The sequence below is a fragment of the Kitasatospora sp. NPDC002543 genome, assembly GCF_053594915.1.
This window is the reverse complement of sequence record NZ_JBSFWR010000030.1, coordinates 1-81,646: the sequence shown is the minus strand read 5'-3', so window position 1 is coordinate 81,646 and position 81,646 is coordinate 1. Positions and strand designations below refer to the sequence as shown.

At 73.2% G+C, this 81,646-nt stretch carries 70 protein-coding genes, 2 tRNA genes and 1 pseudogene; 32 read left to right on the top strand and 41 right to left on the bottom strand.

Going from position 1 to position 81,646, the window contains the following annotated elements; genetic code table 11:
- Nucleotides 1-111: 111 nt before the first annotated feature.
- The 15 genes from ACWD4P_RS15645 to ACWD4P_RS15575 all read right to left on the bottom strand — a co-directional run bounded on the left by ACWD4P_RS15645 (nucleotide 112) and on the right by ACWD4P_RS15575 (nucleotide 15,619).
- Nucleotides 112-630, bottom strand: coding sequence for a flavin reductase family protein (locus ACWD4P_RS15645; RefSeq protein ID WP_359828137.1), 519 nt, complete (start codon nucleotides 628-630; stop codon nucleotides 112-114).
- Between the two features lie 25 nt (nucleotides 631-655).
- Nucleotides 656-2,185 carry an amino acid adenylation domain-containing protein gene (locus ACWD4P_RS15640; RefSeq protein ID WP_449779955.1) on the bottom strand — a complete coding sequence of 510 codons (1,530 nt, stop codon included), beginning with the start codon at nucleotides 2,183-2,185 and terminating at the stop codon, nucleotides 656-658.
- Nucleotides 2,186-2,187: 2 nt separating this feature from the next.
- Nucleotides 2,188-3,144 (bottom strand): hypothetical protein, encoded by a 957-nt coding sequence (locus ACWD4P_RS15635; protein ID WP_449779954.1) that lies wholly within the window; start codon nucleotides 3,142-3,144, stop codon nucleotides 2,188-2,190.
- On the bottom strand, nucleotides 3,141-3,914 hold the full coding sequence (locus ACWD4P_RS15630; protein ID WP_449779953.1) for a 4'-phosphopantetheinyl transferase family protein: 774 nt from the start codon (nucleotides 3,912-3,914) through the stop codon (nucleotides 3,141-3,143). Before ACWD4P_RS15630 ends, ACWD4P_RS15635 begins: the two co-directional genes overlap by 4 nt.
- On the bottom strand, nucleotides 3,911-5,035 hold the full coding sequence (locus ACWD4P_RS15625) for an acyl-CoA dehydrogenase family protein (protein WP_449779952.1): 1,125 nt from the start codon (nucleotides 5,033-5,035) through the stop codon (nucleotides 3,911-3,913). The genes ACWD4P_RS15630 and ACWD4P_RS15625 overlap by 4 nt, the downstream gene beginning before the upstream one ends.
- On the bottom strand, nucleotides 5,028-6,230 hold the full coding sequence (locus ACWD4P_RS15620; protein ID WP_449779951.1) for an acyl-CoA dehydrogenase family protein: 1,203 nt from the start codon (nucleotides 6,228-6,230) through the stop codon (nucleotides 5,028-5,030). The genes ACWD4P_RS15625 and ACWD4P_RS15620 overlap by 8 nt, the downstream gene beginning before the upstream one ends.
- Nucleotides 6,227-6,493 carry a phosphopantetheine-binding protein gene (locus ACWD4P_RS15615; protein WP_449779950.1) on the bottom strand — a complete coding sequence of 89 codons (267 nt, stop codon included), beginning with the start codon at nucleotides 6,491-6,493 and terminating at the stop codon, nucleotides 6,227-6,229. The genes ACWD4P_RS15620 and ACWD4P_RS15615 overlap by 4 nt, the downstream gene beginning before the upstream one ends.
- Nucleotides 6,493-7,791: a type III PLP-dependent enzyme domain-containing protein gene (locus ACWD4P_RS15610; protein WP_359830793.1), complete on the bottom strand. Its 1,299-nt coding sequence runs from the start codon at nucleotides 7,789-7,791 to the stop codon at nucleotides 6,493-6,495. The genes ACWD4P_RS15615 and ACWD4P_RS15610 overlap by 1 nt, the downstream gene beginning before the upstream one ends.
- Nucleotides 7,775-9,289: a class I adenylate-forming enzyme family protein gene (locus ACWD4P_RS15605; protein WP_449779949.1), complete on the bottom strand. Its 1,515-nt coding sequence runs from the start codon at nucleotides 9,287-9,289 to the stop codon at nucleotides 7,775-7,777. Before ACWD4P_RS15605 ends, ACWD4P_RS15610 begins: the two co-directional genes overlap by 17 nt.
- Entirely contained in the window at nucleotides 9,286-10,455 is a 1,170-nt protein-coding gene (locus ACWD4P_RS15600; protein WP_449779948.1) for an acyl carrier protein, read from the bottom strand. The genes ACWD4P_RS15605 and ACWD4P_RS15600 overlap by 4 nt, the downstream gene beginning before the upstream one ends.
- Nucleotides 10,452-11,804 (bottom strand): TrpB-like pyridoxal phosphate-dependent enzyme, encoded by a 1,353-nt coding sequence (locus ACWD4P_RS15595; protein WP_449779947.1) that lies wholly within the window; start codon nucleotides 11,802-11,804, stop codon nucleotides 10,452-10,454. The genes ACWD4P_RS15600 and ACWD4P_RS15595 overlap by 4 nt, the downstream gene beginning before the upstream one ends.
- Nucleotides 11,801-12,079 carry an acyl carrier protein gene (locus ACWD4P_RS15590; RefSeq protein WP_359829474.1) on the bottom strand — a complete coding sequence of 93 codons (279 nt, stop codon included), beginning with the start codon at nucleotides 12,077-12,079 and terminating at the stop codon, nucleotides 11,801-11,803. Before ACWD4P_RS15590 ends, ACWD4P_RS15595 begins: the two co-directional genes overlap by 4 nt.
- Nucleotides 12,076-12,846, bottom strand: coding sequence for a thioesterase domain-containing protein (locus ACWD4P_RS15585; RefSeq protein ID WP_449779946.1), 771 nt, complete (start codon nucleotides 12,844-12,846; stop codon nucleotides 12,076-12,078). The genes ACWD4P_RS15590 and ACWD4P_RS15585 overlap by 4 nt, the downstream gene beginning before the upstream one ends.
- A gap of 210 nt (nucleotides 12,847-13,056) precedes the next feature.
- Entirely contained in the window at nucleotides 13,057-14,343 is a 1,287-nt protein-coding gene (locus ACWD4P_RS15580) for an MFS transporter (protein ID WP_449779945.1), read from the bottom strand.
- The gene (locus tag ACWD4P_RS15575; protein WP_449779944.1) at nucleotides 14,336-15,619 is read right to left on the bottom strand and encodes a glutamate-5-semialdehyde dehydrogenase; all 1,284 of its coding nucleotides are present in this window, start codon (nucleotides 15,617-15,619) and stop codon (nucleotides 14,336-14,338) included. Before ACWD4P_RS15575 ends, ACWD4P_RS15580 begins: the two co-directional genes overlap by 8 nt.
- Before the next feature lie 177 nt (nucleotides 15,620-15,796).
- Between ACWD4P_RS15575 and ACWD4P_RS15570 the strand changes: the two genes are divergently transcribed.
- The 6 genes from ACWD4P_RS15570 (at nucleotide 15,797) to ACWD4P_RS15545 (ending at nucleotide 24,591) form a co-directional block, all read left to right on the top strand.
- Nucleotides 15,797-16,792, top strand: a complete 996-nt coding sequence (locus ACWD4P_RS15570) for an aldo/keto reductase family protein (RefSeq protein ID WP_359829476.1) — start codon at nucleotides 15,797-15,799, stop codon at nucleotides 16,790-16,792.
- 55 nt (nucleotides 16,793-16,847) lie between these two features.
- Complete coding sequence (locus tag ACWD4P_RS15565) at nucleotides 16,848-18,311, top strand: FAD/NAD(P)-binding protein (RefSeq protein WP_449779943.1); 1,464 nt, start codon at nucleotides 16,848-16,850, stop codon at nucleotides 18,309-18,311.
- A gap of 47 nt (nucleotides 18,312-18,358) precedes the next feature.
- Nucleotides 18,359-19,588, top strand: coding sequence for an ATP-grasp domain-containing protein (locus tag ACWD4P_RS15560; RefSeq protein ID WP_359829469.1), 1,230 nt, complete (start codon nucleotides 18,359-18,361; stop codon nucleotides 19,586-19,588).
- Nucleotides 19,585-20,841, top strand: coding sequence for an MFS transporter (locus ACWD4P_RS15555; RefSeq protein WP_449779942.1), 1,257 nt, complete (start codon nucleotides 19,585-19,587; stop codon nucleotides 20,839-20,841). The genes ACWD4P_RS15560 and ACWD4P_RS15555 overlap by 4 nt, the downstream gene beginning before the upstream one ends.
- Nucleotides 20,842-20,929: 88 nt before the next feature.
- A complete protein-coding gene (locus ACWD4P_RS15550) occupies nucleotides 20,930-23,596 on the top strand; it encodes an ATP-grasp domain-containing protein (protein WP_449779941.1) in 2,667 nt (888 codons plus the stop codon).
- Nucleotides 23,597-23,649: 53 nt separating this feature from the next.
- A complete protein-coding gene (locus tag ACWD4P_RS15545; protein ID WP_449779940.1) occupies nucleotides 23,650-24,591 on the top strand; it encodes a hydroxyacid dehydrogenase in 942 nt (313 codons plus the stop codon).
- 125 nt (nucleotides 24,592-24,716) lie between these two features.
- Here the strand turns inward: ACWD4P_RS15545 and ACWD4P_RS15540 are convergent, their stop codons facing one another.
- Complete coding sequence (locus tag ACWD4P_RS15540) at nucleotides 24,717-25,265, bottom strand: CGNR zinc finger domain-containing protein (RefSeq protein WP_449779939.1); 549 nt, start codon at nucleotides 25,263-25,265, stop codon at nucleotides 24,717-24,719.
- A gap of 140 nt (nucleotides 25,266-25,405) precedes the next feature.
- On the opposite strand from ACWD4P_RS15540, the gene ACWD4P_RS15535 reads away from it, so the two are divergent.
- On the top strand, nucleotides 25,406-26,443 hold the full coding sequence (locus ACWD4P_RS15535) for a hypothetical protein (RefSeq protein WP_449779938.1): 1,038 nt from the start codon (nucleotides 25,406-25,408) through the stop codon (nucleotides 26,441-26,443).
- A gap of 108 nt (nucleotides 26,444-26,551) precedes the next feature.
- Here the strand turns inward: ACWD4P_RS15535 and ACWD4P_RS15530 are convergent, their stop codons facing one another.
- From ACWD4P_RS15530 to ACWD4P_RS15520, 3 genes are all read right to left on the bottom strand, one after another.
- Nucleotides 26,552-28,081 (bottom strand): S28 family serine protease, encoded by a 1,530-nt coding sequence (locus ACWD4P_RS15530; RefSeq protein WP_359820783.1) that lies wholly within the window; start codon nucleotides 28,079-28,081, stop codon nucleotides 26,552-26,554.
- Between the two features lie 233 nt (nucleotides 28,082-28,314).
- A complete protein-coding gene (locus ACWD4P_RS15525; RefSeq protein ID WP_359820781.1) occupies nucleotides 28,315-29,166 on the bottom strand; it encodes a S1 family peptidase in 852 nt (283 codons plus the stop codon).
- 322 nt (nucleotides 29,167-29,488) lie between these two features.
- Nucleotides 29,489-30,118: a TetR family transcriptional regulator gene (locus ACWD4P_RS15520; protein WP_359820778.1), complete on the bottom strand. Its 630-nt coding sequence runs from the start codon at nucleotides 30,116-30,118 to the stop codon at nucleotides 29,489-29,491.
- A 119-nt stretch (nucleotides 30,119-30,237) separates the two neighbouring features.
- On the opposite strand from ACWD4P_RS15520, the gene ACWD4P_RS15515 reads away from it, so the two are divergent.
- The 3 genes from ACWD4P_RS15515 (at nucleotide 30,238) to ACWD4P_RS15505 (ending at nucleotide 31,949) form a co-directional block, all read left to right on the top strand.
- Nucleotides 30,238-30,393 (top strand): hypothetical protein, encoded by a 156-nt coding sequence (locus ACWD4P_RS15515; RefSeq protein ID WP_359820776.1) that lies wholly within the window; start codon nucleotides 30,238-30,240, stop codon nucleotides 30,391-30,393.
- 41 nt (nucleotides 30,394-30,434) lie between these two features.
- On the top strand, nucleotides 30,435-30,830 hold the full coding sequence (locus ACWD4P_RS15510) for a DUF4190 domain-containing protein (RefSeq protein WP_449779937.1): 396 nt from the start codon (nucleotides 30,435-30,437) through the stop codon (nucleotides 30,828-30,830).
- 234 nt (nucleotides 30,831-31,064) lie between these two features.
- A complete protein-coding gene (locus ACWD4P_RS15505; RefSeq protein WP_359820772.1) occupies nucleotides 31,065-31,949 on the top strand; it encodes a metallophosphoesterase family protein in 885 nt (294 codons plus the stop codon).
- Between the two features lie 144 nt (nucleotides 31,950-32,093).
- On the opposite strand, the gene ACWD4P_RS15500 is transcribed toward ACWD4P_RS15505, so the two are convergent.
- The 6 genes from ACWD4P_RS15500 to ACWD4P_RS15475 all read right to left on the bottom strand — a co-directional run bounded on the left by ACWD4P_RS15500 (nucleotide 32,094) and on the right by ACWD4P_RS15475 (nucleotide 39,153).
- Nucleotides 32,094-32,408 carry an SHOCT domain-containing protein gene (locus ACWD4P_RS15500; RefSeq protein ID WP_449779936.1) on the bottom strand — a complete coding sequence of 105 codons (315 nt, stop codon included), beginning with the start codon at nucleotides 32,406-32,408 and terminating at the stop codon, nucleotides 32,094-32,096.
- Between the two features lie 312 nt (nucleotides 32,409-32,720).
- Complete coding sequence (locus tag ACWD4P_RS15495; RefSeq protein ID WP_449779935.1) at nucleotides 32,721-33,398, bottom strand: response regulator; 678 nt, start codon at nucleotides 33,396-33,398, stop codon at nucleotides 32,721-32,723.
- Nucleotides 33,395-34,651 carry a sensor histidine kinase gene (locus ACWD4P_RS15490; protein ID WP_449779934.1) on the bottom strand — a complete coding sequence of 419 codons (1,257 nt, stop codon included), beginning with the start codon at nucleotides 34,649-34,651 and terminating at the stop codon, nucleotides 33,395-33,397. The genes ACWD4P_RS15495 and ACWD4P_RS15490 overlap by 4 nt, the downstream gene beginning before the upstream one ends.
- A 203-nt stretch (nucleotides 34,652-34,854) precedes the next feature.
- The gene (locus ACWD4P_RS15485; protein WP_449779957.1) at nucleotides 34,855-37,395 is read right to left on the bottom strand and encodes an ATP-dependent Clp protease ATP-binding subunit; all 2,541 of its coding nucleotides are present in this window, start codon (nucleotides 37,393-37,395) and stop codon (nucleotides 34,855-34,857) included.
- A 179-nt stretch (nucleotides 37,396-37,574) separates the two neighbouring features.
- Entirely contained in the window at nucleotides 37,575-38,279 is a 705-nt protein-coding gene (locus ACWD4P_RS15480) for a VIT1/CCC1 transporter family protein (RefSeq protein ID WP_359820760.1), read from the bottom strand.
- A 259-nt stretch (nucleotides 38,280-38,538) separates the two neighbouring features.
- A complete protein-coding gene (locus ACWD4P_RS15475; protein ID WP_449779933.1) occupies nucleotides 38,539-39,153 on the bottom strand; it encodes an HAD family hydrolase in 615 nt (204 codons plus the stop codon).
- 503 nt (nucleotides 39,154-39,656) lie between these two features.
- Here ACWD4P_RS15475 and ACWD4P_RS15470 point away from each other — a divergent pair.
- From ACWD4P_RS15470 to ACWD4P_RS15445, 6 genes are all read left to right on the top strand, one after another.
- Entirely contained in the window at nucleotides 39,657-41,123 is a 1,467-nt protein-coding gene (locus ACWD4P_RS15470) for a pyridoxal phosphate-dependent decarboxylase family protein (RefSeq protein ID WP_449779932.1), read from the top strand.
- 156 nt (nucleotides 41,124-41,279) lie between these two features.
- Nucleotides 41,280-42,839: a hypothetical protein gene (locus tag ACWD4P_RS15465; RefSeq protein WP_359820753.1), complete on the top strand. Its 1,560-nt coding sequence runs from the start codon at nucleotides 41,280-41,282 to the stop codon at nucleotides 42,837-42,839.
- A gap of 62 nt (nucleotides 42,840-42,901) precedes the next feature.
- The gene (locus ACWD4P_RS15460; protein WP_449779931.1) at nucleotides 42,902-43,453 is read left to right on the top strand and encodes a hypothetical protein; all 552 of its coding nucleotides are present in this window, start codon (nucleotides 42,902-42,904) and stop codon (nucleotides 43,451-43,453) included.
- A gap of 28 nt (nucleotides 43,454-43,481) precedes the next feature.
- Entirely contained in the window at nucleotides 43,482-44,279 is a 798-nt protein-coding gene (locus ACWD4P_RS15455; RefSeq protein ID WP_359820748.1) for a hypothetical protein, read from the top strand.
- Between the two features lie 41 nt (nucleotides 44,280-44,320).
- Nucleotides 44,321-44,758 carry a hypothetical protein gene (locus ACWD4P_RS15450; protein ID WP_359820746.1) on the top strand — a complete coding sequence of 146 codons (438 nt, stop codon included), beginning with the start codon at nucleotides 44,321-44,323 and terminating at the stop codon, nucleotides 44,756-44,758.
- Between the two features lie 67 nt (nucleotides 44,759-44,825).
- Complete coding sequence (locus tag ACWD4P_RS15445; protein WP_359820744.1) at nucleotides 44,826-45,380, top strand: hypothetical protein; 555 nt, start codon at nucleotides 44,826-44,828, stop codon at nucleotides 45,378-45,380.
- A gap of 178 nt (nucleotides 45,381-45,558) precedes the next feature.
- Here ACWD4P_RS15445 and ACWD4P_RS15440 read toward each other — a convergent pair.
- Nucleotides 45,559-45,670, bottom strand: a tRNA-Leu gene (locus ACWD4P_RS15440).
- Nucleotides 45,671-45,800: 130 nt separating this feature from the next.
- On the opposite strand from ACWD4P_RS15440, the pseudogene ACWD4P_RS15435 reads away from it, so the two are divergent.
- Both ACWD4P_RS15435 and ACWD4P_RS15430 read left to right on the top strand, forming a co-directional pair.
- A pseudogene (locus ACWD4P_RS15435) lies at nucleotides 45,801-46,942 on the top strand (tyrosine-type recombinase/integrase).
- A 220-nt stretch (nucleotides 46,943-47,162) separates the two neighbouring features.
- Nucleotides 47,163-48,590, top strand: a complete 1,428-nt coding sequence (locus ACWD4P_RS15430) for a hypothetical protein (protein ID WP_359820742.1) — start codon at nucleotides 47,163-47,165, stop codon at nucleotides 48,588-48,590.
- Nucleotides 48,591-48,781: 191 nt separating this feature from the next.
- Here ACWD4P_RS15430 and ACWD4P_RS15425 read toward each other — a convergent pair.
- Nucleotides 48,782-48,856 (bottom strand) — tRNA-Val (locus tag ACWD4P_RS15425).
- A gap of 182 nt (nucleotides 48,857-49,038) precedes the next feature.
- Between ACWD4P_RS15425 and ACWD4P_RS15420 the strand changes: the two genes are divergently transcribed.
- Together ACWD4P_RS15420 and ACWD4P_RS15415 are read left to right on the top strand one after the other, a co-directional pair.
- Nucleotides 49,039-50,409, top strand: coding sequence for a hypothetical protein (locus ACWD4P_RS15420; RefSeq protein ID WP_449779930.1), 1,371 nt, complete (start codon nucleotides 49,039-49,041; stop codon nucleotides 50,407-50,409).
- Between the two features lie 92 nt (nucleotides 50,410-50,501).
- The gene (locus ACWD4P_RS15415; RefSeq protein WP_359820736.1) at nucleotides 50,502-50,723 is read left to right on the top strand and encodes an FmdB family zinc ribbon protein; all 222 of its coding nucleotides are present in this window, start codon (nucleotides 50,502-50,504) and stop codon (nucleotides 50,721-50,723) included.
- Nucleotides 50,724-50,783: 60 nt separating this feature from the next.
- Here ACWD4P_RS15415 and ACWD4P_RS15410 read toward each other — a convergent pair whose 3' ends face one another.
- The 3 genes from ACWD4P_RS15410 to ACWD4P_RS15400 form a co-directional block, all read right to left on the bottom strand.
- Nucleotides 50,784-51,617, bottom strand: coding sequence for an HAD family hydrolase (locus ACWD4P_RS15410; protein ID WP_449779929.1), 834 nt, complete (start codon nucleotides 51,615-51,617; stop codon nucleotides 50,784-50,786).
- On the bottom strand, nucleotides 51,617-54,241 hold the full coding sequence (locus ACWD4P_RS15405; RefSeq protein WP_449779928.1) for a phosphoribosyltransferase: 2,625 nt from the start codon (nucleotides 54,239-54,241) through the stop codon (nucleotides 51,617-51,619). The genes ACWD4P_RS15410 and ACWD4P_RS15405 overlap by 1 nt, the downstream gene beginning before the upstream one ends.
- Nucleotides 54,242-54,382: 141 nt before the next feature.
- On the bottom strand, nucleotides 54,383-55,609 hold the full coding sequence (locus ACWD4P_RS15400; RefSeq protein WP_449779927.1) for an HpcH/HpaI aldolase/citrate lyase family protein: 1,227 nt from the start codon (nucleotides 55,607-55,609) through the stop codon (nucleotides 54,383-54,385).
- A 357-nt stretch (nucleotides 55,610-55,966) separates the two neighbouring features.
- Between ACWD4P_RS15400 and ACWD4P_RS15395 the strand changes: the two genes are divergently transcribed.
- Nucleotides 55,967-57,172 (top strand): TerD family protein, encoded by a 1,206-nt coding sequence (locus ACWD4P_RS15395; protein WP_449779926.1) that lies wholly within the window; start codon nucleotides 55,967-55,969, stop codon nucleotides 57,170-57,172.
- A 122-nt stretch (nucleotides 57,173-57,294) separates the two neighbouring features.
- Here the strand turns inward: ACWD4P_RS15395 and ACWD4P_RS15390 are convergent, their stop codons facing one another.
- Nucleotides 57,295-58,035, bottom strand: coding sequence for a Tellurium resistance (locus ACWD4P_RS15390; protein WP_359830998.1), 741 nt, complete (start codon nucleotides 58,033-58,035; stop codon nucleotides 57,295-57,297).
- Nucleotides 58,036-58,375: 340 nt separating this feature from the next.
- Between ACWD4P_RS15390 and ACWD4P_RS15385 the strand changes: the two genes are divergently transcribed.
- Nucleotides 58,376-59,524 carry a DUF2637 domain-containing protein gene (locus ACWD4P_RS15385; RefSeq protein WP_359830996.1) on the top strand — a complete coding sequence of 383 codons (1,149 nt, stop codon included), beginning with the start codon at nucleotides 58,376-58,378 and terminating at the stop codon, nucleotides 59,522-59,524.
- A 95-nt stretch (nucleotides 59,525-59,619) separates the two neighbouring features.
- Here ACWD4P_RS15385 and ACWD4P_RS15380 read toward each other — a convergent pair whose 3' ends face one another.
- The 5 genes from ACWD4P_RS15380 to ACWD4P_RS15360 form a co-directional block, all read right to left on the bottom strand.
- Nucleotides 59,620-60,714 (bottom strand): DUF475 domain-containing protein, encoded by a 1,095-nt coding sequence (locus ACWD4P_RS15380; protein ID WP_359830994.1) that lies wholly within the window; start codon nucleotides 60,712-60,714, stop codon nucleotides 59,620-59,622.
- A 148-nt stretch (nucleotides 60,715-60,862) separates the two neighbouring features.
- Entirely contained in the window at nucleotides 60,863-61,441 is a 579-nt protein-coding gene (locus tag ACWD4P_RS15375) for a TerD family protein (RefSeq protein WP_359830992.1), read from the bottom strand.
- A 227-nt stretch (nucleotides 61,442-61,668) separates the two neighbouring features.
- Nucleotides 61,669-62,244, bottom strand: a complete 576-nt coding sequence (locus ACWD4P_RS15370) for a TerD family protein (RefSeq protein WP_359826576.1) — start codon at nucleotides 62,242-62,244, stop codon at nucleotides 61,669-61,671.
- Nucleotides 62,245-62,476: 232 nt separating this feature from the next.
- The gene (locus ACWD4P_RS15365) at nucleotides 62,477-62,935 is read right to left on the bottom strand and encodes a peroxiredoxin (RefSeq protein WP_359826578.1); all 459 of its coding nucleotides are present in this window, start codon (nucleotides 62,933-62,935) and stop codon (nucleotides 62,477-62,479) included.
- Nucleotides 62,936-63,253: 318 nt separating this feature from the next.
- Nucleotides 63,254-63,691: a DUF3052 domain-containing protein gene (locus tag ACWD4P_RS15360; RefSeq protein WP_359826581.1), complete on the bottom strand. Its 438-nt coding sequence runs from the start codon at nucleotides 63,689-63,691 to the stop codon at nucleotides 63,254-63,256.
- A gap of 516 nt (nucleotides 63,692-64,207) precedes the next feature.
- On the opposite strand from ACWD4P_RS15360, the gene aceE reads away from it, so the two are divergent.
- On the top strand, nucleotides 64,208-66,958 hold the full coding sequence (gene aceE / locus ACWD4P_RS15355; RefSeq protein WP_359826583.1) for a pyruvate dehydrogenase (acetyl-transferring), homodimeric type: 2,751 nt from the start codon (nucleotides 64,208-64,210) through the stop codon (nucleotides 66,956-66,958).
- A gap of 162 nt (nucleotides 66,959-67,120) precedes the next feature.
- On the opposite strand, the gene ACWD4P_RS15350 is transcribed toward aceE, so the two are convergent.
- Nucleotides 67,121-68,710 (bottom strand): MFS transporter, encoded by a 1,590-nt coding sequence (locus ACWD4P_RS15350; RefSeq protein ID WP_449779956.1) that lies wholly within the window; start codon nucleotides 68,708-68,710, stop codon nucleotides 67,121-67,123.
- 232 nt (nucleotides 68,711-68,942) lie between these two features.
- Here ACWD4P_RS15350 and ACWD4P_RS15345 point away from each other — a divergent pair, with 232 nt between their 5' ends.
- The 7 genes from ACWD4P_RS15345 to ACWD4P_RS15315 all read left to right on the top strand — a co-directional run bounded on the left by ACWD4P_RS15345 (nucleotide 68,943) and on the right by ACWD4P_RS15315 (nucleotide 76,300).
- Nucleotides 68,943-69,629, top strand: coding sequence for a TetR/AcrR family transcriptional regulator (locus ACWD4P_RS15345; RefSeq protein ID WP_359826588.1), 687 nt, complete (start codon nucleotides 68,943-68,945; stop codon nucleotides 69,627-69,629).
- Between the two features lie 187 nt (nucleotides 69,630-69,816).
- Complete coding sequence (locus ACWD4P_RS15340) at nucleotides 69,817-71,148, top strand: sensor histidine kinase (RefSeq protein ID WP_449779925.1); 1,332 nt, start codon at nucleotides 69,817-69,819, stop codon at nucleotides 71,146-71,148.
- Nucleotides 71,145-71,819, top strand: coding sequence for a response regulator (locus ACWD4P_RS15335; protein WP_188296493.1), 675 nt, complete (start codon nucleotides 71,145-71,147; stop codon nucleotides 71,817-71,819). The genes ACWD4P_RS15340 and ACWD4P_RS15335 overlap by 4 nt, the downstream gene beginning before the upstream one ends.
- 177 nt (nucleotides 71,820-71,996) lie before the next feature.
- Nucleotides 71,997-73,121: an alpha/beta hydrolase gene (locus tag ACWD4P_RS15330; RefSeq protein ID WP_449779924.1), complete on the top strand. Its 1,125-nt coding sequence runs from the start codon at nucleotides 71,997-71,999 to the stop codon at nucleotides 73,119-73,121.
- A 27-nt stretch (nucleotides 73,122-73,148) separates the two neighbouring features.
- Nucleotides 73,149-74,438 carry an acyltransferase family protein gene (locus tag ACWD4P_RS15325; protein WP_449779923.1) on the top strand — a complete coding sequence of 430 codons (1,290 nt, stop codon included), beginning with the start codon at nucleotides 73,149-73,151 and terminating at the stop codon, nucleotides 74,436-74,438.
- A gap of 89 nt (nucleotides 74,439-74,527) precedes the next feature.
- Entirely contained in the window at nucleotides 74,528-74,863 is a 336-nt protein-coding gene (locus tag ACWD4P_RS15320) for an MmcQ/YjbR family DNA-binding protein (protein ID WP_359826598.1), read from the top strand.
- A gap of 222 nt (nucleotides 74,864-75,085) precedes the next feature.
- Nucleotides 75,086-76,300, top strand: a complete 1,215-nt coding sequence (locus ACWD4P_RS15315) for an alpha/beta hydrolase (protein ID WP_359826600.1) — start codon at nucleotides 75,086-75,088, stop codon at nucleotides 76,298-76,300.
- Nucleotides 76,301-76,310: 10 nt separating this feature from the next.
- On the opposite strand, the gene ACWD4P_RS15310 is transcribed toward ACWD4P_RS15315, so the two are convergent.
- Nucleotides 76,311-77,303: a helix-turn-helix transcriptional regulator gene (locus tag ACWD4P_RS15310; RefSeq protein ID WP_359826602.1), complete on the bottom strand. Its 993-nt coding sequence runs from the start codon at nucleotides 77,301-77,303 to the stop codon at nucleotides 76,311-76,313.
- 102 nt (nucleotides 77,304-77,405) lie between these two features.
- On the opposite strand from ACWD4P_RS15310, the gene ACWD4P_RS15305 reads away from it, so the two are divergent.
- On the top strand, nucleotides 77,406-77,984 hold the full coding sequence (locus tag ACWD4P_RS15305) for a TIGR03086 family metal-binding protein (protein ID WP_359826605.1): 579 nt from the start codon (nucleotides 77,406-77,408) through the stop codon (nucleotides 77,982-77,984).
- A 91-nt stretch (nucleotides 77,985-78,075) separates the two neighbouring features.
- On the opposite strand, the gene ACWD4P_RS15300 is transcribed toward ACWD4P_RS15305, so the two are convergent.
- Both ACWD4P_RS15300 and ACWD4P_RS15295 read right to left on the bottom strand, forming a co-directional pair.
- Nucleotides 78,076-79,089 (bottom strand): aldo/keto reductase, encoded by a 1,014-nt coding sequence (locus tag ACWD4P_RS15300; RefSeq protein ID WP_449779922.1) that lies wholly within the window; start codon nucleotides 79,087-79,089, stop codon nucleotides 78,076-78,078.
- On the bottom strand, nucleotides 79,086-79,589 hold the full coding sequence (locus tag ACWD4P_RS15295; RefSeq protein ID WP_449779921.1) for a MerR family transcriptional regulator: 504 nt from the start codon (nucleotides 79,587-79,589) through the stop codon (nucleotides 79,086-79,088). The genes ACWD4P_RS15300 and ACWD4P_RS15295 overlap by 4 nt, the downstream gene beginning before the upstream one ends.
- 133 nt (nucleotides 79,590-79,722) lie before the next feature.
- On the opposite strand from ACWD4P_RS15295, the gene ACWD4P_RS15290 reads away from it, so the two are divergent.
- Nucleotides 79,723-80,559, top strand: a complete 837-nt coding sequence (locus tag ACWD4P_RS15290; protein WP_449779920.1) for a serine hydrolase domain-containing protein — start codon at nucleotides 79,723-79,725, stop codon at nucleotides 80,557-80,559.
- Nucleotides 80,560-80,578: 19 nt separating this feature from the next.
- On the opposite strand, the gene ACWD4P_RS15285 is transcribed toward ACWD4P_RS15290, so the two are convergent.
- Nucleotides 80,579-81,364: a pirin family protein gene (locus ACWD4P_RS15285; protein ID WP_449779919.1), complete on the bottom strand. Its 786-nt coding sequence runs from the start codon at nucleotides 81,362-81,364 to the stop codon at nucleotides 80,579-80,581.
- Nucleotides 81,365-81,646: the final 282 nt, after the last annotated feature.

Below are 81,646 nucleotides of genomic sequence, written 5' to 3'. Positions count from 1 at the left end.
GATCAGCCGCTCCAGGGTCCCCGCGCAGCTCACCTGGTGGGCGGCGTAGTCGATGTTCGCCGGGTACCCGACGGCGGTGACGAAGGTCTCCTCACCCCGACCGCGGCCGGCTCAGCCGCGCAGCGCGTACTGCCCGTGCCCGAAGAGCACCGTCGGCTCCGCGTCGACCCCGGTGGTGGTCCGCACCCGGCCGACCACCAGGGTGTGGTCCAGCGCCGGGATCGTCTCGCTGACGTCGCAGACCAGGCCCACGACCGCACCGCTCAGCACCGGGACGCCGAGCACCGGGGCCCACGGCACCCCGGCGAACCGCTGGGCGGCCGTCCCGGTGGCGAACTGCCGGGCCAGCCGCCGGTCCTCCCAGGACAGCACGTTGACGGCGAACCGGCCGGCCTCGGTCACCCGGGCCAGCGTCCGGCTGCCGGTTCCGAACGAGACCAGCAGGCTGGGCGGGTCCAACGAGAGCGACATCACCGCGTTCACGGTGCAGCCCACCGGGCCTTCGGCGCCCGACGCGGTGATCACCGCCACCCCGGTGGGCAGCCGGGCGATGGCCTCGCGGTAGGCGTCCGGGCCGCCGGACTCGGGCCGGCTCGTGACAGCCGGGCGGTACGCGTCCTCGGTCTTCATCGTGCTCCTCCGGTTCTCATCGGGTTCAACCCTGCCGACTGACGAGCGCTGCGGCGACGGCGCCGCGGTCGACCTTGCCGTTGGCGTTCAACGGCAGCTCCGCCAGCACGGTGGTGCTCTGCGGCAGCATGTAGCCGGGCAGCCGCCCGCGCAGCCCCGCCGCCAACTCCTCGGCGTCCAGGCCGGTTCCGGTGCAGGCCGCGACCAGGACGTTCTCGCCGCCCGGATCCGGCAGCGCGACCACGATCGCGTCCACCACGCCCGGCTGCTCCCGCAGCACGGCCTCCACCTCGCCCAGCTCGACCCGGTAGCCGTGCACCTTGACCTGGTGGTCCACCCGGCCCAGGTGCACCAGGTGGCCGTCCTGCAGCGCGACCCGGTCCCCGGTGCGGTACCAGTCGGCCTCGGCGGGCGGGCCGGCCGCCCCGGGGGCGGCCGCGGCCGACCCGTCCGGCGCGAACCGGCCGGCGTCGTCGGCCGGGTCCAGGTAGCCGGGGAAGCGCTGGGCGCCGCGGCAGTGCAGCTCGCCCTGATCGGCGGACCGGCCCTCGGCGTCCACGATCCGGTACTCGACGCCGGGGTAGGGCAGGCCGATCGGCACCGTGCCGTTGGCGGTCCGCGGCCACCGCGCCCGGTCCCGCGGCAGCCGGTACTCGGTGCAGCTGATGGTGAGTTCGGTCGGGCCGTAGACGTTCTCCAGCACGCTGTCCGGCGCCGCCCCCTGCCAGGCCTCGGCCTGCTGCAGCGTCAGCGGCTCGCCGCAGAACAGGCTCCACCGCAGCGAGGGCATCCGGCCCGGCCGCAGCGCCCGCATCCGCCGGGCGTAGGAGACCATCGAGGGCACCGAGAACCAGTGGGTCAGCTCCTTCTCCGCCACGAAGCGCACCGGGGCCATCAGGTCCCGGCGGCTCGGCACCACCAGGCAGGCGCCGCTGCCCCAGGCGTGGAACATGTCGAAGACCGACAGGTCGAAGGTGAGGTCGAAGGTCTGCGAGAGCCGGCTGCCCGGGCCCGCCCCGTAGCGCGGCAGCACGTGGTCGAGGAAGGCGGAGACGTTGCGGTGGGTGATCGGCACGCCCTTGGGGGTGCCGGTCGAGCCGGAGGTGAACAGCACGTAGGCGAAGCCGTCGGTGTCCGTGGGCACCTCGGGCAGTTCGCCCGCGGCGACGGCGCCGGCCGGCTCGGTGAGCGGCAGCACCGGCACCGACAGCTCGGCCGGCGGCCCGTCGCCCCGCTCGTGCAGCACCACGTCGAGCCGGCCGGCCCGCACGATCGCGGCGTTGCGGGCGGGCGGGAAGGCCGGGTTGAGCGGGACGACCGTACCGCCCAGCCGCTGGACGGCCAGGTAGCCGGCGTAGCCGAGCACGCTGCGCTCGGCGAGCAGCCCGACCCGGGCCGGAACCCCGCCGTGGGCGCGCACCAGCGCGGCCGCCAGCCCGTCCGCCAGCTCACCCAACTCCCGGTAGCTCAGCCGGCGTTCGCCGACCTCCAGGGCGCACTCGGCGCCGAACCGCGCCACCGAGGCCGCGAACCGCTGGTAGAGGGTCTGTGCCATGCTCATCCCTTCAGGACCGGGTCGGCACCCAACGCCTCGGTGACGTCGAGGAGTTGGGTGAAGGCGCGCTCGATGACGCCGTTGCGGGGCCGGCCGCGCCGGGCCGACTCGGCGGCGAACCGCAGCACCTTGGGCAGCTCGGCCCAGGCCACGGTGGCGGCCGCGGCCCGCGCCGGGTCCACCCGGCCCTCGGCCGCCAGCACCGAGTTGCGGTGCGCGTAGTGGCAGGAGGCCGCCCACAGGTCGTCGGCGTACCGGGCGGGCGCGGTGGTGTCCGCGGTGAGCACCCCCAGCAGGTGGGCGACGACCGGGCCGTCGCCCAGCAGCCACTCCCCCGGGCCCGGCCGGCCCGGCCCGGCCTGCGGGTCGCCCGGGTCGGCGGTGCGCCGCAGCCAGCGGTACTGGCCGGCCGGCGGCACCGGTACGGCCAGGCCCAGCGCCAGGCCGTCGCGGGCGGCGACCTCGGCCGGCGGCTCGGGGACCGGGGTGAGCGCCCGCGCCAGCTCCTCCTCCCCGACCCAGCCGAGGAACGGCTCCTGCTCGCCGTACGGGGTGAGGGCGGCGAACTGGTCGGCCAGCAGCCAGCGGTCACCCTTGCGGCCGCGCAGCAGCAGCCAGTGCGGGGCGTCCGCCTGCCCGGCGGCCGGCGACCACGGCAGGTACCGGGTGTTGCCGGCCACCAGCACCTGGCCCTCGGCTTCGAGCTCGGCCAGCAGCCCGGCGCGCGCCCGCTCCCAGTCGGGCGCGCCGCGGTAGCCGAGCCCGCGGCCGTCGGGGCCCGCGTCCACCCGCTCGTGGTGCGAGAAGGCGGCGTGGCCGGCCGGCAGGTCGGTGCGCACCGCCAGCCGCACGGCGTGGCCGAACCGGCGCCGGATCCCGGGGTCGGTCGCCTCCAGGTAGGCGACCAGGTTGGTGGTGTAGCAGCTCAGCTGCGGCTCGCAGGCCGCGAGCGCGGTCATGTGCACGGTGTCTCCAGGTCGAAGGTCCGCGGGTCGAAGGTCCGCGGGTCGCGGGCCCAGGGTTCACGGATCATCAGGTCACGGGCCGTCGGGTCGGCCACCGGATCCGAGAAGGCGCAGCTGAGCGGTACCGCCGAGCGGCCGCGCAGGCTGATCCAGCGCAGGCCGCGCCAGCGGCCCCGCTCGGCGCCGACCGGCACGTCGATCCGCCAGGGAAGGCCGGCCAGGCCGGTGCCCTCGGCCTTCACGCAGGCCTCCTGCACCGTCCACACCCAGGCCAGCTCGGCGGCGCGCAGCCCGGCGGGCCACGGGGCGAGCGCCGCCGCCCGCTCGCGCAGGCAGCGGCGCAGCAGCCGCGGCGAGACCTCGTCCGGCACCTGCTGCAGGTCCACCCCGACCCGGCGGCCGGGCGCGACGGCCGCGGCCACCCGGTCCCCGTCGTGCGACACGCTGATCCCGACGCCCGGGGCGGCGGCCAGCACCGGCCGGCCACGCGGCTCGCGGACCACCGGGGAGGCGGCCAGCTCGGGCAGCAGCGCGGTCAGCAGCCGGCGCAGCAGCGCCCGGCCGGCGAGGAACTCCTCGGCCCGCCGGGGCGCCAGGGCGCGGGCCGCGTCGAGGTCGGCCCGGTCGGGCGCGACCGCGGCCCAGTGGTCGAGCGGTCCGTCGGCCGTCCAGACCCCGTCCGCCGGCCGGCGGCAGGGCGTACCCGCCGCCGGGAGGCCGACGCCGGCCGGGTCCGGGGGCCGCGGCGACATGGTGGTGCTCACGAGCGCAGCTCCGCCAGCAGCGCCGGCGCGCCGTCCGCCACCGCGTCCAGCATCAGCTCGGTGACCCCGCCGCCGATCCCGAGCACGCCCGCCTCCGCCCTGGTCAGCTGGGCGCCGCCGGGCGCGAAGCCCTCGGCGCCCTGCAGGTGCGCGCAGCGGTCGAGCACCGGGTCGATGCCCTGCCCGACCGCCGCCTTCAGCAGCGCCGCCGCCGCCAGGTCCGGGCCGGCGGTGATCCGCTCGGCCAGGGTGTCGGCCAGCGCGCTCAGCTGGCGCAGCGCCACCAGGCAGCCGGCCAGCTGCTGGCGGACCGCCGGATGCTGCCACAGCGGCCGGTCCTCGACCGTGCGGCGCTCCAGCAGCTCCACCGTGGCGGCGACCGTACGGCTGCCCAGCGCGACCGCCCAGTACGCCCCGGCCAGCCGCTCGGTGCCCATGTGCCGGGCGAACAGCGCCATGCCCCGGCCGGGCCGTCCGACCAGGTGCGCGGCCGGCAGCCGCACCTGCCGCAGCTCGACGTGGCCGATCCCGGCGCCCGCCAGCAACCCGCCCCCGGCGGGCCGGACCGTCACGCCCGGCGCCGCGGTGGGCACCAGGACCCAGCCGAAGCTGGTGAAGTGCCGGCCCGGCCGGTGCCGGGCGAGCACCAGCAGGTGGTCCGCCGTCACCGCCCCGGTCACCCAGCGCTTGCCGCCGTCGATCACCAACTCCTCGCCCTCGTAGGAGAGTTCGGTGCCGAGGCCGGCCAGGTCCGAGCCGGGCACGGCGGTGTCGGTGGCGGCCAGCGCCAGCGTGGCGGCGCCGGCCAGCGCGGCCGCGGCGGCCTCGGCCACCGGCCCGGCGGTGCCGGAGGCGGCGATCGGCAGCGCGCTGGCGGCCTGCACCAGCACCGCCAGGGTGACGCCGTTGTCGCCGCGCGCGTCGACGGCGGTCAGCAGGGCCCGCAGCCGCCGCGGATCGGCGACCGGGCCGGTCGGCCCGCCGTCCCGGTACAGCTCGCGGAGCGCGCCCGCCTCGCCGAGCGCCCGCCAGACCCGCGCCGCCGCGGCCCCGGCCGGCAACGGCTCCAACGCCCGCTCCAGCAGCGCCCGGTAGTCGGCCGGGGCGGGCGACTCAGTCAAAGCGCACCTCCGGGTCGAGCAGGGCGAGCCTGCCGTCCGCCAGGTGCAGCCGGTCGTTGCTGTAGTTGAGCACCGCCGAGCGCAGGTCGCGCAGCGCCTGCTCCAGCCGGGTCGGCGAGCCCTTGAGGTAGCCGTGCCGCATGCCCACCGCGTCCACCAGCTCGTCGACCACGGCGTAGCACTCCTCGGCGGCGGTGATCTTCAGCGCGTTGAGCCGCAGCTGGATCCTCGGCGGCGTCAGGTCCGCCGCCTCGGCCACCGTCCGCTCGGTCTGCACCAGCAGCGCGTACACCGTGTCGAGGCGCTGCCGGGCCCGGGACAGCCGGGTCAGCAGCAGCTCCGACTCCAGGTTCGACTGCTTGCGCCCCTCGGGGGAGCGCAGCAGGCGCAGCACCCGGGAGAGCGCGCCGGCGGCCGTGCCCAGCCAGCAGGCGGACCAGCCCAGGTGCGCGAGCGGGCCGAAGACGCCGGTGACCACCGAGCGGAAGTCGCCGTGCGCGCCGACGACCTGGTGCTCGGGGACCCTGCCGCGCAGCCGCAGCGCCACGCTGTGGCTGGCCCGCATGCCGAGCGGCTGCCAGTCGCCGGAGCGCTCGATCTCCAGCTGGTCGCGCCGGGCGTAGACCAGCGAGACCTGGCCGGGGTTGGTGGCGTGCGGGCTCAGCATCGTCACCAGGAAGGCGTCGGCGTGCTCACCGCCGGTCACGATCGGGGCGAAGCGGTCCACCAGCAGCTCGCCGTCGGCCGCGGCGAGCGCGGCCTCGGCGCTGAGCAGGTGCCCGCCCTTGCCGGCCTCGGTGGTGACCGAGGCCAGGTAGACCCGGCCGGCCGCGACCTCGGGCAGCACCTCGGCGCGCAGCCGCTCGCCGCCGTGCCGCACCAGCGCCGCGACCTGCTGGCCGTGCATCGCGAAGACCATCGCGACCGACATGTCGACCCGGCCCAGCGCGATGCTCGCCTCCACCAGGTCGGCCACCGTGCCGCCGAGGCCGCCGTACTCGACCGGCACCAGCAGGCCGAGCAGGCCGGTGGCGCGCAGCTCGGCCAGCGCCGCGACCGGGAAGGCCGCCTCCCGGTCGGTGTGCTCCACGTGCTCGGCCGTCACCTTCGCCACCCGCTCGGTGAGCGCCGCCAGGTCGGCGGCACCGATCCGCTCGGGGCGTACGGGCGCCGCGGTCATCGCCGGTGCGCTCATGCGCCGACCACCTCGTCGGCGCGGCCGGCCGCGGTCAGCGCGCGGTGCACCGCGGTCCACAGGCTGCCCGCGGTCTCGAAGGTGGCGTCGTTCATGTCCTCGTCCGGCAGCGAGACGTCGAAGGTGTCCTCGATGGCGAACAGCAGCTCGATGGCCTGCATCGAGTCCAGGCCGAACTCGCGCAGCGGGGACTCGGCGGTGATCTCGCGGTCGCCCGCGAACTTGAGGAACGGGCGCAGCAGCTCGGGCAGTCGGGGGTCCATCAGTTCTCTCCTCGGTGGGCCGGGACGGGGATCCGGGTCAAGGTGACCCTGGTGAGCTCGGGTGCCGCCTCGGGGCGGTCGCTGTCGACCACCGCCTCCACCGGCAGCGGGTGGCCCAGGAAGGCGACCAGGCTGGCGTACAGGCCGTACGCGCCCACGTTGGGCACGGCGACCAGGTCACCGGGGCGCAGCGCGGGCAGCGCGGCCCCGCGGCTCCAGGTGTCCAGCGGGGTGCAGAGCGGGCCGGCCACCAGCGTGTCCCGCTCGGACCCGTCGTGCGGGTCGCGGGCGCGAACCAGGTGCGGGGCCAGTGGGGGCAGCCGGCGCAGCCCGGACATGCCGCCCAGGTGGTTGATGCCGGATTCGAGCACCACCACCTCCTTGCCGTGCGAGCGCTTGGCGTCCAGCACGGCGGTCAGCAGGGTGCCGGCGGTGCCGACCAGGTAGCGGCCGGACTCGAAGACCAGCTCCGGCGCGCCCGTGCGCCAGCCGGGGGCCTCGGCGTCGAACAGCTCCTCCAGCAGCGGCCGCAGGGCGGTCAGGTCCAGCGGAGCGCCGGCCTTGGCGAAGGGGGCGCCGAAGCCGCCGCCGAGGTCGAGCACCCGCAGTTCGGCGCCGTACGGTGCCAGCGCCTCGCCGATCCGCCGCGCGGTGCCCAGCGAGCGGGCGAACTGCGCGTGCAGGTCCCGCACCTGGGCGATGTTGGAGCCCATGTAGAGGTGCAGGCCGACGACCCGGGCGGCGGGCCGGCCGCCGAACCGGGACGGCTCGGCCAGCACCCAGTCGGCGTCGGCGCCGAACTGCGAGGCCACGCCGGTCATCGCCAGGCCCTGGCCGGGGGCCGGCTGGTCCTCGTTGATCCGCAGCAGGCACTCGGCCGCGGTGCCGCGGGCCGCCGCCAGCCGGTCCAGCTGCTCGATGCCGTGCGGCGAGTCCACCGAGAACCGGCGCACCCCGCGGTCCAGCGCGTCCGCGACCTCCTCGTCCCGCTTGCCCGGGCCGGTGTAGAGCACCTGGTCGGCCGGCCAGCCGGCGGCGAGCGCGGCGTCCAGCTCGCCGGTCGAGCAGACCTCGGGGCGGGCCCCGCAGCGGCGCAGCTCGGCGAGCAGCGCCGGGTGCGGGTTGGCCTTCAACGAGTAGTACAGGCCCGTCGGTTCGGGCAGCGCGGCACGCAGCCGGCCGTGGTTGCGGCGCACCTCGGCCAGGTCGTACAGGTACGCCGGGGTGGGCACCGCGGCGAGGACGGCCGGCGGGACCGGCAGCACCGCGGGCGCGGGCGCGCTAGTCGGCACGGACACGCTCCACCTCCTCCGCCAGGACGGCCAGCGCCTTGCGGTCGACCTTGCCGTTGCCGGTCAGCGGCAGCCGGTCGAGCACCAGGCAGCGGCCCGGCACCTTGAACCGCTCGATCTGCTCGCGCATCGCCGGCAGCACCTCGGCCGAGGTCAGCCCGCCGGTGACGAAGAGCAGGGCCGCCCGGCCCGCGGCCGGGGCCAGCACCGCGGCGGAGGCCACTCCGGGGATGCGGCGGGCGGCCGCCTCGACCTCGGTGGCGCTCACCCGGAAGCCGTTCTCCTTGTAGATGTCGTCCCGGCGGCCGTCGAAGAACAGGAAGCCCTCGTCGTCCAGCCAGCCGTAGTCGCCGGTGCGCAGCTCGGGGAAGAGCCCTTCGGCCCGGTGGAACCGCTCGGCGGTGAGCTCGGGCCGGCGCCAGTAGCCGGCCATCACGTTCGGCCCGCGCACCACGATCTCGCCGACCTCGCCGGCGGGCAGCCGGGCGCCGTCCGGGCCGACCACGAAGACCTCCGTGCCGGGCAGCGCGACCCCGCTGGAACCGGGCCGGTCGAGGTCGCCGTCGACCGGCATGATCGTGGCCCGCTTGCACTCGGTCAGGCCGAACATCAACTGCACCCGCAGGCCCGGGATCCGGGCGCGCAGCTGGGCCAGCGCCTCGGGCGGCATCGCCGCGCCGGTGTTGGTGAGCAGCCGCAGCTTCAGGGCCCGGTCGCCCGCCCGGCGCAGCAGGCGGCCCAGAGCGTCGGCCACCGCCGGGACGGCGGGCAGCACGGTGGCACCGCTGCGCTCCAGGTTGGTCAGCAGGGGCGGGCCGACCTCGGCGGGGCGGCCCAGCCGCAGGTGGGCGCCGCCGAGCGCGGCCAGGAAGAACTGGTAGAGCCCGTAGTCGAAGGAGAGCGGCAGCGGGCTGTAGACCACGTCGTCGGACCGGTAGCCGAGCACCTGCTGGATCGCCCCGGCGGCGAAGACCAGCTGCTGGTGGGTGCTGACCACGGCCTTGGGCAGCGAGGTGGTGCCGGAGGTGTAGATCAGGCAGACCGGGTCGACCGGCAGCGGGCCGGCCGGCAGCGCGGTCCGGTCGGGCACCGGGCCGGCGGCGAGGTCGGTCAACTCGGCGATGTCCAGGGCCTTGACGCCCCGGGCCTCGGCGGCCGCCCGGCCGTCCGGGTCGGCGCCGACCAGCAGGGTCGGCTCGCAGTCGGCCAGCACGTGCTCCAGCTGGGCGCCGCGCACCTGCTCGTGCAGCAGCGCGAACGGGGCGCCGATCCGCGAGGCCGCGGTGACCAGGACCGGCAGCTCCACCGAGTTGGGCGCGCTGATCACCAGCCGACGCCCGCGCCGCAGGCCGTGCCCGGCCAGCAGAAGGGCCACCCGGTGGCTGGTGTCAACGAGTTGACGGTAGGTCAGGCTGTGCTCGCCGGCCGAGACGGCCGGCCGGTCCGGCCACCGCTCGGCCGCTCGGTCGAGCAGCTCGTGCAGGACGGCAGGCTGGGCGCTCATCGGGCCTCCCCCGAGTGGACGAGCCGTGCGGCGGTGTCGGCGGGCGTGGCGCGCAGCACGGCACGGCAGATGGCGTCGACCAGGTGCAGGTGCTCGGGCACCAGGTCGTCGGGATCGAACTCGATCCCCAGGTCGCTCTCCAGCCGCTCGACGATCTCCACGATCCGGAACGAGCTGAAGGCGGGACTGTCGGTCAGCGGCGCGCCGTCCAGCAGCGGGCCGGGCTCGGTGCGCAGCACGGCGGCGGCCGCCTCGGCGACGGTCCGGCGCAGCTGCTCCGAGGGCGCGGACCCGGCCGTGGCCGGGTCCGCCGCGGTGGCGCGGCCGGCGCCGCCGAACACGGCCCGGTCGCCCTCCAGGAGCTCGACCAGCCGGTCGGACAGGCGCTGCGGCTCGGGCCGGCCGCGTTCGACCCGGCGGTAGGCCAGGTAGACCTGCTCGGTCAGCGCCTCCCAGGCACGCAGCCGGTCGGCGACCGCCCATTCGTCCACCGGTACGCCGGTCGCGGCGAGGTGGGCGGCGTGCAGCTTTCGGGACCTGAGCAGCAGCCAGGTCTCCAGGGTCAGGCGGTGCAGCGCGGCCACGCGGTCGGGATGTCCGGCGTAGGCGGCGGCGTAGCGCGCCACCTCGGCGGGCCCGGCCAGGTCGACCACCGGGTCGGCGGTCGCGGTGGGCGCCACCGGTGCCAGCCGGGCGACCAGGGCTCCCTGCGGCAGCGCCGCCAGGAAGTCGTCCCGGTCCAGCGTCCACCGGCCCGGCCGGGCGCTGCCCCACGGGGTCTCGTTGTGGTAGCCGTCCAGCACCTCGACCGCGTCGCCGTCCGCCGGCCGCACCAGCAGGCTGTGCTCCATGTGCCGCTGCCCGAAGTAGGGCACCCAGGGCAGGTGGTAGGCATCGGCCACCAGGTAGCAGCCGTCACCGGGCCGGATCAGCTCGGCCGGCTCGGTCCGCCGCGGCTCGGCGGTGTCCAGGCCGAGCAGGTCCCGGGCGTCGGCGAGCTGCTGCTCCACCCCGCGCTCCACGGTGGGCAGACCGTCCGGGCCGGGCTGCGGCCGGAAGCGCAGCACCGCGCCGAGCCGCAGCCCGGTGCCGGCGCCGTGCCAGCGGTCCGCGAGCGCCGCCAGGTTGACCTGCAGGCAGTCGAAGAGCTCCTCGCGCCCGCTCATCCGAGACTGCCCGCGGGCTCGTCGACCGGCACCCGGCCGAGGGAGGCCATGGCCGTTCCCAGGGCCGCCTCCAGCGGGCCCTCGTTGACCAACTCGCCGTCCATCAGCTGCTGGTAGGCCGCCAGGTCGAGGTAGCCGTGGCCGCTGACCACGGCCACCACGCCGTGCTCGGACCGCATGCCGTCGGCCCCGCCGGCCGCCAGTTTTGCGGCCGCGGCCAGCGAGTGGCCCGACTCGGGCGCGGGCAGCACCAGCTCGCTGCGGGTGAACAGGCGGCCGGCCTCCAGGGCCTCGACCTGGCCGACGGCGGTGGCCGCGATCTGGTCCCGGTGGCGCATCGCGGACAGCAGCTTCGCCGCGCCGTGGAAGCGCAGGCCCGCGGAGTGCGAGTCCGGGATCGGGTAGGAGCTGCCGATGGTGTACATCGCCTCCAGCGGCCCCGTCCCGGTGGCGTCGGTCTGGTCGTAGGCGTAGACGCCGCGGGTGAGCTTCGGGGTGGCGCTGGACTCCGCGGCCACCAGCAGCGGCTGGTCGGCGCCGCGGCTCGCCGCGTCGGCGAAGAACGGCAGCGCGATGCCTCCGAAGTTGGAGCCGGCGCCGACGCAGCCGACCACCGTGTCGATCCGGGCGTCGAGTTGCTGGAGCTGCTCGATGGCCTCCATCCCGATCACCGACTGGTGCAGGATGCTGTAGGTCTCGCCGCTGCCGATGCAGAACGCCGCGCCCTCGGTGCGCCCGGCGTACTCCACCGCCTCGCCGATCGCCAGCGACAGGCTGTTCACGTCACCGGCGGCCCGGTTGCGGGAGACCTCGGTCAGCGGGCTCGGGCTGGCGTGCAGCGTCGCGCCCAGGGTGCGCATCAGGGTGCCCCGGTAGGGCTTGCGCCGCAGGCTGCCGCCGACCATGAAGACGGTGCACTTGAGGCCGAACATCGCGCAGGCGGCGGCCAGCGCGGTGCCCCACTGGCCGGCACCGGTCCCGGTGACCAGCTCCTTGGCGCCCGCCCTGGCGTAGTAGTACGCCTGCGCCAGCGCGGTGTTGAGCTTGTGGCTGCCGGAGATGTTGCCGCCCTCGTACTTGACGTAGATCGGCACCCGGGCGCCGACCTCGCGCTCGAAGCCGCGCGCCCGCCACAGCGGCGTCGGGCGGAACGCCCGGTAGGCGTCCACCACTTCGGCCGGGATGTCCCAGTACTCCTTGGACTGGATGCTCTGCCGGGCCAGCACCAGCGGCAGGTTGACCTGAAGCCCGGTGCCGCCGGCGGACTCCGGGGTGCGGTCCGGCGGCAGCTCGTGGCCCAGGTGCGGCAGGACGCTGCGCCAGCGGGTCGGCAGGGCCACCGCGCTCATCGCGCCACCGCCGCTCCGGCGGCGACCGCGTCGACCAGGTCGGCCACGGTGTGGAAGCTGCGTCCGACGAACAGGTCGTCGGGCAGTTCCACGTCCAGTTCGTCCTCCAGCCGGACGAGCATGCCGACGAAACCGAGGGAGTTGATCCTCAGCAACTCGCCGTTCAGCGGCTCCTCGTCGCTGATGTCGGCCGGCCGCAGCGAGAGCCGGGACTCGGCAATCACCACGCGCTTGACGGACTCGGCGACCGCGCCGCGGTCAGGTCCGGTGGTCATCGGTTCCTCCGAAGGGAGTCAGGAAGGGCGGAGCAGTGGGGAGGGTGCGGGGTGTTCCGGGAGTCGGCGGCGAGCCGGGCCACGAAGGCGTCGATCTGCCGGAGGGTCTCCTGCTGGTGCGGCGGGCGGAACACCTCGAAGTGCCCGCAGGCCAGGTGGCCGACCGTCAGGTCCGGTGCGATCTCGCGCCACTCGGCGGTCTGCCGTTCACGGCGGCCGCCGGCACAGGCCAGCAGCAGGGCCGGTCCGCGGTGGGGCGCGGTGACCCGGTGCCCGGTGACCGCCGCGATGTGCGCGTCGGTGGTGCGCCGCAGGCAGTCCGGGTCGGTACGGCCCGGGGCGGTGCGGGCGGCCTCGGCGACCGCCTCGTGCACCTCGGCGGGCAGTCGGGCCCGCGCCGGCCGCTGCCGGTGGCTGTCCACCAGCACCACGGCCGGCGGCCGCTGCCCCGTGCCGGCCAGTCGCGCGGCCAGCTCCCAGGCGAGCACGCCGCCGAGCGACCAGCCGACCAGCAGGTCCGGGGCGGACGGCAGCCCGCGCAGCAGGGCCAGGTAGTCGTCCGCCATCCCGGCCACCGAGTCGCCCGGCCGCTCGCCGGGCAGCAGCCCGGCGGCCCGGACGCCGTGCACCGGACCGTACCGGGCCAGCCGTCCGGCCAGCGCCAGGTACGGGCTCAGCCCGCCGCCCGTGGGGTGGATCAGGACCGAGCGGAACGCACCCGACGACCGCCGCACGGGCACCAGCAGAGGGGAATCGAATTCAGTCACGACCGATCAGGACTCCCCCGTCATGAATTCCCCGATCACGGCGAATTCGACAAATGCAGTGGATGCAATGAATTCAATGAATGCGGTGGGTGCGGTGGAAGCAGCAGGGTCGGTGAATTCGGAGACCCGGCTTCGGCGAATGCCCCGGAAAATCCTCCGGGCGATCCACCGGCTTTCCTGACCGAGCATCCCCCACGGATCGAAAGTTGGTCAAAGACCTTTTGCCGCCGTCATAGAAGAAGGTGATGCGGCGCCGTCCGGCGCAGCCTCGCCGAGGGCGGCGGCGGCCGGCACCCCGGGAGCCAGCGCGCGCAGGAACGGACGGGCCACCAGCGCCGCGGCCAGCGCGAAGACGGCGAAGGCCGCGCGCATGCCGAAGCGGTCGGCGAGCAGCCCGACCAGGCCGGCGCCCAACGGCGCGGCGCCCCAGCTGAACAGCCGGTGCGCCGCGTTGTACCGGCCGAGCATCCCCTCGGGCACCAGCCGCTGGCCGATCGTACGGGCGTTGACCCGCCACAGCGTGCCGCCCGCACCGCCCGCGAAGGCGGCCGCCGCGACCGCCGGCACACTGGCCGTCAGCGCCGGGGTGCCGAGCATCGCGCAGGTGCCCAGCACATCCGCGAACATCGCCGCGCGCACCCCGAGCCGGCGGTTCAGCCGCACCGCGGCGGCCGCCCCGACCAGTCCGCCCAGGCCCAGCATGCCCAGCACCGCGCCGTACTGGCCCGGGCCGAGCCGCAGCTCCCGCTGCGCGTACAGCGGCAGCAGCGCCAGCCAGGCGCCCCAGCAGGCGCACAGCACCGTGAGCGTCAGCGCCAGCGCCCGCAGCAGCGGGGTGCGCCACAGGAAGCCCAGGCCCGAACCGATCTCCCGGAGCACCGGCGGCCGGGGACCGTCGCCGTCGGGGCCGGCGGCGCGGAACCGCCCGCGCAGCAGTACCAGCGCCACCCCGGCCAGCGCGTACCCGAGCCAGGCGGCGCCGAGCGCGAAACCGGCTCCGGCCGCGACCAGCATCCCGCCGACGAACGGCCCGCAGAGCTCGTTGCAGACGGTCTCCGCCCCGGCCACCCAGGCGTTGGCGCGCTCCCGCCCGGGCTCGGGCACCGCGGCCGGCACCAGCGCGGCGGCCGCGGTCAGCGCCACCACCTCGGCGGTGCCCAGCAGCAGGGCCGCGCCGTACAGCACCGGCAGGCCGAGCCGCCCGCCCGCCGCGCACCCGCCCAGGGCGCCGACCACCGCCAGCCGGACGGCGTTCGCGCCCCACAGCAGCCGGCGCCGGTCGGCCCGGTCCACCAGTACCCCGACCGGCAGCGAGGCCAGCAGCCAGGGCAGCGAGAAGGCCAGCCCCGCCAGGGTGACCGAGCCGGGCGAACCGCCCAGCCGGACGGCGGTGAGCGGCAGGGTCACCTTGGTGACGCCGTCGGCCAGGTTGGTGACCGCGGTGAAGCCGACCAGGGCCCGGGTGTTGCGCCGGCCGCGCCGGCCGGCGTCAGTCACCGCCGCCGGGCAGGCCGCCGCGCAGCCTGCCGTCGGCCTCCACCAGCCAGCTGTGGGTGAACAGGTCGCCGATGGTCACCGGCCCGCGGGCGTGCAGCCGGCTGGTGCTGATCGCGATCTCCGAGCCCAGGCCCAGGGTGGGCCCGTCGTTGAGCCGCAGCGAGCCGTTCACCACCACGGCCGAGGCGTCCACCCGCCGGGCGTACCACTCGGCCACCGCCGGGTCGCCCGAGACCACGCCCTCGGTGTGGCCGGAGCCGTGCCGCCGCACCAGGGCCAGCGCCTCCCGCGGACCGGCCACCGGCACCACCCCGATGGTGGCGTCGAGGAACTCCCGGCCCAGGTCGTGCTCGCCGAGCCGCTCGATCCGGCAGCCGGGCGGCAGGTCGGCGGGCTCCGGCAGCGCCGGGTCCAGCCGCAGCGTGAGGCCGACGCCGTCCCGCCGGGCCTGCTCGAGCACGGCCGCCAGGTAGCCCTCGGCCGCCTCGCCGTCGACCAGCGCGACCTCCAGCGAGGTGCAGCCGGCCGGGGCGGGGATCTTGCTGTCCAGGGTGATCGCGGCGGCCGTCGCCGGATCGGCGGTGCGGTGCACGTACAGGTGGTTGACCCCGCCGCCGGATGCCAGCAGCGGGACCGAGCCGGCCGAGCGGCAGAAGTCGATCAGCGAGGGGCCGCCGCGCGGCACCAGCACGTCGATCGCGTCCGACCGGGTGACAAGGGTCCGCAGCACCTTGCGGCTCGGGTCCTCCAGCACCGTCACCAGCGCGGCGGGCAGGCCGGCCGCGGTCAGCGCGCCGCGCACCACCGCGCCCAGCGCGGCGTTGGTCCGGGCGATCTCCTTGCCGCCGCGCAGCAGCACGGCGTTGCCGGCGGCGGCGAACAGCAGCGCTCCCTCGACCGTCACGGTCGGGCGCGCCTCGTAGATCATCAGGGCCACGCCGAGCGGCTTGCGCACCCGGCGCAGCACCCCCCAGTCCGCGATCGGGACGCCGGGGTCCGGGGCGGTCGCGGCGCGCAGCTCGGCCGGCACCGCCCGGGCCATCCGGACCAGCTCCGCCAGGTGCTCGCCGGTCAGCCGCAACCGCTCCACCAGGACCGGGGGCAGCCCGCGGGCCGCGGCCTCGTCGAGGTCCTCGGCGTTGGCGGCCAGCACGCCGGGCCAGTGCTCGCCGAGGTCGTCGGCGAGCCGGTGGCAGTACCGCGCGTAGGCCTCGTCACCGGCCGGTGGCGCCGTGTCGAAGGCCTCGCGGGCCGCGTGCAGGATGTCGTCGACCATTTCTCTCCAACCTGGTTTCCGCGGTTTCGGTGGAATGCACGGGTACTCGCGACGGTACTGCCGCGCGCGGCCCGCCCGAGGAGCGCCATAGCGTTCTTCGATAACGCCATAGCGGCGCCTGATGGACCGTCGGCGAACTCCTTGACCCGGCCTTTCCCGGCTGGCTGGATGTCCGTCATGGAATACCGCCGTCTTGGCCGCAGCGGCCTGTCAGTGAGCGCGATCGCGTACGGAAACTGGATCACCCACGGGTCCCAGGTCGCCGAGGAGCAGGCCCACACCCTGGTCCGGGCCGCGCTGGCGGCCGGGATCACCACCTTCGACACCGCCGACATGTACGCCGACACCCGGGCCGAGGAGGTGCTGGGGCGCGCGCTCCAGGGCGAGCGGCGGGAGAGCCTGGAGATCCTCACCAAGGTCTACTGGCCCACCGGCCCCGGCGGCCCGAACGACCGGGGCCTGGGCCGCAAGCACGTCATGGAGTCCGCCCACGCCTCGCTGCGCCGGCTGCGCACCGACTACGTCGACGTGTACCAGGCCCACCAGTTCGACCACTCGGTCCCGCTGGAGGAGACCATGCTGGCCTTCGCGGACCTGGTCCGCCAGGGCAAGGCGCTCTACATCGGTGTCTCCGACTGGAACGCCGAGCAGCTGACCCGCGGCATCGAGCTGGCCCGCGAGTTGCGCATCCCGCTGATCTCCAGCCAGACCCAGTACTCCATGCTCTACCGCGCGATCGAGTCCCAGGTGGTGCCGGCCTGCGAGCGCGCCGGGCTCGGCCAGCTGGTCTGGTCACCGGTCGCCCAGGGCGTACTCACCGGCAAGTACCTGCCGGGCGGGCAGCCGCCGGCCGGCTCGCGGGCCACCGACACCGAGGGCGGCGCCTTCATCGCCCGCTGGATGCGCGACGAGGTGCTGCGGCGGGTGCAGCTGCTGCGCCCGATCGCCGAGCAGTGCGGCCTGACCATGGCCCAGCTCGCCGTCGCCTGGGTGCTGCAGAACCCCAACGTGGGTTCGGCGATCATCGGCGCCTCCCGCCCCGAGCAGATCGCGGACAACATCAAGGCGGTCGGCGTGCGGCTGGAGCCCGAGGTGCTCGCCGCGATCGACGCCGCGCTGGACGGCACCGTCGAGGACGACCCGCGGCTGATCGGGCGCCTGCTCACCGACTGAGGCCGGGCGCCGCCCCACTCCCCCAACATCCTTCCGGAACCCAGGAGATGCCCCCGTGCGAGTAGGCGTGATCGGTGGCGGTGCCGCCGGAACCAGCGTCCTTGACGCGCTGGTCCGCCGGCACGACGGCCGCCGCCCGATCGAGGTGACGGTCTTCGAGGCGGACAAGCAGTACGGCCCCGGGCGCGCCTACCAGGCGGACTCCTCGGCCGCCCTGGTCAACCAGCCGGCCCGACACATGTCGCTGCGACACGACCAGCCGGACCACTTCCTGGCCTGGTACCGGGCGCGTGCCCCGCTGCCCGCGGACCCCGACTTCTACGTGCCGCGCACGCTGTTCGGCGAGTACCTGGAGAGCTCCTTCCACCAGGCCGTCGAGGACGGCGCCGCCGTTTCGGTGCGGGTGCGCACGGTCGGCGAGCGGGTGGTGGCGCTGTTCCGGTCCGGCGCGGGCTTCCTGGCCCGCACCCCGGCCGGGGAGGAGCACCCGCTGGACGCCGCCTTCCTGTGCACCGGCAGCTCGGAGCCGGTGGACAGCTACGGCCTGGCCGGGCTGCCCGGCTTCCTGCCCGACCCGTACCCGCTGCGCACGGTCGCCGACACGATCCGGCCCGACGCCGCGGTCAGCGTGCTCGGCACCGGGCTGAGCGCGGTCGACCTGGTACTCGAACTGGCCCGCCGCGACCACCGGGGGCCGCTGCGGATGGTCTCGCGCAACGGCCTGCTGCCGGGCGTGCGCAACCCGGCCGTCTCGGTGCCCACCCTGGTCGCCACGCCCTCCGAGATCCGGGCACTGGCCGCCCGCCCGGGCGGCCTGACCGTCGCCGCCCTGGGCGACCTGGTCGCCCGCGAGCTGGCGGCGCACGGACTGGACCCGGCCGCCGTGCTGCGCGCCTGCCGGGTCGAGGCGCAGCCGTACGACCGGCTGCGCCGCCACCTGGACGCGGCCGAACGCGGCGAGCGCTGGCAGGCCGTGCTCGCCCAGATCACCGGCGACTCGCAGATCGAGGACGCCTGGTCGCTGCTGGCCGAACCGGACCGCCGGCACTTCCAGCGGGACTGGCACGCCATGGCGGTCAGCCTCTGGTCGCCGATGCCGCTGGACTCCGCGCGGACCCTGGCCGAGCTGGTCGAGGCCGGCCGGCTGGAGATCCTGCGCGGCGTCCGTTCGGCGGCCCCGCACCCGGACCGCGCCGGATTCCTGCTCCAGGGTGAGGAGTTCACCCACGCGGCGGACCACGTGGTGAACACCGTGCGCCCGCTGAGCGCCGCGGTCCCGCTGCGCGCGGTGGAGCTGATGGACTCGCTGGTCGCCGGCGGCCTGGCGCGGCCGCACCGGTTCGGCGGCCTGCGGATCGACCTCGCGACCAACCGGGTGCTCGCCCCGGACGGCACCCCCACGCCCGGCCTGTACGCGCTCGGGCAGCCCGCGGTCGGCGAACTCCACGCCGCCACCAGCAACCTGTCGATGATCAGCCGACGCGCGGCGCAGTCCGTGGCCGGACTGCTCGGCCGGTAGCCGGCGCCCCGCCCCCACTCCCAAACGCTGAAGTGAGGCCCCAAACCATGTTCGTACTGGTCGATCCCGTCTCCACCGGCCGCGCGCTCGGCATCGCCTTCCGCGAGGAGGGCGCCGACACGCTCCACCTGTACCAGGAGAACCTGCGCGCGGCGTACGACGCCGACCAGGTGCCCACCCGCAAGCTGATGCACGAGGACCTGGACAAGACGGTCGAGCTGCTGGAGCAGCTCAAGCCCGAAGCCGTCATCGCGGCCAGCGAGTTCGGCGTGATCCTGGCCGACACGCTGGCCCGGCGGCTGGGGCTGGCGCACCACCGCCCGGAGCAGGCCGCGGCCCGCCGCGACAAGCACCTGATGGTCCGCGCGCTGGAGGAGGCCGGCGTGCCGGCCGCCCGCACCGTCTCGGTCCGCTCCGCCCAGGAGCTGGAGGCCGCGCTGGCCGACTGGACCGACTTCCCGGTCATGGTCAAGCCGCTCAACAGCGCGGGCAGCGACGGCTGCCAGGTCTGCGGCACCGCCGAGGAGGTGCGCGGCGCGTACCGCCGGATCGCCGACGACCTCAACCTGATGGGCCTGGTCAACGACGAGGTGCTGGTCCAGGAGTTCCTGAAGGGCACCCAGTACATCGTCAACACCGTCAGCATCGACGGCCGCCACCTGGTCTGCGACGTCTACGCCGAGCGGATCGACCTGGTCGACGGCGCCCCGGTGCTGCGCCACATCATCTCCCGCCCGGAGCTCACCGAGCCGGAGAGCGCCCTGGTGGCCTACGTGCTGGACTGCCTGGACGCGCTGGGCATCCGCGAGGGCGCGGGCCACACCGAGGTGATGCTGACCCCGCGCGGCGCCCGCCTGGTGGAGGTCAACTCCCGGGTGATGGGCCCCTCGCTGGCCCCCGACCCGTACCACGCGGCCTACGGCTACAGCCACCAGCACCTGGTCGTGGAGCGGTACCTGCGCCCGGCCGAGTTCGAGGCCCGGTTCGACCGGCCCTACGGCGGCCGGCAGACCGTCGCCAAGCTCTTCCTGCGCTCGCGCCGGCAGGGACCGCTGCGCGCCGTCGACGGGCTGCGCACGCTGCGCCGGCTGCCCGGCTTCCACAGCATCGACCGGCTGCCGGCGATCGGCGAGCCGATCGGCGACCGCGGCCTGACCACCGGCGAGGGCGGCATCGCCTACCTGGTGCACACCGACGCCGACGTGCTCACGCGCTCGCTGGACGCGGTGCACGCGCTGGAGGACGCCGAGACCTTCTTCCGGGTCGAGGAGGCATGACCACCGCGCCCCCGGCCGAAAAGGCCGCCCGGCGGCCCGCGGACGGCGCGCTGGCCGTGCTGCGCGCCGCCCCCAGGCCGGTCCGGTACGTGCTGGCCGGCGTCCTGGTCAACCAGCTCGGCGCGTTCGTCCAGTCCTTCCTGGTGCTCTACCTGCTGCACCAGGGCTTCACCGAGCAGCAGGGCGGCATCGCGCTGGGCTGCTACAGCGTCGGCGCGGTGGCCGGCTCGCTGGCCGGCGGGGAGCTGACCCGCCGGCTCGGGCCGCGGCGCACCATCGTGCTGTCGATGTTCGGCTCGGCACTGCTGGTCGTCTCGATCAGCCTGGTCGGCCGCCCGTCGGCGTTCCCGCTGCTGCTGGCGGTCACCGTGCTGGCCGGTCTCGCCGCGCAGACGTACCGGCCCGCCGCCGGCAGCCTGCTCTCCGACCTCACACCGGCCGACCGCCAGGTGATGGTGATGTCGCTGTTCCGGATCGCCATGAACACCGGCGGCACCCTGGGACCGCTGCTGGCCTCCTGGCTGCTGCTGATCGACTGGAACCTGCTGTTCTGGGCCAACGGCGTGGCGGCCGCCTGCTACGGCGTGATCGCGCTGCTCCTGCTGCCGCGGACCACCGCCGCCGGCCGGCCCGCCAACGTTCCACAGGCCGGGACGGAGCCGACCGCCGGCTACCGCGCGCTGCTCGGCGACGGGCGGTTCGTGCTGTACCTGACGGCGATGGGGTTCAGCGCCCTGATCTACGCCCAGTACTTCGCCGTCCTCCCGCTCAAGCTCACCGAGGACGGGCACTCCACCGTCCTGTACAGCGCGGTGCTCACCATCTCCGGCGCCATGGTGGTCGGCTGCGAGCTGTTCGTCACCAAGTACGTGCAGCGCTGGCGGGCCGGCACCGCGGGCGGCGTCGGGCTCGCCCTGCTCGGACTGGGCCTGGCCGGGTACGCGCTGCCGGACTGGGCGGTCCTGGTCCTGCTGATGACCCTGGTCGGGGTGCTCGGCCAGATCATCAACGGCCCCACCATGTTCGCCCACCCGACCCGGCTGCCGGCCTCGCTGAAGAGCCGCGGGCTGGCGATGTCCCAGGCCGCCTGGGGCTCCGGGATCGCGATCGGCCCGACCCTCGGCGTGCTGGCCTGGAGCCGGCTGGGCAACGGCGTCTGGCTGGTCTGCGGACTGCTCGGCGGGCTGGCGGCGCTGGCCGCGGTGCGCGGCCTGAGCCGGCCGGAGTCCGCCGGTCCGCGGCCGTCCGACTGAGCCCCGCCCGCCCCGGCTGGCCCGGCCCGGACCGGCCCGCCGGTCATTCCACCCCCCTGCCTCACCCCGAAACGTTGGGACACCTGCCATGGCATCTGCCAATCGAGCGATCGTCGTCGTCGGCTACTCCGCCGACTGGCAGAAGGCGCTCAGCCGACTGGAACCCGACGAGCTGGTCGTCTTCATCGACGAACCGGACGTCATCCGCAAGCGCGGCGCCCGCGAGCAGCTGGCGCGGCTCGACTGCCCCTGGCAGCTGATCGAGTGGGAGTACCAGCACGACGAGGCCGCGGACGCCTTCGTGGCCGCGCACGGCGACCTGCACGCCGTCGCGGTGGTGCCCGGGCTGGAGTACGCGGTGCCGTTCGCCGCCCGGCTGGCCGAGCGCTGGGGCCTGCCCGGGGCGGGCTTCGGCGCGGCCCGGGTGCTGCGCGACAAGCGGGCGCTGCGCCGGGTGACCGGCGCCGCGGGGATCGCCAACCCGCCCTCGCGGGAGGTGGCGAGCCTGGCCGAGGTGCGCGCGTTCCTGGCCGAGCACGGGCTGCCGGCCATCCTCAAGCCGGCCAACCGGCAGGCCTCGATCGGCACCTGCGCGATCACCGAGGGGACCGACCTGGAGGCGGTCTGGCAGCAGGTGCAGGACCAGGACGAGGGCCCGTACGTGCCGGACCGCCGCTTCCCGCTGCGGATGCTGGTCGAGGGCTTCGTCACCGGCACGGAGTTCAGCGTCGAGCTGCTGGTGGCGGACGGCGAGCCGGTCTTCGGCAACGTCACCGAGAAGCGGCTGTTCCCCGGTCCGCGCCCGGTGGAGCTCGGCCACACCGTGCCCGCCGACCGGCCCGGCGACCTGACGGCCCGGCTGCTGCTGGAGACCCGGCGGGTGCTGGCGGCGGTCGGCTTCGGCACCGGCGTCGCGCACTGCGAGTGGATCGTCTCCGAGGGCGTTCCCCACCTGGTCGAGTGCGCCGGCCGGATGCCCGGCGACCTGATCGTGCCGATGATCAACGAGGCCTACCGCACCGACCTGCCCGCGGCCCTGCTGGACCTGCTGCGCGGCCGGCCCGTCGGCGTGCCGCTACCGAGCCGGCCCACCCACCGCACCGCCGTACGGTTCCTCGGCGCCGCCGAACCCGGGGTGCTCACCGAGCTGGCCGGCGAGGAGGAGGCCCGGGCGCTGCCCGGGGTGCTCGGTGCGGACTTCATCGCCCGGCTCGGCGCCGAGGTCGGCGAGGTCCGCAGCTCGCACGACCGGGTCGCGGTCGCCACCGCCACCGGCGCGACCACCGCCGAGGCGCTGGAACGGGTGCAGGCGGCACTGGACCGGCTGACCGTACGGACCGCACCGGCGCCCGCCGGGGGAACCGGCCCCGCGCCGACCGTGCTCTTCGTCGGCGGGGCGGGACCGTTCGAGCTCAGCGAGGAGGTGGTCCGCCCGGCGCTGCGCGAGGGCCGGGCCGCCGGGCTGCGGATGCACATGACCAACCAGGCCGAGACCCTGCCCGCCAACTCCGCCGAGCTGCACGCGCTCGCCGACGCGGCCTCGGCGGTGGACTTCGCCGAGCCCGGGCTGAACTCCGCCTGGGCGCTGGAGCGGGTGGCCGCCGGCGACCGGTTCGACGTGGTCTTCGGGGTCCGGGAGAAGGCGCAGCAGGCGGTGGCCGAGGTGGCCGCCGCGCTCGGGGCCCCGGGCAACAGCCCGGAGGCGGTGCGCCGGGTGCAGCTCAAGGACGCCTGCCGGACGGCGCTGGCCGAGGCCGGCTTCGCCCAGCCGACCCTGCGGGTGTGCGAGACGGCCGAGCAGGCGGTGGCCTTCATGGCGGGCACCCCGGGCCCGTGGATCGTCAAGCCGCGCGACGCCATGAGCAGCATCGGCGTGACCCTGGTGCGCGACGAGGCCGGACTGCCGGACGCGCTGGCCGCCCTGCCGGACCCCGAAGCCGCCTTCCTGATCGAGGAGTTCGTGGAGGGCCCGGAGTACAGCGTGGAGGGCCTGTTCCTCGGCGGCGAGCCCCGGGTGCTGGCGGTGACCGCCAAGCGGACCATGGCTCCGCCCCTGTTCGTGGAGACCGGCCACGTGCTGCCGGCCGAACTCCCGTTCGGCGCACGGGAGGAGATCGACCGCCAGGTGACGGCCGCGCTGAAGGCCCTGGACCTGCGGTTCGGCCTCTTCCACGTCGAACTGTGGCGCACCGAGCGCGGCATCGTGCTGGGCGAGGTGCACGTCCGCCTCGGCGGGGACGGGATCTATCTGCTGCTCACCCACGCCATCCCGGGGCTGGAGCTGTTCCGGATGGTCTACCAGGACGCGCTGGGCCGGCCGGTCGACACCGCGTCGCTGACCCCGACCCGGGCCGCCGCCGTCCGCTTCCTGATGCCGCCGCCCGGGCGGCTGGTGGAGGTGTCCGGCTGGGACCGGGCGATCGGCCACCCGGCGGTGCTGTACTCCGAGTTGGGCGTCGAGCCGGGCGCGCTGATCCAGCCCGTGCGCAGTTCGGACGACCGGGTCGGACTGATCCTCGTCGGCGCCGACACCCCGGCCGAGGCGGAGGCGCTGGCGGCGGAGCTGGTGGAGTCGGTCCGGTTCACCGTGGAGGCGCCCGCCTCCGCGCCGACGCCGGCGTCGGGGTCGGGGTCGGCGTCGGGGTCGGGGTCGGCGTCGGGGTCGGGGTCGGCGTCGGGGTCGGGGTCGGCGCCCGTGCCCGTGCCCGCGGGCGCGGGCACGGGCACGGGCACCGAGCTCGCCGGACACCGCTGATCCAGCACCGCCCCCGCCTCTCCCCACCCCATCCCCACGAGAAGGGAACCGCCTTGTCCCGTCCTGTCGTCCTCGTCGCCGACCCACTGCCGCAGCAGACCCTCGCCGGGCTCGGGCCCGACGTCGAGGTCCGGCACTGCACCGGGGCCGACCGGCCCGCCCTGCTCGCCGCGGTGGCCGACGCCTCCGCGCTGCTGGTCCGCAGCTCCACCCGGGTGGACCAGGAGGTCCTGGCGGCCGCGCCGAAGCTCCGCGTGGTCGCCCGGGCCGGGGTGGGCCTGGACAACGTCGATGTCGCCGCCGCCACCCGGGCCGGGGTGACGGTGGCCAACGCGCCCGAGTCCAACGTGGTGAGCGTCGCCGAACTCACCGTGGGCCTGATCATCTCGCTCCACCGCGACCTCCCGGCCGCCACCGCCTCGGTCCGGGCCGGGCGGTGGCAGCGATCGGCCTTCCGGGGCACCGAGTTGGCCGGCCGCACCGTCGGCATCCTCGGGTTCGGGCGGATCGGCCGACTGGTCGCCCGCCGCCTGGCCGCCTTCGACATGCGGCTCCTCACCCACGACCCGTACGTGCCGGCCGAGGTCGCCGCGCGGTCCGGCGCCGAGGCGGTCACGCTGGAACGGCTGATGCGCGAGAGCGACGTGCTCACCGTCCACCTGCCGCTCACCGCGGGGACCAGGGGCATCGTGGGCGAGGCCGAACTCCGGCTCGCCAAGCCGTCGCTGTCCGTGGTGAACACCGCCCGCGGCGGGATCGTGGACGAGTTCGCGCTGACCCAGGCCCTGAAGGAGGGCCGGATCGCGGGCGCCGCGCTGGACGTCTTCGAGGTCGAGCCGCCGGTGGAGTCGCCGTTGACCGCCCTCGACACGGTGATCGCCACACCCCACCTCGGCGCGAGCACGGCCCAGGCCCAGGAACGGGCGGGCGCCGAGGCGGTGCGCGCGGTGCGACTGGCACTGGCCGGCGAGGCGGTGCCGGGCGCGGTGAACTGATCCCCGAACCGAGCCCTGTGGGGCCGCCGACCGATGGTCGGCGGCCCCACACGCGTTCCCGGCCCGGTGCCTCCCGGTTCGCCCGGCCCCGCCGGGCACCTCCCGGTGCGCTCGGCCCCCCGCGCTCAGTTGCTCCGGGCCGCGTAGCGCCGGGCCTTGACCCGGTTCCCGCAGACCCGCATCGAACACCACCGACGGCTGCGGTTCTTGGACGCGTCCCAGAAGACCAGCTCGCAGCTGTGCTCGGCGCACCGCTTGAGCCGGCCGGCCTCCCCGGTGAGCCGCAACCCGGTCCAGGCGATGGCGAGTCGGGCGAGCGCGGTGTCCGCGGCCGACAGCCCCGGGGCCGGACGCAGCGGTTCGCCGTGCAGTCCGATCAGTACCGGCAGCTCGCCGAGCACCCCGCCGGCCGCCTGTCGCAGGCCGGGCCGCGGATCGACCCCGACGTGCACACCGAGCTCGTCCCGGATCCCCGCCCGCAGCCGCAGCCCCCGCTGGTGGCTCTCGCCGTCCACCGCCGCCGGGCCGGACGGCCCCGAGGCGTCCAGGAGGGTGTGCTCGACCAGCCAGAGCGCCAACCGGTCCGGAGTGTCGATCGCATCCGTGCCGTACTCCAGGTTCACCGTGTTGGCGAACTCCTCGATCAACAGCGCCGACCGCGAGGGCTCGAGCACCGCGACACCCCCGTCCGCCTCGACATGCCCTCCAGTCTATACCGCACCAACCGGCCAATCTCTTAGCCGGTTAGCCAAGCGCGCCGAGCCGTGCCAGACTCAGCTCACCGGCAAACGCGTTAGGTAGTTAGGGGCGGACAGTGAACGGAACACTCCTGGTCGTGGTCGCGATCCTGCTGCAGTCCCTGTCGAACGGCTTACTCTCCGACGACCTCGGCGGTGGCGAGAGCCTGCTGCTCTCGTTCACCGCCTTCGGCGCCTCCGCGCTCGTCTTCGGCCTGGTCAACCGCCTGCGCCGGGCCGGCCGCCCACGCGAGTCGCTGCGCGGCGCGCCACTGCGCCTGATGCTGCTGCTCAACGCGGCCACCGCCGTGACCTTCCTCGGCTTCTACACCTCGCTGACCCTGGCCCCCGCACCGCTGGCCACCGCCGTCGAGACCGGGATCGGCCCGGCCGCACTCGCCGTCGCCGGCCTGCGGCGGCCCACGGCCGGCGCCGCGCACCCGCGCCGACTGGCACTCGGCTCCCTCGCGCTGGCCCTCGCCCTCGCCGCGGCCGTACGGGCCGGCGGCACCGGATCGGAGCACACCACGGCCCAGCTGTCGGCCGGCCTCGCACTGGCCGGGGTGGCCGGCGTGACGGCGGCGGGCATCGCGGTCCTCTCCCACCGGCTCGGCGGCCTCGGCGTCTCGCCCGTCACCGTCACCGCGCACCGGTTCCACCTCACCTACCTGCTCGCCCTCGTCCTGCTGCTCGGCCCGGGCCCCGGCCTGCACGCCACCACCGCCGGACGCGCCGCCTTCATCGGCCTGATCGCGGTCCTCGGCGTCGCGCTGCCCCTGTTCGTCCTGCAGATCGGCATGCAGCGCACCGCCCCCATGGCGGTCACCCTGCTCGCCTCCGCCGTCCCGGGCCTCACCTACCTGACCGCCACCCTGGTCGGCCGCCAGAGCTTCGACCTGCCCGTGTTCCTGCTGGTGAACGGCAGTCTGCTGCTCGCCTTCCTGGGGCCCGTCCTGCTCCGCGCCCGGCCCTCGGCGGCCCGGAACGGCTCCACCACCGACCTCCCCGGCCCCACCGCCGCACGCCCCGCCGCGGGCCCTCCCCGCCCCGCCGCCGCACGCCCCGCCGCGGGCCCGGTCGCGGGCCCGGTCGACCGGGCCCGGCTCGACCTCTAGGGTCCGGCGCCCGCGTCCGCACGGCGGGGACGACGGGAGGAGGCCGCCCCGGGAGCCCGGGGCGGCCTCCTCCTCGCGTTCGATGGCGCGGCTCGTCGCGCGGAAGCGCTACAGCGGTCGGCGCTCCTGCTCCAGACGCCGGCCCTCGACGTCCAGCGGGCCGAACTCGGAGCCCGGCTGCGGCGACTTGGCGAGCGAGCGAGCGGCGTTCGGGTCACCCAGTCCGGCCCACTCCAGCACCTTGGCGGTGGCCTCCGCCGCCTGCGGGGCGGGCAGCTGCTCGATCTTGGAGCCGTGGTTGCCGCCGGGCACGGTGTACACGTAGCTGTCCTCGCTGCCGCGGCCCAGGTGGAACGGCTTGGCGCCCCACGGGTCGTTGCCGCCGTAGACGTACATGATCCGCTCACCCTCGCGCTTCACCCAGCGGTCGATGTCGGGCATCGCGTTGCGGTTGAAGACGGTCGGGATCTCCTTCGGCACGTAGCTGCGGACCGAGTAGAGCTCCTTGTAGTCGTAGTGCAGCACGTCCTTCAGGTGCGAGACGTCGAAGAACGGGGCGCCCAGCTCGGTGGCGGCCTGGTAGTAGTACGCGGTGTACTTCGCCAGCGACTGGTCGCTGTTGCCGGTGATGCCGGACTGCGAGTCGAACCAGGCGTACAGCTCGTCGTCGGTCGCGGTGGCGGCCACCGGCACCTTCACGCAGTCGGACTCCAGGCTGTACTGCCAGAACCCCCAGACCACGTCCAGCACACCGGCCTCGTACGCCCGGTCCGGGTTGCCGAGGGTGTTGAAGGTGGAGCCGGCCGCCTTGTTGTCGGCGACATAGCGGGGCTCCAGGCGGTCGCGGCGCACCAGCAACTCGCGCTGGGCGGCGTTCAGCCGGGACCGGCACTCGGGGGTGCCGACGGTGCGGAAGAACTCGCTGTACGCCGCGTAGTCGTTGACGTCGGTGTTGTTCGGCGCGACGTAGGCGATCGTGCCGGCCACGTCGTCCGGGTAGAAGCGGCGGAAGTAGGTGGAGGACATGCCGCCCTTGCTGGCACCGGTGGAGAGCCACTCCTCCTGGTAGATGCGCTTGAGCGCGGTCACCAGCCGGTGCGAGTCCGCGGCGCCCTGGCGGATGCCGGCCTTGGACCAGTCCGCCGGCTCCGGGCGGGAGGGGGTGAAGAACCGGTACTCGATGGACACCTGGTTGCCGTCCACCAGCCGGGTCGGCTCAGTGCGGGATGGGTTGGTGCCCAGGGTGTAGCCGTTGGTGTAGAAGACGGTCGGGCGGTCGTAGCCCCGGTGCAGCAGGCTGAAGCGCTGCTGGAAGGTGCCCAGCCAGGGGCGGTTGTGGTCGATCGGCTGGGTGTAGGTGGCGATGAAGTAGCGGTGACCGGTGGTGGTCGGCTTCTCCTCGGTGATCGTCACGCCGGGGATCGCCGCCAGGCGGTCCTTGATGTCGGCCTTCGGGTCGTCGGCGGGGCTCCGGCCGTGGCGGGAGCCGTTGCCCTGGTCGTTCTGGTCACCCTGGCCGCCCTGCGCGCCCTGGGCGTTCCGGCCGTCGGCGGCGGAGGCCGGGCTCGCCAGGCCGCCGACCGCGAGCAGCGGTATCAGCAGGGCGGAGGCCAGCAGTCTTCTCACGGTGGTGGTCATCAAATCTCCGTCTTCTCAACTGACATGACGGCCGCCGGCCGGTACGGCCGGGCGGCCCTGGTGGTGCGGGTGGTGCGGGTGGTGACTGCCGCGCACGTGGTGACTGCCGCGCACGTGGTGACTGCCGCGCGGGTCGTGCGGTGGCCGACCGATGGACGGCCGAATGGGCCACCCGCCGTTCGCGGATGGCCCATCGGGGAATGAGTGCTGGTCAGCGGCGTGCTCCCGGTGTCCTACGGGCGGGGCAGGGTGCAGCCGGGGAGGGTGAGGTCGAAACGGTTGCCGGCGGCGAAGCAGGCCGGTATCCCGTACGTCTCCTGGGCGTAGCCGATGCCCGGACGGACCGTCACCGCACCGTTCTGGTCAACCTCGCAGGGGTTGTCCATGGTGCAGGTCTCGCCGTTCTCGTTGATCGTGTTGTTGACGGCGACCACCTGGTTGGTCGAGGCGTCGACCACCGGCGAGCCGGAGGTGCCGCCGATGACGTTGCAGGTGGAGGTGTAACGGAGCGAGTCCTTGAAGGTCCAGTCGGCTTCCTTCAGCCGGTAGGCGAAGCCGTCGACCGAGCAGGAGTAGATCTTCTTCCAGTAGCCGGAGACGACCTTGATCGAGGTGCCCTGGACCGGGTGGGTGGCCGCCACGGTCAACGGGGCTATCCCGTACCGGGACTGGATCGAGGCGTAGGTGGTGTTCAGCTGGTAGATCGACACGTCGGTGTCGGTCATCGCCCCGTAGACGATCTTGTTCGCGCGCAGCGTGGCGACGCCACCGCCGCTCGCGTTGAGGAGGGTGAAGCTCCGGCTGGACGACTGGTTGAGGACCACCTGGCCGGGGCCGGGCATACCGGTCTCCAGGCAGTGACCGTTGGAGAGCACGAGTGCGGGGTCGCTCGCGACCGAGCCGGGCATCCGGACCAGTGAGCCCGAACAGTTGCTGAGCGCGACCGTCCCGGCGAAGTTGACGGCGGCGACGGGCTTGGCAGCGGGCTTGTCGACGGAGGCCGCGACCGACGGGACGGCACCGACGAAGGCGGTGGCCCCGGCGACCAGGAGCGTGGCAGCCGTGGCTATGAGCGGTTTCTTCATGAGAGACCTCTCGGGTGTGGGGGTCCACGAGTGGGGGGTGCACCAAAGCTGTCGCGGACATGACCCACTGTCAAGAGTCAAAGCACTACCAAGAACCTCCCAAGCCGCATTGGCCGGTAACTGCCGCCGCCCGGCGCGCGGATCGGGGCGCGGCCCGAGGCGCGGCCCGAGGTACGGCCGGGAGCGCGATCCGAGGCGGTGGCCCGAGGCGGCGGCCCGAGGCGGCGGCCCGAGGTTCGGCCCGGGGCGAGGCCCGGGGCGTCGGGCGCAGCACCCGCCCGACCACCTCCCCGCCGGGTCGCCAACTCCCCTCCGGGTACGGTCAGTCCGCCTGCCAGTGCTCCCGGCCGAGGCTGATCAGGCGCAGCTGGAGGCGCGCGGTGTCCGCGATCCGCACCTCCCGGGCCGGGTCCGCCTCCAGTGCCTCCAGGAGCGCGGCGGCCGTGGAGACCATGTGGTCGACGTAGAGCTCGGCGAGCATCCGCAGGTCCCGCTCGCTCCACCCCCGCGACTCCGGCTGTACGCCCAGGGCGGCCCCCACCTCGGCGGCGAAGCGGCCGAGTTCGGCGTCGATCGCCTCGCGCACCTGCCGCACCCCACCGTGCCGCTCGCGCGCCAGGAAGCGGACGTGCGCCCGGTTCTCTCGGACGTGCCGCTGGATCACGTCCACCGCGCGGTCGATCAGTTCCTCGGCGTCGCCAGCCTCGGCGAGCACCGAACGGATCATGACGTGCAGGCTCGCCAGCGACTCCTCGACCAGCGCCACCCCGAGGGTGGCGAGGTCCGGGAAGTGCCGATAGAAGGCTGCCGGAGAGAGCCCCGCCTCGCGGGTCACCTCCCGAACGCCCAGGCTCGCCAGGTTCTGATCAGCCAACAGGTGCAGCCCGGCGTCCAGCAGGGCCCGCCGACTCTGCTGCTTCTGGGCCTGTCGGGCCCCCACGGTGTGACTCACGCCATTCAGTAAACATTCGTTTGCCGAAGTGCGCCAGCCGGGCGTACAGTGAGGCCAAGTCAGTGAACACTTGTCAACCGAAATCGGCGCAGTCCCAGCCGCAGCCGAAGGAGTCAGCCGTGATCCTGTTCTCCGCCCTGGTCGCCATGGGTGTCCTGATCGGCACCGCCGCCCACACCTCGCTCCCGGTCTTCCTCGCCGCCTCCGCCGGCATCGCCGCCTGGCTGCTCGCCTTCGGCGCCCGCGAGGGCATCGCCCACCTCCGGAACCGCTGACCCGGCCGCTCCGCGGACAACTCCACAGAGAGGAACCCCTCGTGAGCACCACCATGAGCACCGTCACCGGCCGCCAGAGCGCCGGCCACCAGAGCATCGACCACCAGGTCATCAGCCGGCGAGGCGTCAGCCACGCGGAGGTCGAGGGCCGGATGGCCGCCCGCCAGAGGGCCGTCCACCAGGCGGCGGACCGTCAGAGCACCGCCGAGGCCGACAACCTCGCCGTCGCCTCCTTCCTCCTCGGCCTGCCCGGCCTGCTGCTGTTCAACATCGTTCTCGGACCGATCGCCATCACCCTGGCCGTCCTGGCCCTGGTCCGCGGCACCAGCCGACGCGGCCGCGCCCTCCTCGGCCTGACCCTCGGCATCGCCTCGCTGGCGATCCTCGCCGTCACCATCGCCACCTCCCACGGGGTGCTCTTCGACCTCGGCGCCTGAGTCGTCGCCAACTCCCCTTCCACGCCCGCCTCCCGCCCTCCTCCGCCGCTCCTTCCTCCTGTTCCCGCCGCGCCTCTCGCGCCACCCTCCGTCCGCCGCTCCGCCCCCGATCCACCGGGCTGACCTCGCCTCCCGGGCCGACGGTTCGAACGATTGATCCCGTCAACCCGCCCCACACCCCCCGCCCGCCCCGTAGGGTGGGCCCCATCGGCCGGGCAACATCAGGGGGCAGGAGTGACCACGGAGAACCGCAGCGACGCACAGCCGGGACGGACCACCCCGACGGGTGGACGGCTGCTCGCCGTGAGCGATCTGCACATCTCCTACCAGGAGAACCGCGACCTGGTGGAGAAGATCCAGCCCTCCCACCCCGGAGACTGGCTGCTCGTCGCCGGTGACGTCGCCGAGATCACGACCAGCATCGAGTGGGCCCTCGGCCTGCTCGCCGAGCGCTTCGCCCGCGTGGTGTGGGTGCCCGGCAACCACGAGCTCTGGACCCACCCCGAGGACCCGGTCCAGCTGCGCGGGGTGGCCCGCTACGAACACCTGGTGGAACGCTGCCGCCGGCTCGGCGTGGTGACCCCCGAGGACCCGTACCCGCTGTGGGAGGGCCCGGGCGGACCCGTCCGCATCGCGCCGCTCTTCCTCCTCTACGACTACACCTTCCGCGCGCCGGGCACGACCACCAAGGAGGAGTCCCTGGCGGCCGCCTACGAGACCGGCGTCGTCTGCGCGGACGAGCGGATGCTCTACCCGGACCCGTTCCCGGACCGCGACTCCTGGTGCCGCGAGCGCGTCCGGCTGACCGAGAAGCGGTTGGCGGCCTGCGATCCGGACGTCCCGATCGTCTTCGTCAACCACTACCCGCTGGTCCGCCAGCCCACCGACATCCTCTGGTACCCCGAGTTCGCCCAGTGGTGCGGAACCGAGCTGACGGCCGACTGGCACACCCGGTTCAACACCGCGGCGATGATCTACGGCCACCTCCACATCCCGCGCCGGACCACCTACGACGGCGTCCCGTTCACGGAGGTCTCGTTGGGCTACCCGCGCGAGTGGCGCAAGCGCGGACTGCCGGACCCGCTGCTGCGGGAGGTCTTCCCCGGGGCGACGGGCTGATCCTCCGGACCGCCCGGGCCCCGGTGGGGCTGCCCCGGGCCCCGATACCGCCGATGCCGTGGATTCCGACGGCACCGGCGGCACCGGCGGCATCGGCAGCATCAACGGCCCCGACAGCGACGCCGTGTCCGGCGTCCGGGGTGGTCACCTGGCGCCACCTCCTCCGGCCTCGCCCCGCGGTGGCGGCTCGGTGAGCACGGCCCGCTTGGCGCGGTACTCCTCGGCGTCGATGTCGCCCTCGGCGTAGCGGCGGCCCAGGACGGCCAGCGGATGCTCCGCGACGGCCACCGGACCGGCCCCCGCACCGGCCGCGAGACCGGGCCCGAACCCGCAACCGTGCCGCCGCCAGAGCGTGCGGCGCAGCACGGCGATCACCAGGACCACCACGGCGATCCAGACCAGCGGGATCAGCAGGATCCACGGGCCAGGGCCGTGCCAGTCGGCCAGCTGGGTGTACATGGTTGGTTCAACTCCTCGGTGGTGGGACTCCAGGACCTCGGGTGTTTCCCGAGATGTCCAGAGCGTCCCACCGAGGATCCTCATCACGCGTCCTACCAGCAGCGGCAGTTGGGATACTCCGCCGAGAGTACGGACCGCCCGGGACACGCCGGGTCGGGAGCAGCCGGCTCAGCGCCCGCACAGCGGCCGCCCAGCGCGAGCCGAGCGATCACCCGACGCCCACCCGACGCCCACCCGGCGCTCGCCGAGCGCGAGCCGAGCGCGAGCCGAGCGCGAGCCGAGCGGCAGCCCAGCGCTCGCCCCACCGGCTGCTCAGCCCAGCCAGCCCGGCCGCACCAGCCCCGACTCGTAGGCCAGCACCACCAGTTGCGCCCGGTCCCGCGCACCGACCTTCACCATCGCCCGGCTGACGTGCGTCTTGGCCGTCAGCGGGCTGACCACCAGCCGCCGGGCGATCTCCTCGTTGGACAGCCCCATGCCGACCAGCGCCAGCACCTCGCGCTCCCGCTCGGTCAGCACCGAGACGTCCGGGAGCCCCTGCGGCGCGGCCTCGGGCGCCTTCGACCGGGCGGCGAACTCGCCGATCAGCCGTCTGGTGACGCCCGGCGAGAGCAGCGCGTCCCCCGCGACGGCGACCCTGATCGCCCGCAGCAGGTCGGCCGGCTCGGTGTCCTTGACCAGGAAGCCCGCCGCCCCGGAGCGCAGGGCCTCGAAGACGTACTCGTCCAGTTCGAAGGTGGTCAGCACGACCACCCGCACGGAGGACAGCGCAGGGTCCTCGACGATCCTCCTGGTCGCCTCCAGGCCGTCCATCCGCGGCATCCGGATGTCCATCAGCACGACGTCCGGCACCAGCTCGCGGGCGAGCCGCAGCGCGGCCTCGCCGTCGTCCGCCTCGCCGACCACCGTGAGGTCGTCCTGGAGGTCCAGCAGGGCCCGGAAGCCCGCCCTCACCAGCAGTTGGTCATCCGCGAGCAGTACCCGGATCAATCGTTCTCCGCCTTCGGTGTCGGCAGCTCCGCCCGGACCCGGAAGCCGCCGTCGGGCAGCGGCCCCGCAGTGATGGTGCCACCGAACGCCGACGCGCGTTCCCGCATCCCGGCCAGGCCACTGCCCGATCCGCCCGCGTCACCGAGCACCGCGGGCCCCGGGTCCTCCACCCGGACCACCAGCACGGCTTCGTCCCGCCAGTCCAGCACCACGACCGCCTGCCGGGCCGCCGAGTGCCGGACCACGTTGGTGAGCGCCTCCTGGACGATCCGGAAGGCGGTGAGGTCGACGGCGGGGGACAGCGCGCGCCGATCGCCGCGCTCCTGCACCTCCGTCTCCAGGCCCACCCGGTCCGCCTGCTCGGTGAGTTCGTCCAGCCGGTCCAGCCCCGGTGCCGGCCCGCGCGGCGCCGCCCCGGGCCCGCGCAGCGTCGCGAGCACCTGGCGGACCTCACCGAGCGCCTCCTTGCTCGTCGACTTGATGGTGACCAGCGCGCCGCGGGCCTCCTCCGGCCGCCGGTCGAGCAGGGCGAGCGCGACCCCGGCCTGGATGTTGATCAGCGACAGGCTGTGCGCCAGGATGTCGTGCAACTCCCGGGCCGTCCTGAGCCGTTCCTCGTTGGCCCGGCGCTCCTCCAGCTGCTGCCGGTAGGCCCGGTGGGCGGCGATCCGCTCGCGCCGGAACCGGACCAGCTCGCCGCCCGCCATCACCAGCAGCAGCCAGGCCAGCAGCCCGAGCTCCGCCGGCCAGACGCTGCCGGAGGGCGGGGCCGCGCGCTGCCAGCTCTCCGGCAGTGCGAAGGTGCCGAGCAGGTGCACCAGATAGACCCCGGCGGCGCCGGCCCAGGCCGCCCTGCGGTGCCCGGAGCCGATCGCCGTGCAGCAGGCGATCAGCCAGCTCACGAAGGCCGGCCCGAACGGGTACCCGGCGGCCAGGTACCCGGCGGTGACCACCGACGTGCCGGCCACCACCGCGACCGGCCGGCGGTCGCGCAGCACCAGCAGGGCCGGCCCGAGCAACAGCAGCAGGTAGCCGAAGGCGTCCAGCGGGGCCCGCCCGTGCTGGTTGTGCCCGGCGAACGTCGAGCCGACCACCTGGACCACGGCGACCGCCGCCGCCAGACCCAGCGGGTAGCCCGCCCTGGCCGCGCGCGCCCACGGCGGGCGCCACGGCGCGGGCGGCTCGTCCGACGCCCGGCCCGACGCCCGGCCGGGCGGGGACGGCTCGTTCGGCGGGGACGTGGGCGACATCATGCCCACAAGCTAGACCCGCGCCCCGCTCCAGCGCGTCCTCCACCAGTGGCGTTCGGGCGTACTCCCGCTGGAGTACGCCCGAACGCGGGAGAGAGCCCCGGGAGCACACCCGGCCCCGGTCAAGCCCCGGATCGGACCCGGCCAGGTCAGCCCCAGCCAGGTCAGCCCCAGCCAGCCCCGGCCCGGCCCGGCCCCCGGAGGCGTCAGCCCTCCGCGGTCTCCGTCGAGGCCCCGGCCTCCGCCTCCGCCTCCTCGAACGTCGCCGACGCCTCCGGCCGGGCCAGCGTGACCACCAGCTCCCCGTCGCTCACGTCCGCGATCAGCGTGTCCCCCTCCCGCACCGAGCCGTCCAGCAGCAGGTTCGAGATCCGGTTGTCCAGCTCCGACTGGATCGTCCGGCGCAAGGGCCGGGCCCCGAACTCCGGCTGGTAGCCCCGGTTGACCAGGTACTCCTTCGCCGCCTCGGTGACGTCCAGCCGGACGTTCTGGGCCCGCAGCCGGCGCCGGCTGCGCTCCAGCAGCAGGTCCACCACTGACAGCAGGTCCTTCCGGGTGAGCGCGTGGAAGACGATCACCTCGTCGATCCGGTTGAGGAACTCCGGCCGGAACTGCTGCCGCAGGTCGCGCATCAGGTCGTCCCTGATCTCGTCCACGTTGCCCGCGTGGTCGAGGATCCGCTGCGAGCCGATGTTGCTGGTCATGATCACCACGGTGTTGCGGAAGTCGACCGTACGCCCCTGGGAGTCGGTCAGCCGTCCGTCGTCCAGCACCTGGAGCAGCAGGTTGAAGACGTCCGGGTGGGCCTTCTCCACCTCGTCGAAGAGCAGCACGCTGTACGGCTTGCGGCGCACCGCCTCGGTCAGCTGCCCGGCCTCCTCGTAGCCGACGTACCCGGGCGGGGAGCCGACCAGCCGGGACACGGTGTGCTTCTCCTGGAACTCGCTCATGTCGAAGCGGATCATCCGGTCCGGGTCGCCGAACAGCAGCGCCGCCAGGGCCTTCGCCAGCTCGGTCTTGCCGACGCCGGTCGGCCCGAGGAAGAGGAAGGAGCCGGTCGGCCGGTCCGGGTCGCCCATCCCGGCCCGGCCGCGGCGCACCGCCTGGGCGACGGCGGTGACCGCCTCGTCCTGGCCGATCACCTTCTCGTGCAGGTGGTCCTCCAGCTTGAGCAGCCGCTCCTTCTCGGTCGCGTTCAGCTCCGCGACGGGGATGCCGGTCCGGGAGGAGAGCACCTGCGCGATGTCGTCGGCCGTCACGTCGACGACCTCCTCGCGGGACTCCGCGACCGCCGCCAACTCGTCCTCGGTCCGCCGCAGTTCGGTCTTCAGGTTGGCGGCCCGGACGAACTCCTCGTCCGCGACGGCCTCGTCCAGTTCCCGCTTCAGCTTGGTGATCCGGTCCCGCACCCCGGTCGCCTCGGTGGACCCGCTCAGGCTGCGCAGCCGGACCCTCGCACCGGCCTGGTCCAGCAGGTCGATCGCCTTGTCCGGCAGGAAGCGGTCGCTGACGTACCGGTCGGAGAGCGTCGCCGCGGCGTCCAGCGCCTCGTCGGTGAACCGCACCTGGTGGTGCGCCTCGTACGCGTCGCGCAGCCCCTGGAGGATCTCGATCGTCTCCTCGACGCTCGGTTCGGGCACCAGCACCGGCTGGAAGCGGCGCTCCAGCGCGGCGTCCTTCTCCACGTGCTTGCGGTACTCGTCCAGGGTGGTCGCGCCGACCACGCTCAACTCCCCTCGCGCGAGCGCCGGTTTGAGGATGTTGCCGGCGTCCATCGAGCCCTCGCCGCCGCTGCCCGCGCCGACCACGGTGTGCAGCTCGTCCAGGAACAGGATGACGCTCTTCTCGGCCGCGGTGACCTCGTCGATCACGTTCTTCAGCCGTTCCTCGAACTCGCCCCGGTACTTGGACCCGGCCACCAGGGCGGTCAGGTCGAGGGTGACCACCCGCTTCTCCCGCAGGCTCTGCGGCACGTCCCCGGAGACAATCCGCTGGGCCAGGCCCTCGACGATCGCGGTCTTGCCGACGCCCGGCTCGCCGATCAGCACCGGGTTGTTCTTGGTCCGCCGGGAGAGGATCTCGACGGTCTGCTCGATCTCCTCGGCCCGCCCCACCACCGGGTCCAGCCGGCCGGAGCGCGCCTCCTCGGTGAGGTCGCGCCCGTACTCGTCCAGCGTCGGCGTCTCGCTCGGGTGGGCGCCCGTGCTGCTGCGCTCGCCGCCGGTGCCGCGCCCCTCCAGCACCGACTTCAGCGCCTCCTGGGAGGGCGCCGCGTTGCGCAGCGCCACGCCGGCGCCCGAGCGCTCCTGGTCGAGCAGCGCGCCCAGGATGTGCTCCGGACCGATGTACGAGGCGCCGGCCTCCTGCGAGCGGGCGTGCGCGGCGAGCAGCGCGCGCTTGGCCGAGGGGGTGAGCGCCGGCCGGCCGTCCACCGCGTCGGGGTTGCCGGACGGCAGGGCGTGCTCCAGGTCACCGGAGAGCCGGTCCGGGTCGATGCCGGCCCGCTCCAGCATCCGGCGCGAGGGCTCCACCCGGGTGGCCGCCCAGGCCAGGTGCGCGGTGTCGAGGTCGCTGGAGCCGTCCTCGGCCGCCCGTCGCGCGGCCAGCGCGAGCAGCTCCTGCGAGGACTCGCTGAGCAGCCGCCCGATCGGTACCCGCTGCACGGCGGGCGGGGAGGCCAGCGGGCTCATCCCGAAGAACCGGCTGAGCAGGTCGGAGAACGGATCGTTCGATCCGAACGGGGGCATGGTCACGGCGTTTCACCTCTCCCAAGCGGTTTGCAGCCACACAAACACAGGCCGCAGCGGCTCGCCTGTCGAGCCGGCCGGGACCGTCACCGGGGGTGTCCACGGGACACCGCGCCACCGCCCGGCCACCGACCGCCCCCGGCCACCCGGCCGGCCCCCCGCCCGCCCGGACCCCGCGTTCACCCGGTGACCCGGTCCAGCAGCACACCCCCGCTGTACGTCACCGCCATCGCCAGCAACCCGCCCACGACGTTGCGCAGCACCGCCCGGGCCGGGCCGGCCCCGCCCAGCCGGGCGCTCCCCCAGCCCGACAGGGTGAGCGCGGCCACCACCGCCACCACCGTCACCAGCAGCCGCCAGGACTCCGGCGGCAGCAGCACCGCCAACAGGGGCACCAGCGCGCCCAGCGTGAACGCCGCCGCACTGGCCAGCGCGGCCTCCCACGGATTGGTCAACACGTCGGGGTCGATGCCGAGTTCGGTCTGCGCGTGGGCGGCCAGCGCGTCCCGTTCGGTCAGCGCCGTCGCGACCTCCCGGGCCAGGCCGTCCTCCAGCCCGCTGCCCCGGTAGTAGTCGGTCAGTTCGTCGAGCTCCCCCTCCGGGTCCTCCGCGAGCTCCCGCCGCTCCTGCGCCAACGCGGCCCGCTCGGTGTCCCGTTGGGTGCTGACCGAGACGTACTCGCCGGCCGCCATCGACATCGCCCCCGCCAGCAGCCCGGCCACCCCGGCCGCGAGCAGCGCCGTCCGGGAGCCCGCCGCACCCGCCACACCGGTCACCAGGCCCGCCGTCGACACCACGCCGTCGTTGGCCCCCAGCACGGCCGCGCGCAGCCAGTTCAGGCGCGAGGACAGCTCCGCCCGTGACTCCCCCACCTGCTCGGCCATCCGCCCACCGTCCTCAGGGATCCGCCCGGTCCGCCCGGTCCATCCGATCGTCGCCCGCCGCCCGCGGCCCCGCCACCCACGGCCGCGCGTTCACCGGCCGTCCCGGAACCCACAGCCGCACGCACACCGTCTGCCCCGGAACCCACGGCCGCACGCACACCGCTTGCCCGGAAGCCACGGCCGCACGCACACCAGCCGCACCGAAACCCCGGAACCCACGACCGCACGCACACCAGCCGCACCGAAACCCCGGAACCCGCTACCCCAGCACCCCCGCCAGCGCCCGCCGCAGGTCTTCCGACCCCCGGTAGTGCACCCCGGTCATGCCCAGCGCCACCGCCGCGTCCACGTTCTCCCGGCGGTCGTCCACGAACAGGCACCGTTCCGGCGCCACCCCGGCCCGCTCGACGGCGATCTCGTAGATCCGCCGGTCCGGCTTGGCGCTGCCCACCCGTGAGCTGTTCACCACGGCGTCCGCCAGATCCGTCAGCCCCAGCGACGCCAGGTCCTCGTCCAGCCAGGCCGTCGCGTTGGTCACCAGCACCACCCGGCAGTGCTCCCGCACCCGCCGCAGCAGCCGCACCACCGTCTCGTCCGCCCGGAACGGCGAGTCCGCGAACGCCTCCGCCAGCCCGCGCGCCCGGGCCTCCGTCATCCGGCCGGCCAGGCCCCGCGCGATCGAGTCCACCCACTGCGTCTTCCCGATCCGCCCGAGCAGCAGCGGCAGGTCGTTCTCCGGCGCGTACCCGACCGCCGCCGTGCTCCCCTGCGCCACTCCCGCCGCCCGCTCCAACGCCGCCACCCGGCCGTCGTCGAAGAACCGGATCACACCGTCCACGTCACACAGCACCGCATCGATCGCCACATCGGCCATCCCACCTCCTCGCCGACGGGATCGCCAGGCCCCGGGAACGGATGTGACACGGGCAACCGGCAGAACTTCTGCCGGTTACCGGCCAGAGCGGCCAAAACAGACCCTCCGGACGAACCGACGGGCGAAAACGGCACATTCCCGGCTCACGTTCGAATATTCCGAGCGACGTTCGACTCGACTGTTCGAAATGTGATGGAACACCGCATCGATCCGACCAGCGACAACAGTGACGGTGACGCACCGGAGTCGCATCGCGACCGCGCGCAATCGAACGCGGATAGAAAATGAAGATTCACCCGTTGGAGTGACCCAACTGGACACCGGGCGTGCCGAAAAGGGAAAGTCTCGATGTCCTCGACAAGGGCCATTGGGGGGCTCCTATGGTGGAATCTCGCTCGAATCAGAAGACGATCGAGCAAAAAGGCGGAGTCGGATCGCTGCTCGGCACTCAGAAGCCGGGTCGCCCCGCAACTCCCGGGGTCGGGAAAACGCACGACGACGGAATGCTCGCCGGCACGTTCGACCCCGAGCTGTTCCGGGTCAATTCCGAGACGGTACTGAGCCGGCTGGAAAGCCACCTGGCCGATTCCTCGATCAGAGGGCTCGACCTGATCGACCCCGAAACGCTGACCCAGGCCGCCAGGGCCCTGATGACCCCCGAGCGCGGGAAGATCGCGCCCTTCGACGAGAAGCGGCTGGACGAGATCACCGACCTGTACATCAGGACGGGAATCCAGGTCCACTCGCCCGGGTACATGGGCCGGCAGTTCTCGGGCGTGGTGCCGCTGAGCGGGATCGTCGACTTCGTCGGTTCGGTGGTCAACCAGCCGTCCTCGTTCTACGAGGCGGGCCAGCTGCCCAGCGTGGCCGAGCGCCTCATGGCCGAGGAGTTGAACCGGTTCATCGGGTGGGAGCCGGACTCCTACGCCATGGTGACGACCTCGGGCGGGTCGCTGGCCAACCTGACAGCGCTGCTGGCGGCCAGGAACAAGGCGTTTCCCGACTTCTGGTCGGACGGCAGCCCGGCGGCCGACGGCCTGCTCCGCCCGGCCATCGCGGTCGGGGCGGACGTGCACTACAGCGTCTCGCGGGCGGCCGGGATCCTGGGGATCGGCGAGTCGCAGATCGTGCGCCTGCCGATCAACCGGGAGCAGCAGATCTGCCTGGAGCAGGTGCGGCCCGCCCTGGAGGAGGCCGAGCGGCGGGGGCTGCAGGTCTTCGCCATGGTCGCCTCGGCCGGCACCACCTCGGTCGGCGCCTTCGACCCGCTCGACGAACTCGCCGACATCGCCCGGGAAGCCGGCATCTGGCTGCACGTCGACGGCGCGCACGGCGCCAGCCTGCTGGTCTCCGACCGGCTCCGGCACAAGCTGCGGGGAATCGACAAGGTCGACTCCCTGGCCTGGGACGCACACAAGATGATGTTCGTCCCGGCGCCCTGCACGCTGCTGTTCTACCGGAACAAGGAGGACAGCCTCGGCGCCTTCCAGCAGCGCGCCAGCTACGTCTTCGACGAGGAGCCCGACCGCTACACGGAGCTCGACAGCGGCGCCAGGAACTTCGAGTGCACCAAGCGGCCCATGATCATGCCGCTGTGGACCCTCTGGTCCGTCTACGGCCGGGCCCTGTTCGCCGAGAAGATCGAATACCTCTGCGGGCTGACCGAGGAAATCCACCGGATCCTGCTGGACGAACCGGATTTCGAGACGGTGCACCGGCCGGAGGCGAACATCCTCTGCTTCCGCTACCGCCCCGCCGCGCTTCCGGACGAACGCGTGCACCGCCTCCAGGTGGCGATCAGGAACCGGATCAAGATCCGGGGGAATTTCTTCATCTCCAAGGTGAACATCGACGGGGTCGCCGCTCTGCGCGTGGTGATGATGAACCACGAGATCACCGCCGAACACTTCCGGATGCTGCTGGGCGAGATCAGGCGGGTCGGCACCGATCTCCTGGCCGACGCCGAGTGAACAACACCGAGTGAACGACACCGAGTGAACATCCGAGTGAACGACACCGAGTGAATGACACCGGTTGTCGCAGCCGGGAAAACGCGGCCGAGAAATCGCGGCCGAACGAACCGCGACACATGAACGAGTGAACAACAGAAGGACGGGGAATTGACGATGAGTGCAGTGAGTACCGCGCCCGCCCGGCCGGCGGCACCCGGCGGCGCCGACGAACTGGCGAGCTGGCTGATCCCCGAATGGGAGCTGAAGCCGGAGTCGGTCGACGCGGTGGAGAAGCTCCCCTCGTTCGCGAGCAAGCTCCAGGAGTGCGAGCGGGTCTGCCAGACGCCCTACAGCGAGGTCTCGCACGAGATCCAGGACGCCCTGGTGCTGCGCCGCCTCCAGCAGATGGTCAACACGGTGCGGCTCAACCCGCTGTGGCGCAGCCGGCTGTCGGGCGCCGGCGTCGACGACGCCCCGCGGTCGTACGAGGACTGGCAGCGGATCCCGCTGTCCGACAAGGAGACCCAGCGCGAGTTCTTCATGGACTCGCGCCCGGGCATGGTGGTGCCGCTGACCCGCGGCGGCTTCGAGATCGTGGCCAGCGGCGGCACCAGCGGCGGGAAGCCGCTGGAGTCGGTGTACTCGCTGCGGGAGCTGCGGGACACCTACGAGGTGGCCGGCCGGTTCATGGGCGACTACCAGCTCGGGAAGTACCTGCCGGGCAGCGACCCGAAGTGGCTGTACACCACCCTGGCCGACTACCAGATGTGGAGCAGCGGCACCATGGTGGGCGGGGTGCTGTCCCAGGTGCCGGGGATCAACTACATCGGCGCGGGACCGGTCACCGCCCCGGTGCTGGAGCACATGTTCTCCTACCCGGGCCCGAAGGCGCTGATGGGGATCACCGCGGGCATCGCGATCCTCAGCGAGCTCGGCGCCGGCATGAGTCAGGAGGCCAAGGAGAGCTTCCGGGTGGCGCTGTACGGGAGCGGGGTGCTGCCGCAGCGCAAGCGGGCCGAACTCAAGGCGATGTACCCGAACCTGACGATCCTCAGCTACTTCGCCGCCACCCAGGCCGAGACCATCGGGCTGCAGCTGACGGAGGAGTCCCCCTGCCTGGCGGCCGTTCCCGGGCTGCACCTGGTGGAGATCGTCGACGAGCGGGGCCGCTGGGTCGCCGAGGGCGAGGAGGGCGAACTGGTCGTCACCCGGCTGCACGGGCACGAGGCGCCGCTGCTGCGCCTGAAGCTCGGCGACCGGATGATCCGCCGCCCGAAGCTGGACGGGCCCGGGCTGAAGACCGGCCAGTTCGAGTTCGCCGGCCGCACCGGGGACATCCTGCACCTGAACGACAGCCAGTACTCGGCCCCGCGCGCGTACGAGGCGGTGCGCGAGGACCTGCTGAAGGCCACGGCGATCGACCTGGACGTGGTCGCCCACGAGATCCAGTTCGTGAACCACCGCGAGGGCAAGACGATCACCCTGCTGGCCTCGGTCGACGACGTCGCCGGTCTGACGTACCGGACGGACGCCGCGCTCGGCCCGTACGGGGTCCAGCACGTCTTCGTCAACGCGCTGCCCCGCTCGCTCTCGCTGTTCAACCAGGGCGAGGCGAACCCCGCCTCGATCGAGAAGACCGGTTACCGGTTCCTGGTCAAGTTCGTGCCCAGGGCGTCCGCGGAGATCGAGCGGACGTCCGTCGGCAAGGTGCCGCTGGTGCGCGACCGGGGCTGACAGGACCGGCGGGACGGTACAACTGCCGCTCCGGAACGTTAATTTGAGGGAATGGAGTGAGTATGAAGCCGCAAGTGAACATCGCCGTCGTGGTGGACGTGATCGGCGCGCTCTCGGACAAGACGCTGCTCAACGGCAACCTCTGTCTGATCGACGACGGGTCGTTCGACAGCAAGAACCAGGGCACGCCCGACCTGGTCACCGTGGTGGTGCCGGGCCAGGTGGTCCAGTGGTCCGCCCTGGCGGTGGACCTCCAGACGCCCGTCGAGATCCGGAGCATCAGCTTCGTGCCGGCGGACGAGGGCGCGGCCGCTGCCGCCGCGGCCGCCGCGGCCGCGTACGGCGTCGACCCGGCCGCCCCGGCCGCTCCGGCCGCCCCGGCCGAGGGCACTGCCGCGGGCGCCACCGACGGCACCGCCGAGGGCGCCGACGCCGCTGCGGCGCCGGCCGGCCACCACCTGGCGAACGGACAGCTGGACCTCAACGTCTGGTCCGGCGTGGTCCCGCCGTACCTGGTGCCCGGGGTGCCGTACCGCTACCGGCTGGAGCTCCAGATGTACGAGGGCGAGCACAGCGTGCTGCACATCGACTCGCCCGCACTGATGTGCCTGTAGGCGGAACACCGACAAGGAGGGTGGGCGCATGGCCCAACAACTGGCGATCATCGTGCTCGTGGACGTCGGCAACGCGCTGGAGTCCCGGAGCCTGACCGGCAACACCTATCTGTTCGACAACATGAAGCTCCAGGGCTCCCTGAACCAGGGCACCGGCGAGTTGGTCACCGCGATCAACGGCGCCTACTGGAGCGACGGCTCGCAGGCCGGCGAGCAGGTGCTCAACTGGCTTCCGTACAGCCTCGGTTCGATCCCCCCCACGGTGCCCCGCGGCTACCACACCATCCGGGCGCGGGAGGCCGAGCGGGAGGCGCTCACCGAGCTCGCGAACCTGACCGAGAAGCCCGGGGTGGCGAACGGCGACACCGATGCCGCGCTCGCCCGGATCCGGAAGACCGTCGGCACCCGGGTCAACGGCACCTCGCGCAGCCGGGCCCTCTCGGGGCAGCGCGTCCTGGACGTCACCGGCAAGGTGGTCGCCGACCACGGCCAGGACACCCACAGCTACCCGGCACCGGTGATCACCGACATCTTCGGCGAGGCCGTGGACGAGAAGATCATCTACCCGGCCGAGTACGGCTCCCCCGACCTGGTCACCGACGGCTGGTACTGGTCGGCGACGGTCGACGTCTCCCGGCCCGGGACCTACAGCTACAAGATGCGGATCCAGCTCCACGAGCTGATCCAGCGGTCGGGCGAGTGGACCTGGGAGCCGGTCAACCTGACCGTCGAGTCGAAGCTCCGGATCACCGCGGAACCCAAGCGGAACGGCTTCACCGGGGCCGGCATGGGCTACCTGCCGATCGCCCCGGCGACCTTCGGCTGAGCCCCCGACCAGTAAGTCCCGGAAAGGACGAGGAGGAGTAGATGACCACCAAGCCACGGCTGAAGACCACGCCGAAGCGCCCGATCTCGATCACCGCGGTGGTGGACTGCGTGGGCATGCTGGCGTCCCAGAGCACCACCGGCCACCTGTACCTGTACGACACCAACAAGGCCGGCGGGTCCGCCGACTTCGGCACCGAGCAGCTGCGGACCAAGGTCAAGGCCGGAGACCAGCTGCTCTGGAACGTGCTGGCGCTCGAGTGCGAGGCCTTCGTGGCCATCGACGGGATCGACATCGACCACGAGGTCTGCGAGCCGGTCCGGCAGGTGTACCCGGGCACCGACGTCGCCTACTGGACCGGCACCGTGAAGAAGGACGCCACGGCGCCCGTGCCGTACCGGATCAGGTTCCGGCTGGGCACGCAGGTCGAGCCGATCACCACCACTGTGTCGCCCGTCCTGGTCGGCCAGGCCACCTGACAGCTCTGAGCGGCGGACGGCTCCGAGCGGCTGGACCGCTCGGAGCGGCGCGCTCGAAGGAGGAACCTTGACAACCAGTGCACGCAGCACCTCGGCGGACAAGCAGAACCCCGGGCAGCTGAACTCGGTCCAGCTCAACGTCGTCACGTTCGTCAACATGGAGCGGGCCACGGCCAACCGCTCGCTGGGCGACGCGATGTACATGATGGACAACAGCGTCGGCGGGTCCGGCCAGGGCACCCGGCAGCTGGAGACCGTCTGCAAGCAGGGCCAGGTGATCAACTGGATCATCCGCCCGATCGACATGGAGCGCCGGCTGGACGGCACCTGGCCGCCCATGCCGAAGATCAACAACATCGTGGTCCTCGACACCGAACTCGGTGACGAGGAGGACGTGGCCGAGCGGAAGCTCTTCACCGAGCTCAAGATCTACGGCATGCCCGACCGCATGCGCTCCCCGCTGACCCCCGTCTACTACTACTGGGCCGGCACCGTCCTCAGCACCGCCAAGCCCGGCCTCTACCGCTACCGGCTCGTCGTCGAGCTGGAGCAGGAGGGCACCAAGGAGAAGCTCTACCTCAACACCGTCGACCACCCCGCCCTCCGGGTGATCGAGGTCTGACCCCCGCCAACACGGCAACAGCCCGGTGCCCCCGCCCATCCCGGTCGGAGGCACCGGGCTCCCCCACCCCCGGCCCGGCACGCCAAGACCTGTGCCCAGCCCGCGGGAACGACTGCGGCCCAGGTCGGGATCATGCTCCCGACCTGGGCCGCAGTGTGCGTTTCAGCTGTTCACGGGGTGGGCGCGGACGGTTTCGAACCGCCGACATCTGCTTTGTAAGTTCGATCTACCAGTATCCCGACGAGGACACGGTCATCTCGATAGTCACGCGTCAGTCCATCCACGCGCCCCTGCGATCGTGCACGTGCGCCGCCGTTGATGTCACAACCAGCCAAGGGCACTGGGGTTGATTTCCTTAAATGCCGAGACGAAAGTCCTCGGTCTTCTGCCGAATCAGCTCTGCGGGAAGGAAGCCGCCTGATGGCCAAGCGCAACCCGAATCGCGCCGGCACCGTGACCAAGCGCAAGGACGGCCGATACCAGGCCGCCGTCTACGTCCCGCAGCCCGACGGCACGACGGCACGACGGCCCGCAAGTTCGTCTACGGGAAGACCTGGGACCAGTGCGATACCAAGCGCAAGGAGCTGGTGGAACGCGCCAAGCAGGGCGTCGCCACCCCAACCCGGTCGGCGAAGCTCTCCGAGTGGCTGCCGTACTGGCTGGAGCACTTCATCAAGCCCCAGCGGAAGAAGACCACCCACGCCAAGTACGAGACGCACGTGCGCCTCTACCTGGTCTCCCTGCTCGGCGCCAAGGGTCTGGAGACGCTGAGCCCGCGCGACGTGCGGACCTTCCTGGCGAAGGTCACCAAGCAGTCCAGCGCCGCCACCGCGAAGGAGTCTCACCAGGTGCTCCGCTCGGCGCTGAGCGCCGCGTGCCGGGACGAGCTGATCGTGCGGAACGTCGCGACGCTGGTTCCGCCGGCCCGGGTGACGAGCCGTGAGGTCAAGCCGTGGACGCTTGACCAGACGCTGACCTTCCTCTCGGCCAGCCGCCCCGATCCGCTCTACGCCGCGTTCGTGCTGGCCATCACTCTCGGCATTCGGCGCGGCGAGATCGTCGGGCTCCGTTGGTCTGAGGTCGACCTCGACCACCGGGTCCTGGTCGTCCGCGAGCAGGTGCCGCGCATCCGCGGTGAGCTGTACGCGGACACGACGAAGAACGGGAAGCGCCGACCGGTGCTGCTCCCCCGGATCTGCGTGGTGGCGCTGCGCTGGCACCGGATGCGGCAGGACGATGCCCGGCGTGCGGCCGGAGAGAAATGGGAGGAGAGCGACTACATCTTCATCACCCGGACCAGTCGGCCGATCGAGCCGACCAACCTCTACCGCTCGTTCGTCCGGGTGTCGAAGGCCGCTGAGGTCCTGGCGGTCCGGCTGCACGACACCCGGCACGGGTGCGCGGCGCTGCTCGTCGCCTGCGGGGTGCCGCCCCGGGTGGTGATGGAGATCCTCGGCCACAGCCAGATCGGGCTCAAGATGAACGTCTACACCCACGTGGCGCAGGACACTCAACGCGAGGCGCTCGACAATATGGACCGACTGCTCAAGCGCCGCTGGTAGCACGACGACGGCATGCGTATGTCCCGGGTCGATGCCGACCGGCGACATACGCATGGCACGGGTACCAGCATTTTGAACACGCATTCGATTAAGGGGATTTGTCGGTCCCCCCGACTACAGTCCGATCTCAGATGCTCTTTCGGTAAGCACACCCTAGTGACCGCTTGCGGATGCTGTGGGAGCATCGGTTGGTTAGCCAGATGGGCCATTGGGAGGACACATGCGGTTCAGTGAGACGTTCGGCGTTGTTCGTTCCGAGGAGGACGATTGGTTTGACCCCCTGCTGCTAGCAGATACCAACCTTTGCGTCGACCCCTTCTTGATTTATGACGATCAGGAAGAGTTCTGGGCACATTCCCATGACGACATGATCGACTTTTTTGCCATGGTACTGGCACTAGTAAAAGGGTCCAAGGGGAATGAGAAATCACCCTCATGGAGCAAGGCCAAGTCCCTTCTTCTTTTCCCAGAGCCAGATGAGTTCTGCTTGGGAGTAACCGAAGGAAGCCCGAAAGGGTCCGGTGCGGGGAAAGGGCTCCAAGGGCCTATGCTCGCGAGCGCCAAAGTTGCAGTGGGCCACGACATTGAGTCCGTCGAGCACATCGAAGAACTAGTTCTATTCCAGGAAGGAATGGGCCTGGATCGAATTAGCGACATGGTTTGCAATGTACTTAAATCATACTTCATCAAGTATACGCAAGCCATCGCAGTTCGCCACTCAGTGCCGATGGAGAAGATTCGCGTCAAACACTCCTCGTGGGACAACGCCAGCGCCAGGTGGAGGGATGAACTGGTCGACCTCCCCAGAAACCCATACACAGGCTCAGGGGTACTCCTCGCCCCTGCCCGTTTCCTGCGAGAGCTCCTCACTGTTGGACCGGACGAATTCTGGGATTGGGCATGGCGGGAAGAGCCGGAAACCCTGCGCGGCAACTTCAACTATGACCTCGCCTGGAAAGTCCCGGCCGCATTGAAAGCCCAAATGGCGCGCCAGAACCCAGAACTCGTCAAGGACTTCATGCGGGTGTGCGAGTCTCGCGAGAAGTCTCCATACGATATCGTGAACGACCCGCTCTTGAGGACCACCACTTATGAGCTGGGAATGTCGCTGGCTCATGAAAACCCGCTCGCTTTTACTCCGACCAAAGCCGAAGAGTTCCAGCGATTCATCGAATCCCTCGTGGAAGCCTACGGACATGGAATTGAGCAATCAGACGGATGGCGACTTCTCTGGGACAAGGATAGGTTTCGCCCCGAAAGCGCTTGTCAATCCCTTTTTCGCTTCGCAGCCTCACACTACTGCCGAGCTCACAAAATCGACATTACATCAGAGGCCAACGCCGGCAGAGGTCCCGTTGACTTCAAATTTGTTCAGAGCTGGTCATCTCGAGCCCTGATTGAAATGAAGCTCGCGAGCAATACGGGCTTCTGGCATGGACTGACAAAGCAGACGGTACAGTACTTGAAGTCCGAAGAAATCAAGCATGGGATCTTCGTCTGCATTGGATACGAAAATAAGCACTTCGATCCAAAATTCCTTGGGGAAGTCAGGCTGCTCGCAGCAAGAACCTCCGAGGAATACGGAGTAGAAATCAAGCCGATGTTCATCGACGCAAGGCCGAAGCAATCAGCTTCCAAGCTTCGCTAACGCTGGCTAGATGGACCTGTCCGGCATGTCTGCGAGGCCAACCCGGGCGGGAGTAGGCGTCCGCTGCTACCCATCGCGAGCCGACTCTCCGTGAGGGCTGTCTGCCACGAGGTCCTGGCTCATGCCCCGCCACTGATGTCAGGTTGAAATGTCAGATGCCCCGGACCGATTTCGGTCCGGGGCATCTGTGCTGGTGGGCGCGGACGGTTTCGAACCGCCGACATCTGCTTTGTAAGAGCAGCGCTCTACCACTGAGCTACGCGCCCCCTGCCGTGGCCCGGCGGGCGCACGACGAAAGGCTAGGGTACCTGGTCCCGGGGGGTGGTGGGGGCCGGGTGGCCGGTGGGGTGCGGGGCCGTGCGGTGGATGAGGCGGGAGGGGGTGACGGGCCGGCGGGGGGATCGGGGAGAATGGGGCCGGATCAGCGGGTCGGAGCAGGGAGCGCGCAGTGACGGTGGCCGGCGGGAGCGGGCGGGGGCGGCGTCGGGCGGGGAGTGCGCTGGCCGACGCCCTGGTGTTGCCGGTGGTGCTGGCGGGCGCGCTGGGGGCGGTCGGGCTGGCCTCGGCGGGGACCGGTGGCTGGTGGGGGCGGCGCGGCGGCGGCGAGGGCGGACGGGCGCAGGCCCGGGAGGCCCGGGCGGCGGCCCAGGAGGCGTTCTACGAGCTGGAGGAGACCCAGCGCGAGGTGCAGCTCGCGGTGGAGACGGTCCGCGCCGCCGAGGAGGGCCCGACGGCCCAGCGCGCGCTGGCCGACCTGGCGGCGATCTCCGGCCGGGTCGAGCAGGTCACGGTGAACTACCTCGCCGCGCTCGACGCCCACAACCTGGACAGCGAGACCCTGGACGCCGGGACGGCCGCGCAGGCCACCCGTCTGCTGGCGGACGTGAAGGGCCAGCTCGGCTCGGCCCGGGCGGAGCTGGGCGACTTCCTGCGGCGGCTGCAGCCGACCGTCGAGCACGCCGAGCGGCAGCTGATGCGGGTCACCCCGGCGGTCGAGCTGGCCAAGCGGGCGCTGCTGGCGGCCACCACCGCGCTGGACGAGGCGCGCGGCGCCGGCCTCCGGGCGGACGACCTGGCGGCCCGGCTGGCCGAACTGGCGCCCGAGCTGGGCCGGTTGAACGAGGGCCCGGCCCGGCACGGGGTCGCCGACACCCTGCGGCGCGCGGACGACGTGAAGCAGCGCGCCGAGGCGATCGCCGCCGATGCCGGGCAGCTGCCGGAGCGGGCGCGGGAGATCGACCGGCGGGTGGCGAGCCTGCGGACCCGCATCCAGGCCCTGGAGACCAAGGCGGCGACGGTCGATCCCGCCCTGAGCGAGCTGCGCCGCCGGTTCAGCACCGCCTGCTGGCAGGATCTCCAGCGGGTGCCGGACCAGGTCGCCGAGACCGGTCGTTCCGCCGAGCGCAAGCTCGCCGAGGCCGCCCGGGCCCGGGACGAGCAGCGCTGGGCGGACGCCACCGCCGCGATCGGGACGGTCCGCGCGTTGCTGGAGACCGCCGACGGCTCGGTGGCCGCGGTGAACGACCGGCTGCGGCAGCTGAACGAGGTGCAGCACGACCCCAACCGGGAGATCGAGCGCGCCCGCTTCGCGATCCGGGACGCCCAGCGGCTGGCGATGGCCGGGCGCAGCGCGCCGGATCCGCGGCACGCCGCCCCGCTGGACGAGGCGGTGGCCCGGTTGGACCGTGCGGTGGCGGCGCTGGAGGCGGCCGGCCGGCACCCCGACTACTGGCACTTCCTGACCGAGCTCGCGGCGGTGCGGGACACCGCGGCGCGGGTGATCGGGCTGATCCGCGGCGACCTCGGCGGCCACCGGTAGCACGGGGGGTGGGGCGGGTGGCACCGGCAGCGGGACGGAGTGGTGCCCCGGCCGGACTGCCGACGGACACCCCTGCTGGGTACCCTGCCGGTATGCCACGCTACGACTTCCGCTGCCGCTCCTGCGGCGCCACCTTCGAGCTCCGCCGCCCGATGGCCCTGGCCAACGATCCCGCGGTCTGCCCGGAGGGCCACGAGGACACCGTGAAGCTGCTGTCCGCCGTTGCCGTCACGGGCGGTGCGGCCGCCGGCCGGCAGGCCCCCGCGTCCGGGGGCGGCGGGGGTGGCTGCTGCGGCGGCGGCTGCTGCGGCTGACCCGGGGCACACGCACCCGCCGACTCCCGGCCCCGGCTCCCGGCTCCCGGCTCCCGGCCGTCAGGCCGTGACCGGCACGGCCGAGGCCCCGGCCAGGAAGCGCCGGACGATCTCCTCCCCCGCCGCCACCCCCACCTCCGCCAGGGCGGTGACGCCGGGGGCCGTCCACCCGCGGTCCGCGAGCTCGCCGTGCCCCGGGCGCCAGCCCGCGTCCGCCGCGAGCAGCAGGTCCGCGTCGAGCAGCGAGTCGCCGGCCGCCAGTACGGTGTCCGCGCCGCTGCGCCGGACGACCTCGGCCAGCGCAGCGCTCTTGGTGAGCGGCGCGGGCACCGCGTACACCTTGCGTCCCTGCAGGGAGACCGTCCAGCCGCGCTCGGCGCACCAGCCGCTCAGCTCTGCCAGCCAGCCGTCCGGCAGGTCGGCGCGCTCGACCACCAGGTAGGCGAACAGCTCGTCGGCGACCTTCCGCTTGTGCGTCCACTCCGGGTCGGCGCACAGGGCGAGGCGCCGGACGACCTCCTCCAGCGGGGCCGAGCCGGCGGCGATCCGCCCGGTGATCTCGGCCCGCCAGTCGGCGTCCGGCACGCCGTCCACCAGCAGTTGCCCGCCGTTGGCGCAGATCGCGTACGCGGGGGCCCAGTCCGGCGTCGGGCCGGGCAGGCTGACCCGCCCGTACTGCTCGGGCGTCCGGGTGGTGGCCGGGACGAAGCAGGCGTGCCGGGCGAGTTCGGCGAGCAGTCCGGCGGCACGCTCGGTCATGAAGGACAGCGGCCGCCCCTGGTACACCTCGACGCAGAGCAGCCTCGGCGCGAGCCGGTCGGGCCCGGCCAGGGCCATGGCCCGCTCGGAGTAGATCAGTGTCCGATCGAGGTCGCTGGCCACCAGAACACCCATCAGGAATCCCTCCCCGGTACCGAAACCGAAACCGCATCCGTAGCCGTAGCCGTAGCCGTAGCCGCATCCGAAACCACACCCACACCCGCACCCGACACCGATCCCGAGCCCAGGCCGACGTCCGACGCCACCGCGCGCCCGTCGCCCCCGGTCGCCCCGCGGCTGTAGCGGGGGTGGATCAGCCCGACGCAGGTGTACGGCAGGCCGTCCACCTCCTCGACCTGGACGCCGCGCTGGGCGGCGAGCAGCCGGACGTGGTCGAGGTCCGCGCCGGCGCCGCGCCGGGCGAGGATCCGCCAGGGGACGCGGCGCAGCAGCACCCTGGTGGTCTCGCCGACGCCGGGCTTGACCAGGTTGACGTTGTCGATGCCGTACTCGGCGCTGATCCGCTCGACGGCGGCCCAACCGGCCCAGTCGGGCGCCCGGTGCGGGTCGGCGGCGAGCCGGTCGGCGCCCTCGGCCGCCGCGGCACGGACCTCGTCGAAGCGGGCGGCCACCGCTTCCAGGAAGGCCGCCGAGACATCGCTCCCGGCCAGTTCGACGTAGTGCTTGGCGCCGTGGAAGTCGTCCGGCCCGATCAGTCCGGCGCGCAGGACGGTGCGCGAAACCAGCCCGGAGACCGTGGAGTTGAGGCAGGCGGACGGGATCAGGAAGTCGTCCCGGGTGCCGTACGTCCGCACGCAGCGGCCCGGGTCGGCGAGCACCGCGAGGTCCGGGTCGAAGCCGGTGCCGGTCAGCGCGTCGGCCAGTTCGCGGGTGATCGCGCCCTTGCCGGTCCAGCCGTCCACGAACACCACGTCCTGCGCCCGGTGGTGGGCGGCCAGGTACCGCAGCGCGACCGGGTCGATGCCGCGTCCGCGCACGATCGAGAGCGCGTAGTGCGGCACGGACAGGCCGTGCGCGTGGGCCAGCCAGCGGCGGATCAGGATGCCGACGGGCGTGCCGGCCCGGGCCAGCGAGGCGAGCACCAGTCCGGGGCCGCGCTCGCGCAGCAGCGTCTCGGCGACGGTGCCGACGGCGAGCGCGATCCGGCCCGCGGAGCCGCGCAGCGCCTGGTGGAAGAGCTCCTGGTACTCGGGGCTGGGCTGGTACTCGACCGGCAGCGACTCGGCGTAGTGCGCGCCGCCGTTCTGGACGGCCTCCTCGCGTTCCTCGGTGGGGGCTTCGAGGGCGACCCCGGAGAGGTCCTTGAGCAGCCAGGCCACTTCCTCGGCCGGGTAGGAGGAGAAGGCCGGCCCGTACAGCGGCGCGGGGAGCGCCGGAGGCGCCTCGGCCCGCCGCGCGGCGGGCACGGGCACCGGCCGGTGCGAGGGCAGCACGGCGAGCGCCACCCGGTCGGTGACCCGCCGCAGCTGGCCGAGCAGCGCGCGTTCGCCCTCGTGCAGCGCCGGGGTGTCGGCCACGTCGTCCACCACGAGCACCACGGCGTCGAAGCGCCGTGCCGGGTCGCTGCCGGGGGCCACGTTGTACGCGTAGCGCTCGGGCGAGCCGCCGTCCTGAGGGTCGTCGTGGGCGGGGAAGACCAGCCGGGTGCGGATGGCGTAGCCGGGATCGTCCACCGCCAGGACGGGCGAGCGGGTGGTGGTGGAGAACCGGACGCGGTCGCCGCCGAGCCGCTCGTCGAGGGCGCCGGCCAGCCGCAGCGGCGCGTACATCAGTTCCTCGAAGCCGAGCACCAGCACCCGCCGGGCACCGGCGGGCAGGGCTTCGGCGAGCTGCCCGGCCAGGTGCGGCAGGGCGGCGTCCAGCCGGGCGCGGTCGTGGGCGGTGAAGCCGTGCCGGCCGCCGTCCGGGAGCCCGGCGGGCCAGTCCAGTGCGACCCGGACGAGCGGCGCGACGGCGGCCACCGGCGCCGCCGCACCCGGCACGTCCACCGGCACGTCCCCCGGGACACCAGCCGGAACGCCGCCCGACGCCTCCGCCGCGATCAGCCGCTCGGCCCGCGCCACGACGTCCTCGGGAAGCTCGACGCCCCCGCTCGCGGTGGCCACCAGGTCCAGCCGGACGCCGAGTTCGGCGGCGGCCTCGTCGAGCCGCCGCCGGTCGGCCGCCGAGCGCAGGTCCACCAGTGCGACCACCACGTAGTGCCCGCGCGGGTGGCGGGCGTGCAGGTCGCGGATGGTGTTGAGCACCGTCCTGCCGGTGGAGAACTCGTCGTCCACCAGCACCAGCGGCCCGTCCCCGGCGAGGAGCGCGGGGTCGGCCGGGAGCAGCAGGTGCGAGGTGGCGTGCGAGTGCTCCTCCTCGAAGCCGCCGAGCGGGGTCATTCCGGGCACCGGGCGGCGGGTGGAGTGCAGGTAGGGGGCGTCCAGACCGTCGGCGACGCTGTGGCCGAGGCCGGTGGCGGTCTCCGCGTAGCCGAGCACGACGGCCCGCCCGGCCGCCCGCGCGCCGAGCAGTTCGCGCACCCGGCGGCCGAGTTCGAGCCCGGCGCCGTGGACCACCGAGGGCTGCTGCGGGACGTGCTTGCCGAGCACGTTGGAGACCAGCAGGTGGGCGCGCCGGGGGTTCCCCGAGCGGAGCGCCAGGCCGACGAGTTCGGGGAGGCGCTCGGAGCCGGTCAGTGCGATCCCGGCCCGGTCGGCGACCCAACGGCCGGTCCACGTCTGCGGTGTTGCTGTCACTGCTGGTCCTGCTTTCGATGGTGCGTTGGTCGTATCCGCGCTCACGGATCCGTCGGACCCGTACTCACGGATCCGTCATATCGGCGCCGCGGAAACCGAAGGAAACCGGCGGGAACGGCTCGGTCTCGGCCACGGGAACAGTCAGCCGCACAGGCAGGCCGACAGCAGTTCCGCGAAGCTCACGTCCTCCCGGGCCACCCCGAACACCTCCGCCCGCAGCAGCACCCGCTCCGCCCAGGCCCGGTGCGGCCGGGCCTCGTTCATCTTGTTGGTGTACGCCGAGCGCAGCACCCCGCCGCCGTCCTGCTCCTGCCGGAGGATGTCGCGGGCGTCGCAGTACTCCTCGTGCGTGACCACGGACAGGGCGTGCACGGCGGGGACGTGGCTGGGGTGGATGCAGGTCTTGCCGAGCAGGCCGTTGGCCCGGTCGAGTTCGACCTCCCGGATCAGCCCGTCCAGGTCGTGTTCGATGATCCGCCGGCGGACCTCCTCGCCGGAGGCCGGAAGCCCCCCGGCCGCCGCCCCGGCTCCGGCCCCGACGGGGACGGAGGTGCCGGCGAACGGGGTCCGGCGCAGCTGCGGCTTGAACATCCGCTCCTGCACCGGGAAGTACTCCCAGACCGGTCCGGTGACGGTGTGCCCGGTGCCGTCCGCCCGGCCGAGCACGTTGACCACGTCCCCGATCACCGCCGCGACCAGCGCCACGTCGTACGCGGTGAGGTCGGGCGAGCGCCGCAGGCCGTACGCGGAGCAGAGGTCGGTGACGCCGAGCCGGACGGCGAGCACCCGCTCGCGGTGGCCGGCCAGCAGCTCGGCGATGCCGAACAGCTGCTCCCGCCTGGTCTCCAGGTGGGCGAGTTCGGGCGACTCCAGGACGGGCATGGCGAACAGCCGCCGCCCGGTCGCGGCCTCGGCGGCGGCCAGCGCCGCGAGGTACTCGCCGCCGTTCGCGGGGGTGAACTTCGGCAGGACGAAACCGCTGAGCAGTTCCACGGCGGGTCCGAGGCGCTCGGCCAGGTCGAGGATCTGGGCGGCCGCGCGGACCCTGATGAAGAGCAGGGGGTGGCTCTGTGTGCAGTCGGTGAAATCCTTGACCAGGTCATTCAACTGCTCGACCAGGTTCCGCTCCCCCGCGTCCACCTCGTGATCGGCGATCGCGTCCTCCAGGCAGAGCACCATCGAGACCACGCCCCGACCAGCGAGTTTGCGGATGTCGGCGGCCAGGGCGGGCCTGGTGGCCGGGCTGTAGAGGGTGCCGCCGAGGGCGGTGGCGAGCACCGCCGGCGCGCTCCGCGCGCTGAACGGGCGCGGCTGCTCCAGGAAGAGCCGGCCGCGTACGTCCTCGGCGAGGTGGCCGAAATGGCGCAAGGTGCTCTCCTCCAGGAAGTGGGCGGGCCCGCGGCCCGCTGCCGGCGACACCCTGGTCAACCGGCCGACCGGGCGCCATGGTTCCCGGGCGCGCCTCCGCCGGACGCCCCTGCGTCGAACCCCCGGGGACCTTTCGACCGCCCATCGTACGGACGGGATCCGGCCGGTCCCGGTTCCCCGGCACTGAACTCCCGGAACATCCCGGTCCACTTGGACGATCACCGGCGCGACCGCGGCGAACTTCGGAAACGACGGCGGCAAACCTCGGAAAGCGCAAGTCTTGGCAAAGTCCGACGCGGCACGGACCGGTCCGGTCACGTTGTCCGAAGGGGTGGCGAACAGGCAGGATGGTCGGCTATGACGCACGTGATGGCCAAGGGCGCCAACATCGCACTGCCGGCGGCGGCGGTCCGCGCCGTGCTGCGCTGGAGCGCCACGCCCGGTGCGCCGGACGTGGACGCGTCCGCGCTGCTGCTCGGCGCGACCGGCAAGGTCCGCTCGGACGCCGACTTCGTCTTCTACAACCAGCCCCGCCACCCCTCCGGTCTGGTGCGGCACCTGCCCAAGCAGCAGACCTCCGGCGGCGCCGAGATCATCGACACGGTCGAGGTCGAGCTGGGCAAGCTGCCCGCCGAGGTGGACCGCGTGGTGCTGGCCGGCTCCTCCGAGGGCGGGCCGTTCCGCTCGGTGCCGGGGCTGCGCCTGCTGCTCTTCGACGCCACGGCCGGCGAGAACGGGCCGGCGCTCGCCGAGTTCGAGATCGACGACGCCGAGAACGTCACCGCCCTGGTCGCGGGCGAGCTGTACCGCCGCTCCGGGGCCTGGAAGTTCCGGGCGATCGGCCAGGGCTACACCTCCGGGCTGATCGGCCTCGCCACCGACTTCGGCATCACCGTGGACGACGAGGCGGAGGCGGACTCGGCGTCGGCCCAGCCTCCCGGGTCGACCGTCGGCACGCTCGACCCGCGCAGCACCCCGCTGCCGGACCCGCGCTCGGCCGCCCCCGAGCCGGGCACCTTCACCCTGGCTCCGGCCGTCCCGCAGTCGCCGCCGGCCCAGCCGCCCGCGGCACCGCCACCGGCCGTCGCACCGTCCGCCGCCCCGGCCCCGGCCGCCGCCGCGAGCGCCTCGCCCGCACCGGCCACCCCGCCGCCGCCCACCGCCCCGCCGACCGTGCCCCCGCCGCCCACCGCTCCCCCGGGCCACCAGCCCGGCACCGGCTACGGCTACCCCCAGCAGCCCGGCACGGGGTACGGCTACCCGCAGCAGCAGGCGGGCGGTTACGGCTACCCGCAGCCCGGCGCCGGCCGGCAGCCGCAGCAGCAGCCCTACCCGCAGCAGCCCGGCGGCTACGGCTACCCCCAACCGAACCAGCCCCAACCGAACCAGCCCGCGCCGAACCAGCCCGGGCCTCAGCAGCACCCCGCCGGCTACGGCTATCCGCAGCCCGGCACCGGCCAGCAGCCGCCCGTCCCGCCGCAGCCGCCGACGACCCGGCCCCCGGCGTCCGCCGGCGAGGAGTTCGCGCTGCCCCCGCAGGGCCCGCAGTTCCAGCCCCGCTGACGCCACCCCCGGCGGGGCCGCCGCACCACCGCTCCGGCCCCGCCGTCACACCTCCGTCGCACCCGTCGCACCCGTCGCGCCGCCGATCGCCACCGATCGCCACCGACCGCCGACGGTCCGCGTCACTCGCTCTTGTACCCGCGCTGCCACTGCATGCCGAACCCGTACAGCCGGTCGATGTCCGCCTGGAACCCGTTGACGTACCGCACCTCGCGGCGCACCGTCAGCTGGTTGTCCCCCGCGTTCTCGATCAGCACCACCGCGCAGGAGCGCGCCGCCCGGGCCCGCTCCTCCAGCTTGATCTCGATCCGCGGCCCGGTCTGCGGCACGATCGTGACCACCGCGTGCGACTGCTCGAAGGCCGGCGTGCCGTCGTAGATGTAGACGAAGATCAGCAGCCGCTTGAACTTGTCCTTCTTCTCCAGGTTGACGTACATCGTCTCGCCGGACGGCGCCCCGTACTGGTCGTCGCCGCTGAGCTTGACGAACGGCGGGTTCTGGAGGTCGCCGAAGAGCCCGCCGAGCGGCTGCACCACGCCCGTGGTCCCGTCCGAGAGCTCGTACATGCAGGCGAGGTCGAGGTCGACGTTCATCGGCCCGCTGCTCTGCGCCGAGTCCGGGTCCTGCGGCCGCAGGATCCGCGGACTGAGGAACCGCTTGACGGAGTCGAGGGTGCTCGGCCGGGCGGCGCCCCCGGAGCTCATCGTCCAGTGCAGGTTGACGTACAGGTAGCCGGTGGTGGCGGCGGACCCGGTGATCGCGTGCTGCGGGGCCGACTTGGTGAGTATGACCTTGTGCTGACCGCCGGGGTTGTCGAAGGTGTAGCTCCTGTCCCCGCGCAGGTACTCCCAGATCGAGACCATCCCGTCCTCTCCCCCTGCTCCCGCCAGGCGTTCTGACGGTCCGCCGACCAATGATCGGGCATCGGCCCGGCCGTCGGATACCCCGTCCGGCCCTTCCCCTACCCAACCGGGCGCCATCGGCGGGTCGATTGGCCCCGGGAAGCCGCCCTCCCGTAACATGCCGCCCCTTCGGACGCGATATCGTCTAGCCGCACAGGTGTCCCGTCCGCCCCTGCGCGGGCGCGGCGGGCATGCCGTGCGGCGACGAACGAACCGTCAGGCAGTGCCCGCACGACTGGTCCTGACCGCCTGTGTCGCACTGTGATCCCGTCCCCTGCGGAAACCCGAGGCCCGACCCGCAATGAACCTGACCTCCATACAGCTGGTCTGGACCGTCGTCGGCGGCGCAGCCCTGCTGTTCGTCGCCGTCCTGATGGCGACACTGCGCTTCAAGAGCTCGAAGAAGGACGAGTCCGGCGACTCCTGGGAGCGCAGTGAGGAGCGCCGCCGGCGCAAGGAGATGATCTACGGCATCTCCTCGTACACGCTGCTGTTCTGCTGTGCCGGTGTCGCCGCCGCGCTCTCCTTCCACGGCCTGGTCGGCTTCGGCAAGGAGAACCTGGGCCTGTCCGGCGGCTGGGAGTACCTCGTCCCGTTCGGCCTGGACGGCGCCGCGATGTTCTGCTCGGTGCTCGCCGTCCGCGAGGCCAGCCACGGTGACGCGGCGCTCGGCTCGCGCCTGCTGGTCTGGGTGTTCGCGATCGCCTCGGCCTGGTTCAACTGGGTGCACGCCCCGCGCGGCGTGTCCCACGACGGTGCCCCGCAGTTCTTCTCCGGCATGTCGATCTCGGCGGCGATCCTGTTCGACCGCGCGCTGAAGCAGACCCGCAAGGCCGCGCTGCGCGAGCAGGGCCTGGTGCCGCGCCCGCTGCCGCAGATCCGCATCGTCCGCTGGCTGCGCGCGCCCCGCGAGACCTATGCGGCCTGGTCGCTGATGCTGCTGGAGAACGTCCGCAGCCTGGACGAGGCGGTCGAGGAGGTGCGCGAGGAGCGTCAGGCGAAGCTGGACGCCAAGGCCCGCGCCCGTACCGCCGACCGCCGCGAGCGGGCCGAGCTGAAGGCCATCTCCCGGCAGGGCGGCATGCTCGCCCGGGCCCGCGGCGGCCGCCAGGTTCCCGCCCTCACGGCTGCCGGAGACGGCCCGAGCGCTACGGAGCCTGCCCTAGCCGCGGGATCCGACGCCACCGCCTCGACCACCTCCGCCGCCGGCTCGCCGGAGCCGGCCGCCCTGGACGCCGGCCGCCGCCCGCGCGCCGCCGTCGGCTCGTCCTACTCCTCCTCGTCGTCCTACTCCTCCTCCTACTCCTCGTCGTCGTACTCATCCGCCGGCACCGGGTCGTCCCGCAGCGACTCGACCGTCGACCTGACGGCCGACGACGACACCCTGTCGATGCCGAAGCTGGACTCGCTGGAGCGCAAGCTGCGCGCGATCGAGCAGCAGCTCGGCTGACCCGCCGGACCCGACGGGTACCACCGGGACCACGAAGAACGGCCGCCTCCGGGAAACCCCGGGGGCGGCCGTTTCGCGTGCCGGTCGGACGGCGGCTACTTCTCGGAGCCGACCAGTTCCGGTTCCTCGCTCGCGCCCTCGCGCCGGTTGCGCAGGACCGACGAGCCGAGCGCCAGTCCGATGAACGCGACGCCGATCAGGCCGGTGACGATCTCCGGGATGTGGTACTTGATCCCGACCAGCAGGATCGCCGCCAGCGCGCCGATCGCGTAGTGCGCGCCGTGCTCCAGGTAGACGTAGTCGTCCAGGGTGCCCTTGCGGACCAGGAAGACGGTCAGCGAGCGGATGTACATCGCGCCGATGCCCAGGCCCAGGGTGATCTGGAAGATGTCGCTGGAGATGGCGAACGCGCCGACCACGCCGTCGAAGGAGAACGAGGCGTCCAGGACCTCCAGGTAGAGGAAGAGGAAGAACGCCGCCTTGCCGCCGACCTGGATGATCGACTTGCCGGACTTCTCCGCCGCCTCCTCGCGCTCCTCCTCGGCCTCCAGGCCCGATTCGAAGATCGAGGAGAGGCCGTTGACGGCGAGGTAGGTGACCAGGCCGAGGACGCCGGCGAGCAGGACGGTCTCCGCGTGCTCCCCGGCGAAGAAGTTGGAGGCCAGCAGCAGGGCGACCAGGGCGACGACGGTGGAGAAGGCCTCCAGCTTGCCGACCTTCTCCAGCGGGCGCTCGATCCAGGACAGCCAGTTGTGGTCCTTCTCCTCGAAGATGAAGTCGAGGAAGATCATCAGCAGGAAGACGCCGCCGAAGGCCGCGATGGCCGGGTTGGCCGCCTCCAGGTACTGGCCGTAGGTGAGGCCGTCGTGGGTCTTGTCGGAGTGCAGCGCGAGGTCGATGACCGTCGCGGGGTTGAGCTTCGCGGTGAGGCCGACGACCAGCAGCGGGAAGACCAGGCGCATGCCGAAGACCGCGATGAGCACACCGACGGTCAGGAAGATCTTCTGCCAGTACGGGTTCATCCGCTTCAACACCGTGGCGTTGACCACCGCGTTGTCGAAGGACAGGGAGATCTCCAGGATGGAGAGGATCAGCACGATGCCGAAGCCTTGGGCTCCCCAGAGCAGTCCGGCCGCGACCAGGCCGATGGCGGTGATCGCGAACGACCAGCCGAATGTGCGGAGGAACACGGGAGTTGGCTACCTTTCGGGTTCTGGCCGTGCCGGGGGCGGCCTCGTCCCCGAGACGCCCCTGACCGGGCCCGGCCCGGTCAGGTCACCCCCGCACTGCCTTCTGTTCTCATGATCGGGTCGGGTGCGATCAGTCCTATTTTCGCCCTTACTGTACGTTCACGCCGAAGTCGAGCGCGATGCCACGCAGGCCGGAGGCGTACCCCTGGCCCACTGCGCGGAACTTCCACTCGCCCGCGTAGCGGTACAGCTCGCCGAAGATCATCGCGGTCTCGCTGGACGCGTCCTCGGACAGGTCGTAGCGGGCGATCTCCTGGCCGTCGAGCGAGTTGACGACCCGGATGTAGGCGTTGCGGACCTGACCGAAGTTCTGGAGCCGCGCCTCGGCCTCGTAGATCGAGACCGCGAAGATCACCTTGTCGGCCTGCGCCGGAACGAGGTCCAGGTTCACCAGGACCACCTCGTCGTCACCCGTGTCGTCGCCACCGGTGAGGTTGTCGCCCTGGTGCTCCACCGAGCCCTCGGGGCTCTTGAGGTTGTTGTAGAAGACGAAGTACTCGTCACCGAGCACCCGTCCGCCACCGCAGATCAGGGCGCTCGCGTCGAGGTCGAACGGCGCGCCCGTGGTCGAACGGGCGGACCAGCCGAGGCCGATCTGGACCTGCGTCAGGTTCGGCGCGGCCTTGGTGAGCGAAACGTTGCCACCCTTGGCGAGCGTGACCACCATGACGTTCTTCCTCCCTTGCTTCTCCCGGGGCGCCATCCAGGTGTAATCCCCCGCGGCCCCGGCCGACCGGCTTTGGTCGGCTGAACTTCCTGAACTCACATCCTCGCAGCGCCGCGGACCCCCGCGGCACCGGGGCGGACGGAACCGGGGCGGCCCCGGACCGTGGAGGTCCGGGGCCGCCCCGGGAGAGCGGCGCGCGAGCCGCGCCGCTGGGTGCGTCCGAAGGCTCAGACGTTGACGCCGAAGTCCTGCGCGATGCCGCGCAGGCCCGAGGCGTAGCCCTGGCCGATGGCGCGGAACTTCCACTCGCTGCCGTTGCGGTACAGCTCGCCGAAGACCATCGCGGTCTCGGTGGAGGCGTCCTCGGAGAGGTCGTAGCGGGCCAGCTCCGTGTTGTCGGCCTGGTTCACCACGCGGATGAAGGCGTTGCGCACCTGGCCGAAGTTCTGGCCGCGGGTCTCGGCGTCGTAGATCGACACCGGGAAGACGATCTTCTCCACGTCGACCGGCACGCCGGCCAGGTTGACCTTGATCGCCTCGTCGTCGCCCTCGCCCTCACCGGTCAGGTTGTCACCGGTGTGCTCGACCGAACCGTCCGGGCTCTTCAGGTTGTTGAAGAACACGAAGTTGCCGTCCGAGGCGACCTTGCCCTGGGCGTTGCACAGCAGGGCGCTGGCGTCCAGGTCGAAGTCCGCGCCGGTGGTGGTCCGGACGTCCCAGCCCAGGCCGACGACCACGGCCGTGAGGCCCGGTGCCTCCTTGGTGAGCGAGACGTTGCCGCCCTTGCTGAGGCTGACTCCCACTAGTCCTCCAAGAATCGGGAGGCACGTCCAGTGGTGCCCCCGGTGGTGCGGTCCGGGGCGGCGGGAGCCGATCGGCTCCCGCTCCCCACCCCGCCAACGGCCCGAGCGTAGTACGGGGTTCCCGTCCGCACCCCTGATCAGGCCGGACACGGCCCGACGGCACCCGGCCGGCGGCTCCGCCGAGGGGCCCTGGGGCGCCGGACGGGGCCCGGCCGGGCCCGGGGCGGCGGTCTCAGAGCGCCGCGAGGACCTTCAGGTACTCCCGCTCGTCCCGGGCGTCCGGGAGGCCGTTGACGACGCTCCAGCGCACCGTGCCCGCGGTGTCGATCACGAAGGTGCCGCGCAGCGGGCAGCCCCGCTCCTCGTCCAGGACGCCGTACCCGCGGGTGACCTCGCCGTGCGGCCAGAAGTCGGCCAGCAGCGGGAACTCCAGGCCCTCCCGGTCGGCGAGGACCCGCTGGGAGAACTGCGAGTCGCAGGAGACGCCGAGCACCTGGACCGTGTCGTTCTGCAGGCCGGCCAGCTCCCGCTGGATGGCGCCCAGCTCGCCGGTGCAGACGCCGGTGAACGCGAACGGGTAGAAGACCAGGACGACGCTCTTCCGGCCGCGGAAGTCGGAGAGCCGGACGGACTCGCCGTGCTGGTTGTTGAGCTCGAAGTCCGGAGCCTGGGTACCGACCTCGATGGCCATGAGCGGGACCTTTCTGACGCGACCGCGCCGCGCGGCGGGCGCGGCAGGCCACATCCTCGCATCCGCTTACGGCCGTTCGACCGAACGGATGAGGCCGGTGGCCGCGGCCGCCTCCCGTTCGCCGTCCGCGAACGTCCGGGCGGGCCGTCCGGGGGACCCGCGAAGGCCCGGCGAGGGCCGGCGGGGACCCCGGCGAGGGCCACGAAGGCCCGGCGGGGACCCCGGCGAGGGCCGACGGGCCGGGCCCGCCGGGGAATGCGGCGGGCCCCGCCGGAGGGGTTCCTCCGGCGGGGCCCGGTGCGGGGCTTCAGGGCCCGCTCAGCGCTTGGCGCCCTTCGCCGTGGACTTGGTCGCGAGCCGGGTGGCCGCCCAGTCCTTGACGATGTTGATCGAGCTGGTCTGGGAGAGGCCCGCGGTCTTGGCCGCGTCACTGATGTCCGAGGCCTCGATGTGGCCGTCCCGCCCGGTCTTGGGCGTCATCAGCCAGATCAGGCCGCCCTCCGCGAGGTACTCCAGCGCGTCGACGAGGGAGTCGGTGAGGTCCCCGTCGTCGTCGCGGTGCCACAGCAGGACGGCGTCGGCGACGTCGTCGTAGTCCTCGTCGACGAGATCCGTCCCGGTGAGCTCCTCGATGCCTTCGCGGAGGTCCTGGTCAGTGTCTTCGTCGTACCCCAGCTCCTGGATGATCTGGCCTTCTTCGAAGCCGAGACGGGTCGCCGGGTTGGACTTGTCCGCGGGGTCCGCGGTCGCGCTCACGGGAATAACCTCCAGTATTCGGCTCGGCGTCCATGCCGAGGCTGTGGCCGTAGTCCACACGGGCGCGGCGGTTCGCGCAAGTACCCGACCCCCGATCCCCTCCAAAGGTTGACGTGTCGCAGGGGGACACGCCGCGAGACGTGGCGGGAATCACACCGATTTGCCCTTTTCTGCATGGGCCAAGGATGCTTCGGGTGGTCCCGGCCCACAGGCCGTACGCATGCCCGAGATGCGAACGGCATTCGGGTCCGCGCGTGCGCGGGCGTAGAGTCTCCTGTTGGCCCTCACCCCGGCCGCCCGCCATCGGGCGGACGGGACACCAGGTCGGACCACCTCTTTTCGTAACACCCGGGGGTGTGCGGAGCGGACGAAGACGCCCGCACCGCGCGCCGCCAGACCGGACCGCCCACCAGGCGGAACGGTTACCGATCGGTAGAGATGACGGATCTCCGAGCGCGGTAGCACGATGGAGGCGGCGCGACACACCTCAGTTTCGACCGACAGTGAAGGAACAGCGTGGCTTCCGGATCCGATCGCAACCCGATCATCATTGGCGGCCTTCCGAGTCAGGTCCCGGACTTCGATCCCGAGGAGACCGCGGAATGGCTGGAGTCGCTCGATGCGGCCATCGACGAGCGGGGGCGTGAGCGTGCCCGTTACCTGATGCTGCGGCTGATCGAGCGCGCCCGCGAGAAGCGTGTCGCCGTGCCCGAGATGCGCAGCACGGACTACGTCAACACCATCGCGACCAAGGACGAACCGTTCTTCCCCGGCAACGAGGAGATCGAGCGGAAGATCCTCAACGCGACCCGCTGGAACGCGGCCGTCATGGTCTCCCGGGCGCAGCGCCCGGGCATCGGCGTCGGTGGCCACATCGCCACCTTCGCCTCCTCCGCGTCGCTGTACGACGTCGGCTTCAACTACTTCTTCCGCGGCAAGGACGCCGAGGGCGAGTCCGGGGACCAGGTCTTCTTCCAGGGCCACGCCTCCCCCGGCATCTACGCCCGGGCCTTCCTGCTGGACCGGCTCACCGAGCAGCAGCTCGACGCGTTCCGCCAGGAGAAGTCGAAGGCCCCGTACGGCCTCTCCAGCTACCCGCACCCGCGGCTGATGCCGGACTTCTGGGAGTTCCCGACCGTCTCGATGGGCCTCGGCCCGCTCGGCGCGATCTACCAGGCCCGGATGAACCGCTACCTGGAGCACCGCGGCATCAAGGACACCTCCGACTCGCAGGTCTACGCCTTCCTCGGCGACGGCGAGATGGACGAGCCCGAGTCGCTCGGCCAGCTGTCCCTGGCCGCCCGCGAGGGCCTGGACAACCTGACCTTCGTGGTCAACTGCAACCTGCAGCGTCTGGACGGCCCGGTCCGCGGCAACGGCAAGATCATCCAGGAGCTGGAGTCCCAGTTCCGGGGCGCCGGCTGGAACGTGATCAAGCTGGTCTGGGACCGCAGCTGGGACCCGCTGCTCGCGCAGGACCGCGACGGCATCCTGGTCAACAAGCTGAACACCACGGTGGACGGCCAGTTCCAGACGTACGCCACCGAGACCGGTGAGTACATCCGCGAGCACTTCTTCGGCGGCGACCTGCGCCTGCGCGCCATGGTCGAGAACATGACCGACCAGCAGATCCAGCACCTGGGTCGCGGCGGCCACGACCACAAGAAGATCTACGCCGCGTTCAAGGCCGCCCGCGAGCACAAGGGCCAGCCGACGGTCATCCTCGCCCAGACGGTCAAGGGCTGGACGCTGGGCCCCAACTTCGAGGGCCGCAACGCCACCCACCAGATGAAGAAGCTGACGGTCGAGGACCTGAAGCGCTTCCGCGACCGGCTGCACCTGCCGATCACCGACAAGCAGCTCGAGGACGGCCTGCCGCCGTACTACCACCCGGGCCGCGACTCGGAGGAGATCCAGTACATGCACGACCGCCGGGAGGAGCTCGGCGGCTACGTGCCGACCCGCAAGGTCCGCCCGCGGAAGCTGGAACTGCCCGGCGACGACGCGTACAAGGCGGTCAAGAAGGGTTCCGGCAACCAGACCATCGCCACCACCATGGCGTTCGTCCGGCTGCTCAAGGACCTCATGCGGGACAAGGGCATCGGCAACCGCTTCGTGCCGATCGCGCCGGACGAGTACCGCACCTTCGGCATGGACTCGCTCTTCCCGTCGGCGAAGATCTACAACCCGCTCGGCCAGACCTACGAGTCGGTCGACCGGGACCTGCTCCTCGCCTACAAGGAGTCGCCGACCGGCCAGATGCTGCACGACGGCATCTCCGAGGCGGGCTGCACCGCCTCGCTGATCGCCGCCGGCTCCTCCTACGCCACCCACGGCGAGCCGCTGATCCCGGTCTACGTCTTCTACTCGATGTTCGGGTTCCAGCGCACCGGCGACCAGTTCTGGCAGATGGCCGACCAGCTGGCCCGCGGCTTCGTGCTGGGCGCCACCGCCGGCCGCACCACGCTGACCGGTGAGGGCCTGCAGCACGCCGACGGCCACTCGCACCTGCTGGCCTCGACCAACCCCGGCGTCGTGGCCTACGACCCGGCGTACGGCTTCGAGATCGCGCACATCGTCCAGGACGGTCTGCGCCGGATGTACGGCTCCAGCGCCGAACACCCGCACGGCGAGGACGTGTTCTACTACCTCACCGTCTACAACGAGCCGATCAAGATGCCGGCCGAGCCCGAGAACGTGGACGTCGAGGGCATCCTCAAGGGTCTGCACAAGTACGCGCCGGCCACCGCCGGCCAGATCCCGGCCCAGATCCTCGCCTCCGGCGTGGCCGTGCCGTGGGCCCTGGAGGCCCAGCGCATCCTCGCCGAGGAGTGGAACGTCAAGGCCGACGTCTGGTCCGCGACCTCCTGGAACGAGCTGCGCCGCGACGCGGTGGAGGCCGAGGAGTTCAACCTGCTGCACCCCGAGGAGCAGCAGCGCGTGCCGTACGTCACCCAGAAGCTCCAGGGCTCCGAGGGCCCGGTCGTCGCGGTGTCCGACTGGATGCGCGCGGTGCCGGACCAGATCGCCCGCTGGGTGCCGAACCAGTACCAGTCGCTGGGCGCCGACGGCTTCGGCTTCGCCGACACCCGTGGCGCGGCCCGTCGCTTCTTCCACATCGACGCGCAGTCGGTCGTCCTGGGCGTGCTCACCGAGCTCGCCAAGCAGGGCAAGATCGACCGCTCGGCGCTGAAGGACGCGATCGACCGCTACCAGCTGCTGAACGTGGCCGCGGCCGACCCGGGTGCCGCCGGCGGCGACGCCTGATCAGCCCCTGGGCACTGAAGGGCCGGGCCTCCGTACGGGGGTCCGGCCCTTCGGCGTGGTGGGTACGGCGGTCCGGTCCGTGGGGCCGGCGGAGGCACGGCGACGGCCCCGGACTCGGCCGAGTCCGGGGCCGTCGCGGTGCGCGCGGTCCGTCAGGGGCCGTCAGATGTGCACGGACGGGCCCGCGTCGGTGGTGCCGCGCCGGGTGAGCAGGCCGAGCACGGCGGCGGCGAAGGCCACCACGGCGGCCACCGCGAAGGCGAGCGACATGCCGCTGACGAAGGACTCGTGGACGGCGCCGGCCATCGCGTCCACCGCCTGCTGCGGGGTTCCGGCCGGGGCCGGCGGGGCGATGCCGAGCTGGGCGGCCTGCTTGAGGCCCTCGGCCGCCTCGCCCTCGACCGGCGGCAGTCCGGCCTTGGCCCAGTTGCCCGGCAGCACGTCGCCGACCTTGGCGGCCATCAGCGCGCCCAGCACCGCGGTGCCGAGGCTGCCGCCGACCTGCATCGCGGCCTGCTGGAGGCCGCCGGCCACGCCGGACAGCTCCAGCGGGGCGTTGCCGACGATCACCTCGGTGGCGCCGACCATGACCGGGCTGATGCCGAGGCCCATCAGGACGAACCAGAGCGACATCACACCGTTGCCGGAGCCGGTGTCCAGGGTGGACATGCCGTACATCGCGGTGGTGGTGATCAGCATGCCGGCCACGATCGGGATGCGCGGGCCCAGCTTGCCGATCGCCAGGCCGGCCAGCGGCGAGCCGATGATCATCATCCCGGTCATCGGCAGCAGGTGGACGCCGGCCTCGACCGGCTTCATCCCGTGCACGTTCTGGAGGTAGAAGGTCACGAAGAAGATCGCGCCGAAGAACGCGAAGGCCATCAGCACCATCAGCAGCACGCCCGCCGACAGCGGCACCGAGCGGAACAGGCTGAGCGGGATCAGCGGCTCGCGGGCCTTGCCCTGCCAGAGCGCGAACAGCACCATCAGGAGCACCGCGCCGCCCAGGAACAGCAGCGTCCGGGTGTCGCCCCAGCCCCACTCGGGGGCCTTGATGATGCCGAAGACCAGGGCGAACATCCCCACCGAGAGCAGCGCGATGCCGGGCAGGTCGAAGGACTTGGCGGCCTTCTCGGCCCGGACGTCCTTGAGGATCCACATGCCCAGGGCCAGCGCGATCAGGCCGACCGGGATGTTGATGAAGAACACCGACTCCCAGCTGACGTGCTCGACCAGCAGGCCGCCGACGATCGGGCCGGCCGCCGTGGAGGCGCCGATCACCCCGCCCCAGATGCCGATCGCCATGTTGAGCCGCTCGGCCGGGAAGGCCCCGCGCAGCAGGCCGAGCGCGGCCGGCTGGAGCAGTGCGCCGAACAGGCCCTGGAGCACCCGGAAGGCGATCACGGTCTGGATGTTGCCGGCGAAGCCGATCGCGGCCGAGGTGGCGGCGAAGCCCACCGCGCCGACCAGGAAGGTGTTCTTGTGGCCGAAGCGGTCACCGATCTTGCCGGCGGTGATCAGGAAGACCGCCAGCGCCAGCAGGTAGCCACTGGTGACCCACTGGATCTCGGAGGGCGCGGCCTTCAGCTTCTCCTGGATCACCGGGTTGGCGATGGCGACGATCGTGCCGTCCAGCGCGACCATCATCACGCCGACCGCGACGGTCAGCAGGGTCAGCCAGGGGTGCCCCTTGAGGCCGCCCCCCGACGGCGGGTTCGGCGGCGACGGCGCGTCCGCCTCGGAGTTCTTCACGACGGACTGACTCATCTGGGCCCTCCGGGGGCGTGGCTCGGGTGCGGGAACGGTCGTGGCGCCCCGGCCCACCCGTCCCCACAGGTGCCCCGGCCCGACGGGCGCCACCCCGGCAGATTATGTCAGTGCCTGACATTCGGCAAACAGTGACTTCTGGCCATTGCTGACATTTGTCAGAACGCTAAAATCGTGTTCCCACCCGCCACACCCAGCGCTCCCGGAAGGCCCCGCCATGGCCGTTCACACCCCCCGCACCACCGAAGCCCCGGAGGGCACCGGGCGCACACCCGGGCTGCGCGAGCGCAAGAAGCAACAGACCCGGTACGCCCTGATCCAGGCCGCCCACGTGCTCTTCCTCCGGCAGGGCTTCGCCCGCACGACCGTCGACGAGATCGCCTCCGCCGTCGACGTCTCCCAGCGCACGTTCTTCCGCTACTTCGCCAACAAGGACGAGGTCGCGCTCGCCGTGATGGCCGTGGCCGAGGACTACTTCATCGAGTGCCTGCGCCACCGCCCCGCCGAGGAGCCCCCGCTCCAGGCCCTGCGCGCCGCGATCGTCAAGTCCTGGCGCGAGCTCGGCAGCGAGGAGACCTCCGGCCCCGGCTCGATCCACAGCGCCCTCGAACTCATGCGGATGATCGAGGAGACGCCCCCGCTGCTCGCCGCCCACCTGCGCCGGGTCACCGAGCAGGAACGGCTGGTGGTCCAGGTGCTCGCCGAACGCGAGGGCCTGGACCCGGCCCGGGACCTGCGCCCGGCCGTGCTCGCCGCCGTCTTCGGCAGCCTGCTGCGCGCGGCCCACCTGTCCTGGAGCGCCGAACACGAACCGGCCGGCCCCGAGGGCATGGTCGCGGTGATCGAGCGCTACTTCGACCAGCTCGGCCCGGCCCTGGCCGGCCACTGGCACGACCCGGCGTAGCGGCCGCCCGCGCCCCGGCCGTCCTGCCCGCGCCCCAAACGCCCGTACCCCTCCACCCGTACGCCCGCGACCACCCGGCCCGCACGCCCGGGTCATACCGGGGTATCACCCGATACCCCGGTAGCACCCGGAAGTTCGGGCTCCAGTGCGACGCCCCGCCGGCTCCGCCCTCCTAGGCTGGCCCGCGATGAACACGCCCACCAAAGCCGACGCCCGCGGTTTCGCACTGCGCCAACTGCGCACCCTGCGGCACCACCTGACCACCCCGAGCGAGGACGACACCCCGCTGCTCGGGGACTCCCGCCGGCGCTGGGTGCGCCGGATCCCGTACGTCGTCGTGATCGCCCTGCAGGCCTCGCTGATCCCCACCGGGATCGCCAACCTGGTCGGCTTCTACGACCTCGCGCTGCCCGTCGCGGGCGCGCTCACCATCGCCCAGACCACACCGCTGTTCCTCGCCGTCACCCGGCCGTTGGCCGCCTGGTGGATCAGCGCCACCGCCCTGGTCGTCACCGCCGCCGTCACCGCCCGCCACGAGCAGGTGATGGGCACCTGGCCGTGGACGGCTCCGATGATCATCGCGTACGTCTTCCTGCTGCTCGCCCTCGCGCTGCGGGAGAGCCGGGCCACCCTGGTGGCGGTCTGGGTCGCCACCGTCCTGCTCACCGTGCTCACCACCACCCTCGGCCTGCCCCGCCCCGGCGACGGCACCACCGTGCTGCTGATCGCGCTCGGCGGCGCCGCGCTGCTGCTCGGCTGGGCCGTCCGGGACCGTGCCGTCGCCCGCCGGCTGCTCACCGAGCAGGAACAGATCAGCGAGGTGGAACGGGAACGGCGCACCCTGCTGGAGGAACGCGCCCGGATCGCACGGGAGTTGCACGACGTGGTGGCGCACCACATGTCGGTCATCGCGGTGCAGGCGGCCAGCGCCCCGTACCGGATCACCGGGGTGCCGGACGACGCCGCCGAGGAGTTCACCGCGATAGCCGGCACCGCCCGGGAGTCACTGGCCGAGATGCGCCGGCTGCTCGGCGTGCTGCGCAGCGAGGAGTCCCGCGGGGAGAAGGCCCCGCAGCCCGGGATCGGCCAACTCGCCCAGCTGGTCGAGACGGTGGGCCGGGCCGGGGTGCCGGCCGAGCTGACGGCGGAGCCGGGCCTGGACGACCTGGCGGCCCTGGCGCCGCAGGCCGTCGCCCTGTCCGTCTACCGGATCGTGCAGGAGGCGCTGGCCAACGTGGTGCGGCACGCCCCCGGCGCGCGGACCTGGATCTCGCTGGCCACCGACGGCCCGGCGCTGCTGGTGACGGTGGTCAACGCTCCCCCGCCGGAGCGCACCGAGTCGCTGGAGGCCTCGGTCGAGGGCACCGGGCAGGGACTGGTCGGAATGCGCGAACGCGTCCGGCTGCTCGATGGCAGGCTGGACACCGGCCCGCTGCCGGACGGCGGCTTCAAGGTGGCCGCCGTCCTGCCCCTCGACCGGCCCGACAGCCCCGACACCCCACGGGAGACCCCCGCATGACCATCCGCGTGATCATCGTCGACGACCAGGCCATGGTGCGCGCGGGCTTCGCGGCCCTGCTCAACGCCCAGAGCGACATCGACGTGGTGGGGGACGCGGCGGACGGCGCCCAGGCCCTGGAGGTCAACGGCCGCACCCACCCGGACCTCGTGCTGATGGACGTCCGCATGCCCGTCATGGACGGCCTGGAGGCGGCCCGGCGGCTGCTCGACCCGGCGGTGCCCGGCGCCCACCGGCCCAAGGTGCTGATGCTGACCACCTTCGACGTGGACGACTACGTGTACGAGGCGCTGCGCGCCGGGGCCAGCGGCTTCCTGCTCAAGGACGCCCCGCCGGCCGACCTGATCGCCGCGGTGCGGGTGGTCGCGGCCGGCGAGGCGCTGCTCGCCCCCTCGGTGACCCGCCGGCTGATCGAGGACTTCGCCCGCACCCGCCCGGCCAGGCGGCGCGACCCCAAGGTGCGGCTCAACGGCCTGACCCCGCGCGAGACCGAGGTGCTGGAACTGATCGCCCGCGGCCTGTCCAACCAGGAGATAGCCGCCGGGCTGGTCCTCGCCGAACAGACCGTCAAGACCCACATCGGGCGCATCCTCGCCAAGCTCGGTCTGCGCGACCGCGCCCAGGCCGTGGTCCTCGCCTACGAGTCCGGCCTGGTGACCCCCGGCCAGTAGGTGGGGATATCCCCCTGATACCCGGGTAGCACCCGGGAGTTGGCCCCGCGGTGTGACGTCCGCGGGGCCGTCGCATTCCTACCTTCCTCTCCGTCGGAAGCCGCACCGAAGCGGCGACCGGACCGAATCGGCGGCCGAACCGAGTCGGCATCCGAACGGACGAGGGAGAGCAGGGACATGCGCAGATTCCGGGCCAGGCGCGCGATCGCCGCCGCCGCGGTGGCACTGACGGTCGCCCTCGGCACGGGCGGCTGGGTCGCCGACACCCAGACCCCGGTCACCGGGCCGCCGCCGGGCAGCGCCGCCTGGACGACCGACACCTCGCTCGGCCTGCGGCTGCCCGACCCCGCCGCCGCCACCCCGGCCGAGGTCGCCGCGTTCTTCGCCGGGCTGACCCCGGCCGAGCAGGACGCCCTGGCCGCCCGGCACCCGCTGGTGGTCGGCAACCTGGACGGCGCCCCGGTCGCCCTCCGGTACCGGGCCAACACCCTGGCCCTGACCGCCGAACGCACCCGCGAACTCGCCCGGGCCGCCGACCCCGCCCTCACCCCGCAGGACCACGAGGCCGCCCGAACCCGCGCCGAGCGCTACCGCTCCCTGCTGGACGGCGACCGGCGGATCCTCGCCTTCGACCCGCGCGGCCGCGGCCAGGTCGCCGAGGTGTTCGGCGACCTCGCCACCGCCCGCCGCACCGCCGTGATCGTCCCCGGCTCGGACATCGACCTGCTCCGCTTCGACCGCGCCTCCAACCCCTACGGCACCCCCGCCGGCATGGCCCGGGCGCTCCTGGACGCCACCGACCGGCAGACCGCCGTGATCGCCTGGGCCGGCTACACCACCCCGCTCGGCCTCGGACCGGACGCCGCCACCGAGGACCTGGCCCGGGCCGGCGCCCCCCGCCTCACCCGGCTGCTCGACGGACTCGCCGTCACCACCCGCCCGCAGGCCCCGCCCACGGTGTTCTGCCACAGCTACGGCTCGGTGGTCTGCGGGCTGGCCCACCCCACCCCCGCCCAGGCCTCCGGCCTCGTGGTGCTCGGCTCGCCCGGCATGGGCATCGGCTCGGCGGCCGGCCTCGACCCCGGCGTCCCGCTCTGGGCCACCGCCCGCAACGGCTCCGACTGGATCGGCGACGTGCCCAAGGTCCGGCTGTTCGGCCTCGGCCACGGCGCCGACCCGACCGCCACCGGCTTCGGCGCCCGCCCGCTGCCCGCCACCGGATCCCACGGCCACAACGGCTACTTCGCCCCCGGCACCGCCTCCCTCGCCGCCTACGCCGCCGTCGCGCTCGGCCGCGCCTGACCCGCCCGCACCGGAAGGAGCACCACCATGGCCAGCACCCTCGCCACCCGGCCCCGCACCCCGGAGCCCCGCACCCCCCGACCGCTCGCCGCCCGACCGCTCGCCGCCCTGCGCCGCGCCGCCGCCCGGGTCGACGCCAGGACCCCGGCCGACCGCGACCGCGCCCTGGACGGGCTGCGCGCCCTCGCCCTGCTCGCCGTGCCGGTCGGCCACTGGATGCTCGGCGGCCTCACCCGCTCCCCCGACGGCGCCCTGCACAACGCCAGCCCGCTCTCCACGCTCGGCTTCTTCGCCCCGCTCAGCTGGGTGCTCCAGATGCTCGGGGTGTTCTTCCTGGTCGGCGGCCACTCCTCGGTCCACTCGCTGGAGCGGGCCCGGGCCAGGGGGCTCACCTACGGCGGCTGGCTGCGGGCCCGTACGGTCCGGCTGCTGCGCCCGGTGCTCGGGGTGACGGCCGTCTGGGCGGCGCTGCTCCCGCTGCTGCCCGCGCTCGGCGTCCCGGAGGACACCCTGCGCACCGGCGCCACCCTGGTGGTGCAGCCGCTCTGGTACATCGGCGTCTACCTGGGGCTGACCGCGCTCACCCCGCTCTGCGTGGCCGCCGGGCGCCGGCTGGGCGGCTGGTCGGCGGGCCTGCTGGTGGCCTCGGTCGCCGCCGTCGACCTGCTGCGCTACGGGCCGTGGGCCGAGGCGGTGCCGTCCTGGGTCGCGCTGCTGAACATCCTGCCGGGCTGGCTGTTCGGCTACCAGCTGGGCGTGCTCTGGGCGCAGGGCCGGCTCGGCCGCCCGACGGCCCGGGTGCTGCTGCTCGGCGGCGGCGCGCTGTTCGCCGCGCTGCTGCTGGTCTTCCACTACCCGGCCAGCATGGTCGGCGTGCCCGGGGCCGCGCGGACCAACTCGCACCCGCCGTCCCTGCTGGTGCTCGCCCTGGCGGCGTTCCAGTGCGGCGCCGCGGTGCTGCTGCGGGAGCGGCTGGGCCGGCTGCTGAGCCGCCGTCCGCTGCTGTGGCTGCCGGTCGTGGTGGTCAACCTGTCGGCGATGACGATCTTCTGCTGGCACCAGAGCGCGATGCTCGCGGTCGCGGTGCCGGGCGCGGCCGGCCTGGGCGCCGTCCCGGGGCTGACCACCGCGCCGGACTCGCTCGGCTGGGTGGCCGCCCGGCTGGCGCTGCTGCCGCTGTTCGCCGCCGCGCTGGTGGCGCTCGGCTGGTTCACCCGCCGCTTCGACGGCCCGTGGACGGCCTTCTCCCGGGGCGGCAAGGCGCTGGCCGGGGCCGGGGCGGCACTGTTCGCGGCGTACGCGCTGGGCGTGGTGTGACGAACCGTCGGCAGGACGCACCAGGGGCGCGGGCCGATCGGTCCGCGCCCCTGCGGCACGCTGTCGGCGCCCTGCCCTACCCTGCCCCCATGGTGACGTTCGACGAGTTCCGCGCGATGGCGCTGGCCCTGCCCGAGGCCGCCCAGGAGCCGACCTGGGACATCGAGACGCTGCGGGTCCGCGGCCGGATCTTCGCGATGGGCGCGCCCGACGGGACCGGCGTCACCGTCAAGGCCTCCCCCGAGGACCAGGCCGAACTGCTCGCCGCCGAGCCCGAGGTGTTCTCCTCCGCCCCGTACGTCGGGCGGCACGGCTGGGTGAGCGTCCGGCTGGACCTGGTCGACGAGGACGAGCTGCGCGACCTGGTCACCGAGGCCTGGCGGCGGACGGCACCGAAGCGCCTGGTCCGCGAGTTCGACGCCTGATCGGGGCCCGGCGGGCCCGCCGGTTCCGGCCGTCCGGGCCGCTCTCCGAACCACTGGGAGACGTCGTACGGACACCCCTGGTTCATGTGATCCATCCCACAGTTTAGGCGTTCCCGCCACCCCTTCGGGCGCCCTAGGCTTGCGCAGGGAAGTCAGCAGAGCTATCGCACCCTCCGGGCCGCCGCCCGCGAAACGGTGACGGACCCCAAGGGAGTTGGTGCGGTGCGCAACCGTCGACGCTGGAAGCGGGTACTGATCGGGGCGTTCGCCGGCTGCGCGGTGCTCGTCGACGCCGGAGGCGCCGCCGCCGCGGCCGCGGTCTCCTCCGAACAGCTGGCGATCTCCACGCCTCCGGCCGGCAGCGCCGCCTGGGTCCAGGACCACTCGTTCGGCCGCTCCCTGCCCGACCCGGCCACCACCACCCCGGCCACCGCCGCGGCGTTCTTCGCCTCGCTCGCCCCCACCGAGCTGGACCGGCTGATCCAGGACTACCCGCTGGTCGTCGGCAACTACGACGGCGCCCCGCTGGACCTGCGCTACCGCGCCAACCGGATCGCCCTGGCCGCCGAACGCGACGCCGCCCGGGCCCGCGCCGGCGACAAGGCCCTGGACTCCGACACCCGCGCCCTGGCCGTCTCCCGCGCCAACGACGTCGACCACCTGCTCGCCCCCGGCCGGCAGATCCTGGCCTTCGACCCGCGCGGCCGCGGCCTGGTCACCGAGGTGTGGGGCGACCTCGCCGACGCCGAGCGGATCTCCGTGCTCGTCCCCGGCTCGGACGCCGACCTCGGCCACCACGACCAGGCGGCCGACCCCCTGCGCTCCCCGGCCGGCATGGCCCGCGCCCTGTACGCCGAGGAGCAGCGCCAGGCCCCCGCCACCCGGACCGCCGTGATCTCCTGGACCGGCTACGTCACCCCCTCCGGCCTCGGCCCGGACGCGGCCACCTCCCGGCTGGCCGACGTCGCCGCGCCCCGGCTGGAGCGGCTGCTCGCCGGACTGAAGGAGACCACCCGGCCGGACGCGCCGGCGTCGCTGCTCTGCCACTCGTACGGCTCGGTGGTCTGCGGCACCGCCGCCCCGGAGATCCCGCGCGCGGCCGCCTCGCCCTCCGACACCTCCGGCATCACCGACCTGGTGGTCTTCGGCAGCCCGGGCATGGGCGTGCAGAACACCAGCGAACTGGGCGCCGGCGTGCACGTCTGGGCCACCCGCAACCCCAGCGACTGGATCGGCAACGTGCCGTTCCTGGAGGTCGGCGGGCTCGGCCACGGCGCCGACCCGACCACCGGCGCCTTCGGCTCCGAGCAGATCTCCTCGGCCCGCGCGGCCGGGCACAACGGCTACTTCGCCGAGGGCACCGACAGCCTGCGCAACTTCGCGGCGATCTCCCTCGGGCACTACCAGGACGTGGTCCGGGCCAACCCCGCGTCCTGACCGGCCCGCGCTACTCCGGCTGCTCCCGGTAGAGCCGCAGGGCGTCCGCCGCCGCCCGGGCCAGTTCGCGCCGGGCGGCCGGCGGGGTCAGCACCTCGACGTCCGCGCCGAAGGCCAGCAGCGCCCGGACGGCCGCCGGGGCCGGGAAGGCCATCGCCACCTCGGCCCACTCCTCGGGCGGCCCGCCGCCCTGCTCCGGCGGCGGTGCGGTGACCCGGCCACTGTGGATGCGCAGGAACATGTCCAGCCGTCCGCGCCGGACCCGCACCCGCACCGGCACGTCCTTCGGCAGCCGTTCCACCTGCTCGCGCAGCACCGCCCAGGCGTCGCCGAGTCCGACCCCGGCCCGGCGGCGCACCGGCTCCTCGGTGGTGTCGGCGGCCAGTACCCGGTCGGCCCGGAACAGCCGCGGCTCGCCGTGCAGATCGGCGACCAGGTACCAGACCGCGGCCTTGCTCACCAGCCCGTACGGGTCGACGGTGTACTCCACCGGCGCGGGCGTGCCGCCGTGCCGGTAGCTCAGCCGCAGCCGCCGGTCCGCGAAGACGGCGTACTGCAGCTCGCCCAGGTCCGGTCCGGCGCCGGGGCCGGCCGCGCCGGGGCTCTGCATCCAGCGGGCCGGGTCGACCAGGATCCGCTCGCGGATCCGCTCGGCGCCCGGCCGGTGCGGGGCCGGCAGCGCCGCCATGACCTTGCGCAGCGCCGAGCCGAGCGCGCCGTCCAGCCCGAGGTCGCTGTGCGCGCCCTGGGCGGAGAGCACGAACAGCGCCCTGGCCTCGTCCGCGGTCAGGCCGGTGACGTCGGTGCGGTAGCCGGGCAGCAGGCCGATGCCGCCGTGCCGCCCGCGTTCGGTGAACACCGGCACCCCGGCGGCGGAGAGCGACTCGACGTCGCGGTAGATGGTGCGGACGGACACCTCCAGCCGCTCGGCGAGTTCCGTCGCGGGCACCCGGCCGCGGGTCTGGAGCAGCAGGAGGATCGAGAGCAGGCGGTCGGCCTTCATGCCCCAAGAATCCCAGTAATCCTGACGGCAGTTGTCAGGTTTTACTGGGAGATTGCGTTCCGAGCCCGAAAAACCGTCCGACACCAGGGAGTTGAGCGCCGAATGACCGCCGTCCAGGATGCCCGCCCGCAGTACACCGACGCCCTCGACCAGCTGGAGAAGCTGATCGCCACCGTCACCCCGGCCGACCTCGACCGGCCCACCCCCTGCCCCGAGTTCACCCTGCGTCAGCTGCTGAACCACGTGGTCGGCGGCATCCACCGGTTCGCGTACATGGGCGAGGGCGGCCGCGCCGAGGACTGCGTCGCCGCCGTCGAGGACCCGTCGGAGGAGGGCTGGCCGGCCGCGCTGGGCCGCGCCCGCGCCCGGGTGGCCGCCGCCTGGGCGGACGACGCCAAGCTCGGCCGCCCGACCTTCGCCCCCTGGGGCGAGGTGCCCGGGGCGGTCGCGGTCGGCGGCTACCTGATGGAGCTGGTGACCCACTCCGGGGACATCGCCCGGAGCCTCGACAACGGCTTCGCCCTGGACGACGGTCTGGCCCGGACCGCCCTGGGCATCGCCGAGTTCGTGCTGCCCGCCGAGCAGCGGGTGCCGGGCGTGCCGTTCGGCGCCGTCCGGCCGGTCGCCGAGGACGCCGACGTGCACACCCGGCTGGCCGCCTGGACGGGCCGTTCCGTCTGACCGGGACGCGGGGCCGGGGAGCGACTCCCCGGCCCCGCACGGTCGTCGGCACCCACGGGCGCTCCGGCCCGGCGGGGCCGCCGGCGCCCGGCTACTCGCGCGAGGCCGAGGTGCCGGTCATGTCCGCGTAGCGGTTCCCCGCCACCCGGTCGGCCACCGGCTCCAGCAGCGCCAGCTCCTCGGCGGACAGCCGCAGCGTCGCCGCCGCGGCGTTCTCGGCGAGCCGGCTGCGCTTGCGGGTGCCCGGGATCGGCACCACGGCCAGCCCGTGCACCTCGGCCTGCTGCTGGACCCAGGCCAGCGCGACCTGGGCGAGCGTCACGCCGCGGGCCGCCGCGATCTTCCGCAGCGGGTCGAGGAGCCGGCCGTTGGCGGCCGCGTTCTCGCCGGTGAAGCGCGGGTGGTTACGGCGGTAGTCGTTCTCGGAGAGCTCCTTCGCGTCCTGGAAGGCGCCGGTCAGGAAGCCCCGCCCGAGCGGCGAGTACGGCACGAAGCCGACGCCCAGCTCCGCCGCGGCCGGTACCGCCGTGCGCTCGACGTCGCGGGCGAACACCGACCACTCGGACTGGAGCGCGGCGATCGGGTGGATCGCGTGCGCCTCGCGCAGCTCCGCGCCGGTCACCTCGGACAGGCCGAGGTGGCGCACCTTGCCGGCCGCCACCAGCTCGGCCATGGCGCCGACCGAGTCGGCCAGCGGCACGGCCGGGTCGCGGCGGTGCATGTAGTACAGGTCGATCACGTCCACCCCGAGGCGGCGCAGCGAGGCGTCCACCGCGGTCCGGATGTACGCCGGGTCGTTGCTGATGCCGCGGACCGCGTCGTCCTCCTCGGAGCGGATGATGGAGAACTTGGTGGCGAGCACCACCCTGTCGCGGTTGGCCCGGACGAAGGGGCCGATCAGCTCCTCGTTGCGGCCGGAGCCGTACATGTCGGCGGTGTCGAAGAGGGTGACGCCGGCCTCCAGCGCGGCGTCCAGGGTGGCGAGCGCCTCGCCCGTGTCGGTGGGGCCGTAGAACTCGCTCATGCCCATGCAGCCGAGGCCCTGGGCGCCCACCAGCGGGCCGCCGGTGCCGAGTTCGACGGTGGGAAGGACGGTCTGAGTCATGCGCTCTGCTCTTCCTCTCCAAGGATGTTCTGGCATCTGACCGGGGTGCCGGTGGCGTCGGCGACCTTCCCGGCATAGAGATCGATCTTGTGGTCGAGGACGGCGAGGGTCGCCTGGAGGTCGACGATCCGCTGCCGGACCTCCTCGCGCTGGGCCTCCAGCAGCAGCCGCCGGTCCTCGTAGGTCCGCTCGCCCTGGCGGGCCATGTCCACGTACCTGAGCATGTCCGCCACCGGCATCCCGGTCAGCCGCAGCCGGCCCAGGAAGGCCAGCCGGTGCAGGTCGGCGTCGCAGTAGCGGCGCTGCCCGCCCGCCGCCCGGTCGACCGGGTCCAGCAGGCCGATCCGCTCGTACCAGCGCAGGGTGTGGGCGGTCAGCCCGCTCGCCGCGGCGACCTCGCCGATGGTGTGCCTCGGCGTCCGGTCCGGGGCGCCGGTCGGGCTGCTGTAGACCTCGGAGCAGCTCCGCAGGTCGATCTCGATGCGTGCGGGTACGGCCATCGCTCGTTTCCCCCTGTCGTGGTGCGACGTGAACGACGCTACCGAGTTGGAGTGCACTCCAAGCAAGCCTGGTAGCCGGGTGCGTCCACCACCACTTTTCCGATGAATTTCCCGGCGACTACAGTCGGACCCCATGGAGAGCTTGCGGATGATCGAGAACTGGCCGGTGCCCCATGCCGCGGTGGCGGTGGTCCGGGGGGCCGACGGCGCGGTGCTGGGGGCGCACGGGCCGCAGCAGCACCTGTTCCCGCTCGCCTCGGTGACCAAGCTGCTCACCTCGTACGCGGCGCTGGTCGCCGTCGAGGAGGGCGTGTTCGAGCTGGACGACCCGGCCGGTCCGCCCGGATCGACCGTCCGCCACCTGCTCGCGCACACCTCCGGCCTGGGCTTCGACGAGGACCGGGTGTTCGGCGAGCCCGGCAAGCGCCGCCTCTACTCCAACGCGGGCTTCGACGCGCTGGCCCGAGCGCTGTCCGGGGCCACCGGGATCGAGTTCTCCCGCTACGTCGCCGAGGCCGTGTTCGAGCCGCTGGGCATGACGGACACCCTGATCCACACCGCGCACAAGTCCCCGGCCGGCGCGGGCGGCCTGTCCACCGCCGCCGACCTCGCCCGGTTCGCCGCCGAGCTGCAGGCGCCCAAGCTGCTGGACCCCTCCACCCTCCGGCAGGCCACCCGCGAGGTCGCCTTCCCCGGCACCAGCGGTGTGCTGCCCGGCTACGGCCACCAGCGCCCGAACGACTGGGGCCTCGGCTTCGAGATCCGCGACGGCAAGAGCCCGCACTGGACCGGCGCCGCCAACTCCCCCGGGACCTTCGGGCACTTCGGCCAGTCCGGCACCTTCCTGTGGGTCGACCCGCAGGCCGGCACGGCCTGCGTCGCGCTCACCGACCGGGACTTCGGGCCGTGGGCGATCGAGGCCTGGCCGGCCTTCTCCGACGCGGTGCTCGAAGAGCTCGCGCGGGGCTGAGCGAAGGGCCCGGCCGACCCTACTGCCCCTGGCCGTACGAGACCGGCGAGTGCATCTCCCAGAGCAGGAGTTCGGCGCCGGTCTCGCCGGCCGCCGGGTCGGCGAAGGCCTCGCCGGTGATCCGCACGCTGTCGCCCGGCACCATCGAGCGGCCGCCGCCCTTGGGCCCGGGGACGGTCCGGTAGCCCAGCGAGCCGGCCGTCAGGTGCGCGTACCGCCAAGGCGCCTCGGGCAGCTGCGGCAACGGCTGCCACGGCCCGGCGGTGGCCAGCCAGAGGGCGGCGTCGCCGCGGCGCAGCCGCAGGGCGTCCGTCCCGGCGTCGCGCGCCAGCCCGGAGGCGAGCAGCGTCAACCCGCCGTCCGCCGGTTCCACCTTGCGCAGGCCGTACGCGGGGGGCGCGTCGAACTCGTCCGGCTGGAGCCACATCTGGACGAAGCGGACCGGACCGGTGGCGCCGCCGACGTTGCGCTCGGTGTGGGTGACGCCGGAGCCGGCGCTGAGGTGCTGGACCATCCCGGGGCGGACCACCCCGCTGTGGCCGTGCGAGTCCCGGTGGGCCAGCGCGCCCTCCAGCACCCAGGTGAGGATCTCGGTGTCCCGGTGCTTGTGCTCCTCGAACCCGGCGCCGGGGGCGAGGAGTTCCTCGTTGCACGCGAGCAGCGCGCCGAAGTGGGTGTTCTTCGGGTCGTAGTGGCCGGAGAAGGAGAACGCGTGCCTGGTCTCGACGCCCTCGGCCGGGACGGATCGGTAGCGCTCGGCGGTGCGGCGCAGGTCGGAGCGGGGGCGGTCGGCGGCTTCGGTCACGCCCCCACCGTAGTGGCTGGGGCGCGGGGTGTGACTCTTGCCACCGCGCCGCTCCGCCGGGGGGTGTGCACGAGCAGTCACTCACGTGAGGCAGTCTTGTCCTTGTGCCAGCCGCTTCCGCGAACTCCCAGAGCGATCCCAGCCCCAGCCCCGCACCCGAGTCCACCGGGAAGAGCCCGGCCGCGCGGCCGGGCCGCGACCGCCCCGGGCGGCCCCCGTCGCCGCGGCAGCCCGAGCTTTTCGCCACCGAGGGCGGCACCGCCGCGATGTGCTACGTCTTCG

What these genes read in the sequence shown, in the direction of transcription:
- ACWD4P_RS15480 (WP_359820760.1), bottom strand. Translation starts at nt 38,279, where the DNA reads ATGGCCGAGCAGGTGGGGGAGTCACGGGCGGAGCTGTCCTCGCGCCTG.
- ACWD4P_RS15305 (WP_359826605.1), top strand. Translation starts at nt 77,406, where the DNA reads ATGACCGCCGTCCAGGATGCCCGCCCGCAGTACACCGACGCCCTCGAC.
- ACWD4P_RS15410 (WP_449779929.1), bottom strand. Translation starts at nt 51,617, where the DNA reads ATGGGTGTTCTGGTGGCCAGCGACCTCGATCGGACACTGATCTACTCC.
- ACWD4P_RS15485 (WP_449779957.1), bottom strand. Translation starts at nt 37,395, where the DNA reads ATGCCCCCGTTCGGATCGAACGATCCGTTCTCCGACCTGCTCAGCCGG.
- ACWD4P_RS15500 (WP_449779936.1), bottom strand. Translation starts at nt 32,408, where the DNA reads ATGTACACCCAGCTGGCCGACTGGCACGGCCCTGGCCCGTGGATCCTG.
- ACWD4P_RS15575 (WP_449779944.1), bottom strand. Translation starts at nt 15,619, where the DNA reads ATGGTCGACGACATCCTGCACGCGGCCCGCGAGGCCTTCGACACGGCG.
- ACWD4P_RS15345 (WP_359826588.1), top strand. Translation starts at nt 68,943, where the DNA reads ATGGCCGTTCACACCCCCCGCACCACCGAAGCCCCGGAGGGCACCGGG.
- ACWD4P_RS15460 (WP_449779931.1), top strand. Translation starts at nt 42,902, where the DNA reads ATGAAGCCGCAAGTGAACATCGCCGTCGTGGTGGACGTGATCGGCGCG.
- ACWD4P_RS15560 (WP_359829469.1), top strand. Translation starts at nt 18,359, where the DNA reads ATGTTCGTACTGGTCGATCCCGTCTCCACCGGCCGCGCGCTCGGCATC.
- ACWD4P_RS15600 (WP_449779948.1), bottom strand. Translation starts at nt 10,455, where the DNA reads ATGAGCGGGCGCGAGGAGCTCTTCGACTGCCTGCAGGTCAACCTGGCG.
- ACWD4P_RS15340 (WP_449779925.1), top strand. Translation starts at nt 69,817, where the DNA reads ATGAACACGCCCACCAAAGCCGACGCCCGCGGTTTCGCACTGCGCCAA.
- ACWD4P_RS15310 (WP_359826602.1), bottom strand. Translation starts at nt 77,303, where the DNA reads ATGAAGGCCGACCGCCTGCTCTCGATCCTCCTGCTGCTCCAGACCCGC.
- ACWD4P_RS15570 (WP_359829476.1), top strand. Translation starts at nt 15,797, where the DNA reads ATGGAATACCGCCGTCTTGGCCGCAGCGGCCTGTCAGTGAGCGCGATC.
- ACWD4P_RS15385 (WP_359830996.1), top strand. Translation starts at nt 58,376, where the DNA reads ATGAACCTGACCTCCATACAGCTGGTCTGGACCGTCGTCGGCGGCGCA.
- ACWD4P_RS15635 (WP_449779954.1), bottom strand. Translation starts at nt 3,144, where the DNA reads ATGACCGCGCTCGCGGCCTGCGAGCCGCAGCTGAGCTGCTACACCACC.
- ACWD4P_RS15450 (WP_359820746.1), top strand. Translation starts at nt 44,321, where the DNA reads ATGACCACCAAGCCACGGCTGAAGACCACGCCGAAGCGCCCGATCTCG.
- ACWD4P_RS15525 (WP_359820781.1), bottom strand. Translation starts at nt 29,166, where the DNA reads ATGAAGAAACCGCTCATAGCCACGGCTGCCACGCTCCTGGTCGCCGGG.
- ACWD4P_RS15640 (WP_449779955.1), bottom strand. Translation starts at nt 2,185, where the DNA reads ATGGCACAGACCCTCTACCAGCGGTTCGCGGCCTCGGTGGCGCGGTTC.
- ACWD4P_RS15590 (WP_359829474.1), bottom strand. Translation starts at nt 12,079, where the DNA reads ATGACCACCGGACCTGACCGCGGCGCGGTCGCCGAGTCCGTCAAGCGC.
- ACWD4P_RS15455 (WP_359820748.1), top strand. Translation starts at nt 43,482, where the DNA reads ATGGCCCAACAACTGGCGATCATCGTGCTCGTGGACGTCGGCAACGCG.
- ACWD4P_RS15365 (WP_359826578.1), bottom strand. Translation starts at nt 62,935, where the DNA reads ATGGCCATCGAGGTCGGTACCCAGGCTCCGGACTTCGAGCTCAACAAC.
- ACWD4P_RS15605 (WP_449779949.1), bottom strand. Translation starts at nt 9,289, where the DNA reads ATGAGCGCCCAGCCTGCCGTCCTGCACGAGCTGCTCGACCGAGCGGCC.
- ACWD4P_RS15295 (WP_449779921.1), bottom strand. Translation starts at nt 79,589, where the DNA reads ATGGCCGTACCCGCACGCATCGAGATCGACCTGCGGAGCTGCTCCGAG.
- ACWD4P_RS15325 (WP_449779923.1), top strand. Translation starts at nt 73,149, where the DNA reads ATGGCCAGCACCCTCGCCACCCGGCCCCGCACCCCGGAGCCCCGCACC.
- ACWD4P_RS15375 (WP_359830992.1), bottom strand. Translation starts at nt 61,441, where the DNA reads ATGGTGGTCACGCTCGCCAAGGGTGGCAACGTTTCGCTCACCAAGGCC.
- ACWD4P_RS15645 (WP_359828137.1), bottom strand. Translation starts at nt 630, where the DNA reads ATGAAGACCGAGGACGCGTACCGCCCGGCTGTCACGAGCCGGCCCGAG.
- ACWD4P_RS15430 (WP_359820742.1), top strand. Translation starts at nt 47,163, where the DNA reads ATGCGGTTCAGTGAGACGTTCGGCGTTGTTCGTTCCGAGGAGGACGAT.
- ACWD4P_RS15390 (WP_359830998.1), bottom strand. Translation starts at nt 58,035, where the DNA reads ATGGTCTCGATCTGGGAGTACCTGCGCGGGGACAGGAGCTACACCTTC.
- ACWD4P_RS15530 (WP_359820783.1), bottom strand. Translation starts at nt 28,081, where the DNA reads ATGACCACCACCGTGAGAAGACTGCTGGCCTCCGCCCTGCTGATACCG.
- ACWD4P_RS15490 (WP_449779934.1), bottom strand. Translation starts at nt 34,651, where the DNA reads ATGATGTCGCCCACGTCCCCGCCGAACGAGCCGTCCCCGCCCGGCCGG.
- ACWD4P_RS15470 (WP_449779932.1), top strand. Translation starts at nt 39,657, where the DNA reads ATGCTCGCCGGCACGTTCGACCCCGAGCTGTTCCGGGTCAATTCCGAG.
- ACWD4P_RS15620 (WP_449779951.1), bottom strand. Translation starts at nt 6,230, where the DNA reads ATGAGCGCACCGGCGATGACCGCGGCGCCCGTACGCCCCGAGCGGATC.
- ACWD4P_RS15290 (WP_449779920.1), top strand. Translation starts at nt 79,723, where the DNA reads ATGGAGAGCTTGCGGATGATCGAGAACTGGCCGGTGCCCCATGCCGCG.
- ACWD4P_RS15555 (WP_449779942.1), top strand. Translation starts at nt 19,585, where the DNA reads ATGACCACCGCGCCCCCGGCCGAAAAGGCCGCCCGGCGGCCCGCGGAC.
- ACWD4P_RS15320 (WP_359826598.1), top strand. Translation starts at nt 74,528, where the DNA reads ATGGTGACGTTCGACGAGTTCCGCGCGATGGCGCTGGCCCTGCCCGAG.
- ACWD4P_RS15595 (WP_449779947.1), bottom strand. Translation starts at nt 11,804, where the DNA reads ATGAGCGCGGTGGCCCTGCCGACCCGCTGGCGCAGCGTCCTGCCGCAC.
- ACWD4P_RS15615 (WP_449779950.1), bottom strand. Translation starts at nt 6,493, where the DNA reads ATGGACCCCCGACTGCCCGAGCTGCTGCGCCCGTTCCTCAAGTTCGCG.
- ACWD4P_RS15465 (WP_359820753.1), top strand. Translation starts at nt 41,280, where the DNA reads ATGAGTGCAGTGAGTACCGCGCCCGCCCGGCCGGCGGCACCCGGCGGC.
- ACWD4P_RS15395 (WP_449779926.1), top strand. Translation starts at nt 55,967, where the DNA reads ATGACGCACGTGATGGCCAAGGGCGCCAACATCGCACTGCCGGCGGCG.
- ACWD4P_RS15330 (WP_449779924.1), top strand. Translation starts at nt 71,997, where the DNA reads ATGCGCAGATTCCGGGCCAGGCGCGCGATCGCCGCCGCCGCGGTGGCA.
- ACWD4P_RS15550 (WP_449779941.1), top strand. Translation starts at nt 20,930, where the DNA reads ATGGCATCTGCCAATCGAGCGATCGTCGTCGTCGGCTACTCCGCCGAC.
- ACWD4P_RS15335 (WP_188296493.1), top strand. Translation starts at nt 71,145, where the DNA reads ATGACCATCCGCGTGATCATCGTCGACGACCAGGCCATGGTGCGCGCG.
- ACWD4P_RS15415 (WP_359820736.1), top strand. Translation starts at nt 50,502, where the DNA reads ATGCCACGCTACGACTTCCGCTGCCGCTCCTGCGGCGCCACCTTCGAG.
- ACWD4P_RS15300 (WP_449779922.1), bottom strand. Translation starts at nt 79,089, where the DNA reads ATGACTCAGACCGTCCTTCCCACCGTCGAACTCGGCACCGGCGGCCCG.
- ACWD4P_RS15475 (WP_449779933.1), bottom strand. Translation starts at nt 39,153, where the DNA reads ATGGCCGATGTGGCGATCGATGCGGTGCTGTGTGACGTGGACGGTGTG.